This window comes from Streptococcus sanguinis, from assembly GCF_019929225.1.
In the GTDB taxonomy this organism is placed as follows: domain Bacteria; phylum Bacillota; class Bacilli; order Lactobacillales; family Streptococcaceae; genus Streptococcus; species Streptococcus sanguinis_J.
The window spans coordinates 1-115,343 of the sequence record NZ_JAHZPA010000003.1 but is presented as its reverse complement, the minus strand read 5'-3'; the positions used below and the strand labels follow the sequence as shown (position 1 = coordinate 115,343).

Annotated in this window: 105 protein-coding genes, 1 tRNA gene and 5 pseudogenes (1 of these 111 running past the window's edge); 17 read left to right on the top strand and 94 right to left on the bottom strand. The window is 42.6% G+C overall.

Annotated features, from left to right (window positions below; all coding sequences use genetic code 11):
- On the bottom strand, positions 1–460 hold the 5' portion of the coding sequence (locus K1I80_RS06790) for a class I SAM-dependent methyltransferase (RefSeq protein ID WP_223313801.1). 224 nt of this gene lie to the left of the window's left edge; only the first 460 of its 684 coding nucleotides appear in the window; the start codon lies at positions 458–460; its stop codon lies beyond the left edge, outside the window.
- An 11-nt stretch (positions 461–471) separates the two neighbouring features.
- Positions 472–4,860, bottom strand: coding sequence for a PolC-type DNA polymerase III (locus tag K1I80_RS06785; protein ID WP_223313800.1), 4,389 nt, complete (start codon positions 4,858–4,860; stop codon positions 472–474).
- Positions 4,861–5,026: 166 nt separating this feature from the next.
- Between K1I80_RS06785 and K1I80_RS12095 the strand changes: the two genes are divergently transcribed.
- Complete coding sequence (locus tag K1I80_RS12095; RefSeq protein ID WP_317628161.1) at positions 5,027–5,569, top strand: DUF1307 domain-containing protein; 543 nt, start codon at positions 5,027–5,029, stop codon at positions 5,567–5,569.
- 84 nt (positions 5,570–5,653) lie between these two features.
- On the opposite strand, the gene K1I80_RS06775 is transcribed toward K1I80_RS12095, so the two are convergent.
- The 10 genes from K1I80_RS06775 to K1I80_RS06730 all read right to left on the bottom strand — a co-directional run bounded on the left by K1I80_RS06775 (position 5,654) and on the right by K1I80_RS06730 (position 16,791).
- Entirely contained in the window at positions 5,654–6,034 is a 381-nt protein-coding gene (locus K1I80_RS06775; RefSeq protein ID WP_032916189.1) for a PH domain-containing protein, read from the bottom strand.
- Positions 6,035–6,124: 90 nt separating this feature from the next.
- Entirely contained in the window at positions 6,125–7,975 is a 1,851-nt protein-coding gene (locus K1I80_RS06770) for a proline--tRNA ligase (RefSeq protein WP_223313798.1), read from the bottom strand.
- Positions 7,976–8,040: 65 nt separating this feature from the next.
- Positions 8,041–9,297, bottom strand: coding sequence for an RIP metalloprotease RseP (gene rseP / locus K1I80_RS06765; RefSeq protein ID WP_223313797.1), 1,257 nt, complete (start codon positions 9,295–9,297; stop codon positions 8,041–8,043).
- A gap of 226 nt (positions 9,298–9,523) precedes the next feature.
- Positions 9,524–10,327 (bottom strand): phosphatidate cytidylyltransferase, encoded by an 804-nt coding sequence (locus tag K1I80_RS06760; protein WP_111675265.1) that lies wholly within the window; start codon positions 10,325–10,327, stop codon positions 9,524–9,526.
- An 18-nt stretch (positions 10,328–10,345) separates the two neighbouring features.
- Entirely contained in the window at positions 10,346–11,095 is a 750-nt protein-coding gene (locus K1I80_RS06755; protein WP_002902229.1) for an isoprenyl transferase, read from the bottom strand.
- Positions 11,096–11,324: 229 nt separating this feature from the next.
- Entirely contained in the window at positions 11,325–11,660 is a 336-nt protein-coding gene (yajC, locus tag K1I80_RS06750; RefSeq protein WP_223313796.1) for a preprotein translocase subunit YajC, read from the bottom strand.
- A 178-nt stretch (positions 11,661–11,838) separates the two neighbouring features.
- Positions 11,839–13,815: a transketolase gene (gene tkt / locus K1I80_RS06745; RefSeq protein ID WP_223313795.1), complete on the bottom strand. Its 1,977-nt coding sequence runs from the start codon at positions 13,813–13,815 to the stop codon at positions 11,839–11,841.
- A gap of 634 nt (positions 13,816–14,449) precedes the next feature.
- Positions 14,450–14,707: a hypothetical protein gene (locus tag K1I80_RS06740; protein WP_002927965.1), complete on the bottom strand. Its 258-nt coding sequence runs from the start codon at positions 14,705–14,707 to the stop codon at positions 14,450–14,452.
- Positions 14,708–14,868: 161 nt separating this feature from the next.
- Positions 14,869–15,792, bottom strand: a complete 924-nt coding sequence (locus tag K1I80_RS06735; protein WP_125435321.1) for a CPBP family glutamic-type intramembrane protease — start codon at positions 15,790–15,792, stop codon at positions 14,869–14,871.
- Positions 15,793–15,819: 27 nt separating this feature from the next.
- Positions 15,820–16,791, bottom strand: coding sequence for a serine hydrolase domain-containing protein (locus tag K1I80_RS06730; protein ID WP_398578178.1), 972 nt, complete (start codon positions 16,789–16,791; stop codon positions 15,820–15,822).
- 133 nt (positions 16,792–16,924) lie between these two features.
- Between K1I80_RS06730 and K1I80_RS12090 the strand changes: the two are divergent.
- Positions 16,925–17,068, top strand: a pseudogene (locus K1I80_RS12090) (cell envelope); the annotation flags it as partial.
- A 266-nt stretch (positions 17,069–17,334) separates the two neighbouring features.
- A complete protein-coding gene (locus K1I80_RS06720) occupies positions 17,335–18,747 on the top strand; it encodes a restriction endonuclease subunit S (protein WP_223339023.1) in 1,413 nt (470 codons plus the stop codon).
- On the opposite strand, the gene K1I80_RS06715 is transcribed toward K1I80_RS06720, so the two are convergent.
- From K1I80_RS06715 to K1I80_RS06640, 16 genes are all read right to left on the bottom strand, one after another.
- Positions 18,701–19,165 carry a restriction endonuclease subunit S gene (locus K1I80_RS06715; RefSeq protein WP_317628162.1) on the bottom strand — a complete coding sequence of 155 codons (465 nt, stop codon included), beginning with the start codon at positions 19,163–19,165 and terminating at the stop codon, positions 18,701–18,703. The two genes, K1I80_RS06720 and K1I80_RS06715, sit on opposite strands and share 47 nt — an antisense overlap.
- Before the next feature lie 129 nt (positions 19,166–19,294).
- Positions 19,295–20,092, bottom strand: coding sequence for a tyrosine-type DNA invertase PsrA (gene psrA / locus K1I80_RS06710; RefSeq protein ID WP_223313791.1), 798 nt, complete (start codon positions 20,090–20,092; stop codon positions 19,295–19,297).
- Positions 20,093–20,148: 56 nt separating this feature from the next.
- A complete protein-coding gene (locus K1I80_RS06705; protein WP_223339021.1) occupies positions 20,149–21,711 on the bottom strand; it encodes a restriction endonuclease subunit S in 1,563 nt (520 codons plus the stop codon).
- Positions 21,711–23,174, bottom strand: coding sequence for a class I SAM-dependent DNA methyltransferase (locus K1I80_RS06700; RefSeq protein ID WP_125396696.1), 1,464 nt, complete (start codon positions 23,172–23,174; stop codon positions 21,711–21,713). The genes K1I80_RS06705 and K1I80_RS06700 overlap by 1 nt, the downstream gene beginning before the upstream one ends.
- A 12-nt stretch (positions 23,175–23,186) precedes the next feature.
- On the bottom strand, positions 23,187–25,520 hold the full coding sequence (hsdR, locus tag K1I80_RS06695) for an EcoAI/FtnUII family type I restriction enzme subunit R (RefSeq protein ID WP_125378784.1): 2,334 nt from the start codon (positions 25,518–25,520) through the stop codon (positions 23,187–23,189).
- Between the two features lie 796 nt (positions 25,521–26,316).
- On the bottom strand, positions 26,317–28,455 hold the full coding sequence (locus K1I80_RS06690; RefSeq protein ID WP_223313790.1) for an ATP-dependent Clp protease ATP-binding subunit: 2,139 nt from the start codon (positions 28,453–28,455) through the stop codon (positions 26,317–26,319).
- A gap of 479 nt (positions 28,456–28,934) precedes the next feature.
- On the bottom strand, positions 28,935–30,086 hold the full coding sequence (locus K1I80_RS06685; protein ID WP_223313789.1) for an iron-containing alcohol dehydrogenase: 1,152 nt from the start codon (positions 30,084–30,086) through the stop codon (positions 28,935–28,937).
- 189 nt (positions 30,087–30,275) lie between these two features.
- Positions 30,276–30,704: an RbsD/FucU family protein gene (locus K1I80_RS06680; RefSeq protein ID WP_124765747.1), complete on the bottom strand. Its 429-nt coding sequence runs from the start codon at positions 30,702–30,704 to the stop codon at positions 30,276–30,278.
- Positions 30,705–32,189 (bottom strand): rhamnulokinase, encoded by a 1,485-nt coding sequence (locus K1I80_RS06675; protein WP_223313788.1) that lies wholly within the window; start codon positions 32,187–32,189, stop codon positions 30,705–30,707.
- A gap of 42 nt (positions 32,190–32,231) precedes the next feature.
- Complete coding sequence (locus K1I80_RS06670; protein ID WP_002907949.1) at positions 32,232–33,314, bottom strand: ABC transporter substrate-binding protein; 1,083 nt, start codon at positions 33,312–33,314, stop codon at positions 32,232–32,234.
- A 56-nt stretch (positions 33,315–33,370) separates the two neighbouring features.
- Complete coding sequence (locus tag K1I80_RS06665) at positions 33,371–34,330, bottom strand: ABC transporter permease (protein ID WP_223313787.1); 960 nt, start codon at positions 34,328–34,330, stop codon at positions 33,371–33,373.
- Between the two features lie 48 nt (positions 34,331–34,378).
- On the bottom strand, positions 34,379–35,875 hold the full coding sequence (locus tag K1I80_RS06660) for a sugar ABC transporter ATP-binding protein (protein WP_002907947.1): 1,497 nt from the start codon (positions 35,873–35,875) through the stop codon (positions 34,379–34,381).
- Between the two features lies 1 nt (position 35,876).
- On the bottom strand, positions 35,877–36,239 hold the full coding sequence (locus K1I80_RS06655; RefSeq protein WP_004185308.1) for a PTS lactose/cellobiose transporter subunit IIA: 363 nt from the start codon (positions 36,237–36,239) through the stop codon (positions 35,877–35,879).
- 4 nt (positions 36,240–36,243) lie between these two features.
- Complete coding sequence (locus K1I80_RS06650; protein ID WP_002916544.1) at positions 36,244–36,540, bottom strand: PTS sugar transporter subunit IIB; 297 nt, start codon at positions 36,538–36,540, stop codon at positions 36,244–36,246.
- Between the two features lie 65 nt (positions 36,541–36,605).
- Complete coding sequence (locus K1I80_RS06645; protein WP_223313786.1) at positions 36,606–38,372, bottom strand: L-fucose isomerase; 1,767 nt, start codon at positions 38,370–38,372, stop codon at positions 36,606–36,608.
- Between the two features lie 21 nt (positions 38,373–38,393).
- Positions 38,394–39,140, bottom strand: coding sequence for a class II aldolase/adducin family protein (locus K1I80_RS06640; RefSeq protein WP_002927999.1), 747 nt, complete (start codon positions 39,138–39,140; stop codon positions 38,394–38,396).
- 185 nt (positions 39,141–39,325) lie between these two features.
- Here K1I80_RS06640 and K1I80_RS06635 point away from each other — a divergent pair, with 185 nt between their 5' ends.
- Positions 39,326–40,078 carry a DeoR/GlpR family DNA-binding transcription regulator gene (locus K1I80_RS06635; protein WP_125340325.1) on the top strand — a complete coding sequence of 251 codons (753 nt, stop codon included), beginning with the start codon at positions 39,326–39,328 and terminating at the stop codon, positions 40,076–40,078.
- Positions 40,079–40,210: 132 nt separating this feature from the next.
- Here K1I80_RS06635 and K1I80_RS06630 read toward each other — a convergent pair whose 3' ends face one another.
- The 15 genes and pseudogenes from K1I80_RS06630 to gap form a co-directional block, all read right to left on the bottom strand.
- The gene (locus K1I80_RS06630) at positions 40,211–40,975 is read right to left on the bottom strand and encodes an amino acid ABC transporter ATP-binding protein (RefSeq protein WP_223312136.1); all 765 of its coding nucleotides are present in this window, start codon (positions 40,973–40,975) and stop codon (positions 40,211–40,213) included.
- Positions 40,976–40,987: 12 nt separating this feature from the next.
- Entirely contained in the window at positions 40,988–41,674 is a 687-nt protein-coding gene (locus K1I80_RS06625) for an amino acid ABC transporter permease (RefSeq protein WP_223312135.1), read from the bottom strand.
- 3 nt (positions 41,675–41,677) lie between these two features.
- Positions 41,678–42,370, bottom strand: coding sequence for an amino acid ABC transporter permease (locus tag K1I80_RS06620; protein ID WP_223312134.1), 693 nt, complete (start codon positions 42,368–42,370; stop codon positions 41,678–41,680).
- 207 nt (positions 42,371–42,577) lie between these two features.
- Positions 42,578–43,462: a transporter substrate-binding domain-containing protein gene (locus K1I80_RS06615; RefSeq protein WP_223313785.1), complete on the bottom strand. Its 885-nt coding sequence runs from the start codon at positions 43,460–43,462 to the stop codon at positions 42,578–42,580.
- Positions 43,463–43,477: 15 nt separating this feature from the next.
- A complete protein-coding gene (locus tag K1I80_RS06610; RefSeq protein WP_223313784.1) occupies positions 43,478–44,479 on the bottom strand; it encodes a uroporphyrinogen decarboxylase family protein in 1,002 nt (333 codons plus the stop codon).
- An 89-nt stretch (positions 44,480–44,568) separates the two neighbouring features.
- Entirely contained in the window at positions 44,569–44,769 is a 201-nt protein-coding gene (locus K1I80_RS06605; RefSeq protein ID WP_002893853.1) for a hypothetical protein, read from the bottom strand.
- A 55-nt stretch (positions 44,770–44,824) separates the two neighbouring features.
- The gene (locus tag K1I80_RS06600) at positions 44,825–45,871 is read right to left on the bottom strand and encodes a uroporphyrinogen decarboxylase family protein (RefSeq protein WP_223313783.1); all 1,047 of its coding nucleotides are present in this window, start codon (positions 45,869–45,871) and stop codon (positions 44,825–44,827) included.
- Between the two features lie 212 nt (positions 45,872–46,083).
- Positions 46,084–47,133 carry an LLM class flavin-dependent oxidoreductase gene (locus K1I80_RS06595; RefSeq protein WP_223313782.1) on the bottom strand — a complete coding sequence of 350 codons (1,050 nt, stop codon included), beginning with the start codon at positions 47,131–47,133 and terminating at the stop codon, positions 46,084–46,086.
- Positions 47,134–47,363: 230 nt separating this feature from the next.
- Positions 47,364–47,624: pseudogene (locus tag K1I80_RS06590) on the bottom strand (glutamine--fructose-6-phosphate transaminase (isomerizing)); the annotation flags it as partial.
- Between the two features lie 59 nt (positions 47,625–47,683).
- Positions 47,684–48,820 carry a mannitol-1-phosphate 5-dehydrogenase gene (locus K1I80_RS06585; RefSeq protein WP_223313781.1) on the bottom strand — a complete coding sequence of 379 codons (1,137 nt, stop codon included), beginning with the start codon at positions 48,818–48,820 and terminating at the stop codon, positions 47,684–47,686.
- A 61-nt stretch (positions 48,821–48,881) separates the two neighbouring features.
- A complete protein-coding gene (locus K1I80_RS06580; protein WP_049520817.1) occupies positions 48,882–49,319 on the bottom strand; it encodes a PTS sugar transporter subunit IIA in 438 nt (145 codons plus the stop codon).
- Position 49,320: 1 nt separating this feature from the next.
- Positions 49,321–51,276, bottom strand: a complete 1,956-nt coding sequence (locus K1I80_RS06575; RefSeq protein ID WP_223313780.1) for a BglG family transcription antiterminator — start codon at positions 51,274–51,276, stop codon at positions 49,321–49,323.
- Positions 51,277–51,299: 23 nt separating this feature from the next.
- Positions 51,300–53,069, bottom strand: coding sequence for a PTS mannitol-specific transporter subunit IIBC (locus K1I80_RS06570; RefSeq protein ID WP_223313779.1), 1,770 nt, complete (start codon positions 53,067–53,069; stop codon positions 51,300–51,302).
- A gap of 245 nt (positions 53,070–53,314) precedes the next feature.
- Positions 53,315–55,129, bottom strand: coding sequence for a glutamine--fructose-6-phosphate transaminase (isomerizing) (gene glmS / locus K1I80_RS06565; RefSeq protein WP_223313778.1), 1,815 nt, complete (start codon positions 55,127–55,129; stop codon positions 53,315–53,317).
- A gap of 355 nt (positions 55,130–55,484) precedes the next feature.
- Positions 55,485–56,492 carry a type I glyceraldehyde-3-phosphate dehydrogenase gene (gene gap, locus K1I80_RS06560; protein ID WP_000260681.1) on the bottom strand — a complete coding sequence of 336 codons (1,008 nt, stop codon included), beginning with the start codon at positions 56,490–56,492 and terminating at the stop codon, positions 55,485–55,487.
- Between the two features lie 325 nt (positions 56,493–56,817).
- Between gap and K1I80_RS06555 the strand changes: the two genes are divergently transcribed.
- Genes K1I80_RS06555 through K1I80_RS06545 form a run of 3 tightly spaced genes read left to right on the top strand, consistent with a single transcriptional unit; the run spans position 56,818 to position 58,911 of the window.
- Positions 56,818–57,096 carry a hypothetical protein gene (locus K1I80_RS06555; RefSeq protein ID WP_223313777.1) on the top strand — a complete coding sequence of 93 codons (279 nt, stop codon included), beginning with the start codon at positions 56,818–56,820 and terminating at the stop codon, positions 57,094–57,096.
- Positions 57,097–57,154: 58 nt separating this feature from the next.
- Complete coding sequence (locus K1I80_RS06550; RefSeq protein ID WP_227968225.1) at positions 57,155–58,288, top strand: ABC transporter permease; 1,134 nt, start codon at positions 57,155–57,157, stop codon at positions 58,286–58,288.
- Complete coding sequence (locus tag K1I80_RS06545; protein ID WP_223313775.1) at positions 58,285–58,911, top strand: ATP-binding cassette domain-containing protein; 627 nt, start codon at positions 58,285–58,287, stop codon at positions 58,909–58,911. The genes K1I80_RS06550 and K1I80_RS06545 overlap by 4 nt, the downstream gene beginning before the upstream one ends.
- A gap of 66 nt (positions 58,912–58,977) precedes the next feature.
- Here K1I80_RS06545 and fusA read toward each other — a convergent pair whose 3' ends face one another.
- From fusA to K1I80_RS06490, 11 genes are all read right to left on the bottom strand, one after another.
- Positions 58,978–61,059, bottom strand: a complete 2,082-nt coding sequence (gene fusA / locus K1I80_RS06540; protein WP_176798294.1) for an elongation factor G — start codon at positions 61,057–61,059, stop codon at positions 58,978–58,980.
- 272 nt (positions 61,060–61,331) lie between these two features.
- Entirely contained in the window at positions 61,332–61,802 is a 471-nt protein-coding gene (gene rpsG / locus K1I80_RS06535) for a 30S ribosomal protein S7 (protein WP_002893865.1), read from the bottom strand.
- A gap of 19 nt (positions 61,803–61,821) precedes the next feature.
- Positions 61,822–62,235: a 30S ribosomal protein S12 gene (gene rpsL / locus K1I80_RS06530; protein ID WP_002893867.1), complete on the bottom strand. Its 414-nt coding sequence runs from the start codon at positions 62,233–62,235 to the stop codon at positions 61,822–61,824.
- 215 nt (positions 62,236–62,450) lie between these two features.
- Entirely contained in the window at positions 62,451–62,915 is a 465-nt protein-coding gene (locus K1I80_RS06525) for a hypothetical protein (protein WP_223313774.1), read from the bottom strand.
- 21 nt (positions 62,916–62,936) lie between these two features.
- Entirely contained in the window at positions 62,937–63,752 is an 816-nt protein-coding gene (gene purR, locus K1I80_RS06520; RefSeq protein WP_032906175.1) for a pur operon repressor, read from the bottom strand.
- A 92-nt stretch (positions 63,753–63,844) separates the two neighbouring features.
- On the bottom strand, positions 63,845–64,789 hold the full coding sequence (locus tag K1I80_RS06515; protein ID WP_061595329.1) for a 3'-5' exoribonuclease YhaM family protein: 945 nt from the start codon (positions 64,787–64,789) through the stop codon (positions 63,845–63,847).
- Positions 64,779–66,035 (bottom strand): DNA recombination protein RmuC, encoded by a 1,257-nt coding sequence (rmuC, locus tag K1I80_RS06510; protein WP_223313773.1) that lies wholly within the window; start codon positions 66,033–66,035, stop codon positions 64,779–64,781. The genes K1I80_RS06515 and rmuC overlap by 11 nt, the downstream gene beginning before the upstream one ends.
- A 1-nt stretch (position 66,036) precedes the next feature.
- A complete protein-coding gene (locus tag K1I80_RS06505) occupies positions 66,037–66,669 on the bottom strand; it encodes a thiamine diphosphokinase (protein WP_223313772.1) in 633 nt (210 codons plus the stop codon).
- Positions 66,662–67,321 carry a ribulose-phosphate 3-epimerase gene (gene rpe / locus K1I80_RS06500; protein WP_223313771.1) on the bottom strand — a complete coding sequence of 220 codons (660 nt, stop codon included), beginning with the start codon at positions 67,319–67,321 and terminating at the stop codon, positions 66,662–66,664. The genes K1I80_RS06505 and rpe overlap by 8 nt, the downstream gene beginning before the upstream one ends.
- 11 nt (positions 67,322–67,332) lie before the next feature.
- Positions 67,333–68,211, bottom strand: coding sequence for a ribosome small subunit-dependent GTPase A (gene rsgA, locus K1I80_RS06495; protein WP_223313770.1), 879 nt, complete (start codon positions 68,209–68,211; stop codon positions 67,333–67,335).
- Positions 68,212–68,445: 234 nt separating this feature from the next.
- Positions 68,446–73,128, bottom strand: coding sequence for a Cna B-type domain-containing protein (locus K1I80_RS06490; protein WP_223313769.1), 4,683 nt, complete (start codon positions 73,126–73,128; stop codon positions 68,446–68,448).
- 194 nt (positions 73,129–73,322) lie between these two features.
- On the opposite strand from K1I80_RS06490, the gene K1I80_RS06485 reads away from it, so the two are divergent.
- Positions 73,323–73,405 (top strand) — tRNA-Leu (locus K1I80_RS06485).
- A gap of 15 nt (positions 73,406–73,420) precedes the next feature.
- Here the strand turns inward: K1I80_RS06485 and K1I80_RS06480 are convergent.
- Genes K1I80_RS06480 through K1I80_RS06460 form a run of 5 tightly spaced genes read right to left on the bottom strand, consistent with a single transcriptional unit; the run spans position 73,421 to position 76,976 of the window.
- Positions 73,421–73,828: a hypothetical protein gene (locus tag K1I80_RS06480; protein ID WP_223312118.1), complete on the bottom strand. Its 408-nt coding sequence runs from the start codon at positions 73,826–73,828 to the stop codon at positions 73,421–73,423.
- Positions 73,829–73,884: 56 nt separating this feature from the next.
- Positions 73,885–74,757, bottom strand: coding sequence for a 16S rRNA (adenine(1518)-N(6)/adenine(1519)-N(6))-dimethyltransferase RsmA (gene rsmA / locus K1I80_RS06475; RefSeq protein WP_223313768.1), 873 nt, complete (start codon positions 74,755–74,757; stop codon positions 73,885–73,887).
- Between the two features lie 20 nt (positions 74,758–74,777).
- Entirely contained in the window at positions 74,778–75,632 is an 855-nt protein-coding gene (locus tag K1I80_RS06470) for an SDR family NAD(P)-dependent oxidoreductase (RefSeq protein WP_223313767.1), read from the bottom strand.
- A gap of 11 nt (positions 75,633–75,643) precedes the next feature.
- On the bottom strand, positions 75,644–76,234 hold the full coding sequence (rnmV, locus tag K1I80_RS06465) for a ribonuclease M5 (RefSeq protein ID WP_223313766.1): 591 nt from the start codon (positions 76,232–76,234) through the stop codon (positions 75,644–75,646).
- Entirely contained in the window at positions 76,206–76,976 is a 771-nt protein-coding gene (locus K1I80_RS06460; protein ID WP_223313765.1) for a TatD family hydrolase, read from the bottom strand. The genes rnmV and K1I80_RS06460 overlap by 29 nt, the downstream gene beginning before the upstream one ends.
- 236 nt (positions 76,977–77,212) lie before the next feature.
- On the opposite strand from K1I80_RS06460, the gene K1I80_RS06455 reads away from it, so the two are divergent.
- From K1I80_RS06455 to K1I80_RS06445, 3 genes are read left to right on the top strand one after another with little or no spacing between them, the layout of a single operon-like run.
- Positions 77,213–77,689, top strand: a complete 477-nt coding sequence (locus K1I80_RS06455; RefSeq protein WP_002899125.1) for a DUF2975 domain-containing protein — start codon at positions 77,213–77,215, stop codon at positions 77,687–77,689.
- A gap of 8 nt (positions 77,690–77,697) precedes the next feature.
- Positions 77,698–77,916 carry a helix-turn-helix domain-containing protein gene (locus tag K1I80_RS06450; protein WP_002899126.1) on the top strand — a complete coding sequence of 73 codons (219 nt, stop codon included), beginning with the start codon at positions 77,698–77,700 and terminating at the stop codon, positions 77,914–77,916.
- A gap of 2 nt (positions 77,917–77,918) precedes the next feature.
- The gene (locus tag K1I80_RS06445; RefSeq protein WP_223313764.1) at positions 77,919–79,334 is read left to right on the top strand and encodes a DUF4153 domain-containing protein; all 1,416 of its coding nucleotides are present in this window, start codon (positions 77,919–77,921) and stop codon (positions 79,332–79,334) included.
- Positions 79,335–79,463: 129 nt separating this feature from the next.
- Here K1I80_RS06445 and K1I80_RS06440 read toward each other — a convergent pair whose 3' ends face one another.
- Together K1I80_RS06440 and K1I80_RS06435 are read right to left on the bottom strand one after the other, a co-directional pair.
- Positions 79,464–80,024 (bottom strand): DNA-3-methyladenine glycosylase I, encoded by a 561-nt coding sequence (locus K1I80_RS06440; RefSeq protein ID WP_223312112.1) that lies wholly within the window; start codon positions 80,022–80,024, stop codon positions 79,464–79,466.
- An 11-nt stretch (positions 80,025–80,035) separates the two neighbouring features.
- The gene (locus K1I80_RS06435) at positions 80,036–80,500 is read right to left on the bottom strand and encodes a pyridoxamine 5'-phosphate oxidase family protein (protein WP_223313863.1); all 465 of its coding nucleotides are present in this window, start codon (positions 80,498–80,500) and stop codon (positions 80,036–80,038) included.
- Positions 80,501–80,524: 24 nt separating this feature from the next.
- On the opposite strand from K1I80_RS06435, the gene K1I80_RS06430 reads away from it, so the two are divergent.
- Entirely contained in the window at positions 80,525–81,142 is a 618-nt protein-coding gene (locus tag K1I80_RS06430; RefSeq protein WP_223313763.1) for a helix-turn-helix transcriptional regulator, read from the top strand.
- A 61-nt stretch (positions 81,143–81,203) separates the two neighbouring features.
- On the opposite strand, the gene rpmH is transcribed toward K1I80_RS06430, so the two are convergent.
- The 18 genes from rpmH to K1I80_RS06340 all read right to left on the bottom strand — a co-directional run bounded on the left by rpmH (position 81,204) and on the right by K1I80_RS06340 (position 96,396).
- Complete coding sequence (rpmH, locus tag K1I80_RS06425) at positions 81,204–81,338, bottom strand: 50S ribosomal protein L34 (protein ID WP_002893904.1); 135 nt, start codon at positions 81,336–81,338, stop codon at positions 81,204–81,206.
- 138 nt (positions 81,339–81,476) lie between these two features.
- Positions 81,477–82,109: a ribonuclease P gene (locus K1I80_RS06420; RefSeq protein ID WP_223313762.1), complete on the bottom strand. Its 633-nt coding sequence runs from the start codon at positions 82,107–82,109 to the stop codon at positions 81,477–81,479.
- Positions 82,110–82,158: 49 nt separating this feature from the next.
- Positions 82,159–83,184 (bottom strand): RNA-binding cell elongation regulator Jag/EloR, encoded by a 1,026-nt coding sequence (jag, locus tag K1I80_RS06415; protein ID WP_223313761.1) that lies wholly within the window; start codon positions 83,182–83,184, stop codon positions 82,159–82,161.
- A gap of 21 nt (positions 83,185–83,205) precedes the next feature.
- Complete coding sequence (locus K1I80_RS06410) at positions 83,206–84,021, bottom strand: YidC/Oxa1 family membrane protein insertase (RefSeq protein ID WP_223313760.1); 816 nt, start codon at positions 84,019–84,021, stop codon at positions 83,206–83,208.
- Complete coding sequence (gene rnpA, locus K1I80_RS06405) at positions 84,005–84,364, bottom strand: ribonuclease P protein component (protein ID WP_002917781.1); 360 nt, start codon at positions 84,362–84,364, stop codon at positions 84,005–84,007. Before rnpA ends, K1I80_RS06410 begins: the two co-directional genes overlap by 17 nt.
- A 148-nt stretch (positions 84,365–84,512) precedes the next feature.
- Positions 84,513–85,898, bottom strand: coding sequence for an argininosuccinate lyase (gene argH, locus K1I80_RS06400; protein ID WP_223313759.1), 1,386 nt, complete (start codon positions 85,896–85,898; stop codon positions 84,513–84,515).
- Positions 85,899–85,912: 14 nt separating this feature from the next.
- The gene (locus K1I80_RS06395; protein ID WP_002917783.1) at positions 85,913–87,112 is read right to left on the bottom strand and encodes an argininosuccinate synthase; all 1,200 of its coding nucleotides are present in this window, start codon (positions 87,110–87,112) and stop codon (positions 85,913–85,915) included.
- 174 nt (positions 87,113–87,286) lie between these two features.
- On the bottom strand, positions 87,287–87,919 hold the full coding sequence (locus tag K1I80_RS06390; RefSeq protein ID WP_223313758.1) for a DUF6287 domain-containing protein: 633 nt from the start codon (positions 87,917–87,919) through the stop codon (positions 87,287–87,289).
- Between the two features lie 89 nt (positions 87,920–88,008).
- The gene (gltX, locus tag K1I80_RS06385) at positions 88,009–89,466 is read right to left on the bottom strand and encodes a glutamate--tRNA ligase (RefSeq protein WP_223313757.1); all 1,458 of its coding nucleotides are present in this window, start codon (positions 89,464–89,466) and stop codon (positions 88,009–88,011) included.
- A gap of 106 nt (positions 89,467–89,572) precedes the next feature.
- Positions 89,573–90,352, bottom strand: a complete 780-nt coding sequence (locus tag K1I80_RS06380) for an alpha/beta hydrolase (protein ID WP_032911825.1) — start codon at positions 90,350–90,352, stop codon at positions 89,573–89,575.
- 74 nt (positions 90,353–90,426) lie between these two features.
- Positions 90,427–92,094, bottom strand: coding sequence for a ribonuclease J (locus tag K1I80_RS06375; protein ID WP_002916602.1), 1,668 nt, complete (start codon positions 92,092–92,094; stop codon positions 90,427–90,429).
- Positions 92,095–92,468: 374 nt separating this feature from the next.
- Positions 92,469–92,609 carry a hypothetical protein gene (locus tag K1I80_RS06370; protein WP_223313756.1) on the bottom strand — a complete coding sequence of 47 codons (141 nt, stop codon included), beginning with the start codon at positions 92,607–92,609 and terminating at the stop codon, positions 92,469–92,471.
- A gap of 21 nt (positions 92,610–92,630) precedes the next feature.
- The gene (locus K1I80_RS06365) at positions 92,631–93,332 is read right to left on the bottom strand and encodes a hypothetical protein (protein WP_223313755.1); all 702 of its coding nucleotides are present in this window, start codon (positions 93,330–93,332) and stop codon (positions 92,631–92,633) included.
- Between the two features lie 1,117 nt (positions 93,333–94,449).
- Positions 94,450–94,653, bottom strand: a complete 204-nt coding sequence (locus tag K1I80_RS06360; RefSeq protein WP_009660108.1) for a CsbD family protein — start codon at positions 94,651–94,653, stop codon at positions 94,450–94,452.
- A 76-nt stretch (positions 94,654–94,729) separates the two neighbouring features.
- Positions 94,730–95,320, bottom strand: coding sequence for an Asp23/Gls24 family envelope stress response protein (locus K1I80_RS06355; protein ID WP_002907890.1), 591 nt, complete (start codon positions 95,318–95,320; stop codon positions 94,730–94,732).
- 17 nt (positions 95,321–95,337) lie between these two features.
- Positions 95,338–95,508, bottom strand: a complete 171-nt coding sequence (locus K1I80_RS06350; protein WP_002905455.1) for a DUF2273 domain-containing protein — start codon at positions 95,506–95,508, stop codon at positions 95,338–95,340.
- Positions 95,509–95,519: 11 nt separating this feature from the next.
- Positions 95,520–96,101 carry an alkaline shock response membrane anchor protein AmaP gene (amaP, locus tag K1I80_RS06345; RefSeq protein ID WP_223313754.1) on the bottom strand — a complete coding sequence of 194 codons (582 nt, stop codon included), beginning with the start codon at positions 96,099–96,101 and terminating at the stop codon, positions 95,520–95,522.
- A 55-nt stretch (positions 96,102–96,156) separates the two neighbouring features.
- Positions 96,157–96,396 carry a GlsB/YeaQ/YmgE family stress response membrane protein gene (locus K1I80_RS06340; protein ID WP_002899160.1) on the bottom strand — a complete coding sequence of 80 codons (240 nt, stop codon included), beginning with the start codon at positions 96,394–96,396 and terminating at the stop codon, positions 96,157–96,159.
- A gap of 293 nt (positions 96,397–96,689) precedes the next feature.
- Between K1I80_RS06340 and K1I80_RS06335 the strand changes: the two genes are divergently transcribed.
- Positions 96,690–98,171 (top strand): M protein trans-acting positive regulator PRD domain-containing protein, encoded by a 1,482-nt coding sequence (locus K1I80_RS06335; protein WP_223313753.1) that lies wholly within the window; start codon positions 96,690–96,692, stop codon positions 98,169–98,171.
- A 195-nt stretch (positions 98,172–98,366) separates the two neighbouring features.
- On the opposite strand, the gene K1I80_RS06330 is transcribed toward K1I80_RS06335, so the two are convergent.
- The 11 genes from K1I80_RS06330 to K1I80_RS06280 form a co-directional block, all read right to left on the bottom strand.
- Positions 98,367–99,125, bottom strand: coding sequence for an ABC transporter ATP-binding protein (locus tag K1I80_RS06330; RefSeq protein ID WP_223313752.1), 759 nt, complete (start codon positions 99,123–99,125; stop codon positions 98,367–98,369).
- The gene (locus tag K1I80_RS06325) at positions 99,122–99,988 is read right to left on the bottom strand and encodes an ABC transporter permease (RefSeq protein ID WP_002928137.1); all 867 of its coding nucleotides are present in this window, start codon (positions 99,986–99,988) and stop codon (positions 99,122–99,124) included. The genes K1I80_RS06330 and K1I80_RS06325 overlap by 4 nt, the downstream gene beginning before the upstream one ends.
- 97 nt (positions 99,989–100,085) lie before the next feature.
- The gene (locus K1I80_RS06320; protein ID WP_223313751.1) at positions 100,086–100,583 is read right to left on the bottom strand and encodes a beta-class carbonic anhydrase; all 498 of its coding nucleotides are present in this window, start codon (positions 100,581–100,583) and stop codon (positions 100,086–100,088) included.
- A gap of 163 nt (positions 100,584–100,746) precedes the next feature.
- Positions 100,747–101,232: a GNAT family N-acetyltransferase gene (locus K1I80_RS06315; protein WP_002893940.1), complete on the bottom strand. Its 486-nt coding sequence runs from the start codon at positions 101,230–101,232 to the stop codon at positions 100,747–100,749.
- 290 nt (positions 101,233–101,522) lie between these two features.
- Positions 101,523–102,218 (bottom strand): TIGR00266 family protein, encoded by a 696-nt coding sequence (locus tag K1I80_RS06310; RefSeq protein ID WP_002908599.1) that lies wholly within the window; start codon positions 102,216–102,218, stop codon positions 101,523–101,525.
- A 113-nt stretch (positions 102,219–102,331) separates the two neighbouring features.
- A complete protein-coding gene (locus tag K1I80_RS06305) occupies positions 102,332–103,048 on the bottom strand; it encodes a TIGR00266 family protein (RefSeq protein ID WP_223313750.1) in 717 nt (238 codons plus the stop codon).
- A gap of 116 nt (positions 103,049–103,164) precedes the next feature.
- Positions 103,165–104,532, bottom strand: a complete 1,368-nt coding sequence (radA, locus tag K1I80_RS06300) for a DNA repair protein RadA (RefSeq protein ID WP_223313862.1) — start codon at positions 104,530–104,532, stop codon at positions 103,165–103,167.
- A gap of 5 nt (positions 104,533–104,537) precedes the next feature.
- Positions 104,538–105,170: a methyltransferase domain-containing protein gene (locus K1I80_RS06295; RefSeq protein WP_002911546.1), complete on the bottom strand. Its 633-nt coding sequence runs from the start codon at positions 105,168–105,170 to the stop codon at positions 104,538–104,540.
- A 52-nt stretch (positions 105,171–105,222) separates the two neighbouring features.
- A complete protein-coding gene (locus tag K1I80_RS06290) occupies positions 105,223–105,738 on the bottom strand; it encodes a histidine phosphatase family protein (RefSeq protein ID WP_223312099.1) in 516 nt (171 codons plus the stop codon).
- A gap of 1 nt (position 105,739) precedes the next feature.
- Positions 105,740–106,183, bottom strand: a complete 444-nt coding sequence (locus K1I80_RS06285) for a dUTP diphosphatase (RefSeq protein WP_002899178.1) — start codon at positions 106,181–106,183, stop codon at positions 105,740–105,742.
- Positions 106,184–106,400: 217 nt separating this feature from the next.
- A complete protein-coding gene (locus tag K1I80_RS06280; protein WP_002893948.1) occupies positions 106,401–107,090 on the bottom strand; it encodes a gamma-glutamyl-gamma-aminobutyrate hydrolase family protein in 690 nt (229 codons plus the stop codon).
- A gap of 227 nt (positions 107,091–107,317) precedes the next feature.
- On the opposite strand from K1I80_RS06280, the gene K1I80_RS06275 reads away from it, so the two are divergent.
- Positions 107,318–109,291 (top strand): peptide ABC transporter substrate-binding protein, encoded by a 1,974-nt coding sequence (locus K1I80_RS06275; protein ID WP_223324324.1) that lies wholly within the window; start codon positions 107,318–107,320, stop codon positions 109,289–109,291.
- A gap of 115 nt (positions 109,292–109,406) precedes the next feature.
- On the opposite strand, the gene K1I80_RS12125 is transcribed toward K1I80_RS06275, so the two are convergent.
- The 4 genes and pseudogenes from K1I80_RS12125 to K1I80_RS06265 form a co-directional block, all read right to left on the bottom strand.
- The gene (locus K1I80_RS12125) at positions 109,407–110,195 is read right to left on the bottom strand and encodes an ABC transporter ATP-binding protein (RefSeq protein WP_398578176.1); all 789 of its coding nucleotides are present in this window, start codon (positions 110,193–110,195) and stop codon (positions 109,407–109,409) included.
- Between the two features lie 135 nt (positions 110,196–110,330).
- Positions 110,331–111,059: pseudogene (locus tag K1I80_RS12120) on the bottom strand (ABC transporter permease); the annotation flags it as partial.
- Positions 111,038–111,176: pseudogene (locus tag K1I80_RS12115) on the bottom strand (ABC transporter ATP-binding protein); the annotation flags it as partial. The pseudogenes K1I80_RS12120 and K1I80_RS12115, both read right to left, overlap by 22 nt.
- A 1-nt stretch (position 111,177) precedes the next feature.
- Complete coding sequence (locus K1I80_RS06265) at positions 111,178–112,884, bottom strand: ABC transporter ATP-binding protein (protein ID WP_223324326.1); 1,707 nt, start codon at positions 112,882–112,884, stop codon at positions 111,178–111,180.
- 159 nt (positions 112,885–113,043) lie between these two features.
- On the opposite strand from K1I80_RS06265, the gene K1I80_RS06260 reads away from it, so the two are divergent.
- The 3 genes and pseudogenes from K1I80_RS06260 to K1I80_RS06250 all read left to right on the top strand — a co-directional run.
- The gene (locus tag K1I80_RS06260) at positions 113,044–114,066 is read left to right on the top strand and encodes an NAD(P)H-dependent glycerol-3-phosphate dehydrogenase (RefSeq protein WP_223313746.1); all 1,023 of its coding nucleotides are present in this window, start codon (positions 113,044–113,046) and stop codon (positions 114,064–114,066) included.
- Positions 114,067–114,082: 16 nt separating this feature from the next.
- A complete protein-coding gene (gene galU, locus K1I80_RS06255) occupies positions 114,083–114,988 on the top strand; it encodes a UTP--glucose-1-phosphate uridylyltransferase GalU (protein ID WP_002893959.1) in 906 nt (301 codons plus the stop codon).
- A 112-nt stretch (positions 114,989–115,100) separates the two neighbouring features.
- Positions 115,101–115,343, top strand: a pseudogene (locus K1I80_RS06250) (IS3 family transposase); the annotation flags it as partial.

Below are 115,343 nucleotides of genomic sequence, written 5' to 3'. Positions count from 1 at the left end.
CGCCTACAATATAGATCCAAGTTGAAGGAGTGGGCTTTTCTGATACATTGTCCATAACAAACAGGATACCACCTGGCTTTAATAATTTCTTACATTTTTCCAAAGCTTCAGGGATGTCCAAATGATGAAATGTCGTTCGACTGAAAATAAAATCAAATTGTTTCTCAAAAACAGCGGTTAAAAAATCATCCTGCAGTAATTCTACATTCTGTAAATCTTCTTTTTCTACTTTATCTTTTGCTATCTGCAGAAAATCCGCAGAAAGATCTATTCCTGTCACATGTTGAAAATATGAAGACAGAAAAATGCAGGTATTCCCTCCGCCACAACCAATATCCAAAGCGGAAACTCTACGGTCAGGCAAATTATCCAGTAGATAATCGGGCTTGCCTTCCAAAAGAGTGGTTACCCAATCATATTCTAAAGCAACCGCATTAAATTGTTCTGTAATATTTTCCATGAACATCCTTCTTAAAACAAATCATCAAACAAACTCAACTGGTTATCCTCAGGCATATTGCCCAGAATTCCCATGTCGTCCATTTTTTCAACTAGGGTGCTAGAGAGGCCGCCACGTTTGCGGAGCTCTGTCTTAGAGAGGAATTCGCCTTCTTCCCGCGCTCTGACCACTTGGCGGGCAACGTTGTCACCCAGACCGTCCATGGCAGAGAAAGGAGGAATAAGCGTATCTCCTTCGATGAGAAACTCGGTCGCATGGCTCTTGTAGAGATCTAGCTTTCCGAATTTGAAGCCCCGCTCCAGCATTTCATTGACGATTTCCAAGGTCGTATAAAGGTCAATTTCTACATTGGAGGCTTCGTTGTTCTTACGCTTTTCAGCGATTTCATCCATCCGGCGCTTGACGGCATCAAGTCCGCCACTCATGGTCTTGATATCAAAGGCCTTAGCCCGAATGGAGAAGTAGGCACAGTAGTAATAAATCGGATGATGCACCTTGAAGTAGGCCACCCGCAGAGCCATCATAACATAGGCTGCCGCATGGGCCTTGGGGAACATATACTTGATCTTTCCACAGGACTCAATGTACCATTCTGGCACATTGTTTTCCTTCATAGCTGCGATGTAGCTATTGCGCTCTTCTTCAGAAATCTTTAGCCAAAGGCCCTTCCGCACGCGCTCCATGATTGTAAAGGCCATCTTCGGATCCAAGCCCTTGTGCATGAGGTAAACCATGATGTCGTCCCGACAGCCGATAACGGTGGATAGGTCAGCAATCCCTTGCTTGATCAAGTCCTGAGCATTGCCCAGCCAAACGTCCGTACCATGGGAGAGACCAGATAGCTGCAAGAGCTCAGCAAAAGTCGTCGGATGGGTCTCGTCAACCATGCCCCGTACAAAGTTAGTCCCAAACTCTGGAATCCCCAGCATACCAGTCGGCGTGCCGATTTGCTCCTGAGTCACACCCAGAATATCTGTTCCAGAAAAGAGGGCCATGACGCCAGCATCATCCATATGAATGTCATTTGGATCAATGCCAGACAAGTCCTGAAGCTTCCGAATCATGGTCGGATCATCGTGTCCCAGAACGTCTAGCTTGAGGACATTTTCATCAATATCGTGGAAGTTAAAGTGGGTGGTCTGCCACTCAGCTGTCACATCATCTGCTGGATATTGGACCGGTGTAAAGTCATAAACATCCATGTAGTTAGGGATAACAACGATTCCGCCCGGGTGTTGTCCAGTCGTCCGCTTGACTCCGGCAGCTCCCTGCGCCAGACGCTCAACTTCGGCGTCCCGATAGAACTTCCCGTAGTCGCGCTCATAGCCCTTGACAAATCCATAGGCCGTCTTAGCCGCAACGGTACCAACGGTTCCAGCCCGAAAGGCATACTCCGCACCAAAGATATCCCGCACGTCCAAATGGGCGCTCGGCTGATCCTCTCCGGAGAAGTTCAAGTCAATATCGGGTACCTTGTCCCCGTCAAATCCAAGGAAGGTCTCAAATGGAATGTCCTGACCGTTCTTACTCAGCTTGTGGCCGCACTCTGGACAGTCCTTATCCGGCATATCAAAGCCAGAACCATAGGATCCATCCGTAATGAACTCGCTGTATTGGCATTTGCCACAGACATAGTGGGGCGACAGAGGATTAACCTCGGTAATTCCAATCATGGTCGCGACAAAGCTGGATCCGACTGACCCCCGCGAGCCTACCAGATAGCCCCGCTCATTGGAGCGCTGCACCAGCATCTGCGAAGCCAGATAAATCACGGCAAAACCATTACCCAAGATGGAGGTCAATTCTTTTTCGATCCGCAAGTCCACGATATCTGGCAGCGGATTGCCATAAATCTCAAAAGCTTTTTGATAGGTCAGCTCGGCAACTGTCTCCTCAGCCTTGTCAATGAAAGGTGTATAGAGGTCGCCCTTGACCACCTCTACCGGCTCAAAGGTCTCCGCCAGCTGATTCGGATTGGTGATGATCAGCTTCTTAGCCAAATCCTCGCCTAGGAAGGCAAATTCGTCCAGCATCTCATTAGTGGTCCGGAAGTGAGCCTTAGGAAGCGGCGCCGGCTGGGCATTTTCGCCGTGGCCAATAGTCCGGTTAATCATGGCTCCCTGACCAAGACTACGGACTATAATCTCACGATAGATTTCTTCTTCCGGCTCGATATAGTGGACGTTCCCCGTCGCAAGGACAGGCTTGCCCAAGCGATCTCCGACCTCAATCAGATTGCGAATAATGGTCTGCAGTTCTTCCTGGTCCTTGATTTGCTCCTTGGCAATCAGTGGCTCATAGATAGCCGGCGGCATAACCTCGATAAAGTCATAATACTTGGCTACTTCGACAGCCGCATCCACCCCCTGAGAGACAACGGCATCATAGACTTCGCCTTCTGAACAGGCTGAGCCCAGAATCAAGCCTTCACGATGGGCATCCAGCACGGTCCGTGGAATCCGCGGGACACCTTCAAAATACTTGGTATTAGACAGACTGACTAACTTGAAAATATTCTTTAGTCCCGTCTGATTTTTCACATAAATGGTCGCATGCTTGACCCGAGCCTTCTTGTAGGAATTCTCATCGACCAGATCCGTATTCAAATCCTTGAGATTGGTCACGCCATGCTTTTCGGCCACATCCTTGATAAAGATAAAGAGGAGGCGGCCCGTTGCTTCCGCGTCATAGTTGGCCATGTGGTGGTGCTCCAGAGCAATCTGGAAACGCTTGGTCAAAGGCCCCAAACCATGCCGCTTGTACTCTGGATAGAGGTTGCGGGCAAATTCCAGCGTGTCAATGACTGGCTGAGTGATTTTCGGCAGGCCATAACGCTCATAGTTGACATTCATAAAGCCCACGTCAAAAGTAGCATTATGGGCAACGAGGATGCTGTCCTGGCAAAATTCCTGAAACTCTTTCAGAACTTGCTCTAGCGGTTTGGCATTGCGGACATGCTCATCTGTAATCCCGGTCAGATCCGTCGTAAAAGCCGAAAGAGGATGCCCAGGATTGATAAACTCATCAAACTCAGCGATGATATTGCCCTTGTGCATCTTGCTGGCAGCAACCTGAATCAAGTCATTGTAAACCGCTGAAAGTCCTGTTGTTTCGACGTCAAAGACTACATAGGTCGCATTGCTCAGCTCCATGTCCACTTCATTGTAGACGATGGGTACCCGGTCTTCTACAATATTGGCTTCCATGCCGTAAATCAGCTGAATACCAGCCTTCTTAGCAGCCTTGTAGCCATGGGGAAAGCTCTGCACATTGCCATGGTCAGTAATGGCGACAGCCTTGTGGCCCCATTTGGCTGCCGTTGCAACGATTTCCTCGACCTCAGGCAGGGCATCCATAGTAGACATATTGGTATGGGCGTGAAATTCAACCCGCTTCTGGCCCTCAGGCATCAAATCCTTGCGCTCATAGTGGGTAACAGCCTGCACATCCTGAACATTCATGGTCAGGTCGCGGGTGAAATTGTTCATCTCCACATTTCCCCGCACGCGCAGCCAGGCACCTTTCTTAATCATGTCAAACTTCTTGGCTTCTTCTTCGTTTTTCATCCATTTCTGCAAGGAGAAGCTGGAAGTGTAGTCTGTCATCTTGAAATTGAGCAAGACTCGGCCAGTTCGAGTGACCTTCTGCTCCAGGTCAAAGACCATTCCCTCAAAGACCAGACGATTTTCCTCAGTCTGAACTTCAATCATAGGGGTAATCTCTGCCTTGTCCAGCTTTGGTTTAGCCGCAGCCTTGCGAGCTTGGAAGTCATAGGCTGGCTTTTCCTCTGGCGGTGGTGCCATCTGCTGCAGGGATTCCATGGCTTTGAGCGCTTCTTCATTGGCCGCCTGGACAATCTTGTCATTCTTCGCCTGGAAATTCTCCGCTTGCTGCTGGGTCAGCTCATCGCTGTGCTGAACCAGACAGGTCAGCTGAGGAAAGCCGTACTTGACCAGCTGCTGGCTGAGATTGGGCAGGTGATTCTTGCGAAAATGCTCCGTATCAATGGTCGAAGCCCCCTCAATCAGCAGCTTGTCCCCATCCAAATGAACCCGCAAATCCTGATACAGGCTCTTGAAGCCATGACTGGCACATGGACCTTCCTCAAAGGCCAGCTGGTAATAAGCCTGCAAGAGGTCATCCGATATCTGAGGAGCCTGACAGTGAATTTGAAAAACAGCCTGATTGCCCGTCTTAGAAAACTCTTGAGCTAAGCGCTTCTGCAATTCCCGAAAAATCTCAATGGGCAGAATATTCGCAAAAGAAAAATGAAACTCCCAGACCCGACTGACCTTGTGGACCAGAACCTTCTCAATTTCTGCATTCAAAAAGGCCTCTGAATTTCTCATTTCCAGTGGCATATCCAGCTGATGCATTAAAATTTCAAACTTGTTTGACATGACATTTCCTCGTACAGTAGTGACCTTATTTTACCATAAATCAGCACTTTTTTCGACAGAAAAAGAATAGGGTAAAGCGCGGCTCCTACACAATTATTAAGACATTCTTCCTGGAGCTAAGTTATGATATAATAGAACAGAACATTTACCTAAAGGAGTCTTAACTGTGAAGAAAATCTTACTAGCTAGCATCTGTCTACTGACTCTAACTGCTTGTAGCACAACCAGTCAGCATAAACAAGAAAATACACCCAAGCAAAGTCAGAGCCAAAGTAAAACCAAAGAAGAAAAGACACAGACGAAAACTTTTTCTAAAAAAATCGATGAGTATTATACTAATTCAGTCAAACTTTTCTATACTAAAGACAAGATCCTATCTTTCCAGCTCATTTCCAGCCAGGCTATCCCTGAAGAAAATCAAAAAATGAGTGTTGAAGAATTAAAGAAATCCTATAGTGAAGATCTTAAGAAAAGTCCCATGATTGAAAATCAAGAAAAGCTAAAAGGACTTAAAATTCATCTTAAAATTTCTGAAGACAAGAAAAATGCTATAGCCATTTTTGACTTTGACCTCAGCAAAATAGATCAAGAACAACTGATTCAGTCAGCAAGTGACTCTGAAAGTAGTCAGACTTTCTTCAGGAAACTCCAAGATAAACCAGATGTTGTCTTTGATTTTTTGAAGGGGCAAGGACTTAAAGAAGAATAAAAAAAGCTTTCTGAGTGATTTAACTTTATAGTTAATACTCAGAAGGCTTTTCTGTTTATTTTTAAATCCCAAAGGGGCAATATGCTATCTTAGCACTGCTTCCGCTAAGGCCTTTTGGATAGCGATGACGCTGCGGTCGCTGGTAAATTGTAGGACTTCTGCTGGCTCTTGAGCGCTGGAAACCCAGATTTTCAGCTCAGCATCTAAGTCAAAATGGCCGGCTGTTTCCACTGAGAAGCGACTGATAGAGCGATATGGAAAGGACTTATAAGAAGTCTTTTTGCCAGTCATTCCCTGCTTGTCGACCAAGATTAAGCGCTTATCTGTAAAGACAATTAAGTCACGAATGAGGCTAAAAGCTAGTTCCACATTCTCTGTTGTTGTCAGAATATCCTCTAATTGTCTTTCTGTTTTTTCAATATCTTTCTGAGAGGCATTGCCTAATAAACCGCCGAATAATCCCATCAATCGGTCCTCCAATCTATTTTTTCCTACTATAGCATTTTCAAGACCAATAAGCAAAAGAAAACTGCCAGATAAAACTGGCAGTTTGTTTTATTTTGTCAAAATTGACAAGGTTTCTAGCAGATTATCGGCGTGGACTTCAATGGTATCGCCAGTAGCCTTAATCTTGACTTCGACAATGCCTTCTGCAGCTTTCTTACCAACTGTCACACGGATTGGGAGACCAATCAAATCGCTGTCACTGAACTTGACACCAGCGCGCTCGTTGCGATCATCCACCAAGACCTCATAACCAGCTCTTAGCAAGTTAGCCTCAATTTGGTCAGTTAGCGCCACGGCTTCCTCGTCCTTGACATTGACCGGAATCAAGTGCACATCAAATGGTGCTAGCTCTTTCGGGAAGTTGATGCCCCAAGCATAGCGGAATTCGCCCTTAGGAGTTTTATTGACAAAGAGACGGGCATGCTGCTCCATAACAGCAGATAGGAGACGGCTGACACCGATACCGTAGCAACCCATAATCATTGGTACTGCTCGACCATTTTCGTCCAAGACATTAGCGTTCATGCTGTCAGAATAGCGAGTTCCCAACTTAAAGATGTGCCCAATCTCAATCCCGCGAGCAAACTTGAGGACACCTTGGCCGTCCGGAGAAATTTCACCCTCACGAACCTCACGGATATCCACATACTCAGCGGTAAAGTCACGACCTGGATTGACACCGGTCAAGTGGTAACCATCTTCGTTAGCGCCAACCACAGCGTTAGCTAGGTCTTGCACCTTACGGTCAGCGATGATTCTCACGCCTTCTGGCAGATTGACTGGCCCTAGTGAGCCAAATCCCGCTCCCAAGAGCTGACGAACTTGATCTTCACTCGCTACATCAAAAAAATCCGCTGCCAAATGATTTTTCAGCTTGACTTCATTAAGCTGGTCATTGCCGACCAAAAGTGCTACGACAGGAGATTCGTCAGCCATGTAAACCAAGGTCTTGATTGTCTGGCTTTCATCTAGCCCAAGGAAAGCAGCAACTTCGTCAATGGTCTTGCAGTCAGGCGTTGAAACGCGGACTACTTCTTCCTCAGTCACGACACGTCCTGCAGGCTTGTATTCATCCGTTGCCATTTCAAGGTTGGCAGCGTAGCTGGACTCACTGGAGTAGGCAATGGTATCCTCACCAGATACCATCCAGCTGGTCAATTCTGTCCGAATAGCTTCCTGAACATCCTCAGGAATTTCATCAAAGCTGGCTACAGATTTATCCAAGACCACCCAGCGGTTCAAATCTGTCCTGTCTGGCGTAATAGCCATGAATTCTTGGCTGTCCTTGCCCCCCATAGCACCACCATCGCCGATAATGGCTTTGAAATCCAGCTCGCTGCGGGTAAAGATTTTCTCATAGGCAGACTTGTATTCATCATAAGCTACATCCAAGCTGTCATAGTTAGCGTGGAAACTGTAGGCATCTTTCATGATAAACTCACGCGTCCGTAAGAGCCCGTTACGAGGACGCTTTTCATCGCGGTATTTAGGCTGAATCTGATAGAGATTAAGTGGCAGCTGTTTATAGGATTTAACCGAATCACGGACGATAGCCGTAAAGGTTTCCTCATGGGTTGGCCCTAGGATAAAGTCTGATTTCTCCCGATTTTTCAGTTTGTAGAGGTCTTCACCGTAGGTCTCATAACGGCCAGACTCGCGCCAGAGGTCTGCACTGAGCAGGGCAGGCGCCAGCATCTCCACTGCACCAATCTTGTCAAACTCTTCTCGCATGATTTTTTTGGCTTTTTCAATCACGCGATTAGCCAGTGGCAGATAAGAATAGACCCCAGCTGAAACCTGACGGACATAGCCAGCTCGCAGCATCAGAGCGTGACTGATAACTTGAGCATCGCTAGGCATCTCACGCAGGGTTGGAATTAACATTTTACTTTGTTTCATAAAAACAAAACTCCTTGACTTTCATTGAATAATTTCTTTTTCATGGCTCTATGAGCTTCGAGCTCTTAGAAGAATAATTTCATAATATCGTTCCAAGTAACAGCAATCATCAAGATGACCATAATAGCCACTCCAGACAGAGTGACATAGGTCTCCGTTTCTCTTTTCAGAGGTTTTCTGCGGATAGCCTCCAGAATATTGAGGACAATTTTTCCGCCATCCAAGGCTGGAATGGGAATCAGGTTGAAAATACCGATATTGAGCGACAGCATGGCCAAAAGGCTAAGGACTGCTGGCAAGCCTTGCTCTGCAGCCTGACTGCTGAAATTGTAAATAGCGACCGGACCACCCAGCTTGTTGATATTGAAGTTGAAGATGATATCTTTCAGAGCTGACAAAATACGAACCGTGGTAGACCAAGCTGCAGTAAAACCGCCAACTACCTTGTCCCAAAAGCCTGTCTTGACCGTTGGGGATACCCCCAGTAGATAGCGATTGCCGTCTTTTTTAGGCTGTACGGTAATCTCTTTCGTTTCGCTGCCGTGTTTGTAGGTAACAGACAAGGTCGGCGCTTCCTTGCTCTTACCTGTGATTTTCGCCAGAGCACTGGTTAGATCCGCCCAGTTGCTAATCTTATAGTCATTAATCTTAAGGATTTGGTCGTTATTTTGAACCCCGGCAGCTGCTATGGCACTACCATCCATGACTTGAAAATGATTGCTGTTTTCATCGCGAACGCCGCCCTGAACAAAGGCCAGCAGCATAAATACCAGGACACTCAGAATGAAGTTATTCATAGGCCCAGCAAAGTTGGTAATAAGACGACCCCAGATACTAGCATTCTGATACTGAACATCCAGTGGTGCAATCCGCACCTCAGTGCCGTCTTCTTCAACAATCGTTGCATCATGATCTACTGCATAAGTCTTGAGCTCGTCAAGGACCAGACCTGTGATTTCCAGCTTATCCTCAAAGTCAAAGCCGGTCACATTCATGGGCAGAGCTGTCTGGTCAACCTTTTTGCCAGAGAGATTGATGCGAACCACCTTGCCCTCTGCATCCAAGGTCAGACTAGCCGGTGTTCCCACCTTAATGTCAGTGGAGTCTTCCCCCCAGCCGGCCATGCGCACATAGCCCCCCAAGGGTAAAATCCGAATCGTGTAGGCCGTCCCGTCCTTACCAATATGGGAGAAAATCTTGGGTCCCATACCGATAGCGAACTCTCTGACCAAAATACCGGACTTCTTTGCAAAGTAGAAGTGTCCGAACTCATGGACCACCACAATGATCCCAAAAATAATAATAAAGGTTATAAACTGCATGGACTTCTATATTTTACCTTTCCTAGAAATCTTGTTTTTTCTTTAAATCAAAGAAGGAGCAGAAAACGGCCAAATACCGAGCTTCCCGCTCCTGCATAGCTGACACTTTTGAAAATAGGGTAGAAGCTCAATTCAAAATTTTGAGCTCTAATTCCTAGTTTCTTCTCAGATTGTGCGGTCGTTAGACAAGCTTGCCATCCCTTGCTTTCAGCCATGCACGACTGTCTTAGAACAAGCCGAAGAAATGCATCAGCGGAAAGACGAAGAGAAGGCTGTCAAAACGATCCAAGACACCGCCGTGGCCAGGAATGAATTTACCAGAATCCTTGACCCCGAAATGACGCTTGACTGAGCTTTCGACCAAATCACCTAGCTGGCCGGCAATACTAAAGAGCACTGCCAGAATCAAAAAGACAAAGGCATTATAAGGTGCGTACACTTGCGGTCGAACCAACATAAAGATTCCAGTCACTAGAACAGCTGATAGAATGCCGCCTAGGCTGCCTTCAATAGTCTTATTAGGAGAAACTCTCGGCGCCAGCTTTCTTTTACCGAAACGCACCCCGACCAGATAAGCTCCGCTGTCAGTAGCCCAGACGATAAAGAGAGCTAGCAGGACCTTGTCAATATTCATCAAGCGGGCATCAATCAAGGCATTAAAACCAAGACCGACATAAAAACTCGCTGCAATCGGATAAGCCGCATCTTCAAAAGTATAGTTGGAACCCAGAACAGTCGAAATCAACAGAAGGAAGACGACCAAGCCATAGGCCACGACATTGCCGTCGACCGGCAGAAACTTCAGATAGTTTTCCAGGGGCAGAGTTAGGACAAAGGCTGCCAGCATGGCTAAGACACCTTCGATGGTCGCTGTCGGCAGACCTTTCATTTGGAGAAATTCATGCACCGCCAGCATAGCCAGCAGCCCCACAAAAATCTGAAAGATGACGCCTCCTGTCAATACCAGAGGAATAAAAATAGCAAGAGCGATTCCCCCAAAGATTAGACGTTTTTGTAAATTTTTACTCATACTCTTTTACTTTCTCCCTTAAACACCGCCAAAGCGTCGATTCCGACGGCTGTATTCTGCAATTGCAGCCTTCAAAGCCTTCTCATCAAAGTCAGGCCAGAGGATATCCGTAAAATACAGCTCACTGTAGGCTGACTGCCAAGGCAGAAAATTGCTGAGGCGCAACTCTCCACTGGTCCGAATCACCAGATCCGGATCGCGCAGCATCTTAGGCAAGTTGCTGGTATAGAGGTAGTTGCCAATGACTTCCTCAGTAATGTCACCGGGGCTGAGTTTGGCATCCAGAACATCCTGAGCAATTAGTTTAACCGCCTGATTAATCTCATATCGACCACCGTAGTTTAGGGCAAAATTGAGAATCAAGCCTGTATTGAGCTTGGTCAAGCTTTCAGCCTTTTCCAGAGCTTCAAATGTCGCCTTAGGAAGCTTAGCCGTATCACCAATCATCTGGATTTTAACATTGTTCTTGTGCAGCTCCGGCACATAGCGGTCGTAAAATTCAACCGGAAGATTCATAATAAAAGAAACTTCCTTTTCCGGCCGAGACCAATTTTCCGTTGAGAAGGCATAGACAGTCAAGACCTGAACACCCATTTCCTTGGCAGCAATCGTCACCTTTTGCAGGGTTTCCATGCCAGCCTTATGACCGAACACGCGCGGCTGCATCCTTTTTTTGGCCCAGCGGCCGTTACCGTCCATAATGACAGCAATGTGTTTAGGAACATTCAGCGGTGCGTTCAGCTTTTCTTTTTTCTTAAAACTAAACATACTTTTTATCCTATTTAAAGTTTTGTCAGTTCATTATATCATAAATCCTTGGAATGTGGGCAATTCATCCGCTTTTTCAAGCCTGAGGGCATAAAATAAGGACAGAATGTCAACTAAAAAATCCAAACTCACCCAGCCTGTCCAAACTGCGAGGCGAATAAGCTTGAAACCAGACACCTTCTAAACGTATGAGTCAAAACAAAAAACAGCCCGCAAGCTGTTTATTTCTTTACTCTTCAATCGCTGATTCTTCCTCAGGAACGTCAACGCTTCCTTCACCACCAGCAACAGCAGGAATCCCCTCCGTTAATGGCAGTACGGTCTTAATTGCTGTCAGTTCAAAGGTCAGGTAAACACCGTCCACATCCAGAACAACTGTTTTCTTGTCTGTGTCCACTTCATCTACCGTTCCATACAAACCGCCGATGGTAATGACTTCATAACCCTTTTGCAGCTTGTTAAGACTTTCCATACGCTGCTGAGCCTGTTTCTTTTGAGCACGCATTTGGAAATAAGTCATCCCTACCAGTACAACCGCAAATACAATAAGCATAGTTGGATTCATATCTTTTCTCCTTCGAATGTCATATATGAACTACTATAGCAGATTTCCCTTATTTTTACAAGGCGATTCTGACTTTTCAGGCAAAGTCCGTCTCAAATCGGATGAAGCATGACTGACCTAACGACATTTTTTAAAAAGTAAAAATCAGGATGAGCAACACCCTGATTTTATGTCTTTTTTATTTAAGATTTTTAACAACTTCTGCTACGTTATCAACTGTAAAGCCGTATTCTTCCAGCACCTTGCCTGCTGGCGCAGAGGCACCGAACTGGTCGATTCCGATAACTGCACCATCCAGACCGACATACTTGTACCAAGGCTGGCTAGCTGCCATCTCAATCGCTACACGGCGACGAACTACATTTGGCAGAATTTCTTCTTTGTAGGCTGCATCTTGAGCATCAAAAAGCTCTGTTGATGGCACGCTGACCACACGAATTTTAGCGCCATCTGCTGCAAGTGCTTTAGCAGCTGCAACAGCCAAATTAACCTCAGAACCAGAAGCCAGCAAGATGGTATCGAAATCTGCTCCTGTTTCGTAAACCACATAAGCACCTTTAGCTACCTTGTCAAAGTTTGTGCCTTCTTCGACTGTCAGATTTTGACGGGTCAAGACCAGAGCAGTCGGAGTGGATTGACTCTTAAGGGCCAGGTACCAAGCTGCCTGAGTTTCACGCGCATCTGCTGGGCGGAAAACAGTCAGGTTTGGAATAGCACGCAGACCAGCCAGATGCTCAATCGGTTCGTGAGTTGGACCGTCTTCACCAACTGCAATAGAATCATGCGTGAAAACATAAGTCACTGGCAAACCTTGCAGGGCAGACAAACGGACAGCTGCCTTAACATAGTCTGAGAAGACGAAGAAGGTACCACCATAAACGCGAAGTCCACCATGAAGCGCCATACCGTTAAGAATTGTTCCCATGGCAAACTCGCGCACACCAAATTGGATGTTGCGGTTGAGACGGTGGGCATCATCCTGCAGACCGTCTTCCTTGATGTAGGTCATATTGGAGTGAGCCAAGTCAGCAGAACCACCGAGGAAAGTTGGAAACACCTTAGCTGCTGCATTGAGGGCATCCTGACTGGAATTACGAGTCGCTTGAGAGAAGCCATTTTCAAGCACTGGGAAATCTTCTGGTTTGATTTCTACTGGATCCTGACCAGCAATGATGGCTGTTACTTCTGCTGCCAATTCAGGATGGACTTGCTTGTAGTCCTCTACTAGCTGTTTCCAAGCATCGTATGCTGCTGCACCACGCTCTGCTACATTTGTACGGTAATCTGCATAGACTTCCTCAGGAATCTCAAATGGCGCATAGTCCCAGCCCAAGGCTTTACGAGTAGCTTCCGCTTCTTCTGCTCCCAACGGTGCACCGTGAACTGCATTCGTTCCTTGCTTGTTTGGAGAACCGTAACCGATAACTGTCTTAACTTCAATCAAAGATGGCTTGCCGGAAGCTTTAGCTTCATTGATAGCTGCATCAATCGCTGCAAGGTCTGTCCCGTCTTCCACCAAGGCAGTATGCCAGCCATAGGCTTCATAGCGGGCACGAACATCTTCTGTAAAGGAATCCTTGGTTTCTCCGTCCAAGTTGATATCATTTGAATCATAGAGAACAACCAGCTTGTCCAGCTTTTGTAGGCCAGCATAAGAAGCAGCTTCAGCTGAAACCCCCTCCATCAAATCGCCATCACCACAGATGACATAAGTGTAATGGTCGAAAATTGGGTAGCCTTCACGGTTATACTTAGCAGCCAAGAAACGCTCTGCCTGAGCAAAACCAGTAGCTGTAGAAATCCCCTGTCCCAGTGGGCCAGTAGTAGCATCAACACCAGCTGTGTGGCCAAACTCTGGGTGACCTGGTGTCTTAGAACCCCATTGGCGGAAGTTTTTGATTTCCTCCATGCTGACATCTTTAAAGCCAGACAGATGAAGCAAGGCATAAAGCAACATAGAGCCATGTCCTGCAGACAGGACGAAGCGATCGCGGTTAATCCAGTTTGGCTCTTCTGGATTGATACGAAGTTGTTTAGTAAACAAGTCGTAAGCCATCGGTGCAGCGCCCATGACTACGCCAGGGTGACCTGACTTAGACTTTTCAATCGCGTCAATCCCTAAAAAGCGAATGGCATTAACTGATAATTGTGACATTGGATACTCCTTATTTTTACTATGACTTGTTCTGACATCAGAACAGGATAAACAATGGTCGTAGAAACGAAAAATTGTCTCATATCTATTATATGAAAATTATCCCTATATCGCAAGATAGGGATAATCTCATTTTTTATAGATTTATTATAAATCTTGAAAGCGGTAACAAAAAGACCAAGAATTACACAGGTGACTGTTCACTCTTGGACTGTCAAAAAAATCTGCCCATAAGGACAGAAAAAAAGTAAGAAAGTGAGCATCCCTGCTCCTAAGTTCGACTGCGCACGTGGCTTGTCTCATGAAGTTTTTGCGGAACCTAGTTCTCGCTACTACTCAAACGGCATCTATGCCTCTAAGCTCTGCTTGACTCTGCGAGCCGGCAATCGCTAAAAAATTAGCGGAACGTAGACTTCGCTTGCGCTTAGTCTGCATCAATGCCTCTAAATTCGACTGCGCCTCTGGCTTGTCTCATGAAGTTTTTACAGAACGTAGTTTTCGCTAACGCTCAAACTGCATCTATGCCTCTAAGCTCTGCTCGACTCTGCGAGCCGGCAATCGCTAAGAGGCATAGAAAAACCCAGCTATCCAAATGGTTAGCTGGGTTAGGGTTGAGCTACATCATAGTTTTAGACTATCCTGCGGCCTTGTGATGAATGGTGATGCCATATTTTTCATGGTTTTCTTCATACCAATTAATTAAGGCCATCGCAGTTTGATAAGTAATGTTCTTAATCTTACTGGTCCCTTTAGTTAAGGTCAGGATACTCATCTTGCTGATGTTTGCATCCGTCGCAATCCGATAACTAGTTAAGGTTCCATTAACTAACAACTGAACAACAGCCTCGACTTTCCTGTAGTCAGGCATTGTTGTAATATCCAACTTTTTCATAATTAAATCCTCTCCTAAAATTTAATTTACTAATCCATTATACACTTTTTTCTGACATTTACATATATAAAAACTTGAAAATGTACAAAAAAATTAGAACATAATTCATTGAAATGTCAACTTTTCCTGTTTTATAGACTTTTGAGAGTCTTTTGCCTCTATTAAGATAGAAAAAAAGAATTAATATTATCTTCTTTTCTTACTTTGTTAGATCGCCTTTCCATACTGCTGTTTTTTCTCCATTTTCGTATAGCTAGACCAACGGTTAAATAAAGAATAGTCGGAATCATCCCCACTGAAAGCGAGAAGAGGAAAGCCTGATTTTTTTCTACCGAGACAAATCCTAGTAATAGTAAAGGATTTATAACAGCGTCCTCCATAGTGTGCATAATAACTAGAGGCCAAACAGATTTGGTAATTCTAAAAATCTCTGTATACATGACCGTCCAGCATGCAACAGTTATCATCCCGATAAGGAAGAATGTAAACCTCCCAACCGGCAAGGTATTATGGATTTCTCTCTCAGACAGAAACTTCATAATGTAAGGCAGATGCCAAATCCACCAGATAAAGCCAACAAGTAGATATAGTTTTAAGTCGCATAATTTTAATTTGATTAATTGATTGGTAAGATATGCCCTCCAAACAGATTCTTCAAAAATATTTTTTATGAATTGAGTTCCTATCTGTGTGAGCAAGATTCCAAGATAGGCCGTGAACTCAACCTTCGCATCTATCACTCTGATACCTTGTGTCATCAATCCCAAGAATATCACTATCATCGTAACAAGAGGGTAAACTAAAAAACTAATCAGGTATAATTTTTTATTACTTTTAAAATTAATGGAAAACCCTGCCTCTTTCCAGCCGTCTCCGCTAAAGCTTCGAAGAAAGATGGTACAGATTAAGGGAGTTACCAGCCAAATCAGCATCCCTAAAGAGCCACTTCCTATCTCTGTTCCGATATTTTCGTAATGAGCTTGGCCGGTTACTTTATCAACAACATAACCAATCCAGCCACATAGGGTGCTGAAGAATGCAAAGATAATGACATTGCGCTTAATTGTAGTTATGGACTGTTTCATAGCAGTCTCCTTTCGTCAAAAAATTATTCATCTCTCTTGTTTTAAATCCTTCTGTCTCTTGACACCGGCCGCAATAGCCCGAAAAATGGTAGGGTAGGGACGTTTTTTTGTCTGGTTGAAGGTACCTGTGACAAAGACATCCTTTTCTGGACAATAAAAGGAGAAACTTCCTGTTATCCCACTATGACCGCGAATTTCATGCGCGCCACCGAAAAAGAGAGACATGAAGGAGCTGATTGTCAGCTGCATCATACCGCTGCCATACTTGAGAGGGCGGAATTGAATGGACCGAAAAGTCGGCTGCTGAATATGGGACTTTGCAAACAATTTGCCAGTAAAGAAAGCACGGATAAAGGTCATTAACTCCCTGTTAGTCGCCACAATACCGCCTTGGTAGACTTGACTGGAAAGATAGGCTTGAAAAGCTATAGTTTTCTGGCCATTGTATAGGAGAGCAAGTTTCTCATGGCCTGTCGCCCAATGGGTCTGACTAAGCTGAAGCGGCTGGCAAATGAGATGTTCTAATAGTTGCTCAGCGGTCTGCCCAGTCACTGTTTCAGCCATTTTTCCTAAGAGCATAGCATTGATATCAGCGTAGTAGGCTTTATCTCCGTCCAGACATGATCCAGCTGGCAATTCTGCTATCATTTCCAGCGCTTCCTCAAAAGCTACCCGCCGATCAGCTTTGTACAAGTCATCTATCAAAACCTTTCCATTTGTTTGACGGTCCATTTCATAATTCGGAAAGCCTGATATTTGATCCAGCAGATGTCCTACAGTGACCTGCTCGGCTTGAGGCAAATGCTTGGTCACTTCTGGCGGTAAAATATCCGTCAAGCCTGTATTATAGGTCAGCTTTCCTTGGTCAATCAGTTGGAAAACAATGGCATCGGTGTATAATTTGGAAATACTGGCAATGACAAAAGGCGTGTCACTCGTCATCTGTCCCTTGTTTTCTTCCAAATAGAGTTGTTCCCCCCGTCCCCAGTCAAGTAGCAGTCAAAATGAAACATACCTATAACCCCTAAATAGCGATTTCGGTCGCTATTTATTTTTTTTCGAAAGTTCCCCTTGACTCTTTTACGACTTAGAGTTATCATCAGACCTGAAAAATAGAATTAAAGGAGTTAATATGGAAAAATTCAATTTCGAAAACAATATCGAGCAAGAAAACAAGCTGCCTCAAATTGAAATCTACAAGCTCACTAACTTTGGTGAACTCCAAAATTACACATCTGTAAATATTTTTTCGAAAGATACGTTTGAGGCAATTATCCCGATAAATGAAGACGGCGACCATTTTGTTTACGCTTGTCGATTTTTAAATCCTGAACGAGCGGAAGAATATTTCTGTCGAGGTTGCCAAACGGAAATTCCTGAAGATATTGAATTTTGGAATGAGCAACTACAGGCGGAAAAAGTGGAGGTTTTGGATATTCGGTTGGAGGTTAAAAATTAAAAAATAAACCATCTGCAATCCTACCAATGGTAAATCTATTTCATTCCCGTTCTCTATAAGGCGTATTTTGTACGCCTTTTTACATATTCGAAGCGCATAAGAAACCTTATGAGAAGTTCGCTGATGGAAGTATAAAAGAGTTTAAACATAATATACCTAAAGGATGGACTATAGTTTATTTACCAGATATCTGTGCATTAGAGGATGGCTCAATAAAAAGAGGTCCTTTTGGTAGCTCTATAACAAAGTCAATGTTTGTTCCGAAAGGAGAAAATACATATAAGGTTTATGAACAAGGCAATGCTATAAGAAAAACTATAGATTATGGAGATTATTGGTTAAAAGAGAGTGACTATCTACGTTTAAAAAATTTTTCAATAAAAGCAGGAGATATTTTGATATCTTGTGCAGGTACTATCGGAGAAATCTTTCAAATACCTTCAAATTACTATGATGGAGTTATAAATCAAGCATTATTAAAACTTACGTTAAATCCAGACATAATAGATTCACAATATTTTAAATGGATGTTTATGAGTTTGATTAATACAGTAAAAAAGCATTCTATAGGCTCAGCGATAAAAAATTTAGCTTCAATAAAATTTTTAAAATATGAAGTTCCTATGTTATTACCCCCACTTACCGAACAACAACGCATAGTAGAAGCAATCGAATCAGCTTTAGAAAAAGTAGATGAATATGCTGAAAGTTATAATAGACTAGAACAGCTAGATAAAGAATTTCCAGATAAACTAAAAAAATCTATTCTTCAATATGCTATGCAAGGAAAATTAGTTGAACAAGACTCAAATGATGAATCAGTCGAAGTTTTACTTGAAAAAATACGGGCAGAAAAACAAAAACTATTTAAAGAAGGCAAAATTAAAAAGAAAGATTTGGAGATTTCAATTGTTTCTCAAGGAGATGATAACTCTCCTTATGGGAACAAAGATGAAACAACCTCTTATCCTGTATATGAAATCCCAGAAGCATGGAGATATATTAAATTTGCTAGCCTAGTTAACTTCAGAATAGGAAAAACTCCTCCACGCAGTGAAGCTACTTTTTGGGGAACTGAAATACCTTGGGTATCTATATCAGATATGCCTATATCTGGTTATGTAACTAATACGAGAGAATCTATTTCTAAATTAGCATTAAAATCAAAGAAAATAGACATTTCACCTAAAGGAACTTTATTAATGAGTTTTAAATTATCTATTGGAAAAGTCGCCATATTGGATATTCCTGCTACTCATAATGAAGCTATTATATCGATATTCCCCTATGCTAATAAAGAAAATATTATCAGAGATTACTTGATGATATTTTTGCCACTTATCTCTACTTCAGGCAATTCTAAAGATGCTATTAAAGGAAAAACATTAAATAGTACCAGTATTTCTGAGTTATTAATCCCTATTTCTAACCATGAAGAGATGAGAAGAATCATTTCCAAAGTTGATTTACTTTTTCAAAAAGTTTCTCAACTTTAGAACTAGTGCATTTCTGTTCTTTTTGAGGAGGTAGAGAAATTGTTATGTTTCCTAAATTTTTGATACTAACTCCACCAATTATACCAGATTTACTCTCCTGAAAATCACTGAGAAATTGTGGGCTTTGAAGAAAATAGTAGAGCCATTTATTTTCTCCATAATAAAAGGATAGGCTACATAATTTATTACCAAAACAAACATCTTGTTCCAATAAACCTATTTTGCGTCCAGCACTACCACCTTCTAAGCACAGCAATACAGAATTGGAATAGCTAATTTTGAATTTTGATAAATATCTATCGGGAATTCTAATGCCGTTATCATAATTAATAGTGCTATCAAAATTGACATCCTTGGTTGCGATATAATTAAACCCATCTACTCCAGAAAAATATTTTTTCTTTTCAGTAGCGTTAATACTGTTTCCAGTGTAAAGATTGGATACACTATCTAGAGTTGAGAGAAGCCAGTTTTCTGGTATATTCCCATAAGGAGAGCCATAATCACAAAAAATAGCAGGTAGTCAGTTTGACCACCTACTATTTTTTTACCAATTAACAATTTTATCCACAATATTTTGTTGTTCAGTAGCTGTTTTCCTTAGATAAATTCGAGTAGTCTCTATACTTTCGTGTCCCATCAAATCTGCAAGCAGGGCAATATCATTATACTTCGCTAAAAAATTCTTAGCAAATAAATGCCTAAAAGAATGAGGATAAATTACTTTAGGATTCATTTTGTATTTATCAGCATAATTTTTTAACTGTTGAGCAACTCCTCTTGCTGTAATTGGTTCGTTAAATTTATTCAAAAATAAATAACCACTTCGGCGATTTTCTGATTCTAACCAACTAAGACAACTATTTCTTAATTTTTTAGGAATGTACAGTCTACGAATTTTACCACCTTTTGAGTAAATGTCAAAATAACCGATTTCTACATGCTCTACTTTTAGCTTAATAAGTTCACTTACACGAGCTCCAGTTGCACCTAAAAACCAAACGACAAAATGCCATTTTAAAATACCATCTTTTTTCAAACTACGTTTAAGAAAAAGGTAATCAGCATGGCTAATGACATCTTCTAAGAATGGCTTTTGCTGTACTTTGACAAATTTTAATTTCAAATCATCATGACCAATAAAAGCCAGATATTTATTTACTCCTTGTAGTCGCAAATTGATAGTTTTAGGTTTAAAATTGTCTAATAAATATCCTTTGTATTTAAATAAATCTTCCATTTTGAGTTCGTAATTTTCCAAGAAAAATCGAACACCATAAAGGTACGAACGCACAGTATTTTCAGCTAAACCAGATTTCTTCAAATGTAATTCAAAATCTTTCAATGTAAAACTCCTATCTTATGTTTGATAGAAATTCCACCGCACGTAAAACTATTATACTAAATTAGTGCGTCAATGATATTGATAGATTGTTCGATTTTATCAACGATTCTGGATTGTTCGGATAGTGGGGGGAGAGGAATTAGATATTCTTTTATAGTTTTCGTTAATAATTCTTTTTGTTTTGTACTACCCGATGCTTTTTCTTCAATAACTGACTGCACAATAGGAGAGGAAAGAAAATTATAGATGAAATGGTAGTTAATAAATCCCGATAAGACTCTTATGACTGTAACATGGCTATCTGCAACAGCCCAGCCATAAGGATTTTTATTTTCACTGTAAATAGCTAATCTTCCTAACGTACCTAAACCTGTTGAATTCCACATTAAATCACCATCTCTTAATAATCTTTCTTCCTGGTAACTATTAACTGTTTCAGGAGCAATAAATTTTGCTAAGTCAATGGAAAAACCAGACCATTGGTTACATTTCTGAGCAATCACAGGGTACATAGGAATATTTGAATATTTTGGAGATTTCCCTCGTTGAATGTAGGAAGTTATATCGTTTAACCTCACCCATTCCCAACTTACTGGTATTTCATAGGGTACTTCCTCATAAGGAGAGTTATCATCTCCTTGGGAAACAATTGAAATCTCTAAATCTTTCTTTTTAATCTTACCTTCTTCGAAGAGTTTTTGCTTTTCTGCTCGTATTTTTTCAAGTAAAACTTCGACTGATTCATCATTTGAGTCTTGTTCAACTAATTTTCCTTGCATAGCATATTGAAGAATAGATTTTTTTAGTTTATCTGGAAATTCTTTATCTAGCTGTTCTAGTCTATTATAACTTTCAGCATATTCATCTACTTTTTCTAAAGCTGATTCGATTGCTTCTACTATGCGTTGTTGTTCGGATAGTGGTGGGAGGGGGACGATGGTGCTACCAAATTCCATAGCAGATATCTCTTTAAAAGTTGTCCCGGAAGAACGTAAGATAATATCTTTGGTTCTGCATTGTAATATCCAATATAAAAAATTAATATTAATTATAAGAGGTGTTACAGATTTACACCCCTGATTTGTCGTAAAATCTTCTCTTACAATATTTATATATCCAATTGGAGCTCTACTAGAATAAACGATTGAATTTTTTGGAATTAGCTTAGCTGAAGATTTTTGTAAACCTAACTCGGTAATTAATTTTGATGAAGTTTTAAAAAATTTATGATTTTGTTGCTTTCCCATATCTGCGGGTGTAATCCATATGATTTCACCTCCATAATACAATGGTTCAGAAGACTTGGGAGTGCCTCCCGATGTAATTGTTCCAATATTTCTTATCTTCACCCACTCCCAATTCTCAGGAATATCATAAGGAACCTTAGTTTCTTGAACACTTCCATCAGCGAACTTCTCATAAGGTTTCCCATCATCACCACGAAATATCTCGGTTTCCTTTTTATCTCGCTTGATTTTGCCTTCACTGATAAGTTTTTCTTTCTCAGCTTTAATTCTCTTTAGCAATTCGCTTGCTGGTTCGCCATCAGGATTTTGTGGTACTAATTTCCCTTCCATCGCTCTTTGGAGGATACTTGCCTTAAGTTGTTCTGGTGTCATTATTTGTCCTCCAACAACTGCAAAATATCAGCTAATACAGTATCAATCTTATGATTTAAAGTTGCTCTTTCCACTTGATAATTCTGAATCAACTCAAAGGGATCTAAAATTTCCTCTTCTTCTTTTGGAAAACCACACTGGTCTAAATTATAATTTAGCTCTTCCAATTCGCTAGGTGTAAATGATTTAGATTTATAGAACTTACCTTCCAGAATTTCTTCACGATTTTTCCACCAGTCACGAACAGGATTAAAATGTTCTGACTTCATCGGCTTGGTTTTCGAGAAATTTTTATAACCATCTGGCATATCTAAACGATAAAACCAAGTTTCTTCTGTTTTCTTTGTTTTATCAAAGAAAAGAATGTTCGTATTAATTCCTGTATACGGCGCAAATACACTATGAGGCAACCTAATAATCGTATGTAAGTTGAACTCATCTACCAGTTTTTGTTTCAAGCGAGTTTTTACGCCTTCGCCAAATAGAAAACCATCAGGTAAAATAACCCCAACACGACCATTTTCTTTCAAACGATACATAATAACAGCCATGAATAAGTCAGCTGTTTCAGAACTCCGTAATTCTGCTGGAAAATTATTTTTTATTGTTTCTAATTCAGAACCTCCAAAAGGTGGATTCATCATGATAATGTCAAATTTTTCGTCATCTGTATATTCGCGAACATTTTTCTCCAAAGTATTGCCATGAACAATTTTAGGGTCATCAATTTCGTGAAGAAACAGATTTGTAACTGCTAAAAGGTGGGGAAATGCTTTCTTTTCAATACCAAAAACAGCTGTGTTATATTTCTTAGTGTCTTCACTAGTTTTACGTTGACTACTTAAACGATTCAGAGTCGAAGTTAAGAATCCCCCTGTTCCACAAGCGAAGTCTGCCATTGATTCGCCAAGTTTTGGGTCAAGGACTTCAGCGATAAAGTCAGTCGCTGCACGTGGTGTATAAAACTCTCCTGAGTTCCCAGCACTTTGAATATCTTTAAGAATTTTTTCGTAGATGTCATTAAAAGAATGACGGTCTTCAGGGCTATTGAAGTCGACTTCATCAATAACATTGATTACTTGGCGTAACAAAACACCATTTTTCATATAGTTGTTCGCATCTTCGAAAGCTGACTTGACAATCGTTTTTCGAATAGGCATATTTGGAGTTATTTCAAGCTCTTTCAACTCTTTAAATAATTTATTATTGACAAAATCAAGTAATTCATCACCTGTCAATACCTGTTCCCCTTTTTGAGCATGAGCCCAATTTCGCCATTTTAACTCCTCTGGAATAATCGATTCGTAGTCATCTTCTTCTAACTCCCAAACCATTTCACGGCTATCGTAAATTTTCAAAAATAATAACCAAGACATTTGCTCAATACGTTGAGCATCACCATTAACACCCGCATCGTTTCGAGTGATATCTTGAATTCTTTTTACAAATGATGTAATTGACATATTTTCCTTTCATTAAGCTACCGTAAATAGCTCTTGCTCCAATTCTTTAATTGCTTGTAAATACCGTTTTTTATCTCCAAAGTAAGTATTGATGATTTTGAAGGTTCCACCATATAGCTGAAATTCTGGAAGTTTTAGTGTTTCAATACTTTCGAGTTCTCCAATACCTTTATCCATGTACTTGTCCAACAAAATTTCCAAAACTGCACGTGCTTCTTCGCTATATTTATATAAATATCCACTTCGTTTGAGTTTGTTAATACGCTCTGTTTTGGTTAATTCTTTTTGACCATAGGCAAGTTTTAGGAGTAAATCGAAGTCATCAATTTCTTGCTCCGAAATCCCTTCCGACTCTCGAATAGCATCCAGATAAACTCCTTTTTTATAAAGTTCGTCCAATATAATCTTCTTTTTATCTGCTGTATGCCAAGCCGTGATAAAATCGTTCAAAGTAGCATAACTACCTAAAATATTCTTACGGGTGTAGTCGGTTAGATTTTCAGTGACCAGTTTTCCATTTTCATCCAATACTTGAACTGTTGAATTCAAAATGGTCACTTGCTTATCTGCAACGACATATTTCTCTACTGGGTCACCACCTTCGTCTACAAAACCAGGTGTAGCACCATTATTTGTTTTTGCACCTGTTTCCAGAACCTTCACTGGTTCACCATCAAAATCAGGGTCAGCAAACAAATTAGTAACATTTCGAAAATCAATAATCGTAAAAAATTCTTTCCCCTTTTGAGGATAAAGACGTGTGCCACGACCAATAATTTGTTTAAATTCAGTCATAGATTGGATATTAGAGTCTAAAACAATCAAACGACATGTTTTAGCATTAACTCCTGTCGTTAATAATTTAGACGTTGTTACAATAGCGGGAAAATTAGAATTGACATCCATAAAGTTATCCAGTTGAGCTTTTCCTTCAGCATTGTCACCAGTTACTTGCATGACATAACGATAGTCTTCTTGGACTAAGTCTAGATTCTCTTTTACAAGTGCAGCACGCATCCGTTCAGCATGGTCAATATCAACACAAAAAACAATCGTTTTATCAAATCGTGCATTGTTTTGCTTCATATAGTCCGAAACAAACTTAGCAACTTTTTGAGTTCTATCATCAATAACAATAGTTTTGTCAAAATCTTTCCTGCCGTAGTACCTATCCTCGATTAACTGCCCTTTAGCATCAACTTTCCCAGTTTCTGGACGATAGCCATCCACATCCACATCTAAATTAACTCTCATAACACGATACGGAGCCAAAAAACCATCCTCGATTCCTTGTTTTAAACTATAAGTATAAATTGGCTCCCCGAAGTATTCCATATTGGAGACATCCTTGGTTTCTTTAGGAGTTGCCGTCATACCAATTTGTGTCGCAGAACTGAAATAATCAATCACCTTACGCCAGTTGCTGTCTTCCTTGGCTGATCCACGGTGCGCTTCATCAATTACGATTAAATCAAAGAAGTCTTTGTCGAACTTTTGATAATGCGTTTCAGTACCATCTTCACCAGTTAGTTGCTGATAAAGTCCTAGGTAAATTTCAAAAGAATTTAATTTTTCAGGAGCATTCAAAAGTTTTGGAGTAATTTTCGTCATCACCTTTTCGAATGGCTTAAAGTCTTCAGCCATCGTTTGGTCTACTAAGATGTTTCTATCCGCTAAAAATAAAACTCGTCTAGCCAAACCAGCTTTTCGAAGACGATGAATAATTTGAAAAGCCATGAATGTTTTTCCCGTTCCTGTTGCCATCACAAACATTACTCGTTTTTGTCCTCTGGCAACTGTTTCAATTGTACGGTTGATAGCTATTTGCTGATAATATCGTGGCGTTTTAGTTGAGAAGGCATCTGTGTAATATGGAGTTGAGATAGCTTCTGCTATTTCAGACGTTAGTCCTTTTTCCTTCTTCAGACGAGAAAATAATTCTTCACGAGTGGGAAATTCATCTAGCGCCAGCTCACGCTCTTCTCTTGTGATACGGTCATGCTCAATAAAGCCATCACCATTCGAAGAATAAACAAAAGGAACATCTAAAATCTCACCATATTCAATCGCTTGTTGTAATCCCGCTCGAACGCTATGTTTATTATCCTTTGCCTCAACGATTGCAATTAGAGTTCCAAATTGGTAATACAATGAATAGTCTGATTTTTTCCCTTCTTTGCGACGAGCCTTATCTCCTCTAACCTCGATTCGACCATCAGTGAAGTATTCCTCGTAAGCGATATGCTCACCATTTTTCCATCCTTTGGATACAATAGCAGGAGTGATGAAATTTGCTTTAATATCCTCCTCACTCATTTCTTTCTTAGACTTTATAAACTCAACCATATTGAACCTCCGCATTCTAAAAATCTACTTCTCCATAAAATAAACTATCAGAACAAATTATACTTCTATTATATCACACTTATAAAAATACTCTGCTAAATTGTTGAAAAATAAGTACGTAACCCCTTTCGCACCGCCCTTCGCATCGCGTCAGATTGTTTCCGCATAACACCGCCGTTTCTGAGCAGTTTCGTCAGGCGACTTATTATCATTCTACGAGCGTTTTCAGGTGTACTAGCAAGCGATTCTTTAAAAATAAATAACTACATTTAAACATTTCGAAAGTACAAAATCTCTAAATCAGCCATTCAAAAACTGGCGTAAATTACGCCTGAATATTCTCACGCCGAAGAAAAATTCTCTGTTCATCGAACTTTCGAAAACTCCAAAAAACTGGCTCCCTCATCTGTTTTAGATTGTAAAAAATACATCGAAAATGGGCTGGACTTCTTCTCTGATGAGAGTTATCATTGTCCAGTAATAAATGTTTAACAGATAAGGAAATTATGGACGATTATAAAACCAAACAAGAATTTATCCAAACTTTGTTTCATTTTACCAATACTTCCTAAGCAAGCCTGACTTTTCATCAGCATCAGATTTCAATGTTTTTCTTTTTTGTATACCTAATAGCATCATTTCTTTTAGGTGTTGTCAAGAAGGATTAAGTTGAGATCTTGAGATAAATGCTAATTTATTTCCAGAAAGGGGATTTATTTGGAGTTCCTACTCAACAAAAAAGACCTGCCTTCATCTAAGAAGGAGGTCTTTGAAAACTTAATTAACTTAGTAAGCTTTATTCTGCCTGCTTGTCTTTTTCAGATGCGTCAGCACCCTTTTCACGAATAACTAAGACACCATCTTCCAAATCAGCTGTCAAGTGCTTAGCATCTAGATTATCCAAGTGGAAGTCAGTCACCTTGTCACGGATTTGCTGCTCGATGACACGGCGGAGCGGACGAACACCCATGACTTGGTCATAACCAGCATCGCGCAGGAATTCCTTAGCTGCATCAGATACAGCCAGATCAATTTCTTTCTTGCTCAAGGTTTGATTTACTTCGATCAGCATGAGATTCACAATCTCCATCAAATCTTCTTTCTTGAGATGAGAGAACTCAATAACCGCGTTGAAACGATTGAGGAATTCTGGACGGAAGTAAGCTTTGAGTCGATCCATCAGATCAGGTTTTTCTGCATCCTCTTCCAAGCTAGCTTCGTAGCCAAAGCCAGCATTGGAAGTCGCAATGATGACCGTGTTCTTGAAGTTGACTGTATTCCCTTGACCATCTGTCAAACGACCGTCATCCAGAACTTGAAGGAGAAGGGTAATCACTTGTGGATCCGCCTTTTCAATCTCATCCAAGAGAATGATAGAGTAAGGATTGCGACGCACACGCTCGGTCAGGGTGTTGTTGTTGTCATCATAGCCGACATAGCCTGCAGTGGTACCAATCAGCTTGGAAACGGCAGTCCGGTCAGAGTATTCAGACATATCCAGACGGATGATGGCCTCTTTAGTACCGAACATATCTAGAGCTAGTTGCTTAGCCAGCTCAGTCTTACCAACACCAGTTGGTCCAACAAAGAGGAAGCTTCCGATTGGACGGTTGCCTTCATCAAATCCTGCACGGTTACGGCGAATAGCTCTAGCCACAGCTTCTACAGCCTTATCTTGGCCAATCACCTTGGCTTTGAGACGGTCATTCATTCCCTTTAGGCGCTCAATGTCGCTGGCACCCATTTGAGATACCGGCACACCCGTCATCCGTTCAACAGATTCTGCTACGTCGTTGACTGTAGCCGTCACCTTCATATCCTCGGTGTGGTTTTGAATTTTCTTTTCCAGCTCTTCAATGCGAGTCTTAGCATTCAGAGCTGCTTCATAATCTTCTTTCTCAACAGCCGCTTCCTGTTTGTTTTTCTGTTCAGCAATCTCATTTTCAACCGCATGAACATCAGTCACTGGATGCTGGGCTGCCAAGTGGGCAGCAGTCACGTCGACCAGGTCAATCGCCTTGTCTGGCAGGCTCCGTTGTGGAATATACTGAATAGAGTAGTCCACAGCCGCTTTCAGCACTTCATCTGGCAGGATGACATTGTGATGCTTTTCATACAGGTCCCGAATGCCTCGAAGGATCTGATAGGTATCTTCTGCAGACGGTGCATTGACCTTGACTTCATTGAAACGACGAGCTAAAGCTGCATTTTTAAGGATAGTATTGCGATATTCGTCCTGAGTAGTAGCCCCGATGACGGTCAACTCTCCACGAGAAAGCGCTGGTTTGAGAATGTCCGCCATGCCCTTAGAGCCACTATCTCCACCGATAGATCCTGCTCCTAGGATTTGATGGATTTCATCAAAGAAGAGGATAATGTTGCCGGCTTCCTTGACTTCATTGACCAAGTTTTGGATATTTTCTTCAAAGCTACCACGATATTGAGTACCAGCTTCCAGACCGGAAATATCAACAGAAATAACTTCCTTATTCTTGATAGCAGCTGGCACATCACCATTGACGATGGCCTGAGCCAATCCTTCTACGACAGCTGTCTTACCAACTCCGGCATCTCCGACCAGAACCGGATTATTCTTAGTCCGGCGAGAAAGGATTTCAGCAGTTTCTTGGATTTCCTTATTGCGTCCAATGACTGGATCTAACTTTCCATCACGCGCTTCCTGAGTCAGATTGCGACCTAGCTTAGCCAGGATGCCATCCTGCTTAGGACCATGAGCAGTAGCTTGTCCAGTCTGCTCACCTGTTCCTTGACCAGGGAGCTTACCAGTAGCACGGTACTGAGCAAACTCTTCCGGTGTGACCTCTCTACCATTAATCAAGTAGCGCCGGTGTTCGCTGTTGTAGCCACCCATGCGCCCCATGAGTTGGTTGAAAAGGTCGTCCATATTGTTAAAATTGTTGTAGTTGTTGTTCATAGCATTACCTCGCTTTTTTCATATTTTGCTTTACATAATTTTTATTTTTACCAAAATTTCAGATAAGAAATCTTTTCCTTATCTACTATAAATATTCATTTGGGAGATCTTCTCCTATTCATTGTTTTACATAATTTTTATCATTTTCAAAAATCAAGACTGACTCAGTCTCTATTTTTATAAGTGAATTTGATCTCTTTCAGAAGAAGATAATTTTACATAACTTTTAATCCTCCCAAAGATAATCGCCTTCCGGCTTTATTTTCATCTTCTGAATCAATTTTTCGTAAACTTTTTTGTTTACAGTTGTAATTTTACCATGATAGAATTTATTTGTCAATAGATTTTACATAATTTTTTGAAATAAATTTACAAATGTAATCAAAATTATCATTGAGGACCTTTTCATTCCTATAAAACAAGCCCTGCAAGCTAGAGTCATGCAGAGCCTTGTTTGTTTCAGCAGAATTTTTTCGTTCTTAGAAGAGTTCTTTATATAAAGCAATCGTTTCTTCTAGAGTTGGCATGAATGGATTGCCTGGCGCACAAGCATCAATCAAAGCGTTTTTAGATAGGTATTCAAAATCAAAGTCTTTTTCATCGATACCAAGTTCAGTGAGTTTCTTCGGAATACCAACCGTTTCAGACAGTTTTTCGATTTCAGAAATAGCATAATCTGCACATTCTTCGTCAGTCTTGCCTTCGATTTGCAGACCAAGAGCTTTGGCAACATTGCGGAAAGCTTCTGGTACCCGTTTAGCATTTTCACGCTCTACAACTGGCAGGAGCATGGCACAGCAGACACCGTGTGGCAGATTGTAAACTGCCCCAAGCTGGTGAGCCATAGAGTGAACATAACCTAGACCAGCATTGTTAAAGGACATACCGCCAAGGAAGATGGCATTCACCATGCCTTCACGCGCTTCAATATCATGGCCATTTGCAACCGCACGAGGAAGGTATTCCTTGATAAGTTCAATAGCTCCGATAGATAATTTCTTGGTAACGCCGTAGGCTCCTGGTGTGACGAGAGCTTCGACTGCGTGAGTCAAAGCATCCATCCCTGTTGCTGCTGTGAGGGCGGCTGGTTTGGATACCATGAGTTCGGGGTCATTGACTGAGATCAGGGCCAAGCTATTCTTGTCCACCATAACCATCTTAACCTTGCGTTCTTCATCTGTGATGACATAATTAATGGTAATTTCAGCTGAAGTTCCCGCTGTAGTATTGATTGCCACTACTGGCAGACCTTTCTTAGCAGACTTGTGCAAACCTTCGTAGTCTTGTGGTTTGCCACCATTTGTCGCAATAACTGAAATACAGCTAGCCGCATCTTGCGGTGAACCTCCGCCAACACTGATGATGAAGTCACAGTTGTGTTCCTTGAGAGCAGCTACACCATCCATGACGTTCTTACAAGTTGGATTTGGCTCAACATCGCTGAAGACCACATACTGGATGCCTTCCGCATCTAATGGTGCTAGGATTTGGGGCAGGATATCACTGCCTTCGATAAACTTATCTGTCACCAGCAAGGCCTTGCTATACCCCAGCTCCTTAACATAAGGCCCAACTTCCTTGACAACACCCTTGCCAATAAGATTTACAGCGGGTACGTAAAATGTAGACATATATTTTCTCCTTTTTATTTATATTGTTAATATAATGATACTGCAAAATTTTGCTTTTTGCAAGAATTTTTGTGATTTTTTTAACAAGTTAATTGATTAAAAAAAGCAAAGGAAGTCCCAGATAAGGATGCGGAACAAGGATACTCCTTTCCAGAAGCAACCTTGCCCATCTCTTACCTGTTTTTTTCATTAGCTGGCAATGACACCTTTTTTCAAAATGATGTTACCGTATAGAGCTCCTTCGCCCGTTTGGATGACCAAATAAGCTTTTTCCGCCTGCTCATAGAAAGCAAAGCGTTCAAATTCTTTGATGGCTGTATCTGGATAGTGCTTTTCTAACAAAGCCTTGTAGTCATCCCAGATGACTGGTACGGTCGGATCGCCCGGCACTACCTGCATAAGACCTGCTTGGTAGTCGCTATAAGTATCCAAGGGCAGCACAGTCAAGATAGCATCTAGCAGTGCTGGAACTCCGTGGCCGTCACAGCGAACAACCCGCTGACCAATCCGATGGGCAGGGAAGTTTGCATCAGCAATGACCACTTCATCTCCGTGGCCCATCTCCATCAGATACTTGACCAATTCTGGACTTAAAATAGTTGGAATATGCTTTAACATCTAGCTTCCTACTTTCATACTTGCTTGAAATTCTTGATAGGACTGAGCCAAGTCTGAGCCTTCTTGAGGCTGGTATTGCTTGGTCTTTTCTGAATCCTTGATGAGCTTTTGGGCAGTCTGCCGATCTTGAATCTCACCCAAGGTCAAAAGCTGTGCCAAGATATTTCCCAAAGCGCTGGCTTCAATCGGCCCTGTTAGGACTGGTTTCTGGCTTACATCAGCTGTCAGCTGGCAGAGCAGTTCGTTTTGGATACCGCCGCCGACCATGTGAATCTGCTCGATTTTCTGACCGGTCAGGCTCTCAATTTGCTCCACGGTTTGACGGTAGGCAAAAGCGAGACTTTCCAAGACCACTCGGACAACCTCTCCTTTGCTTTGCGGAACAGGCTGGTTGGTCATATGGCAACGCTCCTTGACCTTAGCCTCCATGTCTCCCGGAGCTGCAAAAATAGCATCATTGGGGTTAATCCAAGAGCGATTATTCGTGACGTTTCTTGCTAGTGTTACCATTTCATCAAAGCTGATGTCCTCTCCTTGCAAGCGCCAGTCCCGCTGCAGTTCTTGGATAATCCAGAGCCCTGTCGTATTCTTCAAAATCCGATAGCGTCCGTCAAAGCAGCCTTCATTGGTCAGATTGGCCGCTAAAGCTTCCTGGCTGGTCACAGGATTCGGAGATTCTAGACCAACCAGAGACCAAGTACCGCAAGAGACAAAGGCTGTTGGCTGCTCACTGGCATAAGGAATAGCCAGAACAGCTGCCGCTGTATCATGACCAGCACCTGCAATGACATCAAAAGGCTCAATTTTCAGCTCTTGTGTAATCCGTGGCGACAGGCTTCTCAGGACTCTTCCTCCCTGTATCACCTCACCAAACCACTTTTTAGGAATCTCCAGCGTCTCAAAAACGCTGTCAGACCATGTCTGAGAATTGATATTGAGCAAACCGCTGCTGCTGGCAATGGTATACTCACTGGATAAAACACCTGACAAAAGATAGTTAATCAAATCCGGCATGAAGAGCACGCGCTCTGCAACTCTTGCCAAATGGGGCTTTTCCTGCAAATCAGCGAATATTTGCAAAACAGTATTAATGCAGGCAGGCTGTATGCCTGTCTCCTCAAAAAGCGCCTCTTTGCTGATTTTCTTATAAAAAGTTTCTTCGTATTGGCCCATACGATTATCACGATAACAATGCGGCTGGTAGAGCAGATCTCCGTTTTGGTCTAGGTAGGCATAATCCACTCCCCATGTATCAACGGATATGGATCGAATAGGAATCCCATCTACTGAAGCTTTCTTGATCCCAATCTTGATTTCTCCAAACAGATGCAGGATATTCCAATAAAGACCGTCATTCACGTTCATCGGCTCGTTTTTGAACCGATGAACTTCTGATAGCTGGATACTATGGCCATTGTAAATTGCTTGCATGACACGACCTGAACTAGCACCTAGGTCAATGGCCAGTAATTTCATCAATGTCATTCTCATCTCCTCCAATACACCAATCTTTATAATCGATTTTGATTATTGGTAAAGCAATGGTTTAATTTCATCAGAGTCGATGTTCTTGGCATCATACCATTTTGAGCCTGTGTCTACATCTTTGACTTCTTTTCCTTGAGCCGCTTCAATAGCTAATTTTACAGATTGATAGCCGATTTGAATTGGATCTTGCGTAACAGAGCCTACAAAGAGACCGTTGCGAATCGCATCTTGCTGCAAGGCACCTGAGTCAAAACCGACAGCCAAAATCTTGTCTGCACCGAGCTTAGATTCCTTGAAACTGCCATTTGCGTTGATGATAGCTTTAGCTGCAAATTCATTTGAACCGTAAATAGCGACTGTATCTGATTTTTCAAGTACAGTGGAAGCTTCTGTCTTACCTGCTGCATCGTCTACTTGAGCTGGTACACGAACTTCAATGATAGCTTTGGCATCTGATTCAGAGACATTATTTTTGAATTTATCATGACCAACAACAGCCGTTTTGATGCCTTTCTTTTCTAGCAACTCAACCATCTTGTCAATGAAACCGGAAGTCCGTTGTGTGATAGAGAGTGAGTTTGCTTCTTGGGAAACCACTCCGATACGAACCGGCTTATCGCCCAATTTCTTTTCTAGCATCGGGAATAAGTGTTCTGCTGCATTGGCACCAGCAGCATGGTTGTCTGTAGAGGCGGTTGCTTTGATTGCTCCGTCTGGTGCACCGGGAACCCCTGAGTCAAAACCAATCAGCGGGATATTCTTCGCTTGGGCTTGTTTAATAGCGTCTAGCTCTGATTCGGTATCAAGTGCTGCTAAGGCAATCGCATCTGGATTTTTGTTAATGGCATTGTTCAACTGTTCCAATTGTTCTGCGATAGCGGTTTCATTTTGAGGGCCGACAAAAGTAATCTTAGCGCCAAATTCATCTGCCGCTTGTTCAGCACCCTTATTAACAGCTTTCCAGAAGTCATGTTGGAAGCCTTTGGCAATTACTTCTACCCGATAGTCTCCACCCTTGCTGTTTGTTGCTTTATTGCTGTCTTTCTTAGAAGAGCAAGCAACTAGTCCAATCGCAGCAGCAGCAAGAAGGGCCGCAGTAGCAAATTTAAATGATTTTCTCATGATAAAAGCTCCTATTATATTTTATACACTCATATATATGATAGCGAGGGCTGTACTTATTTCTTCTTATTCTTGCGAATGAAAATATCAAAGTAAACAGCGACAATAACAACGAAACCAGTAATAAAGAGTTGATAGTGGGGCTGTAGGTCGATATAAGGCAAACCAATTTTCAGGACTGACATGATGAAGACCCCGATAATGGTACCAATAACAGATCCGACACCGCCAGCTAGAGAAGTTCCCCCTACTACGACACCGGCAATCGCATCCAGCTCCATACCGTTACCAGTACCTGGCAGAATCGTAGAGTAGGTGGCCGCATAAGCAACAGCAGCAAGTCCTGCTGACAAACCGCCTATGACATAGGCCATGCCTTCCCATTTGACGACATTGACCCCTGACAGACGAGTGGCTTCTTTATTGGAGCCAATCGCGAAGATATAGCGGCCAATTTTTGTCTTGTTTAATACTACCGCAGCAAGGACAGCCACAAGCACCAGCACAATCAAGCCTGTCGGGAAATTATCCTGAGTTCGGAATAAATCTTTGTACCAACCTTCACCTGTTCCACGAAGAGGGAAGGTTACACTTTGGACGTTTGAGACAATAGAGCTCAGACCGCGGGAAATCATCATCGTACCCAGTGTCGCGATAAAAGGCGGCAAACCGAATTTTGCGACCATGATTCCATTCAGCAGGCCGAATAATCCTCCAATGACTAGAATAGCCAGCAAAGACAGCCAGAGCGGCCAGCCCATCTTGGTATGAAGGACGCCCCCGATAATAGCCGAGCACATCATCACCGTACCAATAGAGAGATCAATACCACCTGTAATGATGACAAATGTGACCCCAATGGCAAGGAAACCAATGTAATATGACGCATCTAAGATACTGACTACCGTATCAAACGAACGAAATGATTCGCTGGAGATGGCAAAGAAGGCAAAGATTACCACCAAGGCAATCAAGGCAATCAGCTTTTGTAAACCAACTGTTTTTTCTAATTTCATCCATAAGGATTGTTTCTCTTCCATACGTAAACACCTCTGTTTTCACTTTTAACGGTCAGTCGCTAGCGCCAAGATTCTCTCTTGTGTTGCTTGGCTAATATCCAGCTCACCCGTTTTTCTACCTTCACACATAACTACGATTCGATCGCTCATCCGTAAGATTTCCGTCAGTTCTGACGAAATCATGATAATGGATTTGCCTTGAGCAACCAAATCATTCATCAGTGTGTATATTTCACTTTTGGCACCGACATCAATCCCTCGTGTCGGCTCATCAAAGATTAAAATATCACTATTTTGTTCCAGCCATTTGGCGATGACCACTTTCTGCTGGTTTCCTCCCGAAAGATTGCGAACCAGCTGTTTGGATGACGGTGTCTTGGTATGTAAAGATTGAACAAACTGATCACTTGCCTTGACAATAGCACCATCATCAATCAAGCCAGCCTTGATATACTTATCAAGATTGGTTATAACCGTATTGTTGGCAATGGTCATGTCCACGATACAGCCAAAGCGCTTGCGGTCTTCAGATAAGTAGCCAATCCCTTCCCGAATGGCATCCTGGGGAGAATTGATACTCACTTCTTTCCCATTTATAATAATGGAACCGCTTTCTTTTTTGTCTGCGCCAAACAGCAAACGGGCAACTTCTGTCCGACCGGCTCCCATCAATCCTGAGAAGCCTAGAATTTCACCCTTATGGAGTTTGAAACTCACATCTTTAACGGCCGTTCCAGCACAGAGGTTTTTCACCTCCAGCACCACAGGAGCATCTTCTGCTACTGTTGACGCAGCCTTAGGATCTTCATAAATCGTCCGTCCAACCATCATAGAGATGATTTCATCCTTGGTGGTATCTTTGGTATTGACCGTGCCTACATACTCACCGTCCCGCATAACAGTCACGCGGTCTGTGATTCGGGCAATCTCATCCATCCGGTGAGAAATGTAGATAATACCGACACCTTTTGCACGCAGGTCGTCAATGATGACAAAGAGCTCATTGATTTCCGATTCAGTCAGGGCTGCTGTCGGTTCGTCAAAGACAATCACCTTGGCATCCATTGAGAGGGCCTTGGCAATTTCGACCATTTGTTGTTTCCCAACTGTCAGATTTCCTACTTTTTCAGTTGGGTTGATGTCTAGTTTTAAGAGACTAAAGAGTTCTTTTGCTTTCTTAATACTGGATGCATCGTTAATAAAGAAGCTGCCTTGAACTTCTTCCCGTCCTATAAAGATATTTTGAGCCACTGTTAGATGGTTCATCATATTCAATTCTTGGTGAACGATAACGATTCCTGCGTCCATTGCTTCCTTGGGCTTGGAATAGACCACCTCTTCTTGATTGTAATGAATGGTACCCTCATTTGCTCCATAGATACCAGTCAAGACCTTCATCAAAGTGGATTTACCAGCCCCATTTTCACCCATTAGAGCATGCACTTCACCAGCCCGCAAGTCAAAATTGACCCCTTTTAAGGCTCGGACTGGACCGAAGCTTTTAACAATGCCCTTCATTTCTAATATGACAGGATGATCCATGCTACTCACCTACCTGTTCCAGTTTTGCAATTCTTGCTTTTAAATCTTCGATTTCTTCTATTTGATTGAGAAATACGGCGGCCAATTCGAGTAATAAATGGCTATTCATAAAATGGTCCTGAGCATGGACCGCCAGCAGACTTGGAGGATTGGCTTGACCACTCAGTTCAGACTGGATAAGGCTGGTCTGTAAGTTGTGAGCCTCCACGCTGAGTTTTCTCGCTTGTTCCAACTCAGCATTTGCTTCTTCCTTCTGACCTGACTGAGCCAACTCCAAACTCTGCATGACTTGCGCAGTCACTTTACTACTCTTGATAATCAGTCGCATCAGCTCTTGGCTTGAGCCTTTGTCTTGTCCTGCCATAGGCCTAGTCCATCAATACTTCAGCCTGACGAAGTACTTCTTCGCCTCTCATCAACTCGAAATCTTCATCACTAATGACTGCGACTGGCACCTGTAGGCTTGCTTTAGCCTTTTCTTCTAAATAGGCTAATTGCGGACTGAGCAATAAGACATCAATATTCTTCAAGTTATTCATACCCGTAATCCCAATGGAATAAAAGGAATAATCCAATTGGTCACGATGAATAACTTCATTGATTCGCTCTACCAGCATACTTGTTGTTAAGCCACCTACGCAGGCTAGAATAATTGTCTTGGTCATCTAAGCTACTCTCTTTCTATTGGATAGGCTGCATGCCCAGAAAGAGGCACGCCCACCCAAAATCTTTATTTATGAATTGGCCCTAATAATTGGCAAGCACGGTAATCGGCTGATTCCAAATCTTCTGTGCCAAACAGTGACCAGTTCTTGGGACGGAAGATGTCTTCCTCTGGCACATTGTGCATATTGACTGGGATACGCAGCATGGAAGCCAACGTAATCAAATCCGCTCCGATATGGCCATAGGTGATAGCACCGTGGTTTGCTCCCCAGTTGTTCATAACATCATAGACAGACTTGAAGGCACCTTTTCCTGTCAAACGCGGTGCAAACCAAGTGGTTGGCCAGCCTGGATCTGTCCGATTATCCAAGGTATGATGCACTTCCTCTGGCAATTCCAAAGTATAACCTTCAGCGATTTGTAAGACTGGACCTACGCCTTTCAGGATATTCAAGCGCACCATGGTCACTGGCATATCGCCCTTGGTCAAGAAGCGAGTAGAGAAGCCGCCACCACGGAAGTATTCGCGATTGGCTGGTGGGAAGTCTGTGTTTTCAAGCATCGCATCCACTTCACTCTGCTCCAATTCCCAGAATGGCTTGATGACTGGCTTGCTATCTCGACTGGCTTGCCCCGTTCCATCTAGGGTACAAGAGCCAGAGTTAATCAAGTGTAGGAAGCCATCAGCTGCCTGGCCTTCCAACTGATGCCCTGTTACACGTTCTACCGCTTCTGGACTCCAATAAGTCCGAACATCTGCGAAGATTTGCGGTGTATTTGTCAAGAGATAGTTAAAGAGCATAGACACACCGTTTAGCGAGTCATTTTCTGTCGCAAAGACATAAGGCTTACGAATGCCGTTCCAGTCAAACTGAGTATTGAGGAAGGTTTCCATGAAGTCCCCGTTCGGGAAGTGGTCGGTCCATTGACGCTGACCTTGGAAGCCAGCAACCAAGGCATGATGCCCAACAGCTTCTTCCTCAAAGCCAAGCTCAGCCAAGCGAGGATTGCCTTGCATAAGGTCCCGGCCAATCATGAACATCTTGACTACAAATTCCCATTGTTTTGCTTTTTCTTCTGGAGAAAGAACCAAGTCCTCACGGTTGCGATCCACACCCTCTTTGATGTGCTCTTTGACCCAAACCATGGCCCGTTCAAATTCTTCGTGGTCATAAATGCCTCGGTCAATCCGACGAGTAAACTCCGTCATATCAACTGATTCATTGCGCATACCCAGGTATTCTTGGAAGAAGTCAGGAGTGACAATGGAGCCACCGATTCCCATAGAGACGCTGCCCATGGACAAGTAAGCTGTGTCACGCATCAGTCCTGTTGCCAAAGCGGCCCGACTATAACGGAGAATTTTTTCTTTTACATCTTCTGGAATTTCAGTGTCGCTAGCTTCCTGGACATCTCTGCCATAAATACCAAAAGCTGGAATACCTTTTTGTGCATGTGAAGCCAGTACTGCAGCGAGATAAACCGCTCCTGGCCGTTCAGTGCCATTGAAGCCCCAGATTGCATGCGGAATATCTGGTGACATATCCATGGTTTCACTACCATAGCACCAGCAGGGTGTCACTGTGATAGTCGCGCAGACATTTGATTTTTTGAATAATTCATGTGATGCGGCTGCCTCAGGCACACGTCCGATGGTAGATGGCGAAATAACACATTCAACAGGCTGACCGTCGGGATATTTCAAAGTTGAGCTAATCAAGTCAGCCACACTTTTAGCCATATTCATGGTTTGTACTTCTAGTGATTCCCGAACACCTTGGCGACGTCCGTCAATGGTTGGACGAATTCCAATACGTGGATGTTGAGTCATAATCATTTCCTCCGATGCTTCTTATTCTTTGATGCTTCCGTCACCATTATATTTACGATAACCAGGGTGACGGCCTGTGACTTTATAATTGGCCCGCATTGCAAACAAGCGTTCCAAGGTTGGACGAGAAATTTCTTCCTCCTCAACTCCCTTAGTAGAAAGCAACATGCGTCCGTGGAAGGTGGTCTTAGCAACCAGCTCTAAGGTTTCCATCCGATAGTAAGCTGTAATCACATCACTTCCTACAGTCAGGGCACCATGATTTTCAAGTAACATGACATCATGTTCTGGCAAGTACGGGGTGATGGCATCTGGCACTTCCATGGTAGATGGCACGCCAAAGGGAGTGATAGGAATTGCTCCTACTACAATGGCACTCTCGATCAAGGAATAGGTATCAAGCGGAATATGAGCCAGCGCAAAGCCAGTCGCAATTGGCGGATGCGCGTGGACAACAGCATTCACATCCTCCCGTTCTTCATAGCAGCGAATGTGCATCTTGATTTCACTGGATGGACGATAGCCGTCCTGAGCCTCGATAATCTCCCCTTTTAGATTGAGCTTGACGAGTTTTTCAGGCGTGATAAAGCTCTTACTGATACCTGTTGGCGTTGCAATAATGGTATCTTGGTCTAGACGGACTGAGACATTGCCGTCATTAGCGGCTACCCAGCCTAGTTGCCACATCTTGTGGCATACATCACATATTTGTTCGCGGATTATTTCTTCTTGATGATCCATAATCTCACTCCTTTCTGGATTCATCATAGTATTTTTTGTAAGCGCATTCAATACCTGTACCTTTAATTGATAAATAGCCAACTTTTATATAACAATATGGCCAAAAATGTTCATAATCGTTCAATCTAATGGTTACTATATTGATTTTTTTTCGTTTATTGTGTTATAATGTGACCATAAATGTTCAGCTTTGTTCATCGGTGGAGGTCACTATGGTTTCTTTGGAACGAATGAGTCGAATTATAGACATTCTCAGCAAGCGAAAGATTATTGCAACCGCCCAACTTGAAGAACTTTTGTACTGTTCTACATCAACGCTTCGACGGGACTTGATTGAGCTAGAAAAAGAGGGGAAGATCATCCGCTCTCATGGTGAAGTCATGCTGATTACGGCTAATAATGTAGAATATGTGTATTCTGCTCGCGCCCGTGAAGAGGAAAAAAGCAAGCAACAAATTGCTGAAATTGCTTCAACTTTTATCACTCATAACCAGTCTATCTTCATTGACAGCTCTACGACTGCAGCTATGCTCATTCCGCATTTGGCACCTTTCCAGAACCTACGTGTCATAACAAATGGTATTGAAGCAGCCCGTCAGCTAAATAACTTTGAAAATGTCACCCTCTTTTTATCAGGCGGACACATTGGCTGCGGAACCAATTCTGCGCTGGGCGATTTTGCTGCCAACTTCATCAATAATTTCCATGCAGACTTGCTCTTCTTTAGCTGCCGCGGATTGGATCGCTACGCTGCCTACGAAGCCAATCACAATCAGGCACATATCAAGCGCGAAATGATCGCTAATAGTGACAAGGCAATTCTATTGGCCGACCACTCTAAGTTTAACACTAGTCATTATTTCAAACTTTCCAACTATTCTAGCCTGGATTGCATTATCACCGACCAGGCACCAGTTGAATCCTTCCAAAACGCTGTCGGCAGCCAGTGCGAAATCCTCTGGTAAGCAACTTTCTTTAAACACAAACTAGACCAAGATAAGCCTATCTCGGTCTAGTTTTTTGTCTATCTTTTTCATTATTGAGCCAAAGGATAACAGCGTTCTATCAAAAATAAAAATCTGGACAGAATCCAGATTTCAAATCATATATTCTACACTATAGCTGGCATCCGACAGAATGCGAGACAAAAACTGTTTGGTCCGCTCTTCCTTTGGACTGCTGAAGAATTCCTGGGGAGGATTTTCTTCGACGATGTGACCTCCGTCCATAAAGATGACATGGTTGGCCACATCACGGGCAAAGCTCATCTCGTGGGTCACAACGACCATGGTCACTCCCTCCTGAGCTAGCTGCTTCATGACACTAAGAACTTCGCCGACCAGTTCCGGATCTAGAGCCGAAGTTGGTTCATCCAGCAGGATAACGTCTGGCTTGACGGCAATGGCACGCGCAATCCCAATCCGCTGCTGCTGGCCGCCTGATAGCTGCGAAGGATAGTAGTCCTTGTAGGCCAAGAGGCCCACGCGCTTCAAAGACTCTTCCGCAATCTTAAGCGCTTCTTCCCTCGGTATCTTACGAGCTATCACTAAGCCTTCTAAGATATTTTCAAGGGCTGTTTTATTGGCAAAGAGATTATAATGCTGGAAGACAAAGGCTGTCTTTCTACGAATTTCCAAAATCTCCTTTTTGCTAAGTTTAGCCAAATCATAGTCCTTACCAGACAAAGTCAGCTGGCCGCCATCCGCTTTTTCTAAGTGATTCAGACAGCGCAGAAATGTTGTTTTCCCAGAGCCTGAGGGTCCCAGAATAACCACAACGTCACCTTGATTGACCTTGAGACTGACATCTGTCAGCACCTGGTGCTCTCCAAATCGTTTGGAGATATGTTTTACTTCTAACATAATCTTTCCTTCCTAAGCAAGAGCGTAGCGCTTTTCCAAGCCCCTAAAAATCCACTGAATCAAGCCGCAAATAATGAGATAAATAACAAAAATCACCAGATAAGACTCTGAATACTGGTAAGAATGGGAGGCCTCTATCTTAGCCAGTGCTGTGATATCCTTGACTGTCATGACAAATACCAACGAAGTTCCCTTGACTAGATTGATAACTAGATTGGCCAGATTGGGCAGGGCAGAGCGCAGAGCCTGAGGAAAAACAATCCTCCGATAGGCTTGAAAATTCGTCAAACCAATCGCTTGAGCCGCCTCCAACTGTCCTTTATCCACTGTCAAAATGGCTGAGCGCAGTATTTCCGACAAACTGCCTGTCGTCATCAGGCTATAGATGATGAAAGCATAGTAAAGCGGATTGAACTTAAAGACGTCTACCTGACTGCCCAGACTTTTAAAAATTTGATTCAGTAAACTAGGAAAAAGACTGTAGAAAAAGAGAATAAGCAAAATAGGAGGCGTCGCCCGAATGAAGGCCAGATAAACCACCGAAAAGGTCCGCACACCCCAAACTTTATAAATCTGCCCCAGAGCTAGAAGCAGAGCCGGAATAAAGCTGAGCAGAATAGCAACCACCATAATAATCAGGGTTACCGGTATGCCTTTCAAAGTAACCAGAAAGGTATTTACAATATAATTCAAATCCATGCTTTACCTCTCCTTGACTGTCAGACTTTTTTCCAGAAGCTGGGAAGCCAGCGAAACCACTAGAGCAATCCCCCAGTAAATCAAGGCCACCGCTGTATAGGTTTCTAGGGAATAATTGCCCAGATTACGACTGATGAGATTTTGTCCTGCTCCCATGACATCAACAGCTCCAATCGTATAAGCCAGCGCAGCATCCCGCATGAGATTAAGAAGGGCAGTCGTGAGATTGGGCAGGGCGATGCGAAAAGCCTGTGGCAGGATGATACGCAGAAAAGTCTGCACCGGTGTCAAGCCAATACTGAGACCTGCCTCGGTCTGTCCCTTGGGAACAGCAAGATAAGCTGCCTTGAAGACTTCCGCAATCATGGCCGCAAAGAGCAGAATCATGGTGATGATGACAAAAACAGTCCGCGACCAATTATTGATATCCAGACCCAGCCACCATTCTAAAAACTCTGGAATGCCATAAAAAACCAAGAAAAGTAAGACGATAGGCGGTGTACATCTAAGGATAAATATATATCCTCTAGCCAGACCAGCGAAAGACTGCTCCTCAGAAATCTGAGCCCAAGCCAACAGACCACCCAGCAAGAAGCCAATCAAAGCTGTCACAAACATAATCCATAAAGTGGTCGGCAGAGCCTGCAGCAGACTAGGCAGTAACCCAAAGACACGGGATAAGTCATACGAGACCATAAGTTTCTTCTCCTTCAACAATGATTAGATAGAATAAGCTTCTCTTGGACGGGCACTTTCAGCTTGGAGCAGCCATGCTCTCGCCTAGCTATCCTCTTTGAAAATTCCTTCAAACAGCAGCAAGGTCAGCTTAGAAGCCACCAGTTCTGTATTCAGCTAGCTTCTCAATCAATCTTTTGATTTTCCATAATCAGCAGAGAGCAGCCACTAATCCTTGTCCACATAAGAGAAGACATCTTCTCCGAAATACTTTTCAGATAGTTTAGCCAAGGTTCCGTCTTTTTCCAGTTCCTTAATTGCCTTCTCGTATGCCTTGGCAAATTCTTCATTTTTTTCGTTTTTATGAAGCAGGGGATAGGTCGGAATCCCCTTGTAAGGGAACCAAGTCAGTTGATCCGCATACTGATGGTAGGAGCCTTCCTTGTCTGTCACAGCTTTTTCAAAAGACAGCTTGATGTCAAAGAAGGCATCGTAGCGCCCTTCCAGAACCCAAGCATAAGCATCAGCCACCTTGAAGGACTCTGCTGCAGTCAAATCAATAGGAGCACCGCTATGCTTTTGGTTATACTCTTCGATAACGGCCCATTGAGCATTCTGCGGAGAGATTGGCACCAACTTACCCTTTTCCTTGGCAAAATCATCAATGGTCTTGTATTTTTCAGCGTCTTCCTTGCGGATAGTGAAACCGATAATGCTAGCACCGATTGGGCTTTCTGGAATGATGAACTTCTTCGCCCGCTCTTCGGTGTACCAGGCTCCCTTGGTTCCAATATCATATTTCCCAGATTCCAAACCGACTAAAAGATCTTCATCACTGGTACCAGTATATTCAAACTGATAGTCTGGCAGCTTTTCATCAATGGCCTTGAGAACAGCAACTTCATAGCCATCTGACTCGCCTTTTTCGTCCACAAAGTCATAAGGAACATAGTTCTGTGTATGTGCCACTTTCAAAGTCGTAACCTTGCCACTGCCTGATGCAGAGCTGCTCGTCTTGCTAGATGAAGCACCTGTCAAGGTCCGCCCCAAATAAGTCGCAGCCACAATAGCAATCACTGCTGCTCCACCAATAATCCATTTTTTCTTGCTCATTCTTTCGCCTCCTTCTTATGCTAAGCTTGCTGCTTGGCGAACCCACTGAATTCGCTCTGCTTCAATATCGCTTGGAATAGTACAGTCAGCCCCGATAATCAAAGCTTCCTTGCCAGCCTCTGCTATCAGCCGCTTGGTCTCTTCTTGAATAACCGCTTGACTGCCCGTGTAGAGCAGGCCGTCCTTGCCATTTTCAAAGCCACCGAGAACAGTCCGACCGCCAAATAATTTCCGGCCCTCCGCTAGGCTGATGCCTTCTGGTCCCACTGCCCAGTTGATGACCTGAGCTGGATAGTCAGTAAAAAGATGAACATCATTTCGCGCGCCTTCGTAACCGCAAATGTGCAGGATATTCACTCCGCCAGCCGCGTTGGCTGCTTCCAGCACCGCCAATTCACTAGGAGCAATAAAAGCCTTATAGTCTTCAGCCGACACCCGCGCATCCTGAATGCTCTGAACGCTGAGGTAGATTCCATCCGCACCAGCTTCCTTGATAATTCTCTCCGTCAAAGCCGCAATATCTTGAGCAATCACATCCAGTACTCGCTTCGTGAGCACCGCATCCTCTGCTAGGAAATCTGCAATGATATCATCTCCACCAGCAACCTTACCGACCAACCATTTGAAGTAGGTCACTGGCGCAAAAATATTGTAAATAGCGACCAAGTCCTCTGTAAAGCTAGCCCTAATCTTCTGAACCAGCTCCACCTGCTCACTAATCCAAGGGTGGTCAGCACCTAGCGGCTCAATATCTGCCAAGTCTTTGATAGATTGGACTTTTTTCAAGCGTTCATTAGGATAGGCAAAATAACCATCACTCATCAGCTTGATAAAGTCTGGCTCGACTTCTGCCAGAAAAGCTTGATGACCAGTCAGATTTTTCTCAATAATGGCTTGATTTCCAAAACCAGCCAGCCACTCATCCTCGCTGGTAAAATGATGCCAGAAACCAACTGGCACTCGGTCAACGGGCTCTCCTCTGAAAGCCTTCAGTACTAATTCTCTTTTTGAAGTCATCTTCTCTCCTTTTTTAAATCGTTCCTATCTAAACAATGAGTTGTTTTTTAGCTTTCTCATAGAGCTAATCTAACTTTTTAGTAAAAATTCTAATCCGACAAGAGCAGGGCAGCGATATCATTGGGCTGCATCAAGCCAGTTGACTGATCTGGTAATTTCTTGAGCACCTGCAAATCATCTTCTTTTTTGTCTGAAGACTGATGAGCATAAATCTGACTGATGCTCAGAAAGGTTCCTATTATCAAGAATATCAGAGCAAGAGCTGCAAGCCTTTTTTGATACCTATTCATCTATCTCCCTCCTTGAAAGAGTTGAAAAATGCTCTTTAGAACTTTGGCAATTCCATCAGAACTGACTAGCTGCCTGACGAATCCAGTCCAGTCTTTCTACTTCGAAATCATCTGGTACAGTGCAGTCAGCCCCTAGAATCACTCCCTGACTGCCAGTTTCAGCCAGCAGTTGCTTGGTCTCAGCCTCTAATTCTGCACGACTGCTTGTATTTAGAAGAGCTGCTCTGCCATTTTCAAAGCCGCCCAGGACAGTCTGACCGCCAAAGAGCTTGCGCCCTTCCGCTAAACTGACCCCCTCATGATGGGTTGCCCAGTTAAACACTTGAGCCGGATAGTCCTTGAACAGTTCCAAATCATTGCTGGCTCCTTCAAAGCCGCAGATGTGGAGGATATTCACTCCGCCAGCCGCATTGGCCGCTTCCAGAACCTTGACCGTACTAGGCTCAATATAACGACGATAACTGGCCGCATCTACCCGACCGTCTTGAACTTGCTGGGTGCTGAGATAAATCCCCTCAATGCCTGCTTCCTCAATGATACGTCTAGTCAAAATAGCAATATCGCCAGCAATGACATCTAAAACATGTCTTGTCAGCTCGGGATCCTCTACCAGAAAATCTGCAATTTCTCTATCTCCTCGCGACCCTTCCCGGCGGAACCAGCGCTTGAGATAGGAGACCGGCGCAAAAATATTGTAGAAGGAAGCGAGGTCCTCTGGATAGCTTTCTTTCACAGCCTTCACCATCTCAATCTGCTGCTCAACCCAAGGATGATGCTCTCCGATAGACTGGATAGCAGCCAAGTCCCGAATGGACTCAATATGATCCGAATAAAGCTCGCTGGGATACTTAAAGAAGCCATCACTCATAATCTTGACAAAGTCTGGCCGTGCAGCTCGAACATAAGCAGCATGCCCCTCAACACTTTTATTGAAAATCACTGGATTGTCTAGACCAAGCATCTTCTCCTCTTGGCTTACAAAGTGAAACCAGAATCCAACAGGCACTCGGTCAACTTCTTCACCCCGAAAAGCTCTCAGCACTAATTCTTTCTTGCTGGCCATTACTTCCTCCTTCTTTGAATTTGTAATATATCTTACCATCCCCTCCTTCTCCTGGGAAATATATTTTCCCTATCAGCCTGATTAAAAATATTTATCAAAGCAAAATAAAAAAGCTAGACTAAGCTAGCTTTTTCAAGGCTTTTCAGACTCTGCTGAATAACCTTATTTTTTGTACCCCTTTTAGATAAGGACCATATATATTTTCTATGTATGAGATAGGTAATTTTTATCAAAAAACTGCTACTCCGATCTTACTTACCCTTAGCTGCAAAATACTCCCGCACGAGCGGTGCAACCTTGGTGCCAAAGAGTTCGATAGACTGGAGAACCTGCTCATGCGGAAGCGATCCCAACGGCAGATGCAGCATGAAGCGGTCCAGTCCCAGCTCCTCTATCATCTTGATCAATTTCTGAGCGACATTTTCAGGGCTACCGACAAACATGGCCCCCTCTGGTCCTACCTGATCCAGGTATTGCTCATAGGTCATCTCCCGCCAGTGAGGGCGGTCCTTAGAGATAGCGTCCACTACCTGCTTGGTCGGATGGAAGTAAGTCCGGACCGCCTCCTCATTATCCTCCATGACCCAGCCCCAAGAGTGGGCAGCGATCTTCAACTTTTCATCTGAGTGGCCACTTTCCTGCCCAATCCGGCGATACGCATCCAGCAGGGGCTTGAAGCGCTTAGGCTGTCCACCGATAATGGCATACGCAATAGGTAGGCCCTTCTGGGCGACCTTAATGGTGGACTCGACATTGCCCCCCGTCGCTACCCAAACTGGCAATGTTTCTTGCACCGCCCGTGGGTAGACTTCCCGATTGTCAATAGTCTGCGTCAGCTTGCCCTTCCAATTTAGCCGAGTCTCGGCACTAGCATAGAGGAGCAGGTCCAGCTTTTCATCAAAAAGCTCTTCATAATCCTTCAAGTCATAGCCAAAAAGCGGAAAGGACTCGATAAAAGAGCCACGGCCAGCCATGACCTCTGCTCTGCCATTTGACAAAGCATCAATCGTCGCATACTGCTGGTAGACTCGGATAGGATCCAAGCTCGACAGGACACTGACAGCACTGGTCAAGCGAATCTTCTCCGTCTTGATTGCACCAGCCGCCAGCACAATCTCCGGCGTAGAGACCGCAAAGTCCTCCCTGTGATGCTCTCCAATACCATACACGTCCAGCCCCACCTTGTCTGCCAGTTCAATCTCTGCTACCAGCTGCCGAATCCGCTCATCATGAGTATAGGTCTGCCCTGTCCCCTCCAGCGGCGTTGTCTCTCCAAAAGTAGAAATACCTAATTCCACCATGTTTTTGTCCTCCTGATATTTAAGATAAAAATATTTTATAACTAATTAGTGATATATACAAAAATGATGCTCATCCTATTTGTCCATCTGTATGAAATAGGATGACTGTCGTCAGCATGGCTTTGCCATGGTCGAAAGAGACTTCCAAAGAGCATCGTCACCAAAATACCATACCAAAAGCCCCAGAAAAATCTGAGGCTTAGTATTATTATCAAGATTCGTTAGAAAGCTTATTCTACAGTGACAGACTTAGCCAGATTACGCGGTTTGTCTACATCCAGACCACGGTGCAAGGTTGCAAAGTAAGCAATGAGCTGTGTCGGCACCACCATAGAGATTGGTGACAGGTATGGATGAACCTGACTGAGCACGATATCGTCACCTTCTTTGGCAACATTCTCCTCAGCAATGGTCAGCACCTTGGCACCGGGCGCCACAATACTCTCTCTGAAATTGTAAATAAAAGATAAATTAACTGACAACAATAAAATGATAGCTGATGAACTAAAGATCATCAGCTATCATTTTATTTGGGGGGCACTAATTAACTTCATATCAGCTCTACAATCTGATTAATCAATTCTTTATCGTCTAAACCTGTAACTTGAACAACAACTTCTCTGATTGGCTCATTGCTTAAAAGTTGTTCTAATTTAACACTTTCTTCATCATTTACATCGCGATAGTCAAAGGCATAGCCAACTGTTTTAAGTAGGTTTTCATAAGACAAACCGCGTTCTTTCAGCTCACGAATCGGTCGAATAAAGCGTTCATTGTATCCTAATTTGCGTATTGGAGTACGAGCTACCCGGCTAACCTCATCCACTATGAAAGGATTTTCGAAACGTTGTATAATGACTTTGTGATAATTTTCCAACTCTTTTTTATCAAAGTTCCATTTGGCAATCAAGAGACTGCGAATTTCAGCTAAAACGGCTTCAATCTGAGACTTGATATCAGGATTCTGGAGAGCTTCCAAAATTGTCTTGGCACCATAATGAGCACCAATGTAAGCTGAAGTTGCATGGCCAGAATTGACTGAAAAAAGTTTTCGCTCAATAAAAGGTTCCAAATCTTCTTCATAATGAACATCTTCTAGACGTAAATCTGGATTTTTAAGACGCTTGGTTTCCACGACCCATTCATTAAAGGGCTCGACCACAACAAAAAGAGGATCTTCGTGACTTTGTGCTGGAACAATCCTGTCTACTGCAGCATTTGGAAAACCTATATAGTTCTCAGCAAATGTCAAACCTTCCGGACTTAAATATTTCTTGACTTCTTGATAGAGAAATTGAGATCCGCCAATCATATTTTCACAGGCCATAACATCCAATGCTTGCGTATTTCCTGCAGCCCGTCGAGCTTCGATTCCCTTAGCTAGAAGTTCAGCGATAAAAGGGAGTATATTAGGTCCGATTGCAGTAGTAATGATATCCGCCTTTTGAATCGCTTCAATAACTTGCTCAGGATGTTCCTTACTATTAATGCCAGCCACATTAGCTATCTCTATGCGGGGCTGTCCTTCCTGTGCAATTTCAATTTCATACTTGTTCTTTTCATTTAGAGCATGAATTATCTGATTATTGACATCCACAAAATCAATATGAAAACCATTTTTGAATAGAATTTCACCTATAAAACCTCGACCGATATTGCCGGCACCAAAATGAACAGCATGTTTCATTGAATTTCTCCTTTTCTTGTTTGAGGGACATATATACTAGATGATAAATGAAGAAATTCGATTATTCAACATCATCAAGTAAACGCAATACTTCCTCTTCTGACTGAGCATCTGCTAATTTAAGAACATTATCTACATCTGCACAGAAGATAGAAATTTTCTGAATAATTTCTAAGTGTTCATTACCAATACCAGCAATACCAAAAAGAACTGTTGCCACTTGAGGGTTAGATTCATTCCCAAAGTCAATCCCTCTAGGGACTTGAACGACTGTAATACCAGACTTGAGGACATCCTTTTTTGCTGCATCTGTTCCATGTGGTATGGCGATAAAGTTACCCATATAAACAGATAGCTCTTTATCACGCTCAATCATGGCTTCAATATAGTCTTCATTAACATATCCACCCTCATAAAGAACTTCCCCACAATAACGGATAGCTTCCTCCTTGTTAGAAAATTGTTTATTAAGCTTAATCAAATGTTTTTCAAGTTTCATGTTAGTTCTCCAATTTCTTAATTTTTTCGTTAAAAATAGTATTTAGCATCTGATAAATAATGGATTGATTTCCCGTCTTGTAAATCTCTGTATAGAGATGATTTTCAATAATCGACTGACTGATAGCTGTCATTAAATCTCTCACTTCCTCGCTAGCCTCCTTAGACATAAGCATTAGCAGACACCTTTTGACCTCTTCTTCCTCTCGTTTCATTGACAATGCGGAGATAGGTAGTTTGAGTTCAAACATAGTAAAACTATTTGTTGTTACCTTGTTAGACTGACTATGCAAAAGTACCAGACCAGTATTAGGAATAGCCATAGGACTATTATGGAAGTGTGATAATAATTTTCTTGTTAGATAATCACAGTCACTCACATTCTTCTGATATTGGATGATTTGTTCTACCGTGCGCTCAAATGATTGCTCATTCTCCAATTGTACCAGCTCAAATTGACTCAAAAGCTGACTACTAGATATCAAATAATCTTGCAAGTCATAACTTTTCTCCGGAACGATAGCATCACGCGCGACAATCGTGCGATGTGCCTGTACATACTGAAGCCGTTCCTGCAGTTCAAGCAATTCTTTGACGGTTGGAAAACTAGAAATTACATCAATGTCCTGATTAGCCAGTGGCTTGGTAGATAAAATATAATCATACTGACTGAGATCAATACTATGATAGTCTGCTAGAGACTGAATATCTATCCACTCTACGAAAGGAGCAACACTCTTAATTTTACTGACTAATAAATCTCTAGTGACCCGACGTTCGTCCGTTAAAAGCAAAATACGGACTGGATAAATCTCTGGACTGCGACCTAAGCTAGAGATAAAATGTAGGGCAATCATGCCATACTCATACTCTGTATGAAGGTATTTCGGAAAAATATCATTCACCAAAAGACTGATGACTGTATAAAGAAATTTATTTCTTTCAACTAAAAGCTGGACAGATTCTGGTAAATTTTCACCCTGAAAAAGAATAGGGACGCCTAAACTGAGCCGAATATGATGGAAAAGAAAATTGAATAAAACCTTGTCCTTAAAAAAGTCAATCTTGGTGTACATGGAAACCGTATCAATCAGATTTGAAATATTGTAGAAAAATTCACCATCAAATTTCTCCGTAAAGAGCGGATTTTCCTGACGTTTAATGATTAATTCATCCAAGATGCTCGCAAAATAGATAATTTCCTGAATACTATAAAATTGCTCAGTCTGCTTAGAGTAAGCTTGAAAAATTTTTTGAGAAATCTCCAAAGCTTGCTTACTAGTATTAGGCAAATTTTCAATGTTTTGCTCCTGACCTATAAGAGATAACAAGATTGCAAAAAACATCTTCATCCTAGCATCCATATCTGGAAAACCTGACAGTTGCTTATTAACAATCTGACTGGCTAGCCGAGTTCTATCTGCTTCTAAAATATCAAAGCTTCCAAAATTGCTGGTTGAAAAATCTGCCACTGAGATACAGTTTGTCAGTAAAATAGCCAAAAATCTTCTCTTACTAACTGAATCACCAGAAATCCGATAACCCTTTTGCCGTTCAATTTTCAGATCAAAGTCTAAAAGACGCTTATCAATATCTGAAATATCCTGAATAATAGTTACATTACTGACTTTCGTGCACTCTTGCAAGGCTTCATTGGTGACAAAACCATTCTCAGTCAGAAGGCGATAGGTAATCAACTCTTGTCTTTCTTGGGGACTATACTCAACTAACACTTCAAGTTCTGTTGGTAGATCGTCCAGTTCGCCAGTCAAAATATAGTATTTCCCATGCTTCGTTATTTCAATCCCATAGTGCTCTATGCTATCTGTCAAATCTGATAAAGTCCGATAAATTGTTCTAGATGAGACCTGTAAGATTTCAGTCATGTCTTGCATTGAAAGCTTCCCTACATGTAGGAAAGCCTTCAATAATTGTTCTTCTCGTTTGGTTAATAGCATTCGTAATTTAGAAACCTCTAGTTCTATTTATACATTCTAGCAACCATTTTATCATATTCTGGTGTTGTTACTAAACTATCCACAATAAGAAATTGAGAATTCGGTGCTGCTTGTTGCACTTCTGCCTGTAAAGCAATAGTTGTTACAATCATTATGTTTTTAGAATTAAATTCACCTAATTCTGAAATTTTGGCAGTAGAAACTGGAATACGAATATTCTTGTTTCTAAAGATAGCCCGAATCGTTTCACAGCCCATAGTTGCAGATCCTTGTGCTTTACCATAAGCAACTACTACAGCATCAATATGGTTAAGGTCAATTTCCTGACTATCTACTGGTGCTGAAGTTGGTATATCTCCTTCAATTTCTGCTATTGGAGAAGCTCCTGTTAATGAAGCTACAATTTCATCATAACGAGGGGACGCTAAGAAATTATCAACAGAAACATGAATAGCACTTGGACTCTTGCCTTTAGCCCTTGGTGTCAGTTCTTCCTGAGTAACAATTAATGTTTTTGGTGTATCAACCAAGTTTGAGATGGCCTGATTAGATACTGGAATTCCCAGACCTGCTTTTTTAACCTTATCACGGAGAATACTAGCTCCCATCGCAGAGCTTCCCATGCCAGCATCACAAGCAAAAATAATTTTCTCTACTGAATCTCTTGAAATGTTTGTATCTATAGCAACTGGAACTACTTGCCCCTTAGATTTAGCCTTTGCAGCTTGAGTAGCAGCTTGAGCAGCTTCTAACGAATCATCAGTCGACTTATCTGCACGTAGGATAAGAGCTGCTACAAGGAAAGAGACAATTGCTCCCACTAATACCCCAAGCAGGACATTAAGATGAGGCCACATACCTTTTGGAGCCATAGCCATAATCGCGATGATAGATCCAGGAGAAGCTGGAGATTTAAGACCAGCATCTAAAAATTGGAATGTAAAGGTACCTGACACACCTCCAGCAATCGCAGCTAGGAAAAGAACAGGCTTCATCATAACATAAGGGAAGTATATTTCATGGATACCACCGAAGAAATGGATAACCATTGCTCCCCAAGAAGAAGATTTCGCAGAACCTTTACCAAACAAGGCGTAAGCCAAGAGAATACCCAGACCTGGTCCAGGATTAGCCTCTAAGAGGAAGAGAACAGATTTACCAGCTTGAGATACTTGCTCAGCTCCTAGAGGTGTAAAGATTCCATGATTAAGAGCATTGTTAAGGAAAAGTACCTTTGCTGGTTCGATGATAATGTTTGCCAAAGGTAGAAGTTTAGCATTGACAATAGCCTCAACACCATTTCCAACAGCTCCAGTAAGAGTCGATACCACTGGACCGATTGCGTAGAAAGCCAAAAGCAGTAATGCAAAACCAACTAGACCAGCTGAAAAGTTATTAACTAACATTTCAAAGCCAGGACGAATTTTTTCCTGGAACTTCTCATCAAATTTCTTGATAGCCCAGCCTCCCAGTGGCCCCATTACCATAGCTCCGATAAACATAGGAACACTAGAACCTGTGATCGCACCAACAGTAGCAATAGCCCCTACGACGGCACCACGTTGTCCATGAATTACATAACCGCCCGTGTAACCAATTAGAGTCGGCAGTAGATAAGTCAACATAGGACTAACAATAGCAGCCAGTTGCTCATTTGGTAGATAACCATCAGGAATGAAGAGGGCAGTTAACACTCCCCAAGCAATAAAAGCCCCAATATTGGGCATAACCATGTTTGAAAGCGATGTTCCCAGTTTTTGAACTCTAACCTTCAAAGATACTTTTTCTTCCATTAGGATTTTCCTCCTTTTCTTTAAATCTAGTATATACAAAAATGAAAACGCTTAAAACTAAAGCTTTGTCACAGATTTTGTGCCAAAAAATCAACTTTTGTCACAAAATTCTCTTTATTTTGCCATATAACAATATAAAATGTACTGAAAATCGCATCAAAAATTCAAATTATGAGTTATAAAAAATAGGCTGTAAAATCTAAGAGATAACCCTCCCAGTCTTACGCCTATTGTTCATCTATTTATTATTCAACTGTAACGGCCTTAGCCAAATTGCGCGGCTTATCTACATCTAGTCCACGGTGAAGTGAAGCGTAGTAAGCAATCAATTGAGTAGGAATAACCATAGAAATACTAGATAGATATGGATGAACTTTGTTGACAATAATATCATCCCCTTCTTTTTCTATTCCTTCTTCCACAATAGTCAGAACATTAGCACCACGAGCTACTACTTCAGAAACATTCCCACGAGTATGAGAAGCAACGGTTGGATTGTCAGAAATCAACGCAATAACAGGTGTACCATCTTCTATTAAAGAGATGGTTCCATGTTTGAGCTCTCCAGCCGCAAAACCTTCACATTGAATATAAGAAATTTCCTTAAGCTTGAGGCTAGCTTCCATAACTACATAATAGTCTTGACCGCGCCCGATATAGAAAGCATTACGTGTCGTTTCCAAGAGTCCACGAACCTTTTCTTCAATTAACTCTTTTTCAGAAAGAGTCGACTCAATAGACTGAGCTACAATTGAAAGTTCACGCACTAAATCGAAATTTTTTGCTTTTTCATTACCATTAGCTTCTCCAACTGCTTTAGCAAGAAATGCTAGAGTCGCTACTTGTCCTGTATAAGCCTTCGTTGAAGCTACGGCAATTTCTGGACCGGCATGCAATAACATAGTATAAGTTGCTTCACGAGAAAGAGTAGAGCCTGGAACATTAGTCACAGTTAAGCTTGGAATTCCCATTTCATTAGCCTTAACTAAAACTTGACGACTATCAGCAGTTTCACCAGATTGACTGAGCAAAATAAACAAAGGTTTTTTACTCAAAAGTGGCATAGCATATCCCCATTCAGAGGCAATTCCTAGCTCTACAGGTGTATCAGTTAATTCTTCTAGCATCGTTTTAGAAGCATAACCTGCATTATAAGAAGTTCCAGCTGCAATGATATAAATTCGATCAGCTTCCTGAACCGTTTTAACAATCTCAGGATCCACGACCATCTGTTGATTCTCATCAGAGTATGTGTTGATTAGCTTACGCATCACAGTTGGCTGCTCATCGATTTCCTTGAGCATATAGTATGGATAAGTCCCCTTACCAATATCGGATAAGTCAAGCTCAGCTGTATAGCTTTCACGCTCCAGAATATTCCCATCATAATCCTGTACTTCCACACTGTCTTTACGGACAATAACCAGCTCTTGATCATGAATTTCCATAAACTGATTTGTCTCGCGAATCATGGCCATGGCATCTGAACAGACCATATTGTAGCCATCACCCAATCCGACTAGAAGTGGAGATTTATTTTTAGCAACATAGATAACATCTGCATCTTCTGAATCTACCAAAGCAAAGGCATAAGAACCACGGATAATGTGGAGAGCTTTTTTAAAGGCTTCTAAAACAGATAAGCCTTCTTCTTCAGCAAATTTGCCAATCAGGTGCACAACAATCTCCGTATCTGTCTGACCCTTGAAGTCATGATCAGCTAAGTAAGTATTCTTGATATCAAGGTAGTTCTCAATCACACCGTTGTGAACCAAGACAAAACGGCCTGTCTGTGAAGTATGAGGATGGGCATTGTTTTCACTAGGTTTTCCATGAGTAGCCCAACGAGTATGTCCGATACCAGTAGTCCCAGCAACATCGATGCCAATTTTAGCATGTAGGTCAGCGATACGACCGACTGACTTGACCAGACTAGAAGTTTTCCCTGTTGTTACAAAAATTCCAGCCGAGTCATAACCACGGTATTCCAGCTTTTCCAAGCCCTGCATCAAGATATCAGTTGCATTGCGATTTCCAACAACTCCGACAATTCCACACATAACATTACTTCTGATTTCCTATATTTTAGAAACCAGCCCTTCTTATTAAAAATTGGTATAGTTTTCTTGAAGTTAAATAACTTCAACAAAGATAGTATACACACTGTTTTTTGGTTTGTCAAGTATAAAATTGGTATAGTTTTCTTTAAGAAAACTATGCTTAGCTTCTCATACCGCAAAATATCTCCTTGAAGTATTTAGAAAAATGGACAGATGCATCAGAACTGACTTTCTATATAACTAATAAAGAATAGGAAATAGAGCTGTATATTCCCATAGCCCTGTTTCAGATAATTCTCGTAAAACAGTGCACAGAAAAAGAGACTCAAATGAGCCTCTTTCTTCTACTATTGAATTATTTAGCAATTTTCGCGAAGTATTCAAGAGTACGTACAAGTTGTGCAGTGTAAGACATTTCGTTGTCGTACCATGATACAACTTTAACCAATTGTTTGCCGTCAACATCAAGAACTTTAGTTTGAGTTGCGTCGAACAATGAACCATAAGCCATACCTACGATATCTGAAGATACGATTGGATCTTCTGTGTAACCGTATGATTCGTTAGCTGCTGCTTTCATAGCTGCATTTACTTCATCAACTGTTACGTTCTTTTCAAGAACAGCAACCAATTCAGTAACTGAACCAGTTGGAGTTGGAACACGTTGTGCAGATCCGTCCAATTTACCGTTCAATTCTGGGATAACCAAACCGATAGCTTTAGCAGCACCAGTTGAGTTAGGAACGATGTTTGCAGCACCAGCGCGAGCACGACGAAGGTCACCACCACGGTGTGGTCCGTCAAGGATCATTTGGTCACCAGTGTAAGCGTGGATAGTAGTCATCAATCCTTCAACAACACCGAAGTTGTCTTGAAGTGCTTTAGCCATTGGAGCCAAGCAGTTTGTAGTACATGAAGCACCTGAGATAACTGTTTCAGTACCATCAAGAACGTCGTGGTTAGTGTTAAATACAACTGTCTTAACGTCATTTCCACCAGGAGCAGTGATAACAACTTTCTTAGCACCACCTTTAAGGTGTTTTTCAGCAGCATCTTTCTTAGCAAAGAAACCAGTTGCTTCAAGAACGATTTCTACACCGTCAGTAGCCCAGTCAATTTGTTCTGGGTCACGTTCAGCAGAAACTTTAACGAATTTACCGTTAACTTCAAATCCACCTTCTTTAACTTCAACAGTACCATCGAAACGACCTTGAGTTGTGTCATATTTCAACAGATGTGCAAGCATTACTGGATCTGTAAGGTCGTTGATGCGAGTAACTTCAACACCTTCTACGTTTTGGATACGACGGAAAGCAAGACGACCGATACGACCGAAACCGTTAATACCAACTTTAACTACCATTCGTGATTTCCTCCTTATGAAAATCAAAAAATTTTTATGTGAAAAGAGTAACTTGAGTTGCTACAAATCACCTTTCAACGTCTCTATTATATAATTAATTGATTGAAATTGCAACTGATTTCATTAAGATTAACAGAAGGCATCATTTATTTCAAATTCTTTCATCTTATTTCAGGAAATATTTTTTTCTTAATTATTTCTTGTATAAAAAACCAAAAACTTTAATTTTTATACAAGAAAGCGCTTTACAATGGATATAAATTATGGTACAATAATAAATGTCTAGACAAACACTTTTATATTTGTTGAAAGGAGAATAAATATAATGATTAAAAAAGTTAAGAAAAATGCTTTGTTGATTGCAATTCTTGCAACTCTGCTTGGTATAGGTGCGAAAAATAGCGTATCAGCTGCTAACGTAGCCACAGTTATACACACTAAATATGAAATCCATCTTGTTATGGGTGGAATCACTCGAACATCTTATTCTTGGATGAATTTGTATTACCATACAGGTTTTCGTGTATCCAACGTAGAACGTATTAACCGGTATGAAGGAATTAATCCAGCATTTCTTTATGTCTATCACTATAAGATTTATTAATAGCTAACATAGAGGCTATCATTATAGCCTCTATGTTACTTTTGTGCGAGGTATATATATGGAATTCTTTCATTTTGAACTCAAACGCTTTCTAAAAAGTCCTAAAAACAAAATCTGCCTAATCCTGCTGGCAGTAATCTTTTTGGGCCTATTTGCCTTTTACCAAACAACAATAAACAAGCAGAGTTTTGACAGCAATTTGGCTTTTATCAGAGAGCAGCTCCAACAAAGCAAACAATCGGTGAAAAATTTACAAGATCAAGTCAAACTGAATCCCGACGATCAAGTTCGCTCCCAACAGCTTAGTCAGGAACAAGAAAAAGAAAAAATACTAACAGAAGAATTGGCTGCTTTAGAAAAAAACGATCTGGAGAAAGTTAGCCAGCTAGAATATCAGGGTTTACTGGCCCAGCTTGACACTATAACAGATAAGAACTCCTATAGTTATCAAAATCTAAAGACCAGTATCCGCTACAGAGAAGCTGTGAAAGCAGTCGGAGGAACTCCGAACCTTACACTCAATAACACAAGCGAAGCTGCCTTTAGCATAGGCCACATCATGACAGGTTGGCTGTCCTCTACCAGCATCTTTGTCCTCTTCACAATCCTCATAGCAGATTCCCTTAGCAATGAGATTGAGAACTCTCAGATTCGTTTTTATCAGCTGCTGGGCGGCCGAAAACTTAAGCATTTGCTCATTAAACTGCTGGTGCCTATCCTAGTGACCTTTCTGACCACTATCCTACTCTTCTCTATCCTATATGTAGCCAAGGGGCTGCTAGACAGCTTTGGCACCTGGAGCTATCCTTATCTGCTAGGTCGAACTATTGTACCTATCTGGCAGATTAGCTTGCAAACAATCATTCTCTTCCTAGTCGCTCTACTCTTCCTGGCCAGTCTGGGCCAGTTTCTGGCTCTAATTTTCAAAAAAAGCCTAGTTGTCATTGGTCTGGTTATTGTTTTCCTGACTGGTTTTCTGACTTTGGCCCAGGAAGAATGGTTCCAGCCCTTCAAAAAGTTCTTTCCTTTTGAATACCTGGGTTACGGCCAGCTCCTCAACGACGCTGACATCCTTCCTAAAAATGCCTTTCTGATAGGGATTCTTTACCTCCTAACTCTGAGCCTGATTCTTACACTAGCCTCATATCGACTCTATAAAAATTTCTACTATCGAAAGGAGGGGAAAGCATGACAGAATTAAGGATTAAAAATCTCACCACAGCTATAATTGAGGATTTAAGTTTTGAGCTGTCTGCCCCAGGTCTATACGGCATTATCGGCCCTAACGGTATTGGCAAGAGTACACTCTTCAGTCTGATTAATGGAGAAGTCAATGGATTCAGAGGACAACTCCAAAGCGGAAAAGTCGCCTACATTCCTAATTTGGATATTTTTGATAAACACTTGTCGGCTCAGGACTATCTGCAGCTCCTAAGCTCGGAAGAACAGATCGCTTTCCAGAAAAATCTAGAAAAGATGGGCGGAGCGGATTATTTAAAGAAAAAAATCGGCAAATACTCTTTAGGTATGACAGAGCTCTTCGCATTCCTCTATGTCCTATCCCTTCCAAGTGATATTATTATCTTAGATGAACTGCTGGATGGCCTTGATGAACTGAGACGATTTGCGGCCTATGAGCTGTTAAAAGAATACAGCACACAAAAAATCATTCTGCTGACCTCTCACAACCTATCCGAAGTCTTTAAAATCTGTGACACAGTCTATCTTCTTAGCAAGTATTCCCTGACAGCAATTGAGGATTTTAACTCAGCCAACTCTCTAAATTTACTGAAGTTTAAAGGTAACAATACCTGAGACATTCCATTCATTTTAGCTACAAAAAAAACGCCCGAATGAGCGTTTTTTTGCTTGAACAAGTTATTAAGCTTCACCTTTATTTTTCTTAATGATTTCTTCTTGTACTGACTTAGGTACATCTTCGTAGTGGTCAAATACCATCATGAAGGTACCGCGTCCTTGTGATGCTGAACGAAGAACAGTTGCATAACCGAACATTTCAGCAAGTGGTACATAAGCACGAACGATTTGGCTGTTACCATGTGCTTCCATACCATCAACACGTCCACGACGAGCTGTTACGTGACCCATAACGTCACCAAGGTTTTCTTCAGGAACAGTGATTGTTACCAACATCATTGGCTCAAGGATAGCAGGCTGAGCAGTCTTAGCAGCTTCTTTCAATGCAAGTGAAGCCGCAACCTTGAAGGCTGTTTCAGATGAGTCGACATCGTGGTATGAACCATCGTAAAGTTTAGCTTTCACGTCAACGATTGGGTAGCCAGCAAGGACACCGTTCGCCATAGACTCAACCAAACCTTTTTCTACCGCTGGAATAAATTCACGTGGAACCACACCACCGACGATAGCATTTTCAAACTCGAAGCCTTTTCCTTCTTCATTTGGTGTAAACTCGATCCAAACGTCACCGAATTGACCTTTACCACCAGATTGGCGTTTGAAGAATCCACGAGCTTGAGTAGAAGCGCGGAAAGTTTCACGGTAAGATACTTGAGGTGCACCTACGTTAGCTTCAACCTTGAACTCACGACGCATACGGTCAACAAGGACATCCAAGTGAAGCTCACCCATACCAGAGATAACTGTTTCACCAGTTTCAACGTTTGTTTCAACGCGGAATGTCGGATCTTCTTCAGCCAGTTTTTGCAGAGCAACACCCATCTTGTCTTGGTCAGCCTTAGACTTAGGCTCAACCATCAATTGGATAACTGGTTCTGGAACATTGATAGACTCAAGGATGATTTTAGCTTTTTCATCTGTCAATGAGTCACCAGTAGTTGTATCTTTCAAACCTACGGCAGCAGCGATATCACCAGCGTATACTGTTTCGATTTCGTTACGGCTGTTAGCGTGCATTTGCAGGATACGTCCGATACGCTCACGTTTACCTTTAGAAGTGTTCAATACGTATGAACCACTGTTCAAGACACCTGAGTAAACACGGAAGAAAGTCAAACGACCTACGAATGGGTCAGTCATGATCTTGAAGGCAAGAGCTGCAAATGGCTCTTCATCAGATGCAGGACGAGTTTCTTCTTCTTCAGTGTCTGGGTTGATACCTTTGATTGCTGGAATATCAAGTGGGCTTGGCAAGTAGTCGATAACTGCATCAAGCATCAACTGAACACCCTTGTTCTTGAAGGCTGAACCACACAATACTGGGAAGAATTCAACGTTGATAGTTGCTTTACGGATACCAGCTTTCAATTCTTCGTTAGTGATTTCTTCACCTTCAAGGTATTTCATCATCAAGTCTTCATCAGTTTCCGCAACTGCTTCCACCAATTTTTCACGGTATTCTTGCGCTTGCTCAAGGTATTCAGCTGGGATATCTTCTTCCAAAATATCTGTACCAAGGTCGTTAGTATAGATTTCAGCCTTCATCTTGATCAAGTCGATAATTCCGCGGAAGTCATCTTCTGAACCAATTGGCAATTGGATTGGATGAGCGTTTGCTTGAAGACGATCATGCAAAGTGCTTACTGAATAAAGGAAGTCAGCACCAATCTTGTCCATCTTGTTAGCAAATACGATACGAGGAACTCCGTACTCAGTTGCTTGGCGCCAAACTGTTTCAGTTTGAGGCTCAACACCTGATTGTGAGTCAAGAACGGTTACCGCACCGTCCAAGACACGAAGAGAACGTTGTACTTCGATTGTGAAGTCCACGTGTCCTGGTGTGTCGATGATGTTTACGCGGTGGTTGTTCCATTGAGCTGTTGTCGCAGCAGATGTGATAGTGATACCACGCTCTTGCTCTTGCTCCATCCAGTCCATTTGTGACGCACCTTCGTGAGTTTCACCGATTTTGTGGATTTTACCAGTGTAGTAAAGAATACGCTCAGTTGTTGTTGTTTTACCAGCATCGACATGGGCCATGATACCGATATTACGAGTTTTTTCAAGTGAAAATTCGCGAGCCATTTGGTTATTTCTCCTATTAATTTATTTTACAATTTATTATAACATTATTTAGCAAAAACGGATAGGCAGGACCTACCCGTTCTCAATGTTTATCTTGTTTTGTTGGTTTCAACTTGTCAGATAATCAGTTGAATGATAGCTAAGAGCTGACCGAGCCTATTTGAGCTCAAGCTAAAAGTCTGGAGAAAAAGATGAATCTCATTGGTTGCAATCGCAACCTGCTTCGATTCCCTATTTTCTCTTGGACTTTCTTAACGCTTTCGCATCCTATCTTACCAACGGAAGTGTGCGAAGGCACGGTTGGCTTCAGCCATACGGTGAGTATCTTCACGTTTCTTAACAGCTGCACCAGTGTTGTTAGATGCATCCAAGATTTCTTTTGCAAGGCGGTCAACCATTGTGTGCTCACCACGTTGACGAGCAATAGTTACCAACCAGCGAAGTCCAAGTGTTGTACGGCGTTCTGGACGAACTTCAACCGGAACTTGGTAGTTTGAACCACCGACACGGCGAGCACGAACTTCAAGTACAGGCATGATGTTTTCCATAGCTGTTTCAAATACTTCCAACGCATCGTTTCCAGTTGCTTCTTTGATTTGGTCAAAAGCTCCGTAAACGATAGAAGCCGCTGTACCACGCTTACCATCAAGCATAACGCGGTTGATAAGACGAGTAACTAATTTTGAATTGTAAAGCGGATCTGGCAATACTTCGCGCTTAGGCGCTTGGTTTTTACGACTCATTTATCTTTCTCCCCTTTCCTTATGCTTTTGGTTTTTTAGTACCGTATTTAGAACGGCCTTGTTTACGATCAGTAACACCTGCTGTATCAAGTGCACCGCGGACGATATGGTAACGTACCCCTGGAAGGTCTTTTACACGTCCACCACGAAGAAGCACAACGCTGTGCTCTTGCAGGTTGTGTCCGATACCTGGGATGTAAGCAGTCACTTCAATAAGGTTGCTCAGACGTACACGGGCAAACTTACGAAGGGCAGAGTTCGGTTTCTTAGGTGTCATAGTTCCGACACGGGTTGCAACCCCACGTTTTTGTGGTGAAGATACGTTTGTTTGAACTTTTTTATGGCTGTTGTAACCAACGTTCAAAGCTGGTGATTTAGATTTTTCTACTTTTGATTTACGCGGTTTGCGAACCAATTGGTTAATTGTAGGCATCTACATTCTCCTGTATTTTTTTAATTTTGGTGATGATACACTTGGTGACAGCTACCATCTGCGTGTACTTTTGCAACATTTGTCAGCACGTCTCTGTACACTTTTGAGAGACCAAAAGTAAAAAGTACCGTCTATCATTATAGCACGACGATACTTTTCTGTCAATACATTTTTTCTATTTTAAGCTTATCTCTGCTTATTAGATTGCTGCTAACTTATTGCTGCGGCTGAGCCACTGCTTCTTCTGATACAGCAGCTGGATTTTCATAAACACCAGCCTGAGCCCCTTCTGGGTCAATCAGGACAGCTATTGCATGAATACGGCTTTGGAATCTAGCCTTAGTAGCTGCATCTTTGACCTTCTCTGCTGCAGTCTTAGCTAGCTGTAAATCTTCCAAAGTTTGCATGGTTTCAAGCTGTTTAACCGCTTCTTCTGCAGCCTGAACTGCTTGCTCCTCTTCCTGAATTTCTTTTTCCTGTGCTTCTTTTTGAGCAGAAGACAGTTGTAAGGAAGAGCTGCTTGATGCGATGCTTGCAGCAGAGCTGACTGAATTCCTATTGGAATTAGACTGCCCCTGCACAAAAACCATGCCAGTAATCAGAATCCCAAATAAAATCGACAATACTCCTAAACGAATCCACAGCGGACTGTGGTCAAACTTTTCTAAAACTGTTTTCATCTATAATCTCCGCCCTTTTCCCTAATCAAAAATATTTCCAATTTCCACATCAATGGTATTCGCCTTGACATCAATATTGGTTACTTTCAAGAGCGATTTATAGTCCAGATAATCGCGGTTGGCCTGCGCGTTGTCCGCAAAGACAGCTACACCTGCCAACTCAGAGTCAAACTCAGATAAGAGGCTAATCATCCCTGTAATGGTCCCCCCGCCTTTGAGGAAGTCATCCACAATCAAGACACGACTGCCGGCCTTGAGACTTCGCTTGGACAAGAACATCTTTTCGATACGATCTCCGCTGGAGCCAGATACGTAGTTGACACTGACCGTTGACCCTTCTGTAATCTTTAAATCTCGACGAACGATGACAAAAGGTACATTAAGTACGTTGGCTACGGCATTGGCCAAAGGTACCCCCTTGGTCGCAACCGTCATGACTGCATCAATCTGCTGATCTTTAAAGCTTTTGGCAATGATCCGTCCGATATTATTCAAAATGGATGGAGTACTGAGCAGGTCCGATAGGTAAATGTAGCCCCCCGGAAGAATCCGATTGCTTTCAGACAGCTGATCACAAAGACCTTGCACAATGGTCTTAGCTTCTGCATCTGAGATGGACGGGCTGAAAATCACTCCTCCACCGGCACCAGTAATCGTTTCGATGGTCCCAATTTCAATCTCTTCAAAGGCTCGCTTAATAATGACAATATCTTCTGAAATAGAAGATTTGGCAGATTCGTATTTTTCTGCAAATGTATTTAAGCTCGTTAATTCATAAGGATGGTTAATCAAATAATTGGAGATAACCACCATACGCTCACTTCTTCTTAATTTCATTTTTTCACCAATTAAAGTTATTTTATTCATTATACCATAACAGAAACAAAAAAACGAACATTCTTTTCCAAGTAATGTCCATTTTTCGTATTTTACTGTTCAAGTTTTGGTTTGTAGAAGGAACGGCCTTCAAGAGCGAATATTTTATTGCTCATTTGACCTGGATCAACAAGTCCCAAGGCAGCAGTCATCATCATCATTTCCGCATCCAGATTATCAATCATATGCAGAATTTCTGCCTCCATAATCTTAGGCCGGACAGGACTGCCATATTCCAAGAGACCGTGGTGGCTGAGAAGGACATGGCGCAGGACGATAACCTCTTCCTTGCTGTCATCAATTTTCAGCTCCATCAAGGTCTTGGTCAATTCTTCATCAATCAAAGCGATGTGACCAATCAGATTGCCTCGCACGGTGTACTCGGTGTTTTCTGGGCCGCTGAGCTCAATAACCTTGGCCAAGTCATGAAGCATAATCCCTGCGAACAACAAACTTTTATTAAGCTGAGGATAAATGTCTCCGATAGCATCTGCCAGCTTGACCATAGTAGCGGTATGAAAGGCCAGACCAGACTCAAAAGCATGGTGATTGGTCTTAGCTGCTGGATAAGAATAGAACTCCTTGTCGTACTTGCTATAAAGCGAGCGGACCACGCGCTGCCAGACAGAATTCTCAATCTTGAAAATCATCTGAGATAAATAGTCTCGGATTTCTTTCTGGTCTACTGGCGGTTTTTCCTTGAAATCCGCTGGGTCATTGGGCTCTCCAGCCTTAGGAAGACGCAGGGTCAGTTGATTTACCTGGGGTGTGTTATTGTAGACTTCCCGTCGGCCTTGCATATGCACGACCTTGCCAGCAGTGAATTCTTCAACATTATGTGGCTGAGCATCCCAGAGTTTACCCTCGATTACCCCTGTATCGTCTTGGAAAGTGAAGGCCAGATAATTTTTCCCAGCCCTTGTCTGACGGACTTCTGCTGACTTGATCAGATAGAAACCTTCAAACAGTTCATCTTTTTTCATTTGATTAATCTTCATTGTTTTCCCTTTCTTCTGAAAAATCAAGTAAGTTCAAATCGAGGTCTTGGTCAGACAGCTCAATATGGCGTAAGGTTCTTTCGATAGCTCCTGTCCGCCGAGTTAATAGTTCATCAATGTTACCCGAAGCATGCTGCAAATGTTTCTGTGCCTTGGTCAGAATACCACCGAACTTGGTAAACTCGGATTTGACAGATCCCAGAACCTTGCTGATGTCGTCCGCACTTTTTTGGATATTGAGCGTTTTAAAGCCGACAGACAGTGAATTAAGCAAGGCAGAAAGGGTCGACGGACCCGCCACCACAATCTGCTCCTCCCGTCGCAAACTGTCAAAAAAGGCTGGATTGCGGACAACTTCCGAATAGAGACCTTCCGTTGGCAGAAACATGATACCAAAATTGGTCGTCGCCGGCGGTGCCAGATATTTACTCTTAATATCCTTGGCAAAGCGTTTAACACTTGCTAAGAGAGACTTGCGATAGAGCTCAATCTCTTCCTTGCTGCCAGACTCATAAGCATCTTCCAAACGGTAGTAATCAGCCAGAGGGAACTTAGAATCAATGGGCAGATAGACATATTCATGCTCCGTCTGTCCCGGCAGTTTAATAGCATATTCGACACGCTCACTGGAGCCGGTCACTGTCACAAACTCTCGCTCATATTGACTGGCCGTCATGATGTCCTCGATAATCTGGCCTAGCTGCAGCTCCCCTAGAATCCCTCGGGTCTTGGTGTTGGATAAGACCTTATTCAGTGTACCGACATCTCGAGCAACACTCTGCATTTCTCCCAGACCGCGATTAACAGACTCCAATTGCTTAGAGACCGTTTCAAAAGAAGTCTGAAGACGAGTCTGAAGTGTCTTTTCCAGTTTCTCTTCAACAGTCTGCCGCATCTGCTCTAAACGGGTTTCGTTGGACTCTTGGATCTGCCGCATACGCTCGTCAGTTTTATCCCGATTCTTGGTCAGGTTGTCACTGATTTCCAAGCGCAGCTCTGTCAAGTTGCGGTGCAAATCTGTCCTGACCTCGCTCAAACGATCTCCCAGAGCTAATTCCAGCTCTTTCTGAGCCGTTTGCCTTTTCTGGCTTTCTTGCTCCAAGCGATAGTCCAACTGATCCGATAGATGATCTGCCTGATTTTCCAAGACTTGCTTTAGTGTCTCGGTCTGCTGACTAAGCTTTTGCCATAAAAGAAAGGTCAGCACTAGATTTCCTAAAAGAATGAGGATGATTATAAACTCCATATCAGCTCCTGTCTTTGCTGTAAATGACGACTGTATAGCCGCTATCAAAGTCCAAATAAATGGGCTTATCTATAAATTCGTTAGAAGCATACACTTTTTTGAAAAAAAAGTTATCTTTATTGAGCGGATATTTGGCGCCCTCAATCGTTAAGGCAGCATCATCCGATGGCAGAAAGGCTAGATAGCGCATGCCAGCTACTGGTTTGATTTCATGGCGCCCCTTGGGAACATAGGTCAGCAGATTCTGCTCATCTTCCATAAAAATCTTTTCCATATATGGTGCAATTTTTTCATTACTAGGCAGGAAAACATTGGCCAAGGCATGATCCAGACGGCCGCCAAAGGCTCCAAAAACGGTCAGAAAAGCATCTGGATACCGTTCAAAACAAGCTAGAACAGCCAACTCCAAATCTGTATCATCTTTTTCAGGATGGGCCTGAATGACTTCCTTGGTTCTATCTTTTATGCGCAGCAATTCTTCCTCGGTCACAGAGTCAAAATCCCCGACAGCCAAGTCAGGACATGCTCCCTGTTCAAGCAGAAAGAGGCTTCCACGGTCTACTCCGACCAAAAGATCAAAATCTAAGCTAAAATGCTCCAAGTTCCCGCCAGCAAACAGTGCAATCTTAGTCATGCAGGGCATCCCGTAAGGTCTGAACTTGATGTTTAACATCACCTTTGAAGATATAGCTTCCAGCTACGAAGACATTGGCGCCAGCTTCTTTAGCAATTCCAATCGTCTTATCGTCAATACCGCCATCCACTTCAATATCAAAATTCAGCTGATTGACTTCGCGCAGAACGACCAATTCTCGAATCTTATCCATGGTTTCTGGCAGAAAGGCCTGACCGCCAAATCCTGGATTAACTGTCATCACAAGGACTTGATCAACCAGATTTAAAACATTTTTGACTGCTTCGACTGGTGTTCCTGGATTAATCACAACACTAGGCTTGACTCCCGCTGCTCGAATCTTCTGCAGCGCTCCGTGGATATGTGGCGTCGCTTCGGCATGGATGCTAATGATATCTGCACCAGCACGAGCGAATTCTTCGATATGGTGCTCAGGATTGGAAACCATCAGATGGCAGTCAAAGACTAGCTTGCTGTGAGGACGCATACTGGCAACAACCCCAGCTCCAAAGCTGATATTCGGTACAAAATGACCATCCATAATGTCAATATGAGCATACTCAGCACCTGTCGCTTCTAACTTTTTCAATTCAGATTCAAAATTAGCATAGTCCGCACTTAAGATTGAAGGGGCGATTTTGAATGATATCATAGTTCTTCTCCTTATTTAGAATTTTTTTTGGCAACTTTTTTATAGGTTTCCCGACGATTCTCGATCTCGCTGAGAAACTGTAGGTAATTATCAAAGCGGAATGAAGCTATCTGGCCGGCCTCAACTGCTGGCTTAACGGCACAAGCTGGCTCGTGAGTATGAGTGCAAGTACGAAACTTACAGGACTGGCTGAACTCAGCAATCTCTGGAAAAGCTTGATTGAGATCTTCAGCTGTGGTCACCTCGTAATCCAAAGATGAAAATCCTGGCGTATCGGCAATCTTACCGCCATTTAGATTGTAAAAGCTGACAGCCCTTGTCGTATGACGGCCGCGGCCTAGACTTTCAGAAATCTCTCCTGTTTCCAGCTGCAAGTCTGGAGCGATTTTATTGAGCAGAGTGGACTTTCCTACTCCAGTCTGTCCCATGAAAACAGTGATTTCCCCTGTCAGCCGTGGCAGCAACTCCTCAGTAGTTTTAAGAACCTCATACCCGATAGCCTGATACGCCTGCACATAGACATCCAAGCTCTGCTCGTCCTCTAGCAGGTCTAACTTGCTGATATAGATAATAGGATGAATCTGTTTATGCTCTAAAAGCACCAGAAAACGATCTAACAGATTGGCATTGAAATCCGGCTCTTTCGCGCTCATGATTACAACTGCCTGGTCAATGTTGACAATGGGAGGTCGAACCAGGCTGTTTTTACGCTCTGCTATTTTTAAAATATAGCCTTCCGAGTCTTTTTCTGCTGAAAATTCGACTTCATCACCGACATAAGGTGTCTGCCCTTTTTTGCGAAAATTACCCCGCGCTCTGGTTTGATAAATCTGTCCGTCCGACTCTACATAATAAAAGCCAGCCAGAGCCTTAATGATTTTTCCTTGCAAGATTGCTCCTTAAAAGTTAATACACTCATTATAACAAAAAAAGCGAGATTTAGCTTGCTTGTTTTGCATAGAAGACATTTCTTAAGGTTAGGTTCATTTTTCATATAAAGCAGTTGTTTTAAAATACTTGTGATGAAACTGACATGATAAAAGCGAACAAGCTCAAAAGAACCTGTTCGCTTTTTCATATCGAATGAGATGCTCACTGTAATTTTCAGTAAGTCATAAAACTGATTAGCTGCGTTTTGCCTTAGCCATCAGCATTCCTCCTGCGAGAAGCGCTGCTAGGAAGCCAAGAATAGTAACAAGAAGACTTTCTTCCTGTCCAGTACGAGGAAGAGCTTTTCCTCCGACTTTCGGAGCTTGACCGCCTGGCTTATTAGTTACCACTCCGTCAACAGCATCTTTCTTAGCAGGGATATGACTGAAGGTTAGCTGAGTACCGTTGATCTCAAGCTTGTAGCCATCTACTGGATCAGCCGCAACGCTGTAGACAATTTCCTTGCCATCCTTGTACTTAGGAAGGCCGCTAAAGTCATACTGCCAACCATTTTCTCCTGACACAACCTCTTCTTTGATTGGCTTGCCATCTGCCAAGAGGCGAACAGTAATCTTAGAAGGTCGTACCTTATCTTGATTTTCAGCATCTGACCATACCGCAGTTCCCTTAACAGCAATCTGTGTTGGTTTATAGCTATTAGTCAAAGTGAAGCTGCCATCTGTTGCTTGTTCTTGGCTGCTGCTATAACCCTCAACTGTCACTTCTTCAAGGACTGTATAGTTGATTTTCTTGCCCTTCTTATTCTTAGGCAAATCTTTGGACTCAAACTTCCAGTCAGTAGCAGCTGTCACTTCCAGCTCATCCACCACCTTATCTCCGTCCAAAATCTTGACCTTGATAGATGCTGGGCGCTTGCCGTCTTGATTATTAGCATCATCCCAAACCTTTTGACCAGAGACTTTAACAGTTTCTGGAGTGTAGGAGTTGGTAATGGTGAACTTATCAATCTTAGTTTCATACTGAGCAACAGCATCTTCCTTAAGTGTGTAGGCAATCTCTTGACCATTTCTATATTTAGGCAGGTCTTTAGATTCAAACTTCCATCCGTTAGCAGCTGTTACTTCAAGTGTATCAACAATAGTGCTTCCATCCATTACCTTAACTGTAATAGATGTTGGGCGTTTGCCGTCTTGATCGTCTGCATCATCCCAGACTTTCTGACCAGAAACTTTAACCTGCTCTGGAGTATGAGAATTGGTAATCGTCTGACCTTCTACTTTCGGACTGTAACCTTTTTCTTTCAAAGCGGCTACTGTTGCATCATCTTCTTTGACAGAGTAGGTAATCTCCTGTCCCTTGTCAAACTGAGGCAGATTGGTGAAGCTTGCTTTCCATGTGTTGTCATCTGCCTTATCAGCAGCCGTCAAGGTCAATGTCTTACCTGCGACAGCAACTGGCTCTTGACCGTTTACTGAGCTATACAGTTGCACTGTGATAGAAGCTGGACGCTTGCCATCTTGGTTATTAGCATCATCCCAGACCTTCGTAACAGCATACTCCGTACTTTGAGGAGTGTAAGAATTAGTAATGGTGAACTTATCAATCTTAGTTTGATAGTCCGCAACTACTTCTTCAGTAACTGTGTAGGCAATCTCTTGACCTGCTGCATACTTAGGAAGGGCTTTAGACTCAAACTTCCAATCGTTAGCAGCTGTTACTTCCAGCTCATCTACGACAGTATCGCCATTTTTCACTTTAACCTTAACAGAAGCTGGACGCTTGCCGTCTTGGTTATCAGCGTCATCCCAGATTTTTTGACCAGAAATCTTAATCATCTCTGGAGTGTAAGAGTTGGTAACTGTGAAGTCTTTGATTTCTTTAGTGTAGCCAGCTACATCATCTTCCTCGATAGAGTAATCAATCTTCTGACCATTTTCATAGACTGGCAGATTTTCAAATTTGGTTTGCCATTGATCAGCAGCCGTCACTTCCTTGCTAGCGACTTCTGTCTTGACACCGCCGACTGTCTTCATCAGCTTAATGCTAATCTTAGTTGGACGTTTGCCGTCTTGATTATCGCTGTCATTCCAGGTCTTGCTAGCAGTGATTTCTGTCTTTTCTGGTGTATAAGAGTTAGTGATATTGTAGCCGTTGAGATTAGTTGAATACCCCGGTACAGCTTCTTCTGTCACTGTATAGGTGATCCGTTGGCCATCCTTGTAGACTGGCAAGCCAGTAAAGTTGTAAGACCAGCCTTCTGCTTCACTGACTGTTTGGGTATTGACTTTTTGACCATCAGCTAGCAGATTAACTGTGATAGAAGCTGGGCGCTTGCCATCCTGGTTATCGCCATCCTCCCAAGTCTTGCTACCAGACACAGTCGTTGTCTCTGGAGTGTAAGAATTAGTGATGTTGTAACTCTCTACCTTGCTAGTATAACCTGGAACAGCTTCCTCACTTACGGTATAAGTGATTTCTTGGCCTGCCGCATATTTAGGTAAAGCCTTAGACTCATACTTCCATTCGTTAGCGGAAGTCACATTTTGCTCATCAACAACCGTATCACCATTCAGAATCTTAACCTTAACAGAAGCTGGACGCTTACCATCTTGGTTGTCCGCATCTTCCCATTTCTTCTGACCAGAAATCTTAACCGTTTCTGGAGTGTAAGAGTTGGTGATGTTATAGCCGTCCACCTTGCTCGTGTAGCCTGAGACAGCTTCTTCTGCAACAGTATAAGCAATTTCTTGGCCTGCTGCATATTTAGGAAGAGGATTAGATTCATATTTCCAACCGTTAGCAGCCGTCACTTCCTGTACATCAACAATATCTTGGCCTTTCAAGATCTTGACTCTAACAGCATTTGGACGCTTGCCATCTTGGTTATCCGCATCATCCCACTTCTTCAGACCGGAAATCTTGATGGTTTCTGGCTTGTAAGTGTTGGTCACTACAAAGCCATCAGCAGCATTGCCAGTTACCTGAGATTGATAGTGAGGGACCGCGTCTTCTTCCAGAGAATAAACAACTTCTTGGCCCTTTTCATATTTGTTCAAGTTGGTGAACTCGGTTGCCCACTGGTCAGCTTCAGTCAGAGTTCGGTTCGCAACTTCTGATTTCTGACCACCAACTTCTTTATAAAGTTTTACAACAACATTGGCAGGACGTTTGCCATCTTGATTTTCAGCATCATCCCATTTCTTGCTGGCTTTGATAGCGATTTTCTCTGGCGTACGAGTATTGGTAACAGTGAGATTTTCCTGATCTACTTCTGGAGCATCGTAGCCATCAAGCTGATCTTCACCGATTGTATAGGTGATTTTTTGACCGCTTGCATCAAAGATTGGTAAATCAGTTGTCTGAGCTGTCCACTCCGCATCTGTACTACCGCCAGTTACGGTCACTGTCTTATCAGCCAGTTTTTGACCGTTAGCGTAGACATCTACAGCAATAGAAGCTGGACGCTTGCCGTCCTGATTGCTTTCATCTTTCCAAATTTTCTTGACTGTCAGCTTTTTGCTGGCATTTGGATCTACCGTATTCTTGACTGTTTTGACTGCACCATCAGCCTTGATAGTCACTTTCATCGGATTACTGTCCAGTACATAGCCTTCCGGAGCTGTGACTTCTTCTACTGTGAATTGGCCTTTCTTGATTTCTTCACTTGAGAAAGGCTGTGTAGAAACCCGCCCGTTAGCATCAGTCGGCGGCAGAGTAATCTCTTGGCCGCTAGGAGTTGTCACCTTAAAGACAGCACCTTCCAGCATTTTACCAGTCTTAGAATCTTGTTTGTAGAGAACCAGACTGTTGCTGATATCTGCTGTGATGACACCGCCCTCTGTAATCCGGCTGCTGCGCTCTATCGTAGAACTCGTCTGACTAGGACGATCGTCTCTGAATGGCAGTTTTGTATTATCAACTTCCATCTCAGCCGTATTGGATACTAAAGAACCATCAGCTGGTGAAGTTGTCATATAGTTCAACATAAAGGCACGATTGCCTGGGTTGTTAATAGTTAGAGTAAACTCTGTATAAGTGTCATTATAGGCAACCGTATAATCTTGACCTTCTTTCAAGATGACAGAATTCGCAATACTTGATAAACTTTGCGTGTACTCCCCTTGGCGAAGGACAAATTGCTCCGGAACGAATTGCATTGGTGCACTGCTATCTGGAATGACATCCTTGATAACAATCGGAGAATTATAAGTCTTTTGCTGAGTATTGATACGAACAGTCCAGTTATGGGAGTAGTCTCCGCTCTTGCCAAGAATAGCCGAATTATATGGCTTCTTAGCAATGACCCCTCCAATCTTAGCGTAGTTTTCACCGGCTGTTGAAAAACTGCTTTGTTTGCGCTCGTTAATGGTTACCTTATGGCTCATCGCGCCTTGAGTTTCCTCGGGATTATAATTCCAGTCCTGATCAGCGCCTACTGTCGTCGCCTGAAAGTCAAAGAAGAAGCTCCCTCTTACTCCACTAGCAGTTGTCTTAGACTTGTAATCTGCCAAATTCTGAATAGTAACCGTGATCAGACCGCCCTTACCTGAACCATTCGATGTCATCTTAGCAGCTCCGAGCTGGACCTGCGTTTCATTATCTGTCAGGGTAAAGGTTGTACCATCAGCAATGGTTGCACCGTTCGGTACTGTAAAGGTAAAGGTATCCCCATCCTTGAGCTGGTTATCGTAAGCAGACAAATCAAAAACTAGCTCATAGCGATAATTTCCCCCTTGAACCAAATTGTAAGCACCATTAACCTTAGTTGCTTCGCGGCCATTAGAATGGTCCCAGATTTTAATATCTGTGATTGCATTCTTCAAAGCATCGGCTTGAGCAGTTGCTGTAAATAGCTTCAAATCCAGCAAAAACAGAAGGGGCAGCATCAAAAATAGCAGCCATTTTTTCAGTTTCATAACATTCTCCTTTTTTATTTCGTTACCTAAATAAGTAATTAATCTAATTGTAACAAATACTTGCTATAATGGCAATATCATAGAACTATTTTAGTAAAGAAAAAATAGAAATTTTTCTGCTTTTTTCATACAGTGAAAAAAACTGATATTCTCTATTGGCATTTTCACAAAAATAAGTTATAATAGAATCTCAAGCGGAGGTGGTGGAACGGCAGACACGCATGCTTCAGGCGCATGTGCCCGTACGGGTGTGAGGGTTCAAATCCCTTCCTCCGCATAAAAAGCAATCCTATCATGATTGATAGGATTTTTTGTTATTATGAAGTAGAATTACACTGCTGAGAAAAGCCAGAAAGGTCAGTCCCCCTGTTAAATATTTCTCTAATAGACTCGCGGTCACAAAGAAATTGAAAACAGTAGCCAAAAAGAGAAAAACAGTTCCACTTAAGATGATCTTTCCCAAAACAGAAGACTTCAAGCTACTTCTTAGCCAACCGCCAAAAGATAGATAACTAAGACTAAAGAAACCCCACAGCAAGAAAAGCAGGAAGTTAACTGGCCGCAACCATAAAGGAAATATTATATAAGCGCCGCCAAATACCAAACGTCCCAGAGGCAGACCTAGCATAAGCAGGAAATGGAGTAAAGACTGCGAAAACCAGAGCAAGGCAGAAAACAAAGACAGAAATTTCACTTTCATATGTACCTCATTAGCAAAATAGAAGACCAGCTATATAGAGCAGATCTTCTATTTTTTTATAATCCCTCAGACTTCAAAGCGTCTGCCAAGCGAGCAAATTCTTCTAAACTAAGAGCTTCTCCCCGAACACTTGGAGATAATTCAGCTCTTTCTAAAGCTGCTGTCAGTTTGCCTTTAGTCTCCTCTGACTTCCCAAAATAACTGGTTAGGTTATTCCAGAGAGTCTTCCGGCGGTGGACAAAGCTGGCCTTGGAGACCTTGAAAAAGAATTTCTCGTCCTGTACCGCAACTGCAGGCTGGTCTCTGCGAACCATCTTGAGAATAGCTGAATCCACATTTGGCGCTGGCACAAAGACTGTCCGCGGCACGATAAAGGCAACCTTGGCCGTCATGTAATACTGGACCGCAATCGACAAACTACCATAGGCCTTGGTATTCGGCTGAGCCGAAATCCGATCCGCCACTTCTCTCTGCATCATAACGACAAACTCACTAAAAGGAATCCCGCTCTCAATCAAATGCATGAGAATCGGTGTTGTGATGTAGTAGGGCAGATTTGCCACTACCTTGATAGGCAGGTCTGGATTCTTAAACTCTGCTATGTACTGGGCCAGATCAACCTTGAGAATATCCTGATTGACCACTGTCACATTGTCAAAATCGCGCAGAGTATCCGCCAAAATCGGCACCAGCCGATCATCAATCTCAAAGGCCATGACCTCCGCGGCACTTTCGGCCAAAAATTCCGTCAAAGCCCCAATACCAGGACCAATTTCGATGACATTGACCTTTTTGTCAATCTCAGCTGTGTCCACAATCTTCTGGAGGATGTTCGTATCCGTCAGGAAATTCTGACCGAAAGATTTTTTAAAGGTGAAACCGTGACGCTCCAGAATGGCACGGGTCACACTATGGTCTGCAATACGCATCTTTTCTCTTTTCTAATTCGTTATTCGTTATTTTTTAAGGAGGTCATTTGCTCAAGCAAGGTGTAGAGTTTTTTCTGTTCTTCTTCCTCGTAAGCAAATGCATTAGCCTTAACTTCTCTGCATTTCTCGTCATACAAAAAGCCCTCATAACCATCTTCTGTAGATAAGGCTGTATAGACTTTCGCCATTTCTTCAGGACCAATCGAAAATCTCGACTTAATTTTATACAGATTTTTCATAAAAGCGCTGAGGTGATCATAGCGGCGCATATCTACTTTGACATTGGTCACACGGAGAGCCTGAACTTTGATACCTTTCCACTGTTTCCGAATATAAAGGGACAGCATCAACAAGGCCAGTTTATTCTGATAATAAGTCTTAGCAGGACTGTAATGTTTTTGACCAGATAAATTTTCAAAATCAAGCTTCATGAAAGGATAAAGCACCAGTCCTTGGGAAGAAATATTAATAATTCGGCCACTTTCTGACTTTTCTAACAAGCCCTTCAATAAGGTAGAAAGTAAAAAGGGAGCAACCACGTTGGTCGCAAATTGTTTTTCCAATCCGTCTTTGGTAAGAATTGGCTTTTTGATTGATAAGTCAAAATCAGCCGCATTGTTAATTAAAACATCTAAAGTCTCTTCTTTTTGGATATACTGTTCTACCGCTTGTGTGACACTTTTCATATCAGATAAATCAACCAAGATATAATCTACATGCGGATTTCCTGTTTGTTGACGGATTTTCTCACAGGCTTGCTCAGCTGCTTCTTTTCGCCGGCAAAATAGGGTCACTGACCACCCCTTCTCAGCTAACTGTTTAGCAGCTTGGTAGCCAATACCACTATTGCCGCCCGTAATAATTACTTTTTTCATTTCTTACTCCGTTAGTCTGAATATTTGAGCATGGTTTCTTCCACTTCCGCCAAGGTCACTCCAAACAATTCCAACCGCTTGAGCAGCTGCTTGCCGTTAGAATAGCCGATACGGAGCTCCTCTCCCAGATACTCTCGACGCTGACGGCTGTCGCTTCCCATAAGCAGACCTAGTCGCACAAGATCGCTTTTGGTGATGTCAAAATTATCCTCATCATCGAAATATCTGACTACCCAAGCCAATGCCTGCTGTAAATCCTCAAATGATGCATGCTCTACGCCAAGTGATTTACCCTTATTCTTAGACTTTGGAGCTGCCTCATCTCGACGGAGAAAGGCATGCTGAGCAGTTGGTACAGCCTCCATAATCATCCGACGGATACGCTCGCCATTGTAGTCTGGATCAGTAAAGACAATAACCCCACGCAGCTGGTGCAGTTTCTCAATCCGCTCTAGGTCTTCTTCATTGATAGCGGAACCTCTCGTCTCGTAAGTGTCAACTTCGTAAAATCGCTGAAGGTTAGCTGTGTCATCCTTGCCCTCAACGACGATTACCTGAGGGATTTTTATCTTCTCAGTCAAGCCCAAACACCTTCTTTGCATTATCATAGGTCGCTTGCGCTACTTCTTCGACAGTCAGCCCACGAAGCTCAGCAATTTTCTCTACAACATAGCGGGTATAGGCTGTTTTGTTTTCTCGGCCACGCTTGGGAACGGGCGCCAGATAAGGTGCATCAGTCTCAACGAGAATTTTGTCTAAAGGCAGGCTCTGCGCAGCCTCCTGAATATCCGTCGCTTTCTTAAAGGTGACGACTCCAGAAAATGAAATCATCATTCCTAGCTCGATAAAACGCTCTGCCATTTCCAAAGAACCTGAATAAGAGTGCATAATACCACCTCGAGGGCCGACACCCTCACTCTTGATAATCTCATAGGTATCCTCCAATGCGTCACGTGTGTGAACGACAAAGGGCAGGTTCAGCTCTTTGGAGAGCTGGATTTGGCGTCGAAACACCCGCTCCTGAACATCCTTTGGCGCTGTCATCCAGTGATAATCCAGCCCAATCTCGCCCAGAGCCAGCACTTTGGGGTGACGAAGCTTGTCCAGCAGATAGGCTTCCACAGCCTCATCATAAGTCCCAGCCTCAGTCGGATGCCAACCGATCGTAGCATAAAGCTGATCATAGCTGTCAGCCAACTCCAAGGCGCGTTCAATGGTCGGTCGGTCAAAACCGACAATATTTATTTTGCTGACGCCCATTTCTGCAGCCAGCTGGAGCTCCTCTGCCTCTCGACCAGCAAATTCTTCCACATTTAAATGCGTGTGTGTATCAAAAATCTTCATGGTTTACTTCCTTGTATTTCCTGTCCTTTATTATACCAAAAATCAAGCAAAATATTCATCGTCTTCTACTCTGTTCATCTCCTGATAAGAAATCCATCTCTATAAAATAAGAACTTTTTAGAAACTTTCATCTAGTCCTTAAGACCGATTTTATCTTTTTTCGATATTTTATTATTGATTATCGATAAAATTCGTGTTATAGTTACTAAGAAATGAAACGTTAGTCGGAGGAAATTATGACAGACAAAATGAAAAAGACTGCTGAAGATATGAGCATCACTCTTACAAAAATCAGTATCAGCCTTTTATTTATTGCTTCCATTATCCTGATAGCTCTAGGACCTTGGGTCGTCAACCTAGTTATTGAATTTCCCTCTCCTTTCTTTCAAGGGGAGACGCGCTTTTGGGTCTTGCTACTGCTCGGCTATGTCCTAGGCTGCCTGGCTCTGGCCTGCATTGTCCATCTCTATCGACTCCTTAGCCGCATTGGTAAAAATCAGGTTTTTATCACACAAAATGTTCAGTACATGCGCTATCTTGGCTGGGAAGTGGGCACTGTCGCTCTTATCTCCCTCTTTATGGGACTGACAGCTTACTTGCCCATGCTCTTAGTCACTGTTTCCTGTAGCATCTTGACCCTGATTATCCGCGTCATCCGCAATGCCTTTGGCAAGGCCATTGAGCTGCAGGATCAAGTGGACTACACTATTTAGGAGGTCTTATGATTCAGATAAATTTAGACCTTGTCATGGCGCAAAAGCGCATCAGTGCTGGCCGTTTAGCAGAGTTGATTGACCTAACACCAGCCAATCTATCTATCCTAAAAAATAATCGAGCCAAGGCTGTCCGCTTTTCAACACTCAACGCTCTCTGCCGTGAACTAGACTGCCAGCCTGGCGATATTTTGGAGTATATCCCTGACGATGAGGAGGAGAAATAATTATGGAATATCCAGCACAAGAACAGATGAATGTCCAGCCTTGTCTGCCCGCAGAAGCAGAACGACAGACCATCTTCACAGGCCTAGAGGACAAGCAACTGCGATTCTTTAAAATCAGCTATCTAATCCTCTATCTTTTAACCTACTTTTACTCTGCTGTATTTTTTAATTATCAAACTGCATCCTTTTTCCCTTTTGCAATTGGTCTTATATTGCTAAGCGAAGCCCTAATCAGGAAATTGGCCTATCCATCATTGCAGATAAAAAATCTTGACAGCAGATTAGAGGCTAGAAGCTTTCTGATCATGACGCTAGCTCAAGCCCTAGCTTTAAGTCTCTGGGGACTTCATCGCCAGCTAGAATTTTTTCAATTTCTGGCCATCCACATCTCATTCGCCTTCTATATTCTGTCCCGTACCGGCTGGTTAAGCCAGGGACGTTTGGGGATTCTGGTCTGGTTTGACACCATTCAAGCCTTCTGCATCCTGCCCTTTAAAAATTTCATTGCTGCTATTCTAGTCTTTATAGAAGGTAAGCAGCAGGACTCTTCTGACAGCTCTGACAGTCTGTCTTCGAAGAAAGCTCAACAGCTCGCGATTATCGTCAGCAGCTTCTTTGTTGCGGGAATCTTGGTCTACTTTGTCTGGTCCCAGCTGAGTCAGGTTTCAGACAGCTTTGCCTCCTTCTTCAGCAATACCGCTGATATTATTGAGAATCTACTTGACTCCCTCTTTTCAAGTCTTGATAGCAGCATGATTCTCTTCAAGGCCTGCCTGGCTATCCCTGTCAGTCTCTACTTGTACGGCCTCCTAGCCGGCAGTCTGTTAGGCAAAAAAGATACTAAACTTAGCTACAAAAAATTTCAAGCAAGCATCCGCCCTTTGCGAGTAGCACCCGCTTTCGCAGCCTACATTATCATCGGCAGCCTCTGCCTGACCTATGCGCTCTTCTTCCTGACGGGTCTGGGTGAGCTCGGTCAGCTCCTAAGCGCCGGAACAGTAGCTCAGTCTATTTCTCCGCAGAATGCTTCGACTGTTGCCGTAGCTGGCTTCTGGCAGCTGGTTCGGGTATCTATCCTTAACTTTGCAGTCCTAGGTGTCTTCTATCTGATTGCCAAAAAGCCACTCTGGGACCAGAAAGGGACGCGATTCGCAGCTACTATCCTCTTTATCTTTACCGGTCTGCTGGCCTTGCTAGCTGGCTGGAAATTATTTGGCATCTACATCTACCTTTACGGACCAACACCGCTGCGCTTGATTTCAGCTTGGTTCATCCTTGTTCTCTTAGTTTGGTGCCTACTGACCCTGATTCGTTTTTATAAACCTATCCAAGCTATTCGCATCGGTATCTTTTACGCCCTGATGAGCTTTACCTTACTCTGCTATCTGTATCCAATGCTTTTACCAGTAGCAAAATAAGCAACTGTACTTAACTATACACAAAAAACCAGAAAGAAAATCAATTTCTTTCTGGTTTTTTTCTCTTTTTATATCATTTACCGGCATTCGATAATAGAATGCTTACCTTTCTAATTCAAAGAAAAATGATTATATCCTAAAATCACAGGTCAGCAAATGATCATTGACCATGCCAATGGACTGCATAAAAGCATATATGGTCGTAGAACCAACAAAAGAAAAACCTTTCTTTTTGAGTTCTTTGCTGATTTTATCGGATAGATCTGTTCGAGCGGGCACCTCTTCAATACTGGACCATGAATTAAGAATCGGTTCATTATTTACAAAAGACCAAATATAAGAATCCAAACTACCATATTCTTCTTTTAGTTTTAAATAGGCTTTAGCATTTTTTATAACTGCCTTTATTTTTAGCCTATTTCGTATCACTCTTTGATCACTAAGCAATTCTTCAATCTTCTGCTCGTCATAGTTGGAGAGTATTTCAGGATTGAAGTTTTCATAAGCCTCTGTCATAGCATCCATTTTTGACAAAATAGTTTGCCAGCTCAAGCCCGCCTGCTGACCTTCCAAAATCAACATTTTAAAGAGTTTATGCTCGTCATGCACAGGTCGCCCCCAGTCATGGTCATGATAATTTCTCTCAAGCTCACTATTTTCAGCCCAATTGCATCTTTTTATCTCAACCATCTATTTTCTCCTTATAGTTTGATTTTCTCAACTTGATTATTATCTAAGACCAAGAAAGCATCAGAAAAAGAGACTTCAAAAACTTGCAAGGAGTTTATGTGTTGCTCAATAATATCTTGATAATAAGGATACTTCTGGACAAAAACGCTTCTTATATCCTCAATAGAAAGCTGGCTTTCTTTGACTCTCCCTTGAATCCGGACATACCTCCCATCACCTTTCGGGACTGTTGTAAGAGCTATACGATTATTGATTGCCAACTCTTGGATTTTATGACTATTTTTAAATGAGATAAAGAACAATTTCTTCATCTCCTCATCATAGTAAAAATTGACAATTCTTACATTTGGGATATCCTTTACAGAAGTAGCTAAAGCCATTTCTGTCTGTTCTGCCAATAAGGCCTTAAAATATTGATTCATATTTGACTCCTTTATTATTTTCTCTAAAACTAGTATAATATAAAAAGGTATCATTTTTTGAAACCATTTAATAAAAATATGGAGTTTAGCATGAATAAATCTCAAAGAATTAACGATATGCTTATTTTTCTCAATAAGAAAAGACGATTCAATCTAAAAGATATTATGAATCGATATCACATTTCAAAAAGCACTGCCCTTCGTGATATTGCCAGCCTTGAAACGTTAGGCATTCCAATTTATTCTGACTTAGGCCGGAATGGCAGTTATAAAATTCTTAGCAACGACTTGTTATCTCCTATTATTTTCTCCATAGATGAAATTTCTGCCTTGTATTTTTCCATGCTGACTCTGGAAAACTACAATATGTGCCCTTTTGATATTGACCTGCAAAAATTAAAAGAAAAATTTGAAAACTCGATTTCAGAACAGCAGTTAAGCAAGATCACAAAAATTGAGAAAATCCTTCAACCAGAAGTCAGAAAGACAATCAACAATTCTCAGTTGCGAATAATTCTTGATATTTTATTGCACAGGCAGGAAGAATTTTTTCCAATTAAGTATGAACAGCAGTCTCTTCAGGTTCAATTTATCAAACTATTTAGTCTCAAAGGGGACTGGTATGTGGAGGTCATAAATAAAGACACTGGACAAAAAGAAGAACTTTCCTGCCAGTCTATTGACTTTTACCCATAAATTTAAGACAAAAAAACCAGCGGTCTCGAGTCTCCGCTGGTTTCTTGATTAATCGTTTGGATTAAGCAGCCAAAACTTTGCGTCCTTTACGACGGCGAGCTGCCAATACACGACGACCGTTTTTAGTTGACATACGATGGCGGAAACCATGTTTACGCGCACGACGGATTTTACTTGGTTGATAAGTACGTTTCACGATGAATACCTCCTCTTAGATTCTTGTATTCGTTTAGCCGGCTAGTTGTGATCAGTTACTAAACATACTTTACTATTCTATATGATTCTAAGCCTTTTGTCAATACTTACTTAAATAACTTTCTCTTTGTAAACGTAATCATATGGTCCGAGTCGCCTCATAAAAGGGAATCAAAGCTGTCATGGCCTCCTGCAGCTGGGAAAGCACTTGCTCTCTTGAAGCAGCCTGAGAAAGGGGAATATCGTATTTAATCAAGACCTTACGAACCTGACCGACCGCTAGCTGCTGAGTAAGGAGCTGGCGATTTTCCTCTGTTCCTTCAAAACGCTGACTCACACCATCTATCTGAGCAAAATAGTAAGCTGGCGACTGAATAGGCAGATTCAAGACCCGATTTTGCTTGCTGAGGCTGTGCTCATCTTTCTTACGCTCCATAAAGCTCACCTCTAGTGACACCCCAAAATCTTCTGCAGTTCCATACAAGCGCAGGGCGAACATTGGCTCAGTAATTTCTCCATATCCTTTAAGATAATTCCAAAAATGGGGGCGCAGTATCTGCGCCTGATTCATCCACTGGCTGGTTCGCTCCAAGGTCAGCTTAGGATAGAGCCTCTGAAAATCCTTGACCAAATCCGCAAACTCCTTGCGTGCCGCCTGGCCCTTAGCTCTCAACTCCAACATAGACTCACGCAGCTGCCCTGCCTTGTCTGGAGACATATACTTAGCCCCTTGATGAGGCAGATAACTTTCAATAGCTGGAAAAAGTGACATAAAAAATCCTTTCTATATACAAAAACCAGCATCTCTGCTGGCTTTCTTTTTATTCGCTGTCAATATCCACAACGACATAGCGATTAGGCTCATCACCTTCGGAATAGCTTGTCACGCCATCAATGCGAGAGATGATGCGGTGGATAATTTTGCGCTCGCTGTTAGACATAGGGTCAGTGTGCTGACCGCGTCGGTCTTCCAAAGCCCGCTGAGCCAGTTTCTGAGCATAACTTTGCAGCACTTCAGCCCGATGCTCAACATAGTCATTGACATTAATTGAAATGTAGAAGCTCTTAGAATATTGGTTATAAAGATAGTTTTGCGCTAATAGTTGCAGAGCTTTCAAGACTTTTCCGTGGTAGCCAATCACGCGCCCCGGTTCATTGGTATCAATTTGCATATTAATGGTACGGCGGTTGTGGCTGCTGGAAATGCCCGCTTCAACATCCATCTCATCAACGATTTTCTGAACATAGTTCGTTACATTCTCAACTACTTCTTCAATATCATAGTCTGCTTCGACTTGGATGCCTAAGTCAGCAAAAGAGCTTTCTTCTGTTTCTGTCGGCTCAGCCTTATCTTTAGCTGCTTGTTCAAAAGAGATAACCTTGCTATCGTCCGCTTCTGCTTGAGCAACTGCCTCATCAATAGCTTGGTTGGTCTTGAGAAGATCAATGGTGCCTGTCTCTTCTAAAATCGTATTGGCTTGCTTGTCATTTTTGAGAATTTCAGCCTTGACCTCATCTGAGATAACTTCTCCTTCTCCTTCGACCTTCTTGATGGCAGCTACCACACGGCCCAAATCAACCGTTGCTTCACTGACAGACTGCACAGGCTCATTCTGAGCGTTAATCTCTTCGGGAACACCTTTTACAGCCTTTTGATTGGCCTTGACAACTGTCGTCTCAGCAATCGGATCGACATCCACCTGAGCTGGCTTCTTGCCAAACAGACCTAAAAAGCCTTTTTTCTCACGTGAAATAACAGTGATATGCGCTCTCATACGTGGAATATCCAACGTTTTCAAACCATTTTGAATGGCTTCTTCAACACTTGCTCCTGTAAAAATAACCATTGCAAGAGTCCTCCTTCTTACTTACTTTTTCTTTTTCTGTGCTTTTTTCAGGGCACGTTTCTTTTTCTGTTCCAATTGACGCTCTGACCGTTCCTTGGCTTCCCGCTCGGCAATGATTTTAAAAGGATTGCTCAGCAGCAAGGTCTGAACCACCTGATAAGCATTTGAGACCGCCCAGTAGAGGGCTACCCCGCTCGCCGCATAGAGGGCAAAAAAGAAAATCACAACTGGCATTAGGTACATCATGACTGTCATCCCGCCATTTCTCTCAGGCAAAGCTTTGTTTGAAAGCCACGTACTGAAGAAAGTGAAGAGAGCCGCCAACAGCGGAAGAATAAAGGTCGGATCTGTTGCTCCTAGATTGAGCCAGAGGAAGTGACCTGTCTTCATGAAATCAACCCGAGTTAGGGCTTGAAACAGAGCCAGGAGCACTGGCATCTGGATAAAGAGCGGAATGAATGAAGCATAGGGATTAACACCCTTTTCTTTGTAGAGCTTTTGAGTTTCCTCAGCCAAGGCTGTTCTGCTCTCCATATCCTTACCAGGATACTTTTCCTGCAGGCTCTTGATATGCGGCTGTACTTCCTGCAGCTTGCGTGAAGAAGTCGTCTGGAATTGGAAGACCGGCAGGAGAACTGTCCGGATAATCAAGGTAAAGAGAATAATCCCAATTCCCTTACTTCCACCAAAGGATAGAAAACGAATGGTGTCTGCAAAGAAATATACTAGCTGTTCCCAGAAGCCATGTGAATCGGCTGTAACTTGACTGGTTCCGCAGGCTGTGAGAAAGAGCAGCGAGGCAACCAGCAAAATCCCTAATTTACTTTTCTGTTTCACAAATGAATCCTTCCTGATAAAGTTTAGCAATCTTTAATACATGCAATAAATTTTGTTCAACTTGGTGGTAGTCCAACTCTTCCACTCCTTTGCGAGCGATAACTACGAAGTCCGCCTGGACTAACTGTTTCTGATGCTGCATCAAGACATGGCGGATTTTTCTTTTAATACGATTACGAACTACTGCATTCCCCAGCTTTTTACTGACGGAAATTCCAACTCGAAAATGCTTTTGCTCTTTTTCTAACATGTAAACGACAAATTTTCGATTAGCAAAACTCTGTCCTCTTTTAAAAATCGCATTAAAATCTTTTTCGCTCTTGACGCGATAGTTTTTTCTCAAAACTCAACTCCATCCACCAAAATTATATCTATTATACCATATTTTTCGAAAATGCCAATAAGAGCCGCTATGACGCCGTTTTTGCAAATATTTAAAAGGTTGATTTACTTAAAAAACACCGCAATTTCCTTGCGATGTTCCCTATATCTTATTCCTTTTCCAGCTGTTTCTTAGCTCTTTCCAACTCCTGACGGATCTGTGCAAATCCTGTCCCGCCAAGGGAATTCCGCTTTTGTACAGCGGTCTGCGACTCAAGCGCTTGATAAATATCTTCCCCAATCAGCGACGACACTTCCTGATAGCGGCTCAGCGGGATATCCTGTAGATAATAGCCTGCCTTGCTGCATTCCAGCACCAACTTTCCGACAATCTCATGGGCTTCACGGAAAGGAAGTCCTTTCTTGGCCAGATAGTCAGCCAATTCTGTCGCATTGGAGAAATCCTGCTGAGTTGAAAGCAGCATTTTTTCTTTGTTTACTGTCATACTAGACAGCATACCCGCCATAATATCTAGTGACTTCTTGATGGTATCTACTGTATCAAACATGCCTTCCTTGTCTTCCTGCAGGTCCTTATTATAGGCCAAGGGCAGGGACTTCATAACCGTCAGAAGACTGAAGAGATGACCGAAAACCCGGCCGCTCTTACCCCGAATCAGCTCCGCCATGTCCGGATTTTTCTTTTGCGGCATAATGGATGATCCAGTGCTAAAGGTATCTGACAGACTGACAAAGCCATATTCGTAGCTGCACCAGTTAATCAGCTCCTCGCAGAGACGAGACAGATGCATGATGAGAATGCTGCTGTTAGATAGAAACTCCAAGATAAAATCTCGGTCACTTACCGCATCCAAGGAATTGTGGTAAATGCCTTTGAAACCCAATAAATCAGCCGTCAGCTCTCGATCAATCGGAAACGTTGTCCCCGCCAGAGCTGCTGCTCCTAAAGGAGACAAATCCGTATGCTCCAGATTAAAGGCAAAGCGCTGACTATCCCGGCTGAACATCTGATAATAGGCCAGCAGATGATGAGCAAAGCTAATCGGCTGGGCATGTTGCAGATGGGTATAGCCTGGCATGATAGTCTCTACATGCTCCTCAGCCAAGTCCAGCAGCACCTGACGCAGATTCAAGAGTTTATCCGCAATCTGACCGAGCTGATCCTTGAGATAGAGGTGCATATCTGTCGCCACCTGGTCATTACGGGAGCGAGCCGTATGAAGCTTGCCAGCTACTGGCCCAATCTCCTCGGTCAGAAGAGCCTCCATATTCATATGAATATCTTCATTACGCACATCAAACTCAAGCTCTCCAGACTCATAACGTGCCAACAGCTTTTCCAAACCTGCCTGAATAGCAGCTGCTTCCTCTGGAGCAATGATTCCTGTCTGCCCCAGCATTTTGACATGAGCTAGACTGCCCTGCAGATCATAAGGAGCCAGACGATAGTCAAAGCCAATGCTGGCACCAAATTCTTCTACCCAGCCTTCCAGAGAGGCTTCAAAACGTCCGCCCCACAGTTTATGATTCACCATAGGAAAGCCCCTTTCTATTTGTCCTTGTGAGCCTGAACCTCTGCGTGAACCTTAGACGGAAGACCCCACAGCTTGATAAAGCCAATCGCAGCATCCTGGTCAAAAGTATCTGCACTGGTATAGGTAGCCAGACTTTCATCATAGAGAGAATTATCAGACTTACGCGCCACGACTGTCGCAGACCCCTTATAAAGCTTCACCTTAGCTGTTCCATTAACTACCTGCTGGGTGGACTTGAGATAGGCAATCAGAGCTTCTGTCGCTGGATTAAACCAGAGGCCATTGTAGATGAGATTAGATAGTTCGTTTTCGATAATTGGCTTGAAATGAGCCAATTCTCTGACTAGAGTCAGATCTTCAATTTCCTTGTGGGCAGCCAATAGAGTCACCGCCCCAGGGCATTCATAGATTTCCCGAGACTTAATCCCTACCAGACGATTTTCTACATGGTCAATCCGCCCAACACCGTGCTGTCCAGCTAGGTCATTTAGCTCAAGAATCAAGTCCGCCAGCTTCATCTTTTTGCCATCTAAAGCAACTGGCACGCCCGCCTCAAAGTCAATATTTACATAGAGTGGGCTGTCTGGTGCTGCTTCTGGTGCAACCGTCAAATCATAGGCGTCTTCCGGTGCTTCATTCCAAGGATTTTCCAAGACACCGCACTCATTGGCTCGTCCCCAAAGGTTTTGATCGACTGAGTAAGGACTATCCAGATCTGCAGGAATTGGCACACCATTAGCTTTAGCATAATTGATTTCTTCTTCCCGAGACCATTTCCACTCCCGAACTGGAGCGATGACCTTGAGACTGGGATCCAAGGATGCTATAGCCACTTCAAAACGTACCTGATCGTTTCCTTTTCCGGTACAGCCATGGGCAATGGTTGTCGCCCCCGTCTTGTGGGCAATTTCAACCAATTTCTTAGAAATCAAAGGTCGGCTCAGAGCGGACACTAGAGGATATTTTCGTTCGTAGAAGGTGTGTCCTTGCAGAGCAACCAAGACGTAGTCTTCTGCAAACTCGTCTTTAACATCAATAACATGTGATTCGATAGCACCAACTTTCAGCGCCTTGTCATGAATGAAATCCAAATCATTTCCTTCACCTACGTCCATACAGACCGCGATCACATCATAATCCTTGTTCAGCCAAGTAATGGCCACCGAAGTGTCCAAGCCGCCGGAATATGCTAAAATGACTTTCTCTTTAACCATATGATTACCTCTATCCTTCTACATTTTATTTTTAAACATTCTACTGTATGAAAATGCGAATGTCAAGAGAAATTTTAATATTTATTAAAATAAAAGCGTTTTATCGATTTTTATTCAGAATCAATATATTATATACTGGACTTAAAATAAGAAAAAAGAGTCCATCAAGACTCCTTATTTTACGCGGTAAAAAACATCAGGATGTTCGGAAACGCTCTGGGTGATGATGAAACGATCTTGACTGGTATCAGTCGGATCTGTCCCATTGACAGTCTCTCCAGCTGGCAGACTCTTTCCTGCTGGAATGATGAGAAAGGCAGCACCGGTTTGGTTTTTCCAACGAATTCCTGCTCGAAAAATCCCATTTTCATCTGGCCCAGAGTAATCTCCTGTCTCAAGCTTGGCAACATCTGACTCGATACCAGACACATCGAATGTATAACTGTTCCCTTTGGCATCCTGCCAAGTACCAATCATGCTGGAAAAATCTCCAGAAGCAATAGCCTTCATATCCAAACTAGAAGTTGATGCCGACTCTTTCTCTCCTTTGCTAGCTTCCTTGGTAGACTTTTCACTTTCTATTTCCGAATGCTGCTGAGAGCCTGTATCAGAAGTTTCCTGACTATCTGCGTCGCCAGAAAGTTCGCTCGAATTGCTCTCTCTTTCAGACTTTTTAGAAGATGCAGAGCTAGGCGAACTTACTTTAGAATTGTCGGAAGCAGGAGTCGCCTGCTCTTTCTTTTGGTTACAGGTTACTAGCACGAGTATGGCTACTAGTCCTCCAACCAAGATGATCCATTTTTTCATTTCTCTCTCCTTAAGGTATTTTCTTATTACAATTGTGACATAAAAACAAAAATTTGCAAAGTAAAAACCAGCTCGAAAGCTGGTTTATCTTATTGAATTTGATTCAGCATGTTTTCGATATGCTGGATAGATTTTTCGCGGCCTAATAGGTAAATCGTATCTGGCAGCTCTGGTCCATGCATTTCACCCGAAACGGCAATCCGAATCGGCATAAAGAGGTTTTTGCCCTTGATTCCTGTCTCTTTTTGGACAGCCTTGATTTGAGGGAAGATGTTTTCTGTCACAAAATCTGTATCCGACATAGCTTCTAGCTTTTCCTTGAAAGCTGTCAACACGGTCGGTACCGTTTCACCAGCCATGACCTCACGCTCCGCATCTGTCAACTCTGGGAAGTCCGCAAAGAAGAGGTCTGTCAGCGGCACAATTTCATCTACAGACTTCATTTGTGGTTTGTAGAGCTCTACAAGCTTTTCTGCCTTATCGGTCAAACGGCCCGCTTCTTCCAAATATGGCTTAGCTAGAGCGAAAATTGTGTCAAAATCCGCATTCTTGATGTATTCGTTGTTCATCCAGTCCAGCTTCTTCCGGTCAAAAGCAGCTGGAGACTTGCTGAGACGTTTTTCATCAAAAAGCTCGATCAATTCTTGGCGAGAGAAAATCTCATGCTCACCGCCAGGATTCCAGCCCAGCAGTGCAATAAAGTTAAAGACTGCTTCTGGCAGGTAGCCCTTCTTGCGATAATCCTCGATAAACTGCAAGGTATTGGTATCGCGCTTGGACAGCTTCTTACCTGTTTCAGAGTTGATAATCAGGGTCATGTGGCCAAATTCTGGAGCTTCCCAGCCCAGAGCTTCATAAACCATGAGTTGCTTAGGCGTGTTGGCGATATGGTCATCTCCACGAATAACGTGTGAAATTTCCATCAGATGGTCATCAATAACCACAGCAAAGTTGTAGGTTGGGTAGCCGTCTTTCTTCTGGATAACCCAGTCACCACCGATATTGCCACCCTCGAACTCAATTTCGCCCTTGACCATGTCAGTCCATTTGTAGACACCAGCTTCATTGACAGCCAGACGAACCGTCGGAATGACACCCGCTTCTTCGCGCTCAGCAATATAGGCTGCCTTTTCTTCCTCTGACATACCTAGAAACTCATTGATATAACGCGGTGTTTCACCAGCCGCTTCCTGACGTTCACGCTCAGCCGCTAATTCTTCCTCAGTCACATAGGACTTGTAAGCCAAACCCTTGTCCAAGAGTTCATTGACATATTTTTGGTAAATATCCAATCGCTCAGACTGGCGGTAGTTTTCGTGAGTCTCAGGACTTTCATCCCAGTCAATACCCAACCAGCGTAAGTTTTCAAGCTGTGAGCGTTCTCCGTCTTCTACATGGCGTTTGCGGTCTGTATCCTCGATTCGTATAATAAAGGTCCCGCCATGATGACGAGCATAAAGGTAGTTAAAGAGCGCAGTCCGCGCATTTCCGATGTGTAAAAGTCCAGTCGGACTTGGTGCATAACGCACTCGAATCGCTTTTGTCAAAGTTCCATTCTCCTATTTGTATTCTGGGGAATCAATCCCACTCCGATTTTCAAACGTAATCATTATATCATACTCTGAGGGCAGAATACGACTTTACAGTCTATTTTTACGACAGGCGCTCTTCCAGCTGGAAGTCGATAGGAAGCCAGGCCAGCACATTCTCCAGCTGCTTTTCCCAGTAATACCACTCATGCTTACCTGGACTGTGGCTGTAAGTAATCTCCAAGCCTAAGTCTTGCAGGTTTTTCACCGCCGCCTGATTGGCCTTGTAGAGAAAGTCTTCTTCGCCACACCATGCCCAAAGCTTAGTCTTTTTATCAGATTGCTTGGCTATACTTTCCAGCGAATGAGGGCTGCTGGTCCAGTCTTTATAGTCTCCAAAAACTCCTCGCCAATAGGCTGGCGTTGCCATTTCAGCATTATCCGGACGAGCATCAAGAAAACTCAAAGCCCCAGAAAGACTAGCCGCGTATGAAAAGCGGTTAGACTTGAGAGCTAGCTTAAAGGCTCCGTATCCGCCCATGGAAAGGCCTGCGATAAAATTCTTCTCCCGCTTATCTGACATATTTGGGAAAAAGCGCTTGAGCACCCGAGGCAGCTCCTCAGCGATGGCTTCGTAATAGTTAAAACCGTACTGAGTATCGGTGTACCAGCCGTTGCTGGTATTAGGCATAACAACAATCAGATTCGTCGAGCGAACCAGACGCTCAATATTTGAGCGCTTGAGCCAGCTATTGTGATTCCCGTTCATACCATGAAGCAGGTACAAAACAGGAATATCCTTATCGTCCGGCTTGTCCACGCGAGCCGCGTCTGGATAGAGGACATTGACGCCCCATTCCATCTCCAAAGCCTCAGAATAATACTCTATTTTCATCACTGCCATTCGCATTTCTCCTTCGTATCTTCCTGACAAGAAAAAGCCGAAGCCCGACTTTTCTTGTATTTGTGTTCAGATTTTTACCGCACTTCCATAACGACCGGCAAAATAGCTGGGCGACGCTTGGTTTGGTCAAAGAGATATTTGGCCAAACTGTCACGGACAGCTCCTTTCAGCTCACCCCAGTCAAAGCTATCCTGCGCCAGATAGTCTTCCACAGTTTTATTGATAATGTCAGAGCTTTCACGCAAAATATCTCTGCTCTTCTTGACATAGACAAATCCACGGGTATGCACCTTGGCTTTGGAAATGATTTTCTTTTCCTTACGGTTAACTGTGAGTGCCACGATGAAAATACCATCTTCAGACAAGACCTTACGGTCACGCAGAACGATATTGCCCACATCACCAATCGCATTTCCGTCAATCATGACATCTCCAGCTGACACTGCACCAGCTGGCACAAAATCACCATGGTCGTATTCCATGATGCTGCCCCGCTTAGGAATGAAGATATTTTCCGGCAGCATGCCAACTTCCATGGCAGCCTTGGCATGAGCATCCAGTCCGCGGTACTCACCCTGAATAGGGAAGAGGTACTTAGGCTGCAGCAGGTTAATCATGAGCTGCAAATCACGCGCATTTGCGTGACCCGAAACCCGCAGGTTTTGGGTAATCAGCTTGACAATGCCCCCCGCCTGATAAATCATATTTTCCACGCGAGCTACGACCGCTTCCTTAGCAATAGACGGCGTCGTTACGATGTAAATCAAATCACCTTCCTTGATTTCCACATAGCGGTGACGGCCGATCGACATCTTGCGCAGGCCATTGATAGGCTCACCCATCCGGCCAGTCTCCAAGATAATCAATTCATGATCTTCAAACTTAGACATTTCCTTAGGCTTGATCAAAAGGCGTTCGTCCACCAAGGACAGCTTCTTGAGGCGGATAGCCGTACGAACGATATTTTCAACATCAAAGCCTGTCAAAACCACTCGACGGCCAGTCTCTGCAGCTGCATCAAAGACCTGCTGGATACGAGACAAGTTGCTGGCAACCGCCGCAACAATCACGCGGCCATCCCAGTCGGCAATCGTATCTTCGATTTCCTTGCCAACCTCGCTCTCGCTAGCCACCTGAACAGTGCTGTCTGCATTAGCTGAATCACTGAGCAAGGCCAGAACACCCTCGCGGCCAATCTCAGCCAGACGGCCAAAGTCTGTCGCATAGGACGGACTGGCAGACTGGTCAAACTTGAAATCACCTGTATAAACGATACTACCCTTTCTGGTCTTGATGACAACTCCCAAACTCTCAGGAATCGAGTGAGTCGTCCGGAAGAAGGAAACCACGGTTTTGCCAAATTCAATCTCAGTATTTTCATCAATCACATGGAAATCATTGAACTTCTTAACCGCATCATTGTTTTTGACAAACAGCTTGGCCAGCTCGATCGTCAACTCTGATCCGAAAACCGGCACCTTAGCATCTGCTAAAAGATTAGGCAGAGCACCAATCGCATCTGCGTGTCCGTGCGTCAGAAAGACACCCGCAATCCGCTTCTTGTTTTCAAACAAATAATCCATGTTGGGAACGACATAATCCACACCCAACTGCTCATTTTCTGGGTACTTCAGCCCAACATCCAATACAAAAATGGAATCATCCACTTCGGCAACGTAGAGGTTTTTACCATTTTCACGTACGCCGCCCAAAGCAATCAGTTTAATATTGCTCTTGCTCATTTTTTCTCCTATTCAATTTTCAGAACCTCACTTTTATTAAAGATTCTTTATTTTATTACTAACGGTCCTTGGCTAGCCAAGTCGAATTACAGTCTTGCAAACCCAAGGTTTGCATATCCAACCTATTATAGCATTTTTTCATGTTTTTTCAAAACAAAGAAAAATTGTTTTTCCATTGTCACTTAGAATGGAGCTATTTTTCTAACCACGAAAAAACACACCGACGGCAAAAAATCGGAAAGCCCAATCAACTTCTACCCAAAAGTGATAATGTCCAGAAGAAATAGCCGCTCAATCAAATGAGGAAAATCGATGGGGCTGAGATCAGCCGAGACAAAACCGTGATTGGGATTACTGAGAAAGCCGGACAGGATTTAGGTCGCCAAAATTCCAATCACTGCTACCCAAAGACCGATATGGCAAGGAAAGATCAGAGGCAGAAAGAGGCAGGCCGTACAAATGACATAGTCGGCTTCATAGCCAAACAGTTGGTGGCGGCATTTTTCTTTTTTCATATTCATACTCTTTCGTAAATCCTAAAAACGATTCGCCCATATAGCCAAGCGCTGGTAGAAAAAGAGCCAGCAGTCTGCAAGAAAATTAAGACCCAGCACAATGTAGAGGCCGCGAAGATTTTCCTTAGCATAGACCACGCTAGCGTAAATCAGTTCCTGACCACCTAAGTGATAATTCAACAAGTCCATCTCTTCTAAATAAATAAGCTTACTCCAAAATTCACTGCCTAGATAAATTAAAAGAATATAATTTGCTACTCTGATTACTGGATACAGATAGGATGCCAAATAGTAATATGCATGCTTTTGAAGATGCCAGCGTCTCAGCCATTCTCGTCTATCAAGCTGAGGTCCTGCAAGAATAAAAGTGAGGACGGCCGCTGTCTCTACAACATCTTTGAAGGGATAGAAGCTCCATTTGAGAATAGGCTCAAAAGAATCAATACCTGTAATCCCGTAGCTTTTAATCACTAAACTATCCAAGAATTGATAATTGAAGATAATGAATAACATTAAAAATAATATTAAAAACAAGAAAAAGAAATAACCTTTTTTCCACCTTAAAAATCTTTTATACTTCCGACTCCGCCGAATCATCTGCAGCTTGAAATTGGGATTATTCGGTATATTCTCCGCAATAGGCTCACCGCAAGCCGGGCAGATGACATAGTCGGCCTCATAGTCAAACAGCTGGTGCCGACATTTTTCTTTTTTCAGCTTCATTTTCTCTTTACCTTTCCAAAAACCCGAATATCAAGCTGTATGATATTCGGGTTTCTCACCTTTTATTGGCTCACTTGGTCTTGCAAATTGCTTATCACCAGTCAACACCATAGTATCGGAGCATCCGCTTGCTGACCCGCATGCCATTGTACTGAATCAGCGAAATCCAGCGGTATTTGTCAATCAAATCTTTAGACACCATTCTGCGACTGCTCCGCAAAGACAATCTGACTTGGCAAGACACCGCTCAAAGAGAAAAACAGAAGCAAAAGATACACTTGAACTTTTCTTATAATCGGCATAATCATACCTTCCTAATAATGAAAAGCAATGATGACGCTAAAAAAACAGCTCCTATAACAACCTCTCTTCTAACTGCTAATTGTTTTCCAATCATCATTCCTAATATAAATATATATCGAAAACCCTTTCTTGTCAACGGTATCTTATACTTGCAAAGTATAAGAAAACAGCCCCCAGAGGGCTTTCATCCCAGATACACGGCATGCCAATCGTAGCAAAAAACAACCTCTAGCTTTACTCGGCTAGAGGTCTGGTTTACTTCGCTGGTATGAGAGCAATCAGTTCATCCAAGATGTAACTGAATAACAATTTTTTGATTTATTGTTTTTATTATTTTTTATAAACTTTTAATTCCTTCAACCGCTAATGATTTTCTTTTTATCTTAGCATTAGAAATCTCTATAACATAATAAAGGACTATTGATTGAATTCTCGAAGTTTGAAAACCATCTAAAAGCTTCTACTTTCTATACTATCGTTACAATCAGGCAAGCTAAGCAGGCCTGTCTGACAATTCAACCAATATGTCAAGTAAAGCAACTACTTATGTATTACAAACAACTATACCAACAAAGTAAACTTAAAAGCGAATGAATTTGGTTTCCTTTCTTCCTATTTCCTTAACTCTATTATAGTACTCTACTCAGTTTTTTGCAAGCGTTTACACCCAAGAAATTAAAAAACTTTTTAGCTAAAAAGAAGTCAAGCAAAAAAAGAAAGGAGACCTTAAAATGATCTCCTTTAAACTCTAGATAATTTTTATCAGTGACTATAGCTAACAAAGACTTTTTATAAGGAAAATCAACTATTAGTTTTATTTATCGTCTTTTTTAACCATATTTTTAACGCCTTCGATTGCGCCTTCAACAGCATCTTTGGCATCTACTGCAACTTCTTTAACTTTAGAAACTACTTTTTCAGCAGCTCCTTCTTTTTCTGTTTTTTTATCACCAGTTAATTTGCCAAGGCCTTCTTTAATAGAACCTTTAGCTTGGTTGAATTTTTCTTCTGTAGACATAATTGATACCTCCGTTATTAGTTTCAATTTTTAAAGCAATGAAAGAATATAAGAATTCCTAATCTTATTTAGAGAATTAACGAACGCGAGCTTTTTCATTTGATGCAGCGTCTTTAACAGCCTCTACACCATCGCCAACTTTTTCTTGAACAGCTGAGAAACCACCGCTAATGCCAGATTTTGCTTTTTCGAACTGCTCTGAAGCAAATTCGCCTGTTGATTCAGCAACATCTGTCACTCGGTCTTGAAGGCTTACTGAATCCGCTTCGTGTTGTTCTTTTGTTTTAATATCAACAACATTGACATTTACTTCAACAACTTCCAAATCAGTCATCTTAGAAACTTCTTCTACAACAACTTTCTTGATTTCTTTGTATAAAGCAGGAACATTCTTTTGATATTCCGCAACCACATTCAAGTCAACAGCTACTTGTTCTTTACCAACTTCAACATTGACACCATGAGTGACATTGTCAGAGTTGACCAATTTATCTTTTATGTTAGAGAAGAAGCCGCCGTCAACAGCCAGCAAACCTGAAACTTTCTCTAAAGAGAGACCGATAATTTTTTGAATGACCTTATCATCGTAAGTCAATTCACCTTTTACTTCGTGAGCTGCTTGAGCAACTTCTTTTTTAGCAACATCTTTAACATCTTTATTTGACATGTTAAACTCCTTTATTTTTATTTAAATATATTATTTTTTTGAATATAATATCCGATTCCTGCCCCTAGAGTAGCGCAAATCAAGACAAATAGAGTCTTAAAGAAGCCAAAGGATAGGATAAAACACGCTAGAATAATGCCTGCTAATCCAGACAAGATTGGATATTGATATTTTTTAAACCATTCCATTTTTTACTTCCTTACTTTACACGACTAGTAGTTTTTTTAGCCGCTTCTTTTGGCTTGAAGTCTGAGACAGAAATTTTAAGCTTGACATTATGATTGATTCCGAAGAATTCTGTCAATCCAGACGCAATTTCTTCTTGAATCAACTGACTTCTCTTGATGATGTTTTCCGAAGGAACGATTGCCCCTTTAACAGAAACCATGCATTTGTTTTTACGGCTATTTACTGAAACTGCAGGATCTTTAATTAAACTGTGTTCTGTTAACAGACTACGAACAAACCCTTCAATGGCTGAATTTTTCAGCATCAGTTTCCCATCCGCATCAGCTAGCTGAATTTCCAAACGTCTCTTAGGATAAAAAACTATCACTAACATCAGTAGTAAGATTAAGCTTACTAAAACCATAGTGCCCCAGAAAACATACCTAGAAAGATAGTAGCCCACAAAAGGAATCTGCTTCCAAGTGAATAACTTCCAGCTAAATAACTGGAGCCCCAGACCGCTGACTTTATGAAAGTCTAGCAAAACAGGAATCAAAATTGTCAAGATTAAAATACAGAAAATAAGGGAAAGTATTTTTCTTGATTTTGACATATTGAATCCTCACATCATTAAATTTTAAATTGTATTTTGAAAGTAAAAAGACAATTTATGCCTTTTTACCTACAAAAAATGATACAACAGCTACCACAATAACTGCACCAATGATAGAAGGAAGCAAGGCCATACCAGCCAAACTAGGACCCCAAGTTCCCAAAAGTGACTGACCGACAGCAGAACCAACTAAACCTGCAACAACGTTTGCAATAACACCCATTGAGCCGCCTTTTTTAGTAATTGATCCAGCAATAAGACCAATAACACCTCCAACAATAATAGACCAAAGCATATTGATTCTCCTTTCTAATTTTTTCTAAATCAAAATTGTTTAATAATATTTTTTACTATTATTTTTTGATTAACATAATTATATAATTTTCCAACTTGGAAACATAATAATTCAACTTAGTTTTCTTTCCGTTTATCTGCACTATAGATACGCAAAGATAAGAATTCCTTGTTCTATAGGCTTTTATCAGCATTTTTAGATATATTTTAGAGTTGTTAAACGAGGTTAAATGCATAAAATATGGTATAATTGCCTGATAATAAAAACACTATATAAAGAAAGATAATATTTTAATGCGAGAATTACTGTCTAAAAAGAGCCACAGGCAATTAGAACTATTAGAACTACTATTTAAAAACAAACGCTGGTTTCATATTTCTGAACTGGCTGAACTATTGAATTGTACAGAACGTTCAGTAAAAGATGATTTATCCCATGTCAAGTCTGCGTTTCCTCAATTGATTTTTCACTCGTCCACTAATGGTATACGTATCATTAATACCGATGATAGTGATATTGAGATGGTCTATCACCATTTTTTTAAACATTCAACCCATTTTTCAATTTTAGAATTCATCTTCTTTAACGAAGGATATGAAACTGAGAGTCTTTGTAAAGAGTTTTATATAAGCTCTTCCTCACTCTATCGTATAATCAGTCATATTAACAAAATTATAAAAAAACAATATAATTTCAAAATTAGTCTCAATCCTGCTCGGATTATTGGAGATGAGATTGATATCCGTTATTTTTTTGCACAATATTTTTCGGAAAAATATTATTTTCTTGAATGGCCCTTTACAGATTTTTCAGTAGAACCTTTGTGTAAGCTGTTAGCACTGGTCTATAAAGAAACTGCATTTCCTATCAATTTCGCAACTCAAAGAATGTTAAAATTGCTCCTAGTTACAAATTTATATCGAATAAAGTTTGGTCATTTCTTGGAAGTTGAGAAAGATTCTTTTAACAATCAATTGTTAGAATCTTTCATGCAGGCAGAAGGAATCGAAGACATTGTAGCGAGCTTTGATTCTGAATATCATATCTCTTTGAATAAAGAAGTGATAGGCCAACTATTTGTCTCCTATTTTCAAAAAATGTTTTTCATTGATGAAAATCTATTTATGAGCTGCGCAAAAACAGACAGCTATGTAAAAAATTCGTATAAATTATTAAGTGATTTAATTGATCAGATAGAAAGCAAATATAATCTAAAAATAGACAATAAGGACAATCTTATTTGGCATTTGCATAATACAGCACATCTGCACCGCCAGGAACTATCTACAGAATTTATTCTGTTTGATCAAAAAGGGAATACAATCAAGAACTTTCAAAATATTTTCCCTCAATTTGTTTCAGATATTAAAAAAGGGATTGAACATTACCTAGGGACATTGGGTATCTATAGCACACCAACGAAAATCAACCATCTATCCTATACTTTTATCACTCACAGCAAACATTTAGTGCTGAATCTTTTACAAAATCAGCCTAAATTAAAGGTTCTGGTCATGAGTAATTTTGATCAGTATCATGCAAGATCAGTAGCAGAGACACTTTCTTATTATTGCAGCAACAATTTTGAACTTGAAGTTTGGAATAAATTAGAACTATCAATCGATTCTTTAAAAGAATCACCTTACGATATCATCATTTCTAATTTTATTATTCCACCCATTGAGAACAAGAGACTGATCTATTCCAATAATATTAATACGGTCGCACTCATCTCCTTACTTAACGCAATGATGTTTATTCGCTTAGATGAGTAATTTAGACTATTTTTATAACAAAAAACCGCAATCTAGCGGTTTTTATTCATTTATGAGGGCAATTTGAAGAAAAAGGACATAGCCCTATTTAACAGAGAACCTGAGCCTTTTGAACATTAATTGTCTAACTTTGTGGAAGCAGTACATTATTTAGTACATATTCTTTCTCTTGGTTTTACAAAACTCTGAGCAAGCCTATTCAAACAAGCCATAGTAATCTGCAATGGTCATCTTGGCTTTCTCGTCTTTGTTTAAGTCCTGAATAATCTGCCCATCTTTCATAACGATTAGTCGGTTGCCGTATTTTAGGGCATCCTCCATGTGATGGGTAATCATGAGGGCTGTGAGGCGGTCACGATTGACAAACTCATTGGTCAGCTCCATCAAGGCTACACTGGTCTTAGGATCCAGCGCCGCAGTATGCTCATCCAGAAGCAAAAGCTCTGGACGCTTGATCGTTGCCATGAGTAGGCTCAAAGCCTGTCTTTGCCCGCCAGAAAGAAATTCAATCGGTGTATCCAGATGCTTGTCCAGACCATTGCCGATTTTCTCAATCGTCGCCTGAAACTCTTCCCTATAACTGTTGAGCCCACGGGGCACCAAGCCACGCTTTTCGCCTCGGAATTTAGCGATAAGAAGATTTTCCGCCACTGTCATACGCGGAGCCGTTCCCATCTTAGGATCCTGAAAGACACGAGACAAGTACTTGGCCCGCTTTTCTGGTGAAAAATGAGTGACATTTTCCCCCAAGATATGAATGCTACCGCTGGTCAGAGGGAGAGTTCCGGCAATGACATTGAACAGGGTTGACTTTCCTGCACCGTTTCCGCCTAAAATCGTAATAAAATCATGCTCATGGATGTCTAGAGAAACATCATTTAGGATGATTTTTTCTTCATCAAAGCCGCTCTTTACAAGCTTGGTTGCATTTCTTAATTCTACAATCGCTGTCATTTGCTTAACTTGGCTCCTTTAAAGAATTTATTTTTCAGGGTTGGAATCATGAGACAGACGGCCAGAATCACCGCGCTGTAGAGACGGAGATAGTTGGTATTGAAGCCGAGAGCAATGACACCCCAGATCAAGAACTGATAGGCAATCGCACCAACCACAATGGTAATCAGTCGCTCTGCCAAGGTCAGACTCTGGAAGAGCACTTCGCCAATGATAAGACTGGCCAAACCGACAACAATCACTCCAATCCCGCGGGAAACATCTGCATAGCCTTCCTGCTGGGCAATCAGCGCCCCAGCCAGAGCAATCAAGCCATTTGACAGAATCAATCCCATCAACTCCATACGGCCAGTATTGATACCAAAACTGCGAGCCATGTCTGGATTATCTCCAGTCGCGATATAGGCCTGCCCTAGCTTGGTATCCAAGAAAAAGAGCAGGGCTGCAATCACTAGACTGACAAAAATCAAACCAGTCAAGAGGTCATTGACTTCTCCTGAAAAGGGCAGAACATCCTGAATTTTACTGCTGCCTAAAAGCCCCAGATTGGCACGACCCATCAGCATCAACATGATAGAGTGGCAGGAGGTCATGACCAAAATCCCAGAAAGCAAGGTCGGAATTTTCCCCTTGGTATAAAGCAGACCTGTAACGGCACCCGCTGCACAGCCCGCTAAAACAGCCGCTGCTGTTGCCAGAAAAGGATTGACTCCCTTGGTAATCAAGGTAACAGCCACCGCCCCGCCCAAGGGGAAGGAGCCTTCTGTCGTCATATCAGGAAAGCCCAGAATCCGGAAGGTCATAAAAATACCTAGACCTAAAACGGCCCAAACCAATCCCTGAGAAATAATGGAAAGAATCATAACATTGTCCTAACTAATTAAAATCGTTTCTCTATTTTAACATAAAAAAGGAGCCAATTTCAATGCTGATGCGCAGACAAAGAAATTGACTTCCTAACTATTCCTCAACAACTGTCATCCGACCAGTATCTACATCGTAAACCGCTCCTGAGATTTCTACATCAGCTGGGATCAGTGGTGACTGCCGCAGCAAGGCCATATCCTCACGCACACTTTCCTCTACATCTGTAAATGGCAAAAAGTCCTGCTCGCTGACATCGACACCTAGCTCTTTATGAAGATAGGCGGTAAAATCCTCATTCTTAAAGGTCTGTGCCCCGCAGTCTGTATGATGCAAAACTACGATTTCCCGCGTTCCTAGCTGCTGCTGAGAGATGACCAGCGAGCGAATCATGTCCTCTGTTACCCGACCGCCAGCATTGCGCAAGATATGGGCATCTCCTAGTGCCAGTCCCAGAGCCTGAGCCACGTGTAGCCTAGAGTCCATACAGGTCACGATAGCTACCTTGGTCTTGGGATTAATGGGCAAATGCGCTGTCCCATGCAGATCAACATAAGCTTTATTGGCCTTCATAAAGTTTTCAAAATATGACATTTTGACTCCTGACTAATTATATTATTTGATGTTCAAACGAATTAACCTTATCATACTAGGTTTTGGCTTTAGAACTTCCCTAACTTCAAAAAAGAGAGAACCTATATGAACTGCTCTCTGTGCTAGCTTTTATCACCCACTACAGTTGACAAAGAGCCGTGAGTTATAACTTCTTAAAGTAGCGAGCAACGGGCCATTGTTCAAAACCAAAGTTCTCATAGGTTTTACGAGCCGGTGCATGACCTAGATCACCACCCGTCTCAACCATGACCATTTCCATTCCTTTTTGTTTAATCTGATCACAAGCATAGGTCATGAGCGCTTTTCCAATACCTTGACGCTGATATCTTGGAGCAACAGCTAGGATATAAATCTCACCCATCTTATCCTCAGGGTGCAAGCGAATGTGAATCCATCCGACTAATTCTTCCTCCAGAAAAGCTAACCAGGCAAACTGACTCTCTTCATTTAAGACTGCTGTTAGATCATTGATTTGCCTTTTTTCCCACCCTTGAGGATAAAAATTATCATAAACAAACTTAGGAACTCCTTTTTCCATTTTTGGAAAAACTGGAGACCAAGCTTGAATTGATAATTCTAAAACAGCCTCTTTATCCAATTTCTGATAAGGTTTTATAGTAATTGTCACTTTATTCTCCTAACGTTTCTTTAATCCGCCAAAAATGCCACGAACGAGTTAGCATCCGATGGTGCTAACAGCTAAATCATAAAGGCGGCCGTTGCCTTTTCAAGGCTTGATTGGCCTTCATAAAGTTTTCAAAATATGACATTCTTTCCCCTTACTGGTACTTTGATATTCAAATAATTTTATATTATCTTACCATCTTTTCTGTTATTTGTCAGTTCTCGACTTTGTTACAAAAAAATAGGACAGTCAAATCCAGCATCTAGCCTGATCTTCTGTCCTAGTTTTATTTCTTATGAGCTTCTTGGAATAAACTTGCTGAGTGAGCCTGCAAAGGTTTGAAGATTGAGACTTTGCACATAGACTTCACCAGTACCTTGGAAGGTGTTGACCACTCCTTCACCCGTTCCGATAGACTGCCAGAAGCCATTTTCTAAATGGATATTATAATTCAAAGACTGGCTCCAAGCTACTACATGGGCATTGTCAATTGTTACTTCTTGGTTATGAAGCTCAATTTTCTTAATAGAACCAAAGGCATTAGCCAAAAGAGTGCCTTGACCTTGGGTCGTCATAACGAAGAGACCGCCTTGCCCGCCAAAGATAGCCTTGCCGACAGACTGGCGCTCCATGGTATAGTAAGCCGTACCATCAAGAGCCAGAAAGGCGCCGTCATTAAGCCGATATTGTTTTTCGCCTAGCTGAAGGGGAATGACTTGACCAGGAGAATCTGGCGCCAAAGCAAGGTAGCCATTATCAGACTGGGCAACAGCCTGAGTAATAAAGGTACTTTCACCAGAAACCATTGACCGACCTACAGCCTTGACAAAACGTCCCAAGCCAGAACCGCTGGCATTGAGCTGGGTATTCAGAGTCACGTTAGGCGTGTGGTAGACCATGCTGCCACGCTGGATAAAGACGGTTTCTCCCTGATTGAGCGACAACTCAACCAAAGGAAACTGCATATTACTGTCCATAGAAAATCGCATAAGAAATGCCTCCTTCTTATTATGACTTGATTATAACATTTTCCTACATTTTGAACAAAGGAAAACTGAAGCATCAAAAAAGAAGAGACTGCCTGAGTCTCTCCTAGAAATTTTCAAGAATTATCAATGTGTAGATGTGGACGAAGAACATTTGCAAAGGTTTCAATATTGAGACTTTGGATGTAAATTTCGCCAGTTCCATAGAAGGTATTAACCACTCCTTCACCAGTTCCCATGGACTGCCAGAAACCATTTTCTAAATGAATATCATATTCCAACTCTCGACTCCATGCTACTACGTGGGCATTGTCAATCGTTATCCTATCATTATGCAGCTCGACCTTTTGAATCGAGCCAAAGGAATTTACCAAGAGTGTCCCCTGACCTTGGGTACTCATCACATAAAAGCCTCCTTGGCCACCAAAGAGAGCTCGACCCACCGACTGCCTCTCCAAAGTATAAGAGGCAGAACCATCCATAGCCAGAAAAGCTCCATCATTAAGGCGGTATTGCTTTTCGCCTAGTTCCAGAGCAACAATCTGACCAGGTACATTAGGTGCTAAGGCTAGACGACCGTTATTTGATTGAGCAGTTGCTTCAGTGACAAACACTCCTTCGCCAGAAGCCATAGAACGGCCCACAGCTTGGATTGCCATGCCAAAGATTGATTGAGACTCTGCATTCACTTTAGCATTCAAGACAACGTTGGGGGTGTGATATATCATGCTCCCAGTCTGAATACGAACAGACTCTGATGCATCTAAGGCAATCTCCGCCAAGGGAAATTGAGCATTGTTGGTAATAGAAACATTCATACGATGATCTACCATGGTTGATTATCCTCCTAAAAAATCTGGAAAAACAACTTATAGGAAATTCCAGATAAATCCTAATTTTTCTAGCAATATTATAGCACGCACAATAACTTTTCGCAATACTACTTTAATCAAGAAAATACTTTCTTTAAGACTTCCCCAATCGTTGTCACACCGATGACTTGGATATTGTCTGGAACTTTGAGCCCGTTCAGAGAGTTTTTAGGAGCGTAGACTTTAGTGAAGCCCAGCTTTGCTGCTTCGTTGATGCGCTGCTCGATGCGATTAACCCGGCGAATTTCTCCAGTCAGGCCAATTTCACCAATAAAGCACTCTTGGGGATTTGTAGACAAATCCTTGTAGCTGGAAGCAATGGCTACCGCCACCGCCAAATCAATGGCTGGCTCATCTAGCTTGACGCCGCCCGCTGATTTGAGGTAGGCGTCTTGATTTTGCAGGAGGAGCCCTGCCCGTTTTTCCAGAACTGCCATGATGAGGCTGGCTCGGTTAAAGTCCAGTCCGGTCGTGGTTCGCTTGGCATTGCCAAACATGGTCGGTGTCACCAAAGCCTGCACCTCAGCCAAAATCGGCCGCGTTCCTTCCATGGTCACGACAATAGAAGATCCTGTCGCGCCGTCCAGACGCTCTTCCAGAAAGACTTCACTTGGATTGACAACCTCAACTAGCCCACCAGATTGCATCTCAAAAATACCAATCTCATTGGTAGAGCCAAAACGGTTCTTGACTGCTCTCAAGATACGGAAAGTATGCTGACGTTCACCCTCAAAATAAAGCACGGTGTCCACCATGTGCTCCAAAGTTCGAGGACCAGCTAAGGTTCCTTCCTTGGTCATGTGACCAACGATAAAGGTCGCAATATTATTGGTCTTGGCCAGCTGCATGAGCTCAGCTGTCACCTCTCGAACCTGAGAAACAGAGCCTTGAACACTGGAAATCTCTGGCGACATCACCGTCTGTATAGAGTCAATAATCAGAAAATCTGGCTTGTTTTTCTCAATCTCTGTACGGATATTTTGCATATTGGTCTCGGCGTAGAGATAAAATTCACTGTCAATATCACCGAGACGTTCCGCTCGCAACTTAATCTGCTCAGCTGATTCCTCTCCGCTGACATATAGGACGGTGCCCTGATGAGAAAGCTGAGTGGACACCTGCAATAGTAGGGTGGACTTCCCGATACCAGGATCCCCGCCAATCAGGACCAGACTGCCAGGTACTACGCCACCACCTAGCACACGATTGAACTCGTCCATTTCCGTCTTGGTCCGATTGACATCAATAGAAGTGACCTCAGCCAGCTTCATGGGCCGAGTCTTTTCGCCCGTCAAGGAAACACGGGCATGCTTGACCTCAGCAGCCTCTACTTCCTCAACAAAAGAAGACCAAGAGCCGCAGTTAGGACAGCGGCCTAGATACTTGGGCGAATGATATTCACAATTTTGACAGACAAAGGTCGTTTTTTTCTTAGCGATGGTGATTCTCCTTATTTTCTAATAATCCAAACAAAAGTTGATAAAACCTGACACACTTGCTCTATATTAGTAAAGCCAGCCTCTTCCAGCATGTCTGCAACTTCTTGAGGCGAGAGGGAATTCATCAAACCAGCTTGATTCTCATAAGTACGCTGAACTTGTTGCTGATTAGCTCCTAGCTCTGAAGCAAGTGTTTTCCAATAGCCCAGTTGCTGGTTGGAAAAAAAGCTAAGAATCAGAAGGCCATCTTCACTTAAAGAATCATAAATTTTTCGAAGAAATAAGCTGGGATTTTCAACAAACTGCAATACTAGCAAGCAAGAACAAATCTGATAAGCAGAAGGCAGCACTGCTTCTTCAAACCGACTATTAAGATACTCCGCTTGAGGCAGATGAGCCTGTCTTTTAAGCTCTTGTAGCATCGCCTCACTTGGCTCTACTACCGTCAATCCGGCCTTAGGAAATAAGGATGCCAAACCATTCAGCTCATCCGTCTGGCTTGCCAAAGCTAACACCTTATCGACTTTTAAACTGGGTGCTAACCTAAGCAATACTCCTCGGAAAATCACATCTAGCATCACATCATAGCCTGGAATTTTCTGACGAATTTCTGTTGCATAGTCCTTGTTCTTAAATTCTTTCATATTTTCTTTTATCTCTAAATCCTTTTGTTAAGATTCTTTTTACAACGAAACATTAAAACTTCAGTTCACATTCAACAAACTGGCAAAAATCAATCTGCTGATCAGCTACAAACTGGCGGATGAGCATGCGATGAGCTACAAGACCCACTGTCTCGTAGTCTCTGTATTTGCTTATGGTATGCAAAAAGCGGGCTTTCATCTGCTCAGCTGTCTCATACCGGACAGGACTTCCTGAAGGAAGTGAGCCTTTATTTTCAAAAAATAACTTCCGAGCCTGCTCGAACTTTTCTGTCCCACTTTCATATACCTGCCATTCATGTAGAAAAGGCTCCACAAAAAGCGGCAGTTGGCGGTCTCGAATCAAATAGGAGGCCGTCTCCAAAGCCCGCGTCACAGAAGAGGAGATCAGAATTTCCGCCTGTTCCAGCAAAGGATTAGCAGCGGCCTCTGTCGCCATCCGACGACCAGCAGCCGACAAGGGAGCCAAATCTAGTCCAAATCCAGTGTAACCAGCTTCTTCCAAAAGTGAATAATCTGGTTCTCCGTGACGGATAAAAATGATTTTCATATTAATGTCCTGTCGAGCCAAATCCGCCGGTCCGCACACCTTCCGCTTCATCTCCATCCGCAATCAAAAATGGTGCAAAGACAGCCTGAACCACACGTTCGCCAACTTCAAGGACGACTTCCTGATCTGTGATGTTTTTCATCTGAGCAAAGATATGCCCTTCGTTTCCAGGATTACCATAGTAGTCGCCGTCAATGACCCCAACGGAGTTAATCAAAACCAGGCCTTTTTTACGAGGGTTGGATGAGCGATCGTAAAGATAAAGCACCTCGCCCGGCTGCATATAGGCCTTGACACCAGTCGGAACCAGCTTAATCTCCCCTGGCGCAATGAGGGTGCGCTCTGCCACTTTCAAGTCGTAGCCAGCTGCGTGAGCTGTCTCTCTCTTTGGCAATAAATCTTCATTTGTAAAGCTGGAAACCAGCTCGAATCCGCGAATTTTCATGTATTTCTCTTTTCTATTTTTGCTGTCCCTATTATACTAAATTCGCAAAAAACAAGCAAAAAAACCGCCAATTGGGCGGTTCTTATAGGGAGATTATTATGAAAAAGAAAAGTTTTAGGATTTCTAAACAAAGTTAGGAGGTCTTTGTTTATGGTCTTAGTATAGAACACTTATCTTAAATTTTCCTAAAAGTAACTTAAAAAAATAAAATAATTTTTTACAGCTCTTGCAAGAGGTACTGAAATAGCTCCAAATTGCCCTTTTCTTCGTTTATTAAAAACTCCGGATGCCATTGAAGACCTATGATACGATGATTGTCAACCGATTCAATCGCTTCGATGGTATTGTCTCTGGGATCAAAAGCTGTCGCGCGGAAATTAGGCGCCAAGTCTTTGATGCTTTGGCGATGGACCGAATTAATCTGGCTAGCCTGACCGAACAAACGCTCCACAACGCTATCTTTCTCCGTACGAATGGAGTGCGAAGTACCAAATGGCAAGCCTTGCCAGTGATTTTCGATATGCTGATTAAGAGTACCGCCAAAAGCAACATTTACCAACTGCAGACCGCGGCAAATAGCCATGACTGGCTTATTTTGACGCAGAGCTTCTTTCAAAAGTGCTAGCTCAAACTCATCGCGGACAATATTGTAATCATCACTATCAATGGTCTTTTCTTCCCCATAAAACTGCGGGTGAACATTTTGCCCGCCTGACAAAATCAACTTGTCAATCGTTTCTACATAATCCTGAACTAAACTTTTATCCCCGACGGGAATCACCATCGGCAAGCCACCAACCATTCGTACGCCGTCCACAAACTTGCGTGAAACAGAGGTGTGAATATTTTTTCCAGCTTCATCAACTGGACAAAGATTGGCTGAAATTCCAACAATTGTTCTGCACATACCGTGATTCCTCCTTATTTGATATAGTATATCTTACCACTCCTCCGCGAAGCCGTCCAATAGATTTTTTTTAAGCTGGTTATAAAAATTTTTTATCAGAATATGAAACACTATAAATCTCTTTTTTAAAATTTAGAAAAACATTTCAGAATTATCAGAAAATTATTTACTTTTGGCAGAAATTTGTTATAATAAGCAGTGTAAAAACTCATGACTTGGAGGTCCCTATGAGAAAATCAAATATTCTTCTTGCCGCAGGGCTCACTCTGCTCTCTGTCGGCTTACTTACTGCTTGCTCTGGAGGCGGAAGTTCCCAATCCAGCAAAAAAATCTACAGCTATGTCTTTACGTCTGATCCAACGACTTTGGACTACATCCAGTCGGCAAAGGTGTCTACCCACGAGCTGACTACAAATGGTGTAGATGGCTTGCTGGAAAATGATAAATATGGAAACTTAGCTCCGTCTATCGCAGAAGACTGGACAGTCTCTCCAGATGGTCTCGTCTATACCTATAAGCTGCGCAAAGATGCCAAGTGGTATACCGCTGATGGTGAAGAATACGCAGATGTCACAGCTCAGGACTTTGTAACAGGTATCAAACATGCTGCTGATATCAAATCAGACGCTCTCCCTCTTATCCAAGATTCTATCAAGGGGCTGAGTGAATATGCAGCCGGTACCAACAAAGACTTTTCAGCTGTTGGAGTCAAGGCACTGGACGATCATACGGTTCAATATACACTCAACAAGCCTGAAACCTACTGGAACTCTAAAACAACATCAGGTGTTATGATGCCGGTCAACGAGGCCTTCCTAGAAAAGCAAGGCAAGGAATTCGGTCAGGCAACCAAAGCAGATTCCATTCTGTATAACGGTCCATTTATCATGAAGTCTATTACTTCTAAATCCTCTGTCGAATTTGAGAAGAACCCTAACTACTGGGATAAGGACAAGGTCAAGATTGATGGTGTCAAACTGTCTTACTACGATGGTTCTGACCAAGATTCATTAGCGCGGACCTTTGGAGATGGCGGCTACAGTTTGGCAAGACTCTACCCAGCCACTTCCAGTTATTCCTCAATCGCTGAGAAATACAAAGATAATATCTTCATGACAGAAGCAGGAGCGGGTGTCGGTCTAATCAGCTTTAACATTGACCGTCAAAGTTATAACCATACTTCTAAAACCAGCGATGAACAAAAAGAAGCTACCAAAAAAGCTCTGCTGAACAAGGACTTCCGCCAAGCTCTAGCCTTTGCCCTTAACCGCGAAAGCTATTCGGCTCAGGTCAACGGAGAAGATGCAGCTAAGCCAGCTGTCCGTAATCTCTTTGTTCCGCCAACCTTCGTACAAGCCAATGGCAAGGAATTTGGCACTCTGGTCGAAGAATCACTGGCTTCCTATGGTGACGAGTGGAAAGGTATCAAGCTAGATGACGGTCAAGACGGTCTCCACAATACTGACAAAGCCAAAGCGGAATTTGCCAAAGCCAAGCAGGCTCTTGCAGATGAAGGCGTACAATTCCCAATCCATCTAGACGTTCCTGTCGCTCAGAATTCTACTAACTTCGTCAACCGCATGCAATCTCTGAAACAGTCATTAGAAGAGGCTTTAGGAAAGGACAATGTCTCTGTAGATCTACAGATGCTGGCTGAGGACGAAGCACTAAACATCACCTTCAATGCTGAAGCTGCTAGCCAGGAAGACTGGGATATCAACGGTCTCGTTGGCTGGGATCCAGACTACCAAGATCCATCTACTTACCTGGACATTTTAGTGCCAGGTAACAGTACTCAGACCAGAACCTACCTTGGATTTGAAGGCAAAGACAATGCTGCTGCTAAAGCTGTAGGACTAGATGAGTATAGTAAACTGATCGAAGAAGCCGGAAACGAAACACAAGATGTTGACAAGCGTTATGAAAAATATGCTGCAGCTCAAGCATGGCTGACAGATAGCGCCCTCGTTGTGCCAACTATGAGCAGCAGAGGAGCAGCACCGTTCATTTCTCGGATTGTGCCATTTACTAACTCTTATGCTCAGACAGGTACAAAAGACGCCAACTATCATAAATACGTGGAAATCAGTGATGAGATTGTCACAACTAAAGACTATCAAAAGGCCCAAGAAAAGTGGAAAAAAGAAAAAGAGGAATCCAATAAAAAGGCCCAAGAAGATCTGGCTAAACATGTGAAATAATCACTACTTTGATGTTAATTAAAAAACCAGCAGGAACAGAAACCTGCTGGATTTTTTAACTTTTCTATTTAATATTTTAAAGCCCGGCTGATTATACAGCTGCAAAACCAACCATCTACTCAAAGACAAACTGGTTGTGATAAAGTTCTGAATAGAAACCGCCGAGTTTAAGGAGCTGATGATGATCGCCCTGTTCGATAACCTCTCCGTCTTTGAGGACGATAATCTGGTCGGCATTGAGAATTGTCTTGAGGCGGTGAGCAATGACAAAGCTAGTTCGGCCAGCCACAACGGCTTCCATGGCTTGCTGAATCTTGCTCTCCGTCACCGTATCGACATTAGAAGTCGCTTCATCCAAAATCAAGACTTGCGGATCCGTCAGCAAAGTTCTAGCAATGGAAATCAACTGTTTCTGCCCAGTTGAGAAGATATTTTGATCATCATCCACCAGGGTATCGTATTTGTCTGGCAGACTTTCGATATAGTCATGGATATGAGTCGCACGCGCAGCCGTTTCGACCATTTCCTGACTGGCATCTGGTACACCGAAGCGGATATTGTCCCGAATCGTGCCACTAAAGAGCACCGAATCCTGCAAGACAATCCCCACATGGCTCCGTAGGCTATCCAGCTCATAATCTCGAATGTCACGACCGTCAAACTTGATACTACCATTATCCACATCATAAAAGCGATTAAGCAGGTTCATAATGGTCGTCTTACCTGATCCAGTCGGGCCAACAACAGCCGTCATCTTGCCCTTAGGGGCTAAAATAGATACGTCTTTGAGAATAGGCTTGCCTTCTACATAAGAGAAGTCCACATGCTTGATCTCCACGGAGTCTGTAAGCTCTGTGAAAGCAGGTGCATTCTCTGGCCGGACTTCCTCTGGTGCATCAAACATCTCCTGAATCCGGTCAGCCCCTGTAAAGGCCAACTGCAAACTGCCCCAGCTGGCAGCAATCTGGATGATGGGCTGATAATACTGCTGGGAAAACTGAGTAAACGTGGTAATCAGGCCAACTGCAACAGCCGTTTCGACATTAGGGTCGCTCAGTAAGACAGCCGAACCAACAAAAATCACAATGGCTGTATTAATCAAATTCATCCCGTTCATGATAGGAAAGAGAAGCCCCGAAAATGTCCGGCCTTTAAAGGTTGCTGAGCGCACTCGATCATTCTGCTCAATAAAACCTTTGATGACCTCCTCCTGCATCCCCTGAACGATAACGGCTTTCTGACCGGAAATGGTCTCGTCCATATAGGCATTGAGGCGGCCGACTTCTTTTTGCTGAAGATTGGTGTACTTTCTGGCCAGCCTGACAATGACTACTAGGAGAAGAAAAGCAACCGGTGTGCTGGCTACCGTTATCCAGGCCAATCTAGCATTTTGGACAAACATGATAATCACTAGACCCAGATAGAGCAAGGCATTGCTCATAACCTGAATCATGCTCTCGTTTAGAGCTTGCAGGATATTGTCCAAGTCGCTGGTAAAGCGCGACAGAATGTCTCCATCCTGATGGCGGTCAAAGAAAGCAACTGTCAGCTTGGACAGCTTGCCAAACAGGCCCTTGCGCATCTCATTGGTCGAATGGGCAATAACTCGGGTCATCAAAAGCATGTAAATCAAGCTGGAAACAGACAGGCATACAAAGGACACTAATACACTGCCCATGACGCTGCCAAAAGTCGACAGAATCTGATCAGTCTCACCCTTCTCTGCAAAAGCACGTCCCAACTCAACCAAATGCTGAACAGCCTGACCGACATAAACCGGAAAAAGGACCTGAAAAACAGTCGCTGTTATCATCATCAAAAGGACAACGACAAAGGATAATTTGTAACGCTTAAAATATTGCCAGAAAAATGCAATCGTCCGCATCTTAGTCCTCCTTTCCTTTCTGAGTTTCGTAAATTTCGCGGTAAACATCGTTAGTGGCGACCAATTCCGCATGTGTCCCTTGACCAATCAGCCGTCCTTGATCCAAGACCAGAATCTTATCTGCATGTACAACAGAGCTAATCTTTTGAGCAATGATAATCGTCGTCGTTCCTTGCAGCTCTTTGTTCAAGGCTTCTTGAACCAGCTTTTCTGACTTGGCATCCAAGGCCGAGGTCGAATCATCTAAAATCAAAATATTGGGATTGTTGACAACACCTCGAGCAATGGACATCCGCTGCTTCTGACCGCCAGAGAAGTTGCTGCCACGCTCCTCCACTGCACTGTCAAAACTCTCTTCCATACGGCTGATAAATTCACTAGCTTGGGCAATACGAGCCGCCCGCTCCATCTCAGGCAGCGAAGCGTTGAGCTTACCCTGACGGAGATTGTCCGCAATGGTTCCGCTAAATAGAATCGCCCGCTGCAGCACGATGGAAACATTTTTGCGAAGAGTTCCCTGACTAAGCTCTCGCAGATCCCGGCCGCCAATCTTGACAGAACCTTCCTGCGGATCAAAAAGACGGGGAATCAGCTGGGCCAAGGTAGACTTACCCGCCCCCGTCGCACCAACAACGCCAATCATTTGCCCCGGCTCAACCTCAAAGCTGATATCCTTTAGCATTGGCTCGTCATCGTTGGGATAGGAAAAAGTCACATGCTCAAAGCTGAGGCTACCTTCTAGTTCTTCATCAGGCGAGTCTGGGAAAGCCATAGCTGGCTCCGTTGCCAATACTTCCTTGATCCGACGGATAGAAATGATCCCCCTCGTCACACCATTTCCCAAGAAGCCAACCATAATGATAGTGAAAATAATCTGGCTTAGATAACCGATAAAAGAAGCGATGGAGCTGACCAGCCCTGGCTCCGCCTGAATCATGCCAGACAGAGTCCAGATAGCCAAGTAAACAGAGCTGTAGCCGACCAACATCATCAGCGGCTCAATGATTGAAAAAGCATAGCCAATATAGAGATTCTCTGATAAAAGTTCATCAGACACCTGACTGAATTTATGAAACTGGTCTTCCTCCCGAACGAAGGACTTGACCACTCGCACACCACGAAGATTTTCCTTGGCAATGGCATTAATCTTATCCAAAAGAGTCTGGAATTTCTTAAAACGAGGCCCCATCATCCCCATCATGACAGCCGTTAGACCAGCTATGAGCACAATCAGCAAGAAGATAATCCACCAAAGAGAGGGCATGGTCACAATGGCCAAGATAACTGATCCGATAAAAAGAATGGGCAGTCGAAGAAGAATTTGAAAGAGCATCATAGTTACATTTTGAATCTGATTGATGTCATTCGTCATCCGCACGACTAGATTACCAGCGTTGAATTCCTCGATATTGGCATAAGAAAAGGTCTGAATCTTGCGGAAAGTCTCCTCGCGGAGATCTGATGAGACAGCTTGGGCAATATAAGCCGCCAAGGTCACATTAATCCCTCCTGCCGCCAGTCCGACAAAACCGATGCCAATTAGCCAGCCGCCCATACTGTAGATGGTCTGGCTATTTTGCTCCTGCAGAGCATCTAAGATGTGCTTTAAAAACCAGGGCAGTAAAAGAGAGCTGGCAATCATCAGCGAGGTCATCAAAAGCGAACTCAGGGCATACCATTTATACCGTAATAGACTTTTAAAAAACATGCTTCCTCCTACTTTTTTCTTATTTGACTTAGTTTCCTTACTATATCACACATAAAAACAATGTCAAGCAAGAAATTTCTTATATTATATGGTAAAATGAGATATAGACTCTAAAACCGATTTAAATTCAGACTCGGAATTTCATCATAAGGAGAAGATATGGATAAACAACGAGTTGCTGTGATTGGTCCTGGTTCTTGGGGAACGGCCTTATCACAAGTGTTAAATGACAACGGACATGAGGTTCGTATTTGGGGAAATATCGCTGAGCAAATCAACGAAATCGACGACGAACACACCAATAAACGCTATTTCAAAGATATTGTACTGGATGAAAAGATCAAGGCTTATCATGACCTAGAAGAAGCTTTAAAAGATGCGGATGCCGTGCTTTTTGTCGTGCCGACCAAGGTAACCCGTCTGGTAGCCAAACAAGTAGCTCAAGCTCTGGACCACAAGGTAAAAATCATGCACGCCTCCAAGGGACTGGAGCCCAATACCCACGAAAGGATTTCAACTATCCTGGAAGAAGAAATCCCTGCAGAGCTCCGCAGCGAGATTGTCGTTGTCTCAGGTCCCAGTCATGCTGAGGAAACCATTGTACGCGATATTACCCTGATTACCGCTGCTTCCAAGGACCTGGAAACAGCTAAGTATGTGCAAGAGCTTTTCAGCAATCACTACTTCCGCCTCTACACCAATACCGACGTTATCGGAGTGGAGACTGCCGGCGCTCTGAAAAACATCATCGCAGTCGGAGCTGGTGCTCTCCATGGACTAGGCTATGGTGATAACGCCAAGGCAGCTATTATCACACGCGGTCTGGCCGAAATCACGCGTCTAGGTGTCAAGTTAGGAGCAAATCCTCTGACTTACAGCGGCCTATCTGGTGTCGGCGACCTGATTGTCACAGGAACCTCTGTCCACTCCCGCAACTGGCGGGCCGGCAATGCTCTAGGACGCGGCGAGAAATTAGCTGATATTGAAGCCAATATGGGCATGGTTATCGAAGGGATTTCCACCACCAAGGCTGCCTATGAACTGGCCCAGGAGCTGGATGTTTATATGCCGATTACCCAAGCTATCTACAAGGTTATTTATCAAAACTGTAATATCAAAGAAGCCATTTATGAAATCATGAACAATGAATTCAAGGCTGAGAACGAATGGACTTCGTTCTAATAGAAAGGAAATAATTATGTCAAAAGTTAAGAAAGCCGTCATCCCTGCAGCTGGTCTCGGAACCCGCTTCCTGCCAGCTACTAAAGCTCTAGCTAAGGAAATGTTGCCGATTGTTGACAAGCCAACTATCCAGTTCATCGTTGAGGAAGCTCTCAAATCTGGAATTGAAGACATTCTAGTTGTTACAGGTAAGTCAAAACGCTCCATCGAAGACCACTTTGACTCAAACTTTGAATTAGAATACAATCTCAAAGAAAAGGGTAAAGACGACTTGCTCAAATTGGTTGATGAAACCACTGGTATCGGTCTGCATTTCATCCGTCAGAGCCATCCGCGCGGACTGGGAGATGCTGTCCTTCAAGCCAAGGCTTTCGTAGGAAACGAGCCTTTCGTTGTCATGCTGGGCGATGACCTTATGGACATCACCAATGATAAGGCTGTGCCGCTGACCAAGCAATTGATTGATGACTACGAGGCTACTCATGCTTCTACCATCGCTGTCATGCAGGTCCCTCATGATGAAGTTTCCTCTTATGGTGTGATTGCCCCTCAAGGTGAAGGTGTCAAAGGTCTCTACAGCGTGGAAACTTTCGTCGAAAAACCAAAACCTGAAGATGCACCGAGTGATTTGGCTATTATCGGCCGCTACCTGCTGACACCAGAAATTTTTGAAATCTTGGAAAAACAAGCGCCAGGTGCTGGAAATGAGATTCAGCTGACCGATGCGATTGATACTCTTAACAAGACGCAGCGCGTGTTCGCTCGCGAATTCAAGGGCGATCGCTATGATGTCGGCGACAAGTTCGGCTTTATGAAGACTTCTATCGACTACGCCCTCAAGCATCCGCAGGTCAAAGACTCCTTGAAGCAGTATATCATCGACTTGGGTCATACATTAGAGAAAAAACAAAGTAAAAAATAATTAATCCAAACAACTAGCCTTAAAAATAAAATTTCAGCTATAAAAAAGAGGTTTTTATGAACCGCACCCCAAAAGTTAGACAGAAAAAATCTAACTTTTGGGGTGTTTTTAAATGAAATTAACTTATGAGGATAAAGTTCGAATCTATGAACTAAGAAAACAAGGAATCAGCTTAAAGCGGCTTTCAGCAAAATATGGAATGAACCTTTCAAATCTTGATTACTTAATCCGATTGATTGATCGCTACGGAATAGAAAGTGTCAAAAAAGGGAAAAACCGTTATTACTCTCCTGAATTAAAACAAGCAATTATCAATAAGGTTTTGATTGAAGGTCGTTCGCAACTAAGCGTATCT

Bases quoted from the DNA above. Each gene is read 5' to 3' on its own strand.
- K1I80_RS06555 (WP_223313777.1), top strand. From the start codon at position 56,818: ATGATTAAAAAAGTTAAGAAAAATGCTTTGTTGATTGCAATTCTTGCA.
- K1I80_RS06550 (WP_227968225.1), top strand. From the start codon at position 57,155: ATGGAATTCTTTCATTTTGAACTCAAACGCTTTCTAAAAAGTCCTAAA.
- K1I80_RS06480 (WP_223312118.1), bottom strand. From the start codon at position 73,828: ATGAAAGTGAAATTTCTGTCTTTGTTTTCTGCCTTGCTCTGGTTTTCG.
- K1I80_RS06305 (WP_223313750.1), bottom strand. From the start codon at position 103,048: ATGGTAGATCATCGTATGAATGTTTCTATTACCAACAATGCTCAATTT.
- K1I80_RS06645 (WP_223313786.1), bottom strand. From the start codon at position 38,372: ATGACTCAACATCCACGTATTGGAATTCGTCCAACCATTGACGGACGT.
- purR (WP_032906175.1), bottom strand. From the start codon at position 63,752: ATGAAATTAAGAAGAAGTGAGCGTATGGTGGTTATCTCCAATTATTTG.
- K1I80_RS06295 (WP_002911546.1), bottom strand. From the start codon at position 105,170: ATGAAAGAATTTAAGAACAAGGACTATGCAACAGAAATTCGTCAGAAA.
- K1I80_RS06635 (WP_125340325.1), top strand. From the start codon at position 39,326: ATGGTTTCTTTGGAACGAATGAGTCGAATTATAGACATTCTCAGCAAG.
- jag (WP_223313761.1), bottom strand. From the start codon at position 83,184: ATGGTTATTTTTACAGGAGCAAGTGTTGAAGAAGCCATTCAAAATGGT.
- K1I80_RS06395 (WP_002917783.1), bottom strand. From the start codon at position 87,112: ATGGTTAAAGAGAAAGTCATTTTAGCATATTCCGGCGGCTTGGACACT.
- argH (WP_223313759.1), bottom strand. From the start codon at position 85,898: ATGGTGAATCATAAACTGTGGGGCGGACGTTTTGAAGCCTCTCTGGAA.
- K1I80_RS06685 (WP_223313789.1), bottom strand. From the start codon at position 30,086: ATGTCTACATTTTACGTACCCGCTGTAAATCTTATTGGCAAGGGTGTT.
- K1I80_RS06435 (WP_223313863.1), bottom strand. From the start codon at position 80,500: ATGATACCTTTTTATATTATACTAGTTTTAGAGAAAATAATAAAGGAG.
- K1I80_RS06600 (WP_223313783.1), bottom strand. From the start codon at position 45,871: ATGGTAAGATATATTACAAATTCAAAGAAGGAGGAAGTAATGGCCAGC.
- rsmA (WP_223313768.1), bottom strand. From the start codon at position 74,757: ATGCGTATTGCAGACCATAGTGTGACCCGTGCCATTCTGGAGCGTCAC.
- K1I80_RS06330 (WP_223313752.1), bottom strand. From the start codon at position 99,125: ATGACAGCGATTGTAGAATTAAGAAATGCAACCAAGCTTGTAAAGAGC.
- tkt (WP_223313795.1), bottom strand. From the start codon at position 13,815: ATGTCACAATTATCAGTTAATGCCATTCGCTTTTTAGGGATTGACGCG.
- rpsL (WP_002893867.1), bottom strand. From the start codon at position 62,235: ATGCCTACAATTAACCAATTGGTTCGCAAACCGCGTAAATCAAAAGTA.
- rseP (WP_223313797.1), bottom strand. From the start codon at position 9,297: ATGCAGTTTATAACCTTTATTATTATTTTTGGGATCATTGTGGTGGTC.
- K1I80_RS06320 (WP_223313751.1), bottom strand. From the start codon at position 100,583: ATGTCATATTTTGAAAACTTTATGAAGGCCAATAAAGCTTATGTTGAT.
- K1I80_RS06360 (WP_009660108.1), bottom strand. From the start codon at position 94,653: ATGTCTACAGAAGAAAAATTCAACCAAGCTAAAGGTTCTATTAAAGAA.
- K1I80_RS06580 (WP_049520817.1), bottom strand. From the start codon at position 49,319: ATGAAACTTGAAAAACATTTGATTAAGCTTAATAAACAATTTTCTAAC.
- K1I80_RS06470 (WP_223313767.1), bottom strand. From the start codon at position 75,632: ATGAAAAAAGTAATTATTACGGGCGGCAATAGTGGTATTGGCTACCAA.
- K1I80_RS06570 (WP_223313779.1), bottom strand. From the start codon at position 53,069: ATGGAAGAAAAAGTATCTTTGAAGGTTAGAGTTCAAAAACTGGGAACA.
- K1I80_RS06440 (WP_223312112.1), bottom strand. From the start codon at position 80,024: ATGGTTGAGATAAAAAGATGCAATTGGGCTGAAAATAGTGAGCTTGAG.
- K1I80_RS06380 (WP_032911825.1), bottom strand. From the start codon at position 90,352: ATGGCAGTGATGAAAATAGAGTATTATTCTGAGGCTTTGGAGATGGAA.
- K1I80_RS06660 (WP_002907947.1), bottom strand. From the start codon at position 35,875: ATGGATCATCCTGTCATATTAGAAATGAAGGGCATTGTTAAAAGCTTC.
- K1I80_RS06760 (WP_111675265.1), bottom strand. From the start codon at position 10,327: ATGAGTAAAAATTTACAAAAACGTCTAATCTTTGGGGGAATCGCTCTT.
- K1I80_RS06735 (WP_125435321.1), bottom strand. From the start codon at position 15,792: ATGAAACAGTCCATAACTACAATTAAGCGCAATGTCATTATCTTTGCA.
- K1I80_RS06755 (WP_002902229.1), bottom strand. From the start codon at position 11,095: ATGTTTAGTTTTAAGAAAAAAGAAAAGCTGAACGCACCGCTGAATGTT.
- K1I80_RS06275 (WP_223324324.1), top strand. From the start codon at position 107,318: ATGAGAAAATCAAATATTCTTCTTGCCGCAGGGCTCACTCTGCTCTCT.
- K1I80_RS06670 (WP_002907949.1), bottom strand. From the start codon at position 33,314: ATGAGAAAATCATTTAAATTTGCTACTGCGGCCCTTCTTGCTGCTGCT.
- yajC (WP_223313796.1), bottom strand. From the start codon at position 11,660: ATGAATCCAACTATGCTTATTGTATTTGCGGTTGTACTGGTAGGGATG.
- K1I80_RS06455 (WP_002899125.1), top strand. From the start codon at position 77,213: ATGACAGACAAAATGAAAAAGACTGCTGAAGATATGAGCATCACTCTT.
- K1I80_RS06365 (WP_223313755.1), bottom strand. From the start codon at position 93,332: ATGAAGCTGAAAAAAGAAAAATGTCGGCACCAGCTGTTTGACTATGAG.
- K1I80_RS06650 (WP_002916544.1), bottom strand. From the start codon at position 36,540: ATGACCAAGACAATTATTCTAGCCTGCGTAGGTGGCTTAACAACAAGT.
- K1I80_RS06260 (WP_223313746.1), top strand. From the start codon at position 113,044: ATGGATAAACAACGAGTTGCTGTGATTGGTCCTGGTTCTTGGGGAACG.
- rnmV (WP_223313766.1), bottom strand. From the start codon at position 76,234: ATGCAAAGAAGGTGTTTGGGCTTGACTGAGAAGATAAAAATCCCTCAG.
- K1I80_RS06585 (WP_223313781.1), bottom strand. From the start codon at position 48,820: ATGAAACATGCTGTTCATTTTGGTGCCGGCAATATCGGTCGAGGTTTT.
- K1I80_RS06515 (WP_061595329.1), bottom strand. From the start codon at position 64,789: ATGAAGATTAATCAAATGAAAAAAGATGAACTGTTTGAAGGTTTCTAT.
- K1I80_RS06705 (WP_223339021.1), bottom strand. From the start codon at position 21,711: ATGACACCAGAACAACTTAAGGCAAGTATCCTCCAAAGAGCGATGGAA.
- K1I80_RS06490 (WP_223313769.1), bottom strand. From the start codon at position 73,128: ATGAAACTGAAAAAATGGCTGCTATTTTTGATGCTGCCCCTTCTGTTT.
- K1I80_RS06640 (WP_002927999.1), bottom strand. From the start codon at position 39,140: ATGATGAATCCAGAAAGGAGTGAGATTATGGATCATCAAGAAGAAATA.
- K1I80_RS06335 (WP_223313753.1), top strand. From the start codon at position 96,690: ATGCGAGAATTACTGTCTAAAAAGAGCCACAGGCAATTAGAACTATTA.
- hsdR (WP_125378784.1), bottom strand. From the start codon at position 25,520: ATGGTTGAGTTTATAAAGTCTAAGAAAGAAATGAGTGAGGAGGATATT.
- K1I80_RS06785 (WP_223313800.1), bottom strand. From the start codon at position 4,860: ATGTCAAACAAGTTTGAAATTTTAATGCATCAGCTGGATATGCCACTG.
- K1I80_RS06595 (WP_223313782.1), bottom strand. From the start codon at position 47,133: ATGGTGGAATTAGGTATTTCTACTTTTGGAGAGACAACGCCGCTGGAG.
- rpe (WP_223313771.1), bottom strand. From the start codon at position 67,321: ATGATATCATTCAAAATCGCCCCTTCAATCTTAAGTGCGGACTATGCT.
- K1I80_RS06610 (WP_223313784.1), bottom strand. From the start codon at position 44,479: ATGACTTCAAAAAGAGAATTAGTACTGAAGGCTTTCAGAGGAGAGCCC.
- K1I80_RS06630 (WP_223312136.1), bottom strand. From the start codon at position 40,975: ATGTTAGAAGTAAAACATATCTCCAAACGATTTGGAGAGCACCAGGTG.
- K1I80_RS06575 (WP_223313780.1), bottom strand. From the start codon at position 51,276: ATGCTATTAACCAAACGAGAAGAACAATTATTGAAGGCTTTCCTACAT.
- K1I80_RS06675 (WP_223313788.1), bottom strand. From the start codon at position 32,189: ATGACATTGATGAAATTACTGGCCATTGACCTAGGTGCTAGTTCAGGT.
- K1I80_RS06340 (WP_002899160.1), bottom strand. From the start codon at position 96,396: ATGCTTTGGTCTATTATTGTTGGAGGTGTTATTGGTCTTATTGCTGGA.
- K1I80_RS06770 (WP_223313798.1), bottom strand. From the start codon at position 7,975: ATGAAACAAAGTAAAATGTTAATTCCAACCCTGCGTGAGATGCCTAGC.
- K1I80_RS06740 (WP_002927965.1), bottom strand. From the start codon at position 14,707: ATGAAAAAGTTGGATATTACAACAATGCCTGACTACAGGAAAGTCGAG.
- K1I80_RS06460 (WP_223313765.1), bottom strand. From the start codon at position 76,976: ATGAAGATTTTTGATACACACACGCATTTAAATGTGGAAGAATTTGCT.
- rpsG (WP_002893865.1), bottom strand. From the start codon at position 61,802: ATGAGTCGTAAAAACCAAGCGCCTAAGCGCGAAGTATTGCCAGATCCG.
- K1I80_RS06655 (WP_004185308.1), bottom strand. From the start codon at position 36,239: ATGGCAGGACAAGACAAAGGCTCAAGCCAAGAGCTGATGCGACTGATT.
- K1I80_RS06775 (WP_032916189.1), bottom strand. From the start codon at position 6,034: ATGGGATTATTCGGCGGTTTATTAGGCAATGCCTCTCAGAAAGATATT.
- K1I80_RS06545 (WP_223313775.1), top strand. From the start codon at position 58,285: ATGACAGAATTAAGGATTAAAAATCTCACCACAGCTATAATTGAGGAT.
- K1I80_RS06280 (WP_002893948.1), bottom strand. From the start codon at position 107,090: ATGTGCAGAACAATTGTTGGAATTTCAGCCAATCTTTGTCCAGTTGAT.
- K1I80_RS06370 (WP_223313756.1), bottom strand. From the start codon at position 92,609: ATGAAAAAAGAAAAATGCCGCCACCAACTGTTTGGCTATGAAGCCGAC.
- K1I80_RS06665 (WP_223313787.1), bottom strand. From the start codon at position 34,330: ATGAAATTAGAAAAAACAGTTGGTTTACAAAAGCTGATTGCCTTGATT.
- K1I80_RS06620 (WP_223312134.1), bottom strand. From the start codon at position 42,370: ATGGTCTCGTATGACTTATCCCGTGTCTTTGGGTTACTGCCTAGTCTG.
- K1I80_RS06265 (WP_223324326.1), bottom strand. From the start codon at position 112,884: ATGTTTTTTAAAAGTCTATTACGGTATAAATGGTATGCCCTGAGTTCG.
- K1I80_RS06310 (WP_002908599.1), bottom strand. From the start codon at position 102,218: ATGCGATTTTCTATGGACAGTAATATGCAGTTTCCTTTGGTTGAGTTG.
- K1I80_RS06430 (WP_223313763.1), top strand. From the start codon at position 80,525: ATGGAGTTTAGCATGAATAAATCTCAAAGAATTAACGATATGCTTATT.
- K1I80_RS06285 (WP_002899178.1), bottom strand. From the start codon at position 106,183: ATGAAAATTCGCGGATTCGAGCTGGTTTCCAGCTTTACAAATGAAGAT.
- rmuC (WP_223313773.1), bottom strand. From the start codon at position 66,035: ATGGAGTTTATAATCATCCTCATTCTTTTAGGAAATCTAGTGCTGACC.
- K1I80_RS06680 (WP_124765747.1), bottom strand. From the start codon at position 30,704: ATGTTAAAGCATATTCCAACTATTTTAAGTCCAGAATTGGTCAAGTAT.
- K1I80_RS12125 (WP_398578176.1), bottom strand. From the start codon at position 110,195: ATGTTTGATGCACCAGAGGAAGTCCGGCCAGAGAATGCACCTGCTTTC.
- amaP (WP_223313754.1), bottom strand. From the start codon at position 96,101: ATGTCAAAATCAAGAAAAATACTTTCCCTTATTTTCTGTATTTTAATC.
- gap (WP_000260681.1), bottom strand. From the start codon at position 56,492: ATGGTAGTTAAAGTTGGTATTAACGGTTTCGGTCGTATCGGTCGTCTT.
- K1I80_RS06625 (WP_223312135.1), bottom strand. From the start codon at position 41,674: ATGGATTTGAATTATATTGTAAATACCTTTCTGGTTACTTTGAAAGGC.
- glmS (WP_223313778.1), bottom strand. From the start codon at position 55,129: ATGTGTGGAATTGTCGGAGTTGTTGGAAATCGCAATGCAACTGATATC.
- K1I80_RS06350 (WP_002905455.1), bottom strand. From the start codon at position 95,508: ATGGAATGGTTTAAAAAATATCAATATCCAATCTTGTCTGGATTAGCA.
- K1I80_RS06615 (WP_223313785.1), bottom strand. From the start codon at position 43,462: ATGAGCAAGAAAAAATGGATTATTGGTGGAGCAGCAGTGATTGCTATT.
- K1I80_RS06375 (WP_002916602.1), bottom strand. From the start codon at position 92,094: ATGAGCAAGAGCAATATTAAACTGATTGCTTTGGGCGGCGTACGTGAA.
- K1I80_RS06445 (WP_223313764.1), top strand. From the start codon at position 77,919: ATGGAATATCCAGCACAAGAACAGATGAATGTCCAGCCTTGTCTGCCC.
- K1I80_RS06355 (WP_002907890.1), bottom strand. From the start codon at position 95,320: ATGTCAAATAAAGATGTTAAAGATGTTGCTAAAAAAGAAGTTGCTCAA.
- K1I80_RS06390 (WP_223313758.1), bottom strand. From the start codon at position 87,919: ATGAAAAAATGGATCATCTTGGTTGGAGGACTAGTAGCCATACTCGTG.
- K1I80_RS06700 (WP_125396696.1), bottom strand. From the start codon at position 23,174: ATGTCAATTACATCATTTGTAAAAAGAATTCAAGATATCACTCGAAAC.
- K1I80_RS06525 (WP_223313774.1), bottom strand. From the start codon at position 62,915: ATGAAAACAGTTTTAGAAAAGTTTGACCACAGTCCGCTGTGGATTCGT.
- K1I80_RS06505 (WP_223313772.1), bottom strand. From the start codon at position 66,669: ATGACTAAGATTGCACTGTTTGCTGGCGGGAACTTGGAGCATTTTAGC.
- fusA (WP_176798294.1), bottom strand. From the start codon at position 61,059: ATGGCTCGCGAATTTTCACTTGAAAAAACTCGTAATATCGGTATCATG.
- K1I80_RS06450 (WP_002899126.1), top strand. From the start codon at position 77,698: ATGATTCAGATAAATTTAGACCTTGTCATGGCGCAAAAGCGCATCAGT.
- K1I80_RS06420 (WP_223313762.1), bottom strand. From the start codon at position 82,109: ATGTCACTTTTTCCAGCTATTGAAAGTTATCTGCCTCATCAAGGGGCT.
- K1I80_RS06605 (WP_002893853.1), bottom strand. From the start codon at position 44,769: ATGAATAGGTATCAAAAAAGGCTTGCAGCTCTTGCTCTGATATTCTTG.
- K1I80_RS06690 (WP_223313790.1), bottom strand. From the start codon at position 28,455: ATGAACAACAACTACAACAATTTTAACAATATGGACGACCTTTTCAAC.
- K1I80_RS06325 (WP_002928137.1), bottom strand. From the start codon at position 99,988: ATGATTCTTTCCATTATTTCTCAGGGATTGGTTTGGGCCGTTTTAGGT.
- galU (WP_002893959.1), top strand. From the start codon at position 114,083: ATGTCAAAAGTTAAGAAAGCCGTCATCCCTGCAGCTGGTCTCGGAACC.
- K1I80_RS06290 (WP_223312099.1), bottom strand. From the start codon at position 105,738: ATGAAAATCATTTTTATCCGTCACGGAGAACCAGATTATTCACTTTTG.